The sequence below is a fragment of the Campylobacter sp. RM16189 genome, assembly GCF_012978815.1.
Taxonomy (GTDB): domain Bacteria; phylum Campylobacterota; class Campylobacteria; order Campylobacterales; family Campylobacteraceae; genus Campylobacter_A.
In genome coordinates, this window is sequence record NZ_LIWR01000006.1 from 57,275 (window position 1) to 168,883 (window position 111,609).

The following is a 111,609-nucleotide window of genomic DNA, read 5'->3' on the forward strand; positions in this document are numbered from 1 at the left end:
TGGAACTGCGATAGATGCGGTTAAATTTCTAAAACAAAACGGAGTAAAAAATATCAAATTTATATCTATTATCGCAGCTCCTGAGGGTCTAAAGAGATTTAGCGAAATTTATCCAGAAATAGAGGTTTATACGGCGGCAATAGATGAGAAGCTTAATGAGAAAAACTATATAGTCCCTGGTCTTGGCGATGCGGGCGATAGAGTTTTTAATACACTATAAAGGAAATTATAAAATGAAAAAATATTTTACCTGTTTGCTCTTGGCCTTTTTTATGTTTGGTTGTGCAACAACTTCCGAGCCAAAAATCTCAAAAAATGCGGAAACAAAAGAGTATTCAAGTATGCTCTATGCTATGAAAGTAACTAGCGATGATGGTTGGCAGACCGCCTCTATGATAGATAGTGATGATAGATCATATAGTTTAAAAAGGCAAAAAAGCGCTACAGGGATATTGTTAAAAAATAGTAAAATTAGTGTCCATATAAAGGGGAGCTTCGCTCTTTTCCAAAGCGAAGAAGGAGAGATGATCGTCTTAGAAGAGCCTAAATAATCTATTTGGGACTAAAATAAATTTATAGGAATAGATATGAAAACCGTTGTGATTATGTCGCATCCGTATTATAAAAATTCTAGGATAAATAAGGCTCTTTTTGAAGTAGCCAAAAGCATTAATAATGTAGAAGCAAGGCATCTAGAAGAGCTTTATGGGCATGATGCAAGCAAAATTGATGTGATGGCCGAGCAAAAGATCCTTGAAAGTGCCGATAAAATAGTATTTCAATTTCCGATGTTTTGGTTAAATGTCCCTGCTATGCTAAAAGCATATATGGATGAAGTTTTTACTTATGGCTGGGCTTATGGAAGCACCGGAGACAAGCTTAAAAATAAAGATTTTTACGTAGCTGTTAGTCTTGGAAGTTCCGAGTCTGAATATTCAAAAGAGGGCAAAATAAAGTTTAGTTTGGATGAAATTTTAATTCCTATTAAGATAACTGCAGGCTATTGTGGCATGAATTTTAAGGGCATATTTGTAAGTGGTGGAGTTTATCGTATGAATGACGATGACATTACAAATTGCTCTCAAAGATATATTGAACTACTTAAAGGCAAGTAAATTTGATATGTCAGAGCTTCTTAGCCACTTAAATTTAAGGAAGTCTTTTTGATATTTGGCAAGATAGATTATCTTAACTTACTTCCTTTTCATATATTTTTAAAACGCTACACTTTAACAAGTTACTCTAAAAAAACAATTGAGTTTAAAAAGGGTGTTCCAAGTAAGCTAAATAAAGACTTGCGTGCACGCCGTATAGATGCTGCCGTGGTTTCTAGCGTGGAGAGCTTTAAAAAGCGATATAAAAAGCTAAATTTTGGAATTGTTGCAAAAGACGAGGTAAAAAGCGTATTAGTTCGTAAAAACTCTATTTCAAAGTCTGATCCCGCTTCTGCTTCATCAAATTTGTTGGCTAAAATTTTAGATATAAAAGGCGAAATTATTATAGGAGATAGAGCGTTAAAAGCATATCTTAATGAAGGTAGAGATAAATTTTACGATTTGGCTCAAGAGTGGAAAGAGCGCACAAATTTACCATTTGTTTTTGGTCGATTTTCTTGCACAAAAGATTATCAACTCTATAAAAACTTATCTCGAAATTTTCTAAAACAAAACATCAAAATACCAAACTATATATTAAAGCAGTATGCTGATAGCAGAGGCGTTAAAGGCGAAGATATCAGATGGTATTTGAAATTTATAAGCTACAAGATAGATAAAAAAGAGCAAAAAGCACTTAAAATATTTTCTAAAGAGGCTAGATTACTCAAATTTAAGCGCCAAATCGCTTAAATTTGAGATAAACTGCTTAAGCCTCATCTTGAATAACAGGAGTAAACTCTTCCCATCTAAGCTTTGTTTTTGCTGTCGGCATCTTGCTTTGGAACGGCTCTTTTTTCATAGATGCTACGGCAACACTATCGCCTTCGGGTTTAACAGGCGCTTCAACTGCCAATAAAACTCTATCGATTTGTATTAAAATCTCCACTAGCTTAGCGTAAGAGTTGAAAAAATTTGCACTTTTATGCTTTTGCAAAAGTGAAGCAAACTCATCTGCAAAGTTATTTACAACCTCTTTAAATAGTTTTTCGCTAATGTTGTTTGCGCCGTTAATCTCGTCGTTTAAAAATGTAGCCATAATGAGAAATACAAATCCAATAAAATCTTCACTATCTTTGCAAATCTCACTATTGCGGCGATAAGGACTGAGTTTCAGGCACTCTATAGTTCTAAGCCTGGCCGCTCCATCATCTCTTCCGTCCTCGTAAAATGAGGCGTTAAGAGGTATGTTTGAGTAGGCGAGATCAAATAAAACCTCGTTTTGTTCTTTTAAAAAAGCATCAAAATCAAATGCTTGTAAATTTTTAAACGCCTGATCCATCTCTTGTGTTAATGGATTTTGCGCTAAATACTCAAGTTGACTCTTCCATATTTTAAATTTCTCATCATTTTCATGAAAAAATAAAGGAAACGATAAAAATTCATAAAGGTATGCGCGCGCTTTTGTTATATTTTTATCCATTTAATATATCCTTGTGCATAGCTTCGATTTGTGCTTTTACCATTACTTTTGCCTTGCAATCGGAGCAGCAATATAGAGTTTTTAGCTTAACCGGATCGTTTGCAAATTTAGGCGACATAATCGCAGCGATTTTTTCGACAGCCTTTTTGGTTGCAAATTCTTTGCCACACTCTATACATGCGAACAATTCATCTTTTGCAAGTTCGTTGTATACGAAGTATTCAGGCTTAAGTTCTATTTGACCTCGTTTTAATACTATCGTATCTTCCTCCGCACAACTTAACTCGCAATATCCGCAGTTGGTGCAGATGCTTGGGTTAAACATTATCGAGTTTGTTTTACTATCTGCTACTAAGGCGCTTACGTTACACGCTCCGACACAGCTTAGGCATAGAGTACAGCTGTCGCGGTTTATCTCTACTGTTCCGTAGCTGATATTTTCTCCAGTTTTTACTACTCCTAGGTTTTCGTCTCCGACAAACCACTCTAAGCGTTTTGCGAAAATTTCGCGCTTAGGCATAGCGTATTCACTCATTGAATGCTGCGAGCCATCTATTAAAGAGGCTCTTTGTAAAGCATCTTTTAGTTCGCTTTCATTCATCGCTACCTCAATTGCCTGGCGGTTAAATTTGATGTTATAAATTTGATTGACGATTAAGATTGCATCTTTTGTGCCTTTACTTGCAAAGTCCGTATAAAAGATCACGCTAGAGCCACTCTCTTGCAAAAGAGTCATAAAGTGAGATTCATGAAGCCATTTTTCTCCCTCTATTGCAAATGGAAGCACATTTTGAGGTAGCTTTAGACTTAATTTTTCTAAATTCATTTTCTTTGGAATTATAAGCGGAATTTTACCTTTGTACATCTTTGCGGTATCTACAAACGAATTTCTAGGCATATGCGAATAATCAAGCGCTCCGCTAGGGCATACGCTAATACATCCCCCACAGCCCAAACAGTCTATATGAGAGAATACAAGGTGTTTTGTCTCATCTTCTTTTAGTATCGCTACCGTAGGGCATACTTCTGCACATCTGCCGCAAATTTCTTGTCTGCGCTCATGGTATTGACAGATTGTGGAGTCATAGCTTATATGGGTTTTGTATTTAAAACTTGGACTTTTTTCGTTTAGTAAATTTAAAGCATCCTCATCGCTCATATTAGCTATTTCATAACAGCCACTCTGTTTTAACATATAATCTCTTGCGTTTTCAACGAGTAAAAAGTCGCAATCTATCTCGAATTCATCGTTTGCGCGAAGCACTATGACGCTTAGTTCGCCAGCTGCACCATATAAAAATTTTACTTCAAAGTGAGTAAGCTCAATAACTTTAAATCCGTTTTCTTTAAGTAGATTAGCTAAATTTTCACGTCCTATGTTGCTTACTAATACTACGTTTTTACCGACGGTTTTTTCATGATCCACATCTCTTGCCAGATCAAATGCATTTGCTCTGGCCTCATATAGTAAAAGCGTATTTTTAGCCTTATCAAGCACGCTATCTTCGCTATTTTTTAAGTAAAAATTTATCTCGTTAGCTACTATATTTGCCTTTAGTTTTGGCGAATTTGACACAAGGTATTCGCCCTCTTTTGAGATATCAATCTGCTCATTTAGCATAATGGTATCGTCAAAATCGTTATAAAAGCCAAATTCTTTCATTTTTTGTTCTCCCATTATCAAAAACTACTGCATTTTATTATTTATGCCATTAATAGGTACTGAATTTTTTAATCTATTTTTTATATTAAAGCTAAAGATTGTTTTAGTTTATGATACAATTTGTGCAGTAAAACAAAATTACTTGGAGAGTGCTTTATGAGCAAATTTAAGAAACTTCCGCAGATTGATAAGATATTAAAATGTCCAGAGTTTAAAGATAAAATTTCGTCTTTTGTAACCGAGTTTGCAAGAGATGAGATAGAGTTTCAAAGAGCTCAAATTTCACTTGGCAAACCATGCGCCGAATTTGAAAAAATTATAAAAAATATCCTAAAAAGATATGAAAAATTTCAAAGATCATCACTTCAAAAAGTGATAAATGCAACCGGTGTCATAGTGCATACAAACCTTGGAAGAAGCGTTATAGACCAAGAAATTTTAAATAGAGCCAAAGATATTATCTGCTCATATTCAAATTTAGAATATAGCCTTGATAAAGGTGCTAGATCTAATCGTTATGACTATGTCGGATCACTTTTGGCAAATTTATTTGGTTTTGAAGATGCTATTGTAGTAAATAATAACGCAAGTGCTGTATTTTTGGTGCTAAATACCTTTGCAAAAAACGGCGAAGCCATTATCAGTAGAGGTGAACTGGTCGAAATCGGAGGCAGTTTTAGAGTACCTGAAGTGATGTTAAATTCAGGAGCAATTTTAAAAGAAATAGGCACTACTAACAAAACAAATATAGATGATTATAAGAGTGCTATTAGTGAAAATTCCAAAATGATTTTAAAAGTGCATCGCTCAAATTTTGATATTGTAGGTTTTAGCGAAGAAGTAGATATGAGCGAGCTTTCAAATTTGGCTAAAAAACATGAGATATTGGATTATTACGATCTTGGAAGCGGATATATAGGTAGTTTGCCTTATGGGCTTGAGCATGGAGAGATTAGTTTGGCAAGCCTGGCTAAAAATGGAGTCTCGCTTGTTAGCTTTAGTGGGGATAAGCTATTTGGCTCTGTGCAGTGCGGAATAATTTTAGGCAAAAAAGATCTGATAGAAAAGCTTAAGAAAAACCAACTTTTACGCATGCTTCGCGTAGATAAGGTTATAATTTCGATTTTAAGCGAGAGTGTAAAGGCGTATATAAACCGTGAATTTGAGCTTGTAACCACTTTAAAACATCTTTATAAAAGTATTGACGAGCTTAAAGAGTTGGCAAATAAAATCAACTCAAATTTAAAATCCCAGCTAAAAGTAGTAGACACTAAGACCTTTGTAGGCGGAGGAACTATGCCAAATAAGGCTATTCCTAGCGTGGCTTTAGCTTTAGGTGGTGATGCAAATTTAAATGAATTGAAATTTAGAGAGAAAAATGTGATCGGTCGCATCGAAAATGGAGAATTTTTACTTGATTTAAGAAGTGTTTTGGATAGTGATTTAAAGGAGCTCATAAAAGTAATAAACGAGATAGGAGAAGCGAATGAATAGCTTGATAATAGGAACAGCCGGGCATATAGATCATGGTAAGACAGCCCTTATAAAGGAGCTAAACGGCTTTGAAGGAGATGGACTTGAAGAGGAGAAGAAGCGTGGCATCACGATAGATCTTAGCTTCTCAAATTTAAGCAGAGGCGATTCAAATATCGCTTTTATCGATGTGCCTGGTCATGAAAGCTTGGTTAAAACCATGATAAGTGGCGCATATGGATTTGATGCATGTTTATTTGTTGTAGCGGCGGATGACGGACTTATGCCTCAAAGCTTAGAGCATTTACAAATTTTAAATTTACTTAGCGTAAAGTCTTTGATAGTCGCGATAACAAAGAGTGATTTGGTTTCTAAAGAGCTTTTAGACCAAAGAGAGAATGAGATAAGAGAGGCTATAAAAAGCTATCAAAATCTTGAAATTTTAGAAATTTTTAGAGTCAGTATAAAAGATAAATCCAGTATTGACGAGCTTAGAAACTATCTTTTTACTTTACAAGCCAAAAAACTTAGCGAAGATGGTGTTTTTCGCTACTACATAGATAGGGTATTTAGTGTAAAGGGTATCGGAAATGTCGTAACCGGAACCGTGATAGAAGGAAGTGTTAGGAAAAACGAGAGGTTATTTAACTACGGTGCAAACAAAGAGGTGCAGGTTAGAAGCGTTCAGATCCACGATCGTTTCGTAGATATGGCTCATCAAAGCAACCGTGTGGCATTAAATTTAACCGGAATTGAACTAAGCGAGCTTAAAAAGGGTCAGTTGCTAAGTAAAAAGGGATTTTTTAGAGGCTTTAAAGAAGCTGATTGTATAGTAATTGCAAAAAATTTAATACATAATGAAAGCGTTACTTTTTGCGTGGGAGCTAGATCAATTAGTGCTAAAGTGCTGATTTTAACTCAGAAAAACGATAACTATTTCGTGACATTTAAATTTGATAAGGATATGTTTTTAAAATTTGATGAACCTTTTGTTTTGATAGCCAATTCTCGTGTGATAGGCGGCGGAAGGGTCTTAAATCCGATAAACGAACCGCTTAAAAAACAATTGAAAATCGAGTTTTTAAATTTCTTGCTCAAAAAGGACTTTGTAAACGCATTTAATATACTTAAAAATTCGCATAAAAATGGCTTTGGTATCATATCTTCGTATCAAAGATTCGGTCTTAATCATGAAGAGGCTTTAAAAGTAGCAAGGCAAATTCCAAATTCATACGTAGATGAAAACGCTCTAAACATCTATGATTTAAGTGCCATAGATAGGGTAAAAGCAGTAATAAAATTTATGATAGAAAAAAATCAATATGCGATATTTTCAGCTACATCAGTGGCTTTAAAGCTAAATTGGGCAAGCGAGGAGCTGTGCCAAAGGGCTATAGATGAGCTAAAAAGTGCGAATCTGATAGCTCAAAATGATGGCGTATATACAAAGATAGGCATTGATATAACGGAACTAAAGGTAAAGATAGAGGAGAGAATTTATAAAATTTTAGAGAGTGCAAATTTGGCTCCAGATGCACCTTATAATATCTATGATGAGCTTGAGATAGATAGGATCACAGGAGATAATGCGCTTAAAAAACTAACCGGAATAAGCCGAGTGGTAAGGCTGGCGCACAATCTTTTTGTAACTACAAAAGCTTTAAACGAGGCTTGCAAAAGACTAAGAGAGATCATCAAAAAAGAGGGTTTTGTAAATGTGATAAATGCAAAAGAACATCTAAATTTGAGCAGAAAATATGTAATAGCCTATCTTGAATATTTAGATACTATGCCGGATATTATTAAAAAGGGTAACGATAGAGTTATCAAAAAGTGATTGCATATCCGTTTAAAAAAAATTATTATAATCCTCGAAATTTTAACAAGAAGGTAAAAAATGAAAAAAATTGTTGTAACTTCTTTGGTTGCTGCTAGTGCGGTTTTTGGTGCGAGCGATGATCAGATAAAGGATTTTTATAACGCTATGATAGGCGGAAAACAAGGCGTAAGTATTACAGTAAGCGATCGCCAAAAAGTATCTGATAAATCAGATATAGAGGTAGTTACCGTAACTATAAGTGATGGCAAAAACTCTCAGCATGATGTAGTATTTACAAAAGGTGATTTTTTATTTCCTGAAATTTTCGATCTAAAAGAGCACAAATCATACTCTAGAGATTTCCAACAAAAGATAACTGTTAAAAATTTAGCCGCAGTTTATAATAAAGAGGATAAGAAAAATATCATCTCCTTAGGAAATGACAGCAAAAAGCCTACTATAGTAGTTTTTTCGGATCCAGAGTGTCCATACTGTAGGGCCGAACTTGATAAGATAGAGGGTACTTTAAAAGAGTCTAATGTGCAAATCATACTAACTCCAGTGCATGATACAACAGCTCTTCAAAAGAGTTTCTTGGTATATAAAGATACGGCAGCCGCAAAGAGCGATAGTGAAAAGATAAAGGCTCTAAGAAAATACTTTGCGCCTGATTATACGGTAGATCAAAAAGCTGTAAGCGAGGATGATGTTAAAAAAATGGATGAGCTTCGCACTAAATATCTTGCTGCAGGTGTTAGAAGCGTACCGTTCATAATCAATCTGGAAGATCTTAAAAAATAAAAAACTAAATTTATAAGGCTTTGATTTTTTCAAAGTCTTTGTATCCATTTAATCGTAAATCAATTTCAGCTGCCAATAAATTTAATAAAAACATCCGATAAACTATTTTTAAAATTTATTTCTATTCCTATAATTATTTTTTTATATTTTTAAATATATTTTAAGAATAATACTTAATACAACTTCTTTACTATTTATAATTATAAGATATGCTAAATTTGCATAAAAAGTTTTTTAGGGCTTTTGCTACGAAAAGCTTTTTATTTGGAGATATTTTTATATAGAAATATGCCAAATTTGAATGTTATATTTTGCTTTTAAATTCTTTAATGAAAGGAGAGGGAAATGGAGGGATTAAGACGAGAATTTCTTAAAAAATCCCTAAAGATGGGGGCTGTTGGAGCAGGTGTAGTTGCTACTTCAGTTGCTACCGCTAGTACCGGTGGTAGTCTAAAATCAGACTCCAATGGTGTAGTTGTAGGAAAATCAAATAAAAAAGAGGTGCTCTATAAAACGAGCAAAGAGTGGGAATATTACTATAAGATCGCTTATTAAGGGAGAAAACTATGAATGATGCGCGTATAGGAAGACGTTCGTTTCTAAAGCTTGCAGCCCTTGGAGCGGGTAGCACTGTAGCTTTCGGAAAGAACGAAACAATAAGGGGAGTCACCAATGAGGAGATTAAAAATCCTTTTGAGGGCTCAAAGAGGGTTAGAACAATTTGTTCGATCTGCTCGGCTGGCTGTGGTATAGAAGCAGAGGTTAAAGATGGGGTTTGGATACGCCAAGATATGGCTATGTATCACCCAATATCACAAGGTAGTCACTGCTGCAAAGGAATCGATCAGATCGATCTTACAAAGAGTAAACAACGCATCAAATATCCGATGAAGAAAGTTAACGGCAAATGGGAGCGCATTAGCTGGGAGACAGCTGTTAACGAAATCGGCGATAAGATGCTTGAAATTCGTAAAAAACATGGACCTGACTGTGTTGAGTTTTTAGGTTCGGCAAAATTTAGCAACGAGCAATCTTTCTATTTTAGAAAATTTGCGGCATTTTGGGGCACAAACAATATAGATCACGTTGCACGTATTTGACACAGCGCATCAGTCGCCGGAGCGGCGAATACTTGGGGTTATGGCGCTATGACAAACCACTTTGGAGATATTGCAGCGAATTCTAAGGCTATTATGGTTGTAGGAGCAAATTCTGCCGTTGCAAACCCTGTTGGAGGCATGAAGCACTTCCTTCAAGCTAAAGATAGAAATAATGCAAAATTAATAGTTGTTGATCCGATCTTTACTAAAACAGCTGCTAAAGCTGATCACTATGTGAGAGTAAGACCTGGAACCGATATAGCATTTGCTTACGGTATGCTACATCTTATATTTAAAAACGGATGGGAAGATAAAGAGTATATAGGCGATAGAACTTACGGAATGGATGAAATCCGTAAAGAGGCAGAGCACTGGACACCTGAGGTTGTTGAAGACGTTACGGGAGTGCCGGCTGATCAGCTAATCCAGGTAACTAGAATCTTTGCTACTACAAAGCCTGCCGCTGTTGCTTGGTCTTTGGGACTTACACAACACTCAATAGGTAGCTCTAATACGAGAATTTTCCCTATTCTTCAATTAGTGCTTGGTAACGCAGGAAAATCTGGCGGCGGATGTCAAATCATTCGTGGACATGACAACGTTCAAGGTGCTACAGATATGGGTAATTTGGCGGATTCTCTTCCTACATATTATGGTCTTGGAGATGCGGCTTGGAAGCACTTCTGTAAAGGTTGGGGCGTAGAATTTGATGATTTCGTAAAACGCTTTGCGGTATCTACCAAAGAGCCTAAGCAAGGCGGTGCTCCTGTTAAAGGAACGAAATTTGAGGAGTACTTCTATCACGATCCTAAAAACCCTGAAGATAGAAACTGGAGAAATGAAAAGGGTTGGTCGCTATCTAAATGGTGGCAAGGTGTCTTGAAAGAGGAAGATACCTTTACAAGCGGCGAGCTAAAAGTTCTTTGGGTTCAAGGAACGGGAATTACCTCTATGGCTCACCTATCTAAAATTCAAGAGGCTATCGATAAACTAGATATGCTTGTTATAGCAGAGCCTTTTGTAAACGAAGTTGCTATTCTTAGTGATAGAAAAGATGGAATTTACATCCTTCCTGTTGCGACTCAGTTTGAAAACGAAGGTATAGTTGTTGCGACTAACCGTGCTGCGCAATGGAGAACAAAGGTCGTAGATCCGCTATACGAGAGTAAGCCAGACCAAGAGGTTATGTTTGAATTTGCAAAAAAATGGGGATTTTATGATGAGTATACAAAATCTCTTAGAATGAATGATAATCTTGAGGTGGTAAAAGATAGCTTTATATGGCCTGACGATGCTACAAGAGAGCTTGCTAGAATGGGGCAATCTATCGGCCTTCAAGGATGGCAACCTGAGCGCTTAAGAAAACATCAACAAAACTGGGAAAATTTCGACCCTGATACCTTGATAGGTATAGGCGGAGAAGTTAAGGGCGAGTATTACAGCTTGCCGTGGCCATGTTGGGATAAGCAACATCCTGGAACACCAATACTTTACGACCTAAGTAAGCCTTATGTAGAGGGCGGATGCGGATTTAGAAATCGCTTTGGTTTAGAGCATAATGGGGTTAGTCAAATAGCTTCTGAAGCTGTTCAGTTAAAGGGTTCTAAGGTAAAAGGCGGATATCCTCAAATTACAAAAGAGAATATCGAAACAGTTCTTGGCATCACTCTAACAGAGGAAGAAAAATCTAAGATGGGTGCCAACTGGATGATGGATTATAGCGGTATTATTAATCAAAAATGCCGTGAGGCAGGCGTTGCTCCATTTGGTAATGCAAGAGCGCGTGCATTTGTATGGGAATTTATCGATAAAATTCCAAAACATCGCGAGCCTCTACACTCGCCAAGATGGGATTTGGTTCAAAAATATCCTGCTATTGATGATCAAAAGAAGAATTTCCGTGTTGCGGTTAAATTTAAATCAGAACAACAAGAGCAAGATTGGAGCAAGAACTTCCCAACTATTATCAGCTCAATGCGCCTAGTAAACTTGAGCGGTGCCGGAATGCTAGAGAGAACAAGTAAATATCTAGCGGCTATTACGCCTGAGATGTTTGCCTATGTTAATCCGGAGCTAGCTCTTAAATATGGTATCCAAGATAAGGATATGATGTGGATTCATTCGCCTCAAGGCACAAAGATTAAAGTAAGATGCTATCACAATCATAGCGTTACGCCTGATAGAATTTGTTTGCCTTATAACTTTGCGGGCGTGATGCAAGGTGTTGATCTAAGTCACCGCTATCCTGAGGGAACTAAGCCTTATACGACAGGAGAAAGCTCAAATACCATAACAAACTACGGATTTGATCCGGTAACTCAAATTTCAGAGTATAACGCAGGCTTGTGTAGATTGGAAAAAGCTGATGATATGGGCTTTAAAACCAATTTCTTAGATGAAATAGCGAAGTAAGGAGTAGGTAATGGCAAGAATGAAATTTTTCGTAGATAACGATAGATGTATAAGTTGTTTTGGATGTCAAGTTGCTTGCTCTTCTGCTCATGAAGTTCCTGTAGGTGTATATCGCCGTAAGGTTATCACGCTATACGACGGCGTTGAAGGCAAAGAGGTTTCAACAACTATTGCATGCCAACACTGCACCGACGCTCCTTGCGAGCAGGTTTGTCCTGTGGATTGCTTTTATATCCGTGAGGACGGTATCGTTCTTCACGATAAAAACAAATGTATCGGCTGCGGATACTGCTTGTATGCATGTCCGTTTGGTGCGCCGCAGTTTCCAAGAGACGGAGCGTTTGGTATCAAAGGCGAGATGGATAAATGTACAATGTGTGCAGGCGGTCCTGCTCCTACAAATTCACATGATGAGCGCGAACTATACGGACAAAACCGTATCGCAGAGGGTAAAGTGCCTATGTGTGCGGCTGTTTGTGCGACAAATGCTCTTTTGGTTGGAGATGCAACCGAAGTTGCAAACGTGTATCGCAAACGTGTCACACTTCGCAATACAGGCTTTTCTATCTAAATTTAAGGGGCAAATTCGCCCCTTTTTCTTCTCTTTTTATCCTCTAAAATTTAGCTTTCATTTTATCTTTCATTAATCGCAGCGAGTTATAATTTGTCTAAAATCAGATAAAAAGGATTTGCGATGAGGTATCTTCAAATTTTACTCCTTTTGTTTATGGCTTTTTTCTTTGCGGCTTGCAGCACAAATAGCACTCCAAAGCTATATCTAAACTCAAGTGCGCCTGTGTTTATCACAAATTTAGATGCAAATAGAACAGTTTTTATAAATTTTAAAAACTCATCAGGCCATCAAAACACTCTTGAAGAGACGGTCAAAAAGAAATTTGTAAACAAAGGCTTTGTGCCGGTAGCTGATAAAAAGCGCGCCGATATAGTTATACTTGGGGATTTTATGATGCTTGAGAGAGTGGAGCGAAAAGATCCGAATGTCTTTATAAATTTAGGCTACGGCTTTGGCTCATTTGGACGCAGGAGCTCAGCCGGTGTTGGCATAGTGTTTGGCGATCCTTTTTATGATGATTACTACAACACTCGCCACTACATCTATAAAGCAACCGTTAGCGTCTCAATCACTACAAAAGAGCGCGAACAGCGCACCATACTTGATGTGCAAAGCGATAAAAACGTATATTCTCCAAGCTACATCATGCCTTTTGTAGAAGATAAGATAGCTACTCAGATAATCAACTTCTTTTATTAATTTTGTTTGTAGAGAGGGCGTATAGGCTCTCTTTACAAACCTTTATCTTTTCAAACCATGCTTATAATTTATCGAGCTAAATTTCAAATTTGTTTTTGATATATATTTTAGAGTTGATATATATCAATATCTTTAACTGCTTAATAATGATATACTTAATCAAAATTAAAAGAAATCAAATTTTTTATAAATTTCACACAAAAAGGATATAAGATGAGAGTAGTTTTAAGTTGCGCCGCGTTAGCGGGCTTACTCTTTGCAAACGGCGCAAATCCTGACAATATCGCGCCGCTGAAAGATTTCGCGCCGCCTAAGCCATATATGCCAAACATCGCTCAGGGCGCATTTCCTGCACATCAGTTTGAGCGAACAAATAGAGATGATTATTTTTTCGTGACCGATCTGCTTGATGATTCGATGGATAAATTTCACGTTTCAGGCGGATTTTACGGTAGGGATTTTTATAGCTCGGCTCTTTTTAAATACCGCGCTGCAAATTTCTACACCATCTTAAACGCAAATTTTTCAAAGGGCAACCGTTACAAAGACGGCGGAGGCAAGGAAGTTGATTTTGGCTACTCAAGACAAGGACAAAGCGCTATAGTAGGCTTTGTGCCAAACGATATAAGCGAATTTCGTTTTACTTTTTTGCGTGATAACATAGAAAACGAAAAAGAGCCTCACAACCCGACAGATGCGGTTAAAACCGAGCGCAAGATAGCTAAATTTAACGCGAGATTTGGCGAAGAAAGCCTTGCTAATACGCTAAATTTAGAGCTTATGCTAAGAGATATCAACCGCAACGCAAACAACTACGAGCTAAGAAATTCGGCTCAAAAAGTAAAAGTCGAAGTAGAGAGGAAAATTTTTGATGCTAAGCTTAGCTATGACGCTGATTTTGGCAATTTTCACAACATGATAGGCACTAGCTATCAGCGTGATTTGCATGAGGGCAAAAGATATGGATTTGTGGGTGGCAAATGGGTGTTTAACGGATACCGCTTCGGTGATGTTAAAAACCAAAGCGTGAGAGTGTTTGACGAGATATCTTATAAATTTAACGAAGCAAACAAGCTAAATTTGGCGCTTAACTACGAGTGGATGAGCTCGAATTTGCGTGCGGCGAACAACGCATACTCAGCGCCTATGCCTCAAATTTCAACGATAAAAGGGCTGGTTAAGTCAATTTACGGCGAAAATTTAGACGGCGACATCAAGCATAAGGCTTTAAGCGCGAGCCTGAAATACGAATTTAGCCCGAATGAAAAGGATCTTTACTACGCGGCACTTGAGAGCATTAGCAGGATGCCTTCAAATATGGAGCGCTTTAACACCCTTTACGGACCGCTTGATAACGGCTGGATATCAAATCCTTTTTTAAAACCCGAGCGCCACAACCGCGTGAATTTGGGACTTGAGTATAAAAGCGAGTTTTTCAAAGAGTATCTAAGCTCAAAGCAGGGCGAGGATAGTTTCGCTGTCAAAGCTCATCTTATTACAAGCGACGTAAAAGATCTCATCATCTATGATCGCAGGCACTCAAAAGCAGCTATGCCGATGAACAAAAACGCCGTTATCTCGCGCAATGTGGATGCGCAAATTTACAGCGCAAATTTAAGCGCAAGCTATAACTTCTTACAAAATTTTGGCTTAAAAGCGGCGCTTTTTTACAACTACGGACAAAACAAAACAGACGGCAGAGCCCTTTATCAAATTCGTCCGTTTGAAGCGAATTTAGCAGCTGATTACAAGAGCTACGCAAGCTTTGGAAGCTTTAGTTTAGGCAGTGCGCTTAGATATGTGGCAAAGCAAAACAGAGGCGATTTTGATAAAAGCACAGGACTTGGCATAGACAGCAAAGAAGCAAAAGCGTTTACGCTCATAGACATTTACGGTGCGGTTGAGTTTAGAAATAAATTCGGCTTAAGATTTGGCGTAAATAATATCTTTGATAAAGAGTATGCGGAGTTTATAAGCGGCGATCATGTCGCAGCTCTTGATCCAAGGAGAGTGAATGCTCCAGGCAGAACGGTGTTTGTGAGTTTTCACTCAAGTTTTTGATAAAAGCTAGTCTCGCGATACTTTGCTTTTACGACTTTATTTTAGTTAAAAATTTAGATCAACACAAAGGATAAAAGATGAAAAGACGAAATTTCTTAGGTTTAGGCGCAGCTCTTGGAGTAACTGCATTAGCCCCGGATTTGTTTGCAAAAGAGAGGTTTGATATCTGGGGAATGCCTGCCATCCCAAGCACTATGCTTGCGGTTGCGACTATGCAAGGCGAGCTTAATAAAACTCACGATATGAAATTGAGAATTTGGAGCAACCCTGACCAGCTTCGCGCGGGTGTGGCAAGCGGAGATATGAAGCTAACCGCCGCACCTAGTAACGTGGGCGTAAATTTAGTCAACCAAGGCATAAAATTTGGCATGCTAAACATCATGACAAACGGACTTCAAAACGTCCTTGTTAAAGACGCAAGTATAAAAAGCATAGAGGATTTAGTCGGTAAAAAGCTCATCATGCCTTTTAAAAACGATATGCCCGATCTCGTCTTTCGCGCCATTTGCAAAAAGCGCGGCATAGACATCTCAAAGATCGACATCACTTACGTGCAAACTCCGCCTGAGTCGGTTGGACTGTTTTTACAAAAGGACTATGACGCTGCACTATCCATCGAGCCTATGAGCTCGGCTGCCATACTTAAGGGCAAAAAGATGGGCGTGGATGTAAGCGTGGGCTTTGAACTGCCTGAAATTTGGGGCGAGAGCTTTGGCGTGAAGCCATATATCCCGCAAGCGGGTCTTATAGTGAGTTTGGATTATTATAACGCTAACAGAGAGGTTTTTGAGGTATTTCATAACGACTTACAAAACGCTCTTAAGTGGATCTTGCAAAACAAGCAAAGTGCCGCTAAGATCGGCGCTCAGTATCTGCCTGCACCGGAACCCGCTCTTGCAAACGCATTTGAGCGCTCAAATTTAACCGTAACTAAAGCAAGCGATTTGGCTGATGAGCTGATGAGCTTTTTTGAAGTGTTGTTTGAGCTAAATCCAAAAATTTTAGGCGGAAAAATGCCTGATAAGAGCCTATTTTTATGATTTTAATCGATAACGTTAAAAAGGATCGCGCGGTGATAAACCGCGTGGTTGATTATCTTTGGGGCGGATTTAGCGGATTTGCCACGATATGTCTTTTGATCGCTCTTTGGCAACTTGGTAGCGAGAAATTCGGCGAATTTATGCTGCCTGCTCCAAAGGTCGTCTTTCTTAAGGCTTATTCGCTTCTGCTTGAATACAAGGCAAGTGAGATCAACATAACGCTCTTTAGGTCGCTTGTGGGTGTCGGCACGGCTTGCGTTATCGGCATCACGCTTGGGCTTATTGCCGGCGCTTATAATAGCTTTGCCGCGCTTTTAAAGCCGCTTATAACCGTACTTTTGGCTATGCCGCCTATCATTTGGATAGTGATGGCGATATTTTGGTTCGGATTTGGAAATTTTAGCACTATCTTTACTATCATCATAACTGTTTTGCCGCTAACGTTTGCAAGCTCGGCGGTTGGCATGATGAGCGTTAGCGAAGAGCTAAAGGAGATGTTTGACGCATATCATTTGGGACTTGTTAGGAAAATTCGCCACCTTTACATCCCGCATCTTACGGGATATATCATAAGCTCTTTGAGTGTGGCTGTGGCGATGGGCGTTAAGATAGTCATTATGGCGGAGCTTTTGGGAGCAAATGAAGGAATGGGCGCAAAGATAGCAAGTGCGCGTGTTATGCTTGATACGACCGAGGTGATGGCTTACGTGGTGCTTGTTATCACGCTTATCATGCTTTTTGAATACCTAATCATCGAGCCTTTAAAGATAGCGCTCATGCCTTGGAAGCGCTAAGGAGCGATAATGCTGGAACTTAAAAATGTAGAATATGAAATTTTGCGCGATAAGGTAGTGAGAAATTTTAGCCTAGATGTTAAAAGCGGCGAAGTTATAACTCTTTTTGGCGCAAGCGGGTGCGGTAAGACTACGATACTTAGGCTAATTTCCGGTATCATAGAGCCAAGAAAAGGGCGCATAATCAACAAATTTGCCCGCACGACCTATCTTTTTCAAGAAAACCGCCTCTTAGAGTGGAAAAACGCGCTTGAAAACGTGCTTTTAGTTATGGATAAGCCCGATGAAAGTCTAGTGTTTAGCTACTTTGAAAGGCTTGGTCTTGGCAAAAAGGACGCTAGAAAATATCCCGATGAATTAAGCGGCGGAATGCGCCAAAGAGTCGCCTTTGTGCGCGCTATCGTTACTCAGCCTGATTTACTTTTGATGGATGAGCCATTTTCGGGGCTGGATTATGACATGAAAGAAATTTTGATGGAGATGATCGCAAACCGCGTGAAAAACGGCATGAGCGTAGTGCTTGTGACGCATGACAGGATGGAGGCGGCTAAGATGAGTGATGAAATTTGCTTCCTTGAGAGCAAGGGTGCTGTCATCGAGCGCAAGCTAAAGCTTGAAAAGCGCTTTGAAGATAGGAATTTTGATTACTTAAACACCGTGATAAACGAGAATTTCAAGGGGAAAATTTACTATGATTAATGATTTTTTTACTTATCCTATGCGGATATTTTTCCTTTCAAGCGCGATTTGTGCGGCACTTGGCGGGGCTGTATTTTTTGCGCCGGTTGATTTTATAAGCCTTCATAAATTTATATTTTTACACCTTGTAGGTGCTCTTGCTTATGCGGGATTTTTGCTCACGGGACTTACGGACTGGACGAATTTTACTAAATCGCTTAAAATTCATGCTTATATTTTGTTTGGAATTTTTGCTCTTAGTTTCTTTGCCTCACTCGTAAATTTGTGGTTTGCTCATCTTTTTATGGCGATTTTTTGGGCGTATTTGGTGATGCTTTGCGCTTATATGATCTGGCTTGATAAAAACGACGATCAATTCGGGGTTATGGGCTTTTTGCTTGGAATTTTGCTCTTTGAAATTTGCTATCTTTTAAGCGGTGAAGAGAAGTTTTTAAATTTGCAAATTCATCTGCATATCATCGCGATTTTGCTCATATCATTTCGCGTTAGTATGGTGCTTGGACGCGAGGCGATAAAGCGCGAAAGCGATATGGATGAGGCTGTGTTTGTTCCAAATTTGGTCTATAAAAATATCGCCATTTGTTGCGTTTGTGTGTTTTTGATTTTAAGCGTGTTTTTTGAATCAAGCGGCGCGATAAGTTATGTGGCGTTAGCTTGCGGTGCTGCGGTGTTTGCCAAGCTTAAGGAGTGGCATTATAAAGAGCTTTTAAGGCATAATTTCATCGTTTTTTACTACCTTATGCAGCTTCTTATGGCGGCTGCTTACGCTATCTTTGGCATAAGCGGAATTTTGGGTCTTGGACTTGAGGCAAACATGCTTCACATCCTTGCGCTTAACGGCATGATATTTAGCATTATGCTTATCTTTAATATCGCAGGGCTTCGTCATAGCGGGCAAGAGCTTGAGTTTTTGCTTCTTAGCAAGATAGCTTTTGTTTTGGTCGTGACCGCGGGAATTTTTAGAGGGTTTTTTGCCTATGCTTGGAGTGGATTTTATATACATCTGCCGGCTACTTTGATCGTAATCGCTTTTGTTTTATGGTTTGTTGATTTTTATAAAATTTTTAAAAATAACGAATTTAGCGACGATCCTGAGTAAGAAATTTGAGTTTAAATCGACTAAAAGCGATAAATTTGCCGTTTTTGCAAAGAGTATAGAGATATTGAAAAAAGAGCCGATAATGGCTAAAGTAGTAGATGTGCAAGGCCCTTCACGCAGGTAAAACTTGGAGCGAAACTGAAGTTAGCCTAAAGCTTGCCGTAGAAAAATGATTTAAAGCCCAAATTCGGGCTTTAATCTAATCAAGTGTCCTTTTATATCTAAACAGCGACAGCGTAACGCTAAATGCTAAAAACGCCGTAAGAGCCAGTATATCGTAGCTAAAATCGCTTAAATCAGACCCCTTAAGCCAAATTCCCCTAACCATACGCAAAAAGTGCGTTATAGGGAAAATTTCGCCCACAGCCTGCGCCCAAGCGGGCATCCCGTAAAAAGGAAAGAGATACCCCGATAAAAGTAGCGACGGCAGAAAGAAAAAGTAAGTCATCTGCATGGCTTGAAGCTGATTTTTAGCCAGAGTGCTAAATGTAAATCCTATGCCTAAATTTGCAAGCATTAGCAGCGTGCAAGCGGCAAAAAGCGAAGTAAAGTCGCTAATCTCGGGCAGTGCGAATAAAACTCTAGCTATGAGTAAAAGTATGCAAACTTGCAGATAAGCTATAAAAAGATAGGGCAAAATTTTACCTATCATAACCTCAAGCGGGCGAAGCGGAGTGGCGAGCAGATTTTCCATCGTGCCTCGCTCATGCTCTTTAGTTACCGAGATGCTAGTCATCAGTATCGTAGTAAGCGTTAGCAGCACGCCCATGAGCCCCGGGATAATCTGATAGCGCGTAAGTAGCTCGGGGTTATACCTTGAGTGCGTTCTTAGCTCAAATTCCGCCCTCTTAGCTTCAAATGCGAATTTATCTCTTTTTAAAGCCTCGCTAAAGGCTATTTGCAAAGCATGGGGCGCTACGCTTTGCGCGGCAGGATCGGTCGCATCTACGGAGATGAGAAGCTTTGGGGTATCTTCTCGCACAAGATCTCGCTGCAAATTCGGCGGGAAATGCACGATAAACTGCACCTTGCCGCCTTGCATTAGGCTTTGAGCCTCATCTATGCTTGAAGTTACGATTTTAACGTCAAAATATCGCGTGTTATTCATCGCCGCTATCAAAGAGCGCGTGAGCTCTCCGCCGCTATTTAGCACGACTGCGGTAGGCAGATGTCTTGGGTCCGTGTTTATCGCGTAGCCAAAAAGAAGCATAAGCATAAGCGGCATCATAACTATCATCGCTAGCGTGCCCTTATCTCTTAAGATTTGGCGAAATTCTTTGATGATCATAGCTAAAGTGCGAGAAAGAGAGATAAATTTCATACTAATACCTAGTGTCTTTAAATCGCTCAAGCAGATGTATAAAAACATCTTCCAAAGTCGCTTTGCTAGCGGTTAGCTCTAAATTTAGCCCAAATTTTTCTACGGCTGATTTAAGCGCGCGGGTGTCTTTAGCGACGATATGATAGCTGCTTCCAAACGCAGAAACGCTTTGTAAAAATTCCCTTCCTTCAAGCATGCTAGCAGCCTTTGAAGCGTCCTTGCCGCTTAGCGTCCAAACATTAAGCGCATGAGAGGCGATGATATCATCTTGAGCGCCCCTAGCTAAAATTTTGCCGTAAGCTATGTAGATAAGTTCGTGGCAACGCTCGGCTTCATCCATGTAGTGAGTCGATACTAGCGCGGTAATTCCCTCGCTAGCAAGCTCGTGGATGATATCCCAAAATTCCCGCCTCGCCTTTGGATCAACGCCCGCCGTGGGCTCATCAAGGAGCAAAAGTCTAGGCTCGTGTATAAGGCACATCGCAAGCGCAAGGCGTTGCTTTAAGCCGCCTGAAAGATCGCCCGCGCTTTGGTTTTGCCTAGCGGTTAGTCCGAGGCGATCAAGCGTGGCGTTGATTTTGTGTTTTTGGTTTTTCAGACTAAAAAGCTTTGCTATGAATTCTAAATTTTCCCTAACGCTAAGGTCGCTATACCAGCCGAATTTTTGCGTCATATAGCCCGTATTTCGTCTAATCGCGCTAGAGTCGGTTACGAAGTCATACCCCAGACATCGCCCGCTTCCGCTATCGGCCTTCAAAAGTCCGCAAAGTATCCTCATAGCAGTAGTCTTGCCGCTGCCGTTTGGACCTAAAAATCCGCAAACGCTGCCTTTTTTAACGCTGATATCCACATCTTTTAAGATAACCTTTTTGCCAAAACTCTTGCTAAGACCTTTTACGTCGATGGCTAAATTCGTATCGCTCATCTTATAAGCCTTACGCTGATTGGAAGCGATGGGTGTAAAAATTCGCCCCGATTATCTATCTCGGCTTCGACGCGGTAAGTTAGCGTATCTTGCGTATTTTCGCTGTAGATAATGGGCGGGGCGTATTCAGGAGAGGAGGCGATTTTACTAACCCTTGCGGTTAAATTCCCGCATCCTGCGCAACTAATCGCCACTCTTCGCCCCTCTTTAAACTCGCTAAGTAAGCCAATCGGCACGAAAAATTTCGCCCTCATTTCATTTGCCGGAAGCAGCAAGATAACGGGCTTTGCGTTTAGAGCCCACTCGCTTTCTTTGTAAAATATCTCTTCTATCTTGCCCGCTTTTGGAGCGTAAATTTTGGTTTCATTTAGCTGCCACTCTTTGGCTTTGATATCTTCTTTGAGTGCGTTTATGTCCGCTTTTAGGCTGTTTATTTGATTTGCTCTTGCGGGCAAATTTGCGATCTTTAAAGAGGCTTCAAGCTCGTTTACTACGGCTCTTGCTCTTTCAAATTCGGCTTTTGCGATATCTGCTTCTTTATCAGAAACCGAGTTTTTGGCTATTAGTTTTTTAGTTCGCTGCCAGTTTTTATCAGCAAGCCAACTTGCCGCCTTGGCTTCGTCTAGCTTTGCTTTGATACGCTCGATCTCTTCTTTTCGCATGCCTAAATTTAGATCCTCAAGCTTTGCTTCAAGTGAGGCTAAATTCGCTTTAGCTATGTTTAAATTCGCTTTTTGCAAAGTATCTTCAAGCTCAAATAGCAACTTGCCCGAATCAATAATCTCGCCTTCTTTTACGTGAATTTTTACTATGCGTCCGCTAAAATAAGGTGATATATGGATGTATTCGCCCTCCAAATAACCGCTAAAATAAGTGTCCGCGGCCTTCTTGTCGCAGCCTGAAAGTATCAAAATGAGAGATAAGATGATAAATTTTGCATTCATTTTTACTCCTAAATTTAGAGTGCAAATACCAAAAAGCTTCTTAAACCTATAACCATTATAGCGCAATTTGCCTTAGCGGCTAAATTTTAGTGTCAGTTTGAAAGCTTTAAATTTGGGCTTGTTCTGATATAATCATTTTTAAATTTTAGCTTTTAGGTACGAAATTTGTGAAACAAAAAGGAAAAATATGCAGATAAAAGAGAATAAAAAGGGCGCTATAGGATCGCTTATAATGTCGGTTTTACTGTTTGCGGCGGGTTTTTTAGGATATGTTTATTATGAACTTGCGGCTTCTGCGATTTTTACCATGATAGTAACTTTAGTATGTGCCGTTTTTTGTGTGAAAAAGATAGTTCAAGAGAGTTTTATAGAAATTTTTGATGACGGATTTGGCGTGAAAAAGGGTTCTAAACAGCATAAATTTTATTTTAAAGATATCGATGAGATCAGCACTCGCGTTGTGGATAAAAAGCGAGATATTCAGGTTTTAAACGTGAAATTTAAAAGAGGAAGGCTTGATAGAGAGGCCGCTGACGGGCTTATGCAGCCAATCAGTGAAAACGACGCGATAATCTTAGATAAATACGAAAAATCAAAATATGAAATTTTTAATCTTTTAAGAGAGAAGCTGCAAAATATAAACACCCAAAAACAACTACAAGAAAGTGATAAATCTAAAAATAAGCGATAAATTTAGGCAGTTATATATTGGTTTTAAAAGGACAAATATTTTAGTTAAATTCTAAAAATAAAGTGATATTTGCGACACAACTTGTCGTATGGGTTGTGTATAATATTTTAAAAATTTAAAAAGAGGTTTTGTGGGTATAGGAATTAAAAAAATGGGGGGGGGGTAGCGACAAGTTAGCTTTTAGGCTAGCCTATATAATTTCAGAACTTCTTTGTGGGAAAAAGCTCTATACTCCTAAACTTGCCGATGAATTCGGTGTTTCAAAACGTACTATACAAAGAGATTTAAATAACAGACTTATAAATTTATCTATTGTATTTAAAGACGGATTTTATTATCTTGATGATTGCGATAATAGGTTAAAAAATTATGAACTTCTTAAATTTAGCCAAAAAAGCGGCATAGAGGATCTTTATCCAAGTAAAAATTTTATAAACCATTTATCTGATAGCAATAAAAAAGTTGTCGGATGTTCTTATGAGCATGTTAACCCTAATATATTTAAAATTCTTGAAATTTGTATTTCCTACTCAAATATAGCCCATTTTATATACAAGCAAAAAGAGCGAAACGTAAAACCATATAAGCTTATTAATTTTAACGGAGTTTGGTATCTTATAGCCACTGAAAACAGTAAGATAAAAAATTATGCAATCTCAAAAATAATTAATTTAAGGAGAGGCAATAATTTTAAGAAAAATCAGGATATAGAAAATTTTATAGAGAAAAACAGTGATCAATTTATAAGTGAAAATTTGATTAATATAAAACTAAAAGTAAAAAAGGAGGTTAGTGAATTTATTCTTAGGCGTAAAATTTTTAAAGGGCAGTCGGCAGTAAGACACTTGAAAAATGGGGATCTTGTAGTTGAAGCAAAAGTAGCTTTTTTGAAAGATTTTATGGGAATGGTTCGGTATTGGATTCCTTATATTAGTATATTGGAGCCAATAGAACTAAAGAATAAACTTTTAGCAGAGCTTGAAGATTATATAAAAAAGGAAAAAAATGTTTTTGAAAAATATGAGAGATGACAGTAAGGAAAAATTTTTGGCGTTTGCCATAATTTGCGCTAAATCAAATGGCAAGATAGAAGAAGAGGAGTCGGCTTTATTAAGAGAATACTGCGATGAGATGCAAATAGAGATGCCTCAAAGAACGGCAAAATATGATCATATCGTAGAAGCTTTTGAGGATGATGAGGCAGAGTATAAAAGTAAAATAGACAATATATTTAACAGTAGCAGTACTAACACTGTTGATTACAAAAAGATCTACTTTGAACTCATTTCTCTTGTTTATTCGGATGGGGTCATTACGCCCATAGAACAAGATATCTTAGATAGACTTAAACAAAAGATGTATCAAGGTGATTTTGAAGTGCCTATTATAGAGAGTTGCGCCTTAAGTATTACAAGCGGACTGAAGATAGTTCAAGATATAGAGTTAGTGCATGAAAAAACAAAAGGAGAGTAGATGTTTTTAAGTAAATTTGACGAGTATAAGAAACAAAATTTTTTAAAACTTGTAGCCATTATCGTTCTAGATGATAGTAAAAATATTCTGACTAATAATAAATTATTACAAGATTTAATAGACGAAAGTGGAATTGATACTTTGGTTGATGATTTGGTTGAACAATCTAAAGATATAAATGCCTTTTTTAACGACGATACAGATGAATTTAGAGAGGAAATTTTGGATATTATAGATGATATTGATATCAAATTTTATCTTGAAGCTAACATGTATATTCAAGCCGATTCGTTAAATCCTAAAAATATACTTATAAAAGAGATTATGCAAGAGAAGCTAAAAGCTAGTAATGAGGTGATAGAGCTTTGTGACAATTGGTCTTTAAATATGACTAATTATAGTTTGATTTTAAATAAGATTATAGACAGATAGTTATGTTTAAATGCGATAGCTGCGGTCTTTGTTGTGTGAATATACAAGGAATAAGAGAGCTTGCTAAGTTTTTATGTGAAGACGGCTCTTGCATAAATTTAGATAAAACCAATAATTTATGTAAGATTTACGATGCTAGACCTGCTATTTGTAGAGTGGATGAGATGTATGAAGTTGAGTATTATAAATACTTTAGTAAAGATGAATTTTACGATATAAATGAAACTGCTTGTAAAATTTTAAAAGAGAGATTTAAAGGATAAAAATGCCATTACCGTTAATACCTGTACTTGTTGGTGGAGCTAGTTTAGCAGCCGCAGCCTTTGGGGCAAAAAAGGGCTATGATGCTTATTCGGATACGCAACATGCAAAAAACTATAATGAAAGAGCAAGGAATATTTTTGAAGAGTCTCAAAAAAATCTCAATACATCAAGAGAGGCTACAAATACTTCTATAGTTAAGCTTGGCGAATACAAAAAAGAAGTTTTTGATATGTATATGATAGATTTTATAGAGATATTTTCTAGGATAAAAAATTATGAACCTGAAGGCGGTTTGAAATTTGATAGCGCAATGGATATAAGTAGCAAAGAATTTGAGGAGTTAAAAAGCCAGATACTAGATATCCGGACAGCATTTGGCGGAGCGGCAGCTCTTGGAGCAGGTGCCGCTGCAGGGTTTGGTGCTTTTGGCTTAACCGGAGCTTTGGCTACCGCAAGCACGGGCACTGCTATAAGTTCACTTAGCGGAGTAGCTGCAACGAATGCTACTCTGGCGTGGCTTGGAGGAGGTTCTTTGGCTACAGGAGGGCTTGGCATGGCAGGAGGAACAATGGTTTTAGGAGGTCTTGTTGCGGGTCCTGCTTTGGCTGTTGCAGGCTGGGTTTTATCATCTAAGGCCGAAACTGCTAAAAATAACGCATATTCTAATTTGCAAGAAGCAAAAAGTATAGCAGAGGCAAATCAAACTGCTATACTTGAACTATCTCATGTAAAAGATGTTGCGAATACTGTAAAAATTACTTTAAGCGAGCTTTCCGAGAAGTATTTTAGTAAGTTTTTGAGCGAATTAGAAAATATCGTATCTATAAATAATAACTATGCAAGTTATTCTAAAGAGGACCAGCGCCTAGTTCATAACACAGTGTTACTTGCTCAAAGTATAAAAAATTTAATATCCGTTCCGTTGCTTGAAGAAAACGGTAAGATTTCTGTAGCTATACGCAAAACAAAACGCAAGGCCGAAAAGTTATTAAAACAACTAAAAGATATAAATGAGAAGTATAATTAAAGGGCGTAAAGCCCTTTAAAACTAAAAGGATGTATCATGAGTAAAGCGATATATGAAGAGATAATTGATGAGATAGGAACACAGACTTTAGCTAGATTTGGACTGAATATTTTTGACACTTCAAGTTATGCTCAAAGTGTTGAAGCTACAAGAATGCGTATAGATACAAAAGAAGTGTATGACTCGGAAAGAGTAAAAAACAAAAACCGAGAAAATGATACTACTTCTCACGGATTCTTATTTGAATCATTGGATGTGGGAATGAGAAATATCGATAATGCAAAAAATAAAAATGATTTAAGATATATCAGGCATGATGAAATAACAAAAGCAAATGATCCTTTGGTAGATGTTTCTCTTATTAGAAAAAGCGATATAGTAAAAGCTCTTGATGGGGATGAGGTTGATATTTTTGGAGAGATGCAACATAAGAGTTTTGAGAGTAAAGATAGCCAATTAAAAAGAAAGTCTAGAACAAAAGTAATATCTAAATCAAATGACTTAAAGGGCAAAAATAAAAAGTATATGAATGCCGAAGGTTTAAAGGTTGTTGTAAATTCGGATAGATATCAAGAGGATATAAATCATTACAAAAAAATAATAGAAAAAAGCAAAGATGAGAATGCTATAAAAGAAGCAAGGATGATGCTTGAAAAAATAGAGAAGGGAATGGTTGATTACGAAACTAGCAAAAAAGAAAACGCAAGAAATTTTACTATTAAAACAGATATAAAATATATGGCTAAAAATAGTGCAGGAGTTGCTATAAGCGGAGCTGTTGCACTAGCTTTACAGACTCTCGGAAGTGGCGTTTTATATGAAATAAAAGACTATTACAAGAGTGGAAAAAGTGATTTGTTATCTAGGATTTCTAGACTTTTTCAAAACGTTTTAAAATCATTAAAAGACGGCTTTATTAATGGCGCAGGGTTTGCAGTGATCGATATTCTCGTAAACGTGATTTCTAGTTGTTTTAAAACTTTACATACAAAATTTATGTATTTATGGGAAAATTTAAGAACGGCTGCTAAGTCTGTGTACAATGCTATCCTTTTATATGTGCAAGGTAAAATTAAAAACTTTCAAGATCTTATAGTTAATATAGTTAAATCCATTTTTTCGATACTTATGGTGCTAATGGCTGAAACTATAGATACTATGATAATGCAGTATTTAATAGCATTTATGCCTTCAAATATAGCTAGCGTACTTTCAGGTGTTTTTACTATAGTGATTTCAGCTACTGTTGTTGTTTTGGGATTAAAGACTATAGAAAATTCATTAGGTTATATTTTTGGAGTTTATGCCGAGCTTCAAAAGTCTCGGGCAAAAAAAGCAGAAATTTCGGTTTTGGTTGATGAAGTACTTCCTGAGCTTATAAAAGATAATGAAAGGATAAAAGATCTAATAGATACTTATAAGAATGATATGGTATTAAAGATGGATAGTTCTTTTGCTCAATTAAAATCCGCGGTTGAGCTAAATAATAATGCAGTCTTTATAGAGAGTCTAATTTCCATAAATTCGTTTTATGGTAAGAAGTTAAAATATACTAATTTTAATCAATTTAACGATATTATGCTAAGCGATGAACCTATAAGATTTTAGAAGAAAGGCTACAAAGTGTAGCCTTATTAAATCAAATTTTTCTTACTACCTCATATCTCTCGCCCGGTTTCATCTCGATGATCTCCCACGGCAAGCCTTGCTTCATAAGTTCGTCCATAAACGGTTTAGCGTCAAATTCTTCAATGTTAAAGACACCTTTGCCGTTCCAAATCCCCTTAGCAACCATCATCGAGCCTATCATAGCAGGAACGCCTGTGGTGTAGCTAACCGCTTGCGCACCAGTTTCAGCATAGCATGCCTCGTGATCGCAGACATTGTAGATGTAGACTTGGCGCTCTTTGCCACTTTTGAGACCGCGGATCACGCAGCCGATATTTGTCTTGCCTTTAGTTCTTGGGCCAAGACTCGCAGGGTCTGGAAGCAGGGTTTTTAGAAACTGTATAGGCACTATCTTCATGCCGTTATGCTCAACCTCGTCTATGCGAAGCATGCCGACGTTTTCAAGGCATTTCATGTGAGTTAGGTAGCTTTGTCCAAAGGTCATAAAGAAGCGAATTCTCTTAAGTCCTTTGATATTTTTAACCAAGCTTTCAAGCTCCTCGTGATATAGCAAGTAGCTATCTTTCACGCCGATTTTTGGATAATCCCACTGGAACATGATCTCCATCGGCTGAGTTTCGATCCACTCGCCATTTTCCCAGTAGCGACCCTTTGAGCTAACCTCGCGCAGGTTTATCTCAGGGTTGAAATTTGTGGCAAACGGATATCCGTGATCGCCAGCGTTGCAGTCTAGGATGTCGATCTCGTGAATTTCATCGAACAAATTTTGCTGTGCATAAGCGCAAAATACGTTTGTTACGCCCGGATCAAAGCCGCTTCCAAGCAGAGCCATAGTGCCTGCGTTTTTGAAGTCGGCGTCCTTTGCCCATTGAAGTTTGTATTCAAATTTCGCAGTGTCAGGATGCTCATAGTTTGCAGTGTCTATGTAAGGAATTCCAGCTTTTACGCACGCATCCATCAGCGTTAAATCCTGATAAGGAAGCGCCACGTTTAGCAGTAAATCAGCCCCTGTTTGCTTGATGAGCTCTACGACCGCATTTGTGTCATCAGCGTCGATTTTAGCTGTGTTTATCGTTATTTCGAGGCGCTCTTTTATAAATTTAGCTATCGCATCACACTTGCTTTTTGTACGGCTTGCAAGCGTGATAGTGGTAAATACATCGCTATTCATCGCGCATTTTACCGTAGCTACTTGGCTTACTCCACCCGCTCCGATAATTAAGATATGTTTCATAATTGCTCCTTATATTTTATTAAATAATTCCTGTTCTATTTTTTCTAGCATTTGTTTTGTTGTGTTAAAGTGTTTAATGTAATCTTGCTTTGATATGTTGGTATTATTGCAATGTGCTATATCATTTCTTGCTTTTATTATTGCACCTAGCGCATTTGCATGCTTTTCTTCTATTTGTTGTTTCCATGCACTATCGAACTTTTCTAAAATACTTTTTAGTTTTGTTGGTTTTAAATTTGTAATATCCTGTAAATTGTTATTAATAAAATTTTTAATTTCTTTTGGTATTGACTTGCCATCTAAACAGTCTTTAATGGTTTTTTCAAAAAATTTTTCAATATATCCAGACATCAATATTATTAAGTATTTTGTTAAATGGTCTATTATGTCCATATCTATACTGTCATCTTTTGTCAAACTGTCTATTTTGACGCTTAAATCATTTATTGCTTGATTAAATTTTATAAAATCATTATACATTACTAAGAAATTCTATTGATTTTTCTAATCTATCCTTGACACTATTGGTGTTGTGCGTTGTGCCAGTCTTTATAGCTTCTTTATATTTCTCATTTTGCATTAATTGGTCAATTTTTTCTTTTATCTGTTCAACATGCTTATTTTTCAACAATTCATAATTTTTATAAATTCCTACCCATAGAGAATCCAGTATTGCTATACTAAGTTGATCGTTTTTTCTAAAATGTTCTTTAGCATCAATTCGGTTCATAAATTGTATTATTTCAACAAATAGATTAAGCGCTTGTTGTATTTCTTGACTATCTATGTCTTTGTTGGCAAACATAAAATCATTTAAAAATTGCTTCATATTTCCTGTGTATTCAATGAAAGATAAAGCTAGTAATCTCAATATAATTTCTTCATCTTTTTTTCTTTTTTTGTCAATGGATATAAAATTTTTGACTATATCAAGATTAGATAATTCTGTTATTTTTTGTCTAAATTTTCCATCCGATATACAATTTCTAACCTCTTGCGGACTTAATTTTACGCCACCTGTGTTAAGTCTTTCGAATATTTCATAAATAGCATGGTAGTTTTTTTTCTTGGGATTATCTGCTTTTATAATGGTTGCATGTATAATCGAGGTAGCTATTTTATCTTTTTCGTTTTCATTGAGCCTAGAGTAAATCTTTCCATTAAAATCTTTATTAACACCACTCAGTTTAAAATCGCTATTATCGAATGAATTTTTAAAATATCTTGAAATAGATTCTATTCTTTGATATCCATCAATTATAAGCATCTTTTCATCTATATCTTTATATAAAAATATACCAGGCACAGGAAGACCTAATAATAAAGATTCTATAAATTTAGAAGCTTGTTTTTTATTCCAAACATAATTTCTCTGAAAATTTGGTAAGTATATTTTTTCTTTATCATATCTGCTTACAAGACTATCAACTGGGAAATCTATACCGTAGCTTGTTAGATTATACGTTATGTCATATGAGCCATATTCTGATTCTTGTTCTTCTTTGTATTCTGCTATATCTTGATTTTCTTGATTGTTAGCGCTGCACATGATTTGATCTCTACATTTGAAATTAATTATGGAGTATTATAGTGTTTAATTTATAAAAATAAATAAAATAACAAGTATATTTAAATTTAAACTACTGCCAAAACATAAATCAGCCAGATTGTGACGATAGAAATCAGCGTTTGAAAGGTGATGATAACTGACATTAGGCTCTTATCGCCTCCCATTTGACTTGCTAATATATAGCTTGACGTTGCCGTAGGCATAGAGGCGAAAAATATACAAACCATCGCGGTTTGCGGCGATAAATTTATCATTTTGGAGCCTATAAAAACTATCAGCGGATAAAAAATAAGTTTTAAGAAGCTAGATAGGTAAAATTCCGGCTTTAAATTTTTAATTTGCTCAAATTTTAACCCCGCTCCAACCGACAAAAGACCTGTTGTGATAGCGGCTGTTCCTATGAGTTTTAAGGGCTCTAAAATTTCGCTTCTAATACTTAAAAAGTTTGCAAAAATACCCAAAACGCAGGCTAGGATAAAAGGATTTTTTGCTATGTTTTTAAATGTATTTTGTAGTGAAAATTTGCCCTTTTTGATGTAGATTGCAAAAATGCAAACACAAAATATATTTATAAGCGGTATGATAAAAGCCATTAAAAAAGCGGCGGTTAAAATGCCGATTTCGCCGTACATCGCATTTACTATACCTAAAAAAATATAGGTGTTATATCTGATGGAGCCTTGAAAAAAAGATGTAAATTTGGCAGGTTCAAATTTGGTAAAAAAATTTATAAATATGGCTAAAAATACGACTATAAAAAAGCAAATTAAAACAAGCAAGAGTGCGCCTAATAGGTCACTTGAGCCAGTTATCTTGGCTGTTGCGATTTTATAAAATAGCATGGATGGCATAAAAATATAGTAGGTCATACTATCTAAAATAGCCCAAAATTTAGGCACTTTGTAAAACTTTCTTTTTAAAACGAAGCCAAGCAGGATTATACAAAATATCGACAAAATAGCGCTTACAATAACTTGCATAAAAAGCCTTTGATTTTAACTTTGAGAAATTCGGTTAAAATCGCTAAAGTTTAACCGAATTAAAATTTTAGTTATTTCTAATAAAATTTATTTTTTAGATTTTTTAATATAAATTTGGCTAGTTTAAGCCCTTTTGAACGGTGAGAAATTTCAAGCTTCATTTCATCATCAAGCTCGCCAAGGGTTTTATCAAAGCCTTTTGGGACAAATAGTGCATCATAGCCAAAGCCGTTTTCGCCTCTTTCTTTAGTAAGGGAAGTTCCGTGCATAAAGCCGTGCATGCTAAACTCTCCAAATTTACTTGTAACCGCGATACAGGCTGTATAATACGCTGGCGATGAGCTTAAATTTAGCGCCTTTAGTTCCGATATCAGCTTGGCTCTATTTGCCTCGTCCGTTGCGATCTCGCTAAATCTAGCCGAGTAAATGCCAGGCTTTCCGCCAAGCGCATCAACACTAATGCCGCTATCATCGCTTAGAGCTATAAACTCATCTTGTAAATTTAGCTCGCAAATTTTATTATAAACCGCCCTTGCTTTAATGAGTGCATTTTCTTTAAAGCTATCTCCGTCCTCAATGATCTCAAAAGGCTCACAAATCTCACTTAAGGCATAAATTTCATACTCTTTTAGGAAACTTTTTATCTCTTTAACTTTGCCCTTATTTGATGTGGCTAGTAATATTTTCACGGTTTGCCTTTTTTCAAATTTTAATCGTGATTTTACCTAAAATCTATTTAAAATTTAAAAATATCTTAGCCATTTTAAGCTACAATCTCTCTTTTAAAAGGAAAATTTATATGTTAAAAAGTGTTTTGCCTCTATCTTTTATTATAGGAAGCAGATTTTTTGGTATTTTTATCATCTTGCCGGTTATTAGCGTATATGCCTTGGAGCTTAACTACTCGAACGAATTTTTAGTAGGAGTTTTGATCGGTGTTTATGCACTTACTCAGGTTATATTTCAGATTCCTTTTGGATATATTTCAGATAGATTTGGTCGCAAGATCACTCTACTTTTCGGGCTTTTGATATTTATCGTGGGAGCTTTGATTTGCGCTAATGCTACTGATATTTACACTATGATTTTAGGTCGTTTTATCCAAGGAGCAGGCGCTATCGGAGGTGTTGCTACTGCTATGATAAGCGATAGCACAAAAGAGGAGGTGCGAGGCAAGGCGATGGCTATAATGGGCGCATTTATCGGCATAAGCTTTGCGCTATCTATGCTTGTAGCTCCGGTAATGAGTGCGAAATTCGGGCTTTCTAGCCTATTTTATCTAAGTGCCGCTTTAAGTCTTTTTTGTATCATCCTTTTATACACTGCCGTTCCAAAAGAGAGTAAAACCTGGCATGAAGAGGAGAAGACTCCGTTTTTTAAGCTACTGTCAAACAAAAATTTATTTCTTATGAATACTACAAATTTTATGCAAAAGATGCTGATGTCCGTAGCTTTTTTCATCATTCCTATCGCTTTGGTTCATAATTTTGGGGGAAGCAAAGATGAGCTTTGGAAGATTTATGCCGTCTCAACGGTTTTTGGATTTATTGCAATGGGTTTAGGCGGTGCAATGGGTGAAAAAAGAGGCCTTGGTAAGCATCTTTTGATACTTGGCATAGTATTATTTATAGCCTCTTATCTCTTTTTTGCTCTGGCAAATAGCGAGATAGTGTTTTGTATAGGTGTTGTGCTGTTTTTCGTAGGCTTTAACATGCACGAGCCTATAATGCAGTCAATCGCTTCAAAATTTGCAAAGGCTAACGAAAAAGGTGCCGCTCTTGGAGTCTTTAACTCGTCTGGCTTTATGGGTAGCTTCATAGGCGGAGTCGGGGCTGGAGTATTGCTAAAATATTTTGATTTGGATGTGCTTTGTGCGGTTTTTATAGCACTTTGTATTATTTGGCTTGTTCTTTTAAGATGGCTTGATAATCCTGTGATATTTAAAAATTTGTATTTTGGATTAGATCAAGTACTAGACTTTGAACTGCTAAAAGATGAAAAAGGGTTGATAGAGTATTACAAGACTTCGGCAAATTTTGTCGTTAAATACAATTCAACTCTAATCACTGAAGAGAGAATCAGAGAGATTTTAAAAGCTTAATTTTTTATTTATTCTTTATTAAATTTTGAATATAATTACCAAAATTATTTAAAGGATGAACAATGTGTGATTTAAAACAAAAAATCGACAAGCTTTTTGAAGATAAAAAGATGTCTGTTTATGAGGCTGCAAAGCAGCTTGGAGTTAGTGAGTTTGAAGTTTTAAAGCATAGAAGCAAAGACGAGTTTAAGCTTATTGGTTCTGAGCATCTGGAAAAAATTTTTGAAGAGCTTAGTAGCTGGGGAGAGATGAATTTCATAAAAAATACTCCTGAATTTATAATAGAGATTAAAGTTAAAGTTTCAAGCCCTAAAAAAGCTCAAGGATATTTAAATTTCTGCGGTAAAAGCGGCTTTTTAGGCGGACATTTAAAAGAAGATGCGATAGCCAATATAGGCTTTGTAAGCACTAAATTTATGGGCATGCTTGGACATAGCTTGCATTTTTACGGCAAAGACAATAGTGTAATTTTTAAGCTTTTTGTAAATCGTGACGAGAAGCATAACCTAGATCCAGAGCAAGAGAAGAAATTTTTCGCGCTAAAAGATAGTTTCTAAAAATTTTTTAGTCATCTTGCCATATATTAATTTTTAGAGGTTGGCAAGATGACTGCTGCAAATCAAATTTACGATATCTTAATCATCGGTGCAGGAGCTGCTGGACTCTTTTTGGCAGCAAATTTGCACGGCAAAAGTGTAGCTATCCTTGAAAAAAATCCCTCCGCCGGCAAAAAAATCATCGCAAGCGGTGGCGGCAAGTGCAATGTCACGAACCGCTATATAAGCGCGCAAAACTATCTTGGCGATGAAGAATTTGTCACAAAGACTCTTTTAAATTTAGACTTTAGCGAAGTGCTTGAGTTTTTTAGTGAGCTTAAATTTAAAGAGATAAAACAAAATCAATTTTTTTGTGCTAGCTCGGCCAAAGACGTTCTTGGCGTGCTTTTAAGAGCGTCGCAGCAAAGCGGAGCAAAGATATTTTACAACTGTGATGTAAAAAGCGTGTCTAAAATTTCAAATTCGACTGAAGTTAGCACACAAGATGACTTATCAAATTCACAAAATGAAATCTTTGAAGTCTTAACTCACGGCGGACAAAAATTTAGCTGCAAACATCTTGTGATCGCAAGCGGTGGGCTTAGCTACAAGGCTCTTGGCACAAGCGAGATAGGCTATGAGATAGCTCATAGCTTTGGCATAGAGGTAATTAGAACTGCTCCCGCTTTGGTCGGTTTTACGGTTCAAAAAGATGAGTTTTGGTTTAAAAATTTAAGCGGCGTTAGCCTGAATGCCGAAATTTCTTTAAGCGCAAAAAATCTAGCCGAGCGAAAATTTATCGGAGATGTTTTATTTACGCATAAAGGCATTAGCGGACCAGCGATCTTAAACGCTTCGTTATTTTGGCAAAAGGGCACGATGAGTTTAAATTTTCTGCCAAATTTTAGCTTTAAAAATTTAAACTCAAAAAAGCAGCTTTCTACGATCTTACCGCTTGCTAAGCGATTTACTCTTGAGTTTTTGAAATCAAGAAATTTAGCCGATAAGAGCTTTAATGAATATAGCCAAGCCGAAAAAACCGAAATTTTAAAGCTGCAAGAGTACAAATTCGCACCTGCCGGCACATTTGGTTTCGAGCGAGCGGAAGTTACAAAAGGCGGTGTGCTAACAAGCGAGCTAAATCAAAATTTTGAGAGTAAAAAGCAAAGAAATTTATACTTTATCGGCGAAGTTTTGGACGTTACGGGCATGCTTGGAGGATACAACATACACTTTGCCTTTGCAAGCGCAAAAACTCTAGCGCGCCACTTTGATACTATTTAAATTCGCGCTTTGCTAACCAAATCATCTCTAAAGCGTCGCAACCGTCATCGTAGTATTTGCTAAGCGTTTTAGTTTGCTTAAAGCCAAATTTTTTATACAAATTTATCGCCGCTACGTTATCAACTCTAACTTCAAGACGCAAGCTTTCAAACCAGCTTAAAACCTCGCTTATAAGCGCTTTTGCAACTCCTTTACCTCTAGCTTTTGGACTAACTGCAAGCGAGTAGATGCGAGGAGTTTTAAGATAGGCAAATATCAAAATGTAGCCTAAAATTTCGCCATTTTCTTTTGCTGCGAGCATGAAATTTTTATCTATGTGATACCTAAAAGCTCTTTTTGAAAGAGGGCTGCTAAACCTATCAAAAGAGGCGCTCTCAAGCTCAAAAAGTGCCTTTATATCGGTTAAATTTGGCTTTTGTAAGGTCATTTTTGATAGATCGTGTATTTTACGCAAAGTTGCTCTGGTCGGTAGCTCATCTTTACTTTTTTAAGGTTTTCAAACCCCATGTCATCGCCCACGTTTATGAACTCGCAGCCGTATTTTTCTTTGAGAATTTTGCTAAATTCGCGAAATATAAACTGCGCGCAACCAAGCACTTCAAAATTCGTCTTTTCTATGATGACGCTTGCTACCTTATCGTTGATCCTCTCGCCGACCGTAAAGCCCTGCAATATGTCGTTGATGTATAAAACTATGCCGCTAAGCTCGAGAGCCTCGTAGTTTTGAAGCATTTTTTTAATCGCCGCTTTTTCCTGATACATGCCCTCCATGAACTCATCTGCTTGCTCTTTTGGTATGTATTTTATGCGCTCTTGCGCCCAAATATTAGCTAGAGTTATGATCTCTTTACTGTGCTTTGCGGGCTCTAGCGTCTCGATACGAAAATTTGGATAGGTGTTTTTAAATTTGTTGATCTCTGTGCGTTTTGTATGATAGGAGTTGCCCTTTAGCTCGATCAAACTATCGGTTTTGTATATGTAATCAACCAGCTTTTTTTCAAACAAGTAATCTTCAAAAACATCAAAGATATTTGCGCTCTCATCGATCATCACGGCAAATTTTTCAAGGATATTTTCAGCCACGTAATCAATCCTTGAGTAGTGGCGCGAACTGTTGTTTAAATTCATGATTTCAAAGCATTTTTCCGTAGCGTTTTTCAGATTTTCAAACTTACCGATAGGTGGCAAAAGCATGCTAAGCTCGCTTCCCGTCATCACAAAGAGGCAAAAGCAATCCTCTATGACCGCGTAAAAGCCGCTTGCGTTTGAAAGCCAGATATAATTTGCCGCAAATGTATAATCGCTTATGCTAAGTTCGATTTCATTTTGGAGTTTTTCAAGATATTTTTGCATACAAGGTTTTGTTGTAATGCTGAATTTTTCGAGGTTATAATCACCTATGACAAGCATTTTGAAGTGTTCCTAAAATTTTAAAATTTAGGCGCTATTGTACTGCAAATTTTGAGATTTTAAGCAAAAAATTTTTGAAATTTAATTTCATAAAAAAATCCTTTTAGCATTAAAATAAATCCTTTTGGCGATAAATTTAAATTGATAATATTCATCATAAAGACTATACTAGGTATAAATTTAAAGGAGATGTAATGAAAAATATAAAAATTTTGTTTTTAATTGCAGCGCTAGCAATAAACGCTTTTGCTCATACTTTTTGGATAAATTTAAGCGAGCATACGGTGCATAGACCGGGGCATTTGCTTGTAAATGTCGGCTGGGGGCATCAAATACCAATTGATGATATGGTAAATTCTGAAAACGGAAGCGTAAATTTACAAAAATTTCAAATGATAGACGAGAATGGAGTTTCAAAGCTTTATTTTCCTGAATTTAGTCCGCCAAAGCCGTTTTTGGAGGGTGATAAATTTAGTGTTTTTGAGGCCGATTTTGCCTTTAATAAAATTTCACTCAAAAAAGATATGCCTAAAAATGTAACTTTTGAAGCCGTCACAAAACCAGCTTTTGTCACGCAATACATCGATAAAAACGGCAAATCCAGAATGAAACAAAAGCCTCTTAATGAGATAAATGACGCTTCAAAGGTGCTTTTTGCGCTTAAATATCAAGCCTTTGCGAAGAGATATTTAAATTTCAATAGCGAACTAAAGCCTCTTGGTCACGCTCTTGAAATTATGCCAAGGGGTAATATATCTAATTTAAAAGTTGGCGATGAAGTTGAGTTTGAAGTTCTTTTTAATGGAAAGAAAATAAGCGTAAGCGATAAGATGAACGAATTTATAAGAGCTGATAATGAAAATTTAGGTCAAGTTGGCGGTACTGCTTATTATTCGTTTTTGATGAATGGAGTGGCCAAGATAAGACTTACGCATCCTGGCGAGTGGGTCGTTAGTATCTCTTACAATCAAAGTGTGACAAAGGACGGGGAGTTAAAAGAGCTTTTTGGAAAGACTAAGAATGTATTTCATATGGCTAGTCTCGCTTTTAATGTAAAAGAACGTTGAGGTATAATTTAGGCTCTTTTAAAGAGCCAAAATTTTCATTAAACCATCTTTAGAACCTCGACTACTTCGCCTTTAGCTATGAATTCCGTCTCTTTTGGGATGATTAAAAGAGCTGCGTCGTTTAAGAGGTTGTTTACGATCGCGGAGCTTCCAAGCTTTTTGCCGTCTAAATTTACGTAAATTTTGCCGTCGCGATTTACTAAATTTGCAGCCGTAAATTCCAAAAATGGTGAGCGTTTTTTATAATCTTCATCCATTATCGCAGTTATCTTTGGCTCAGGTAGATCAAACCAAGCGTTTATCAAAACTCGCACGTAAAGCACGCACATCACCATTGCCGAATACGGAAATCCGGGAAGTGCGAAGATGTATTTATCCTCACTTTTTACTACTTTGATGTGTCTGCCGGGTTTTATCGCCGCACCGTCTATGATGATCTTAAAGTTTTGATCAAGCGCGCCCTTTACGAAGTCGTAATCCCCCATGCTGATACCGCCTGTGGTTACTAAGATATCGGCACTCTTTAAAGCACTTATGATAGCCTCTTTTACGGTGTCGGCGTTATCTTTTGCGATCTCACAGATGATCGGCTCGGCTCCCATTTTGCGCACCATTTGGGCGATTGCGATGTGGTTTGAGCTGTGAATTTGAGCAGGGTTTAAAAGCGGCTCGCCAAGATCTCTTATCTCGCTTCCGGTAGCCAGTATAGCAACTCGCGGGCGTACAAATACGCTTATGTGAAACATCCCAAGCTCAGCCATAAGCGCAACCTCTGCGTAGCCTATTTTGGTGCCTTTTTTGATGAGAATTTCGCCTTTTTTGTAGCTCTCGCCGACCTCTCTAACTGCAAAGCCTTTATTTACAGGCTTTTTTATGATGATTTTAGAGCCTGCAACTTCGACGTTTTCAACCGGTACAAGCGTGTCTGTGCCCTCGCTCATAAGCGAGCCCGTAAAAGTCTTAATGCACTTTGAACTCTCTACTACGATGCCTTTATCGGTGCCTGCCGGAAGGTCGGTGATGAGCTCTAGCTCGCTTAAATTTTCACTCCATTTAAAGGCATATCCGTCCATCGCTGAAGTAGGCTTTGGCGGGTAGTTATCGGCCGCAATGACATCGGTAGCGATATGGCGGTCGAGTGCTTCGGTGATGGCAACTTTTTGAACCTTATCCCAAGGCGTGATCGTGGAGCGCAAAATTTTTAAAGTGTCATCATATTTAGCCCATTCTTTCATTATATATCCTTAGTGTAATTAGAGTATTATTTAAAATTTGCATATTCTATCATTTTTGATTTAAACAAAGCAGTAAATTTATCACCTTTTTATTTTCACAATTGTAAAATCTTACACAAGAAATCAGGTTGATTTTACAATTATTCAAGGAACTTCAATGAATTTTTCAAACTATAAGTGGTTTATCGCTGCCGGCGGTGCTTTGGGCCTACTTGGCGCGATTTTAGTATATCTTGGCAACCCTGGAAATATGGGTGTATGCGCCGCTTGCTTTTTGCGTGATACAACTGGTGCGCTCGGATTTCACAGGGCTGCTGTTGTGCAATATGTAAGACCTGAGATTATAGGTCTAATAATAGGTGGATTTATTGCCAGTATGTTTTGGACTAAGGAATTTGTCGCAACTACGGGCTCGTCACCATTTACTCGCTTTTTCTTGGGTGCTTTTGCGATGATAGGATGTCTTGTATTTTTAGGATGTCCTTGGAGAGCTTTTTTGCGTTTAGGTGGCGGTGATATGACTGCAATAGCTGGATTTGTAGGGCTTGCTGCTGGAGTTGGCATAGGAATATTCTTTAAAAAACGCGGATATGCACTTACGGAAGGCGACAGGCTTCCTGCGGCTATGGGATTTTTGCCTACTATTATAGGAGTGATTATGCTTTTGGCTTTAGTTCTTGGGCTAAAGCTAGGTGATAATGCGCCTTTATTTGAGTCGGCTAAAGGTCCTGGATCTCAGCATGCTCCTATAATTGCCTCGCTTGTTTTAAGTATTATAATTGGTGCTTTGATGCATAAGAGTAAATTTTGTAGTGTTGGAGCATTTAGTAGGTTATTTCACAAAGACTTTTCGATGTTTAGCGGAATTATCAGCATAATAGTATTTGCAACTATCGCAAATGTAGCTCTTGGGCAGTATAAATTTGGCTTTGAGGCTCAGCCTATAGCGCATAATAATTATGTATGGAATTTTTTAGGTATGGTTCTTGCCGGGCTTTGCTTTAGTTTAAGCGAAGGATGTCCTGGTAAACACTTAGTTCAAATGGGTGTAGGAAATTTAAGCTCTGTTATTTTTGTTATAGGTATGATGGCTGGTGCGGCGGTGGCACATAACTTTTTATTAGCGAGCTCTCCAAGTGGAATAACTGCGGCAGCACCTTGGGCGGTAGCGATAGGATTTATATTCGCTGTGTATGTTGGATTTTTCCATAAGAAAATTGCCTAATCGGCACTAAATTTATCCAAACTACGCTGTATATGGCATAGTTTGGATAAAATATTAAGTTATGCTAAAAGCCCGGCGCCTTTTATCGCTTGGCTTCGTTCTTTGGCGTAAATTCGTTTGCCGTCTATCACATCGTATTTCCAGATAGGCGCATTTGCTTTAAAGTCCTCGACAAATTCGTTGATTAGCTTTAGTGCAACCTTTCTTTGAGGGCTTACAACTCCTGCGACATATGAGCTTGTATGCACAGCCACATCGCCTTTTGAGTGAGCAAAGAGGACGTGAGCATTTTCTTTTGCCGCTTTTTCTTCCCAGCCTTTTAGCCATTTTGCTAAAATCGGCTCATATATATCAAAGCTAAGCGCACTTATGCCGCCTTCTTCGCGCACGATGCCCACAAATGTGATAAACGCACCGCAATTTTTATCTTTAAACTCGTTATACCAAGCGTTTGTGATCTTTTCGACCTCTAAGTTTCCTTCGTAAATTTCCATCTTAACCTCCACAAACTGGTGGTAAAATAGAAATTCTATCGCCGTCTTTAAGAGGGGTCTCAAGAGAGCTAACTATCTCGTCATTTACAGCTACAGCACAAATTTTAAGCCACTCGTTTAATTCAAAATTTGTATATTTATTTAGCTTTTCTTTAACTTCAGATAAATTTGAGGCTTCAAGCTTTATATTATCAAGCTTTATAGGTCCTAAAAACTCAATTTCTACCATCATACATCCTTTAAAAATTTATCCCATTTTAGCCTAAAATTTTTAAATTTAGATATACTAGTAAACTTATATTTATAACTCAAAGAGAAAAAATGAACGAAATAATAAATAGCATAAAGACACCTGCTTATGTCTGTGAAGAGGCGCTTTTACGTAAAAATTTGACAATTTTAAAAAGAGTAAAAGATGAAAGCGGGGCTAAAATTTTAGTAGCACTTAAAGGATTTGCTTTTAGCGGAGCTATGGATATAGTGAGTGAGTATCTTGACGGAGCGACTTGTAGCGGACTTTGGGAGGCAAAATTTGCAAAAGATTATATAAAAGGTGAAATCCATACATATTCGCCTGCTTTTAAAGATGAGGATATCGATGAAATTTTAGATATTTCAAAACATGTGGTCTTTAATAGCTTTAATCAGTGGCAAAAATTTAAAGATAAAGCTCTATCAAAAGGCATAATTTGTGGACTTCGTGTAAATCCTGAAAGTTCAGCTTCGCCAACTGATATGTATAACCCATGTGCTAAGTTTAGTCGCCTTGGCATTACAAGAGCAAATTTTAAGCCTGAACTTCTTGAAGGTATAACAGGGCTTCATTTTCACGCACTTTGCGAAGAGAGTGCCGAGAGCCTAGAGACCGTACTTATGGCGTTTGAAGAGAAATTTGGCGAGTTTATACCTAAGATGAAGTGGATAAATTTCGGCGGCGGACACCATATCACTAGAAAAGACTATAACGTTGATCTGCTTATAAAGCTGGTTAAAAATTTCCGCCAAAAATACGGCGTAGAAGTATATCTAGAGCCTGGAGAGGCGGTTGGCTGGCAGTGCGGATTTTTGATATCAAGCGTGCTAGATATCGTTGAAAACGAGAAAAATATCGCCATCTTAGACACATCAGCTGAAGCGCATATGCCTGATACCATACTAATGCCTTATCGTCCTGCGGTGCGCGGCGAGAGTAAAAACGGCAAATTTAGCTATCGCTTTGGCGGCAATACCTGTCTTGCAGGCGATATTGTCGGAATTGACGCCGGCAATGCCGAATATAAATTTGATAGCGAGCTAAAGATCGGCGATAGAGTGATATTTGAAGATCAGATCCACTACACTATCGTAAAAAACACGACTTTTAACGGAATCAAGCTGCCTGATCTGCTACTTCTTAAAGAAAACGGCGAAATAAAAACAATTAGAAAATTTGGATACGAGCAATATAAGGATAGGAATTAAAGAGATAAAATGATAGTTAATAAGAGCTATGAAATTGCTTCATGTGATGATGTAGAGCTTAATATCAAGCGAGATTCACTTTTGGAATTTCGTATAAGTTATGATAACGAGTGCGAGATAGAAACTGTGCTATTTGTAGTGTCAGGACTTGGCGGCGATGCAGATTCATCTTACAAACAGCATCTGGCCGAGTTTGCTGTAAAGGAATTTGGTGTGGCTGTTGTAATTGTGAATTATCATTGTATCGGAAATAGACCTCAAGTCGGTTCTGTATTTTGTATGGATAGAATTGATCAGTACTATTTAGCTGCCAAATGCCAAGAGATAGGTATTCCTTTAAGTGGAGATCTAAGCTCTTTAGAGAGTTATCAAATGACACAAAGTATTTTGCTTGGTCTTAATCAAACACTATCTGACAAAAAAGCCAAAGGAGAACTTCCTGATGATTATTTAATGGAACTTTCCGTAACTATTCAGCCAACTAAAAATGAATATCAAAATTTTGGTATTATGCAAGCTCAAGATCTCATAAACACACTGCTTTTTATTAAAAATTCTCCGCCATTTAAAGTTTTTGGAACAAATACGGATAATCTTAATATTATTATGCTGGGTAGCTCACATGGTGGATATTTGGCTCACATGGCTGCAAAAATTGCCCCATGGTTAATTGACGGAGTGATAGATAATAGTTGTTATGCAAACAATCCTTTTTCTTTTATAGGATTTGGCAAAGAGGTTGACTATAAAAAATATTATGGCTTTTCAACTACACTATTTTTTAATAATATTAATATCTTTTGCTCTGATAAGACTTATTGGACATTAAATCAAAATTCGCCAAACTATTTCTCTGAAGCAAGGGAGGAGATACGTTATTTGTTAAATTTGGATCACTTAAAAATACAAAGTGGGTATCCAAAGCCAATTTACGTCAGTTATCACTCCGTAAAAGATACTAGTATTGCTCCAGCAAGCGACAAGGCGGAGCTTTATAAAATACTTCGAGAGTTTGGATTCGATGCTACTTTAAATATGATAAAAGATGAGAGTGAAATAGACGGTAAATTTATTAAAAATTTAGAACATGGCATGAATATGTCTATAAAAAGCCTTATTAAAAAAGAGCTATCAAAAATGATTAAAAAGCTAAAAAAAGTAAAAAAAGAGCCTTGGAACCAAAAAAGCATAAGTTATAAAAGTGTTGATTTGATATATAAATTTTATGAGATGGATGATAAGATAAATTTGGCAATTTCTAAAACAAAACAATAAAATTCATAAAAATATCATACTTAATTCTAGTTTTTTAAAATTTATACTATTTTGATAATAATATAAATTGATTTTGAGATTTGTTTCTAATAAAAAATAGTAAAAATTTGTTTTCAGGAATAGCTCTAAAAGCCCTAAAAATAGGGAGTTTGAATTATGCAATTAAGGCATATTTAAGCTAAAATTAACTTTTTGGGCTTATATTTTTTTAAGTATATTTGCTAAGCTTAGTCGTAGTATAGTTTCATTGTCGAAATTTAGATAAACACTTTCGACATTTGAGATTAAAAGGGAAATAAAGATGGCAAGTATGAGGGAAATAGCAGCTGCTAGAGCGCTTTACTATTCGCTTTTTTCAAGACTTTTTGTCTTTAGTATTAAAGAGGATAGATTTGATGGCGTTTCAAAAATGCTATCTTTAATGACTACTGCTAACTTTGATGAAAATTCTGCCGCTGCCATAATGAGGCTTAGCTCAAATTTTGATGAGAAAAATCCGCAAAATATAATAGATGAATACGATAATATATTTCACGCCCCTCCAAAACCGCTTAGAAACAGCTTGTCCTATTACGATGAGGGTTTTGAGATAGGAAATGTATGCGCAAAGATAAGGAAGATATTGGCACATACTGATATTAGGCGGGATGAGAAAAATTTCAAAGAGAATGAAGATAGTGTCGGATTTGTTTTTACTCTTATGAGCGAATTTGTAAATAGAGCTGCCAGAGGAGAAAGTGAGTATGAAGAGCTTGCCGAGAAGCTATTTAAAGAGATTATAAATCCATACATAGATCAATTTTGTGAAAAATTATTTATGCACGAAGAGGCTAAAATTTATAAAGATGTAGCAACGCTTCTTCAAAGTTTTATAGAGTTTGAAAGAGTGTGCTATGAGTTATCAAAACCTCCGGTTCGTGACGAGTCAAGCAAGAAATCTTATGACAATATATCTCGTTCGGAGATGATTAGAAGAGAGAAAAATAGAGTTAGAAAAATGACAGCTAAAAATTTTGAGGGAGAGGAATAATGGAAAAAACAAGACGTGAATTTCTCAAAAAACTTGGTTTTGCCGGAAGTGCAGCAGCTGTAGCTGCAACTGCTGCATATTCTGCGGGATCAAATTTAAAAAGTGGGAAAAGTAAGAAAAATGAGGTGCTTTATACAAGAAGCAAAACATGGGAATTTTACTATCAACAAGCAAAGTAAATTTAATAAAGTATAGAAAGGGCTAGGATGTCGCAAGCTAATATAGGTATTGCGCCAAGCAAAATCGGTCGTAGATCGTTTTTGAAGATGGCATCGCTTGCTACTGCCATAGGCTCTGTTAGCGGACTTGCCGCAAGCGGAGTTACAAGAGAGGCTAGTAGTGAAGAGAAAAAGAATCCATTTCCAAATTCTCGAATCGTAAAGAGCATCTGTACAGCATGTTCTGTTGGGTGTGGAGTTATTGCAGAGGTTGAAAATGGTGTTTGGGTTCGTCAAGAGGTTGCCCAAGACCACCCTGTAAGTGCAGGTGGTCATTGCTGTAAGGGCAGCGATATGATCGATATGATTCGCTCTCATTGTCGCTTAAAATACCCTATGGTTAAAGAAAATGGCAAGTGGAAACGCATAAGTTATACTGAAGCGTTTGACAGAATAGGCGCTCAGCTTAAAAAATATAGAGAGGAAAATCCAGAACAAGTTATGTTCCTAGGTTCTGCCAAAGTTAGCAACGAACAAAGCTACTATATAAGCAAATTCGCTGCTATGTTTGGAACGAACAACCTAGATCATCAAGCTAGAATTTGACATAGTGCAACAGTCGCCGGTGTGGCGAATACTTGGGGTTACGGCGCTATGACAAACCACCTTGGAGATATCCAAAACGCAAAATCTATATTTATAATAGGCGCAAATCCGGCGGTTAATCACCCTGTTGGATTTAGACACTTCTTAAAAGCTAAGGAAAATAACGGCGCTAAGCTTATCGTGGTTGATCCAAGATATACGAGAACTGCGGCTAAGGCTGATTATTTCGCTCAAATTCGTCCAGGAACGGATATTCCTTTTATGTACGGAATGATGAATTTGATCTTTGAAAACGGCTGGGAAGATAAAAAATTCATAGAAGATAGAACTTACGGTATAGACTTAATCCGCGAAGAGGCTAAAAAATGGACTCCTGAAGTGGTCGAGGATGTAACGGGCGTAAAAGCTAGCATTCTTAAAGAGATAACCGAAGTTTTCGTTAAAAACAAACCGGGCTCGGTTGTATGGGCTATGGGTCTAACTCAGCACACCATAGGAAGCTCAAACACCCGTATAGCTCCTATCCTTCAGCTAATACTAGGCAACATGGGCGTAAGCGGCGGCGGATGTAACATCCTTCGCGGACACGATAACGTTCAAGGCGCAAGCGATATGGCAAACGCTCCTGACAGCTTGCCCGGATACTACTCCAAAAACGAAGGCTCTTGGAAGTATTTTGCTAAGATGTGGAAGGTTGATTACGAGTGGTTACAAGGAAATTTCGTTAAGCCTGAATGGATGTTTAAGCCGGGCTTTACTCTTGCTAGATGGTGGGCGGGACCGCTTGACGGAAAGAACGGAAACGATCCTATAGATAACGCAGGAGCAAGCCTAAAAGCTCTATTTGTCATAGGAAACGGTATAACATCTACCGCTCAACAAGCAAAGGTTCAAGAGGGTCTTGATAATCTTGAGCTTCTTATATTAGCCGATCCTTTCGTAAACGAAGCGGGTATTGTTACAAATAAAAAGGATAATATATTCTTGCTTCCTTCTGCCACTCAGTTTGAGACAAGCGGAACGGTTGTAGCCACAAACCGCTCTGGGCAGTGGAGATCTCAGGCTATCGAGCCAATGTATGAGAGCAAACCTGATCAAGAAATTTTGTTTGAACTTGCTAAACGTATAGGATTTTATGACGAACTAACCAGAACTATTCGTGATGAAAACGGCAAGATCGAGTGGCCGGAAGCCGCTACTAGAGAAATTTCAAGCATAGTAAAGAGTATAGGTCTTACGGGATGGACTCCAGAGAGATTAAAGAGACATCAGGAAAATTGGGATAAATTTGACGAGCAAACTCTTATTGGTAAGCCTGGAACTGCAGTTGAGGGTGAATATTATGGACTACCTTGGCCTTGCTGGACGGCCAAACATCCTGGAAGCCCTAATTTATATGATATAAATAAACCTGTTATGCAAGGTGGTATGGGCTTTAGAAATCGCTTCGGTTTAGAGCATAATGGAGTAAACCAGCTAGCAGGCGAGGGTAGTGCGCCGGTTGATTCTGTGGTTAAGGGCGGATATCCTCAAATCACAAAAGAAAACATCGAAAAAGTTTTAGGCATAACTTTAACAGAAGAAGAGAAAGCCAAAATGGGTGCAAGCTGGGCTACCGATAGTAGCGGTATAATAGCCGAAAAATGTATGGAAAAAGGCATAGCTCCTTACGGAAATGCAAGAGCAAGGGCGATAGTATGGACGTTTGCAGATCAAATTCCTCAACACCGCGAGCCAATACATTCGCCAAGAACAGATCTTGCCAAGAAGTACCCAAGCTTTAAAGATAAACCAAATCACTACCGCGTATTTACAAAATACGAGAGCTTGCAGCAAAGCACAGATTTTGCTAAAGAGTTCCCTGTAAATTTGGTTACTGGACGTTTAGTAAATCTAAATGGAGCTGGCATGGAAAATAGAGCGAGCAAATATCTAGCGCGCTTAACTCCTGAGATGTTTGCCGACGTGCACCCTGATTTGGCGGCTAAATATCAGCTTAAAAACGGCGATATGATATGGATTTACTCTCCTGAGGGAACAAGGATAAAAGTAAAAACAAGGATAGTTCATTCTGTAGCTCCTGATATGGTATTTTTACCGTTTCACTTTGCAGGCGTTATGCAGGGCGTTGATTTGACTGGAAATTTCCCGGACGGAACTAAACCTTTCGCATCCGGAGAAAGTGCAAATACGGTTACTAACTATGGCTATGATATAGTAACTCAAATTCCAGAAACAAAAGGCGGTCTATGCCGCATAGAAAAGGCGTAATATGAGCGATTTAACTAGATTAAAATTTTATTGCGATGATGATAGATGTATTGATTGCAACGGATGCGCAGTGGCTTGTGACGAGGCTCATGAGCTACCTATAGGCGTTAGAAGGCGCAGAGTTATCACATTAAATGAGGGAATTCAGGGCAAAGAAATTTCTACGTCTATTGCTTGTATGCACTGCGAAGATGCTCCATGCTCGCTTGTATGTCCTGTGAACTGTTTTTATATCAGAAATGACGGAATCGTCCTTCACGATAAAGAAATTTGCATAGGTTGCGGATACTGCTTGTATGCTTGTCCTTTCGGTGCTCCACAATTTCCAAAGAGTGGTGTATTTGGAGTTAAAGGTTCTATGGACAAATGCACTATGTGTGCAGGCGGTCCTGAGGCCACAAATAGCGAACATGAATTTGAAGAGTATGGTCAAAACAGAATTTCTGAAGGCAAAGTGCCGGTATGTGCGGCAATGTGTTCAACAAAAGCTTTACTTGTGGGGGAATCTGCTATAATTGCACAAATCTATCAAGACAGGGTAAACGCTAGAGGTTATGGTATAAAAGATATCAAGCAGAGCCCAACTTGGAAGATAGCCTATTACACAAAGGATAGATTATGAGAAAAATATTATCTCTTTTTGCGTTTGTTATAAGCGCTTTTGCTCTAAATTTACCTGACGGCACAAATCAATACGAAAGTAATGTTTGGGCTGCAGGAAGAGTAGAGAACATAAAGCCTTATGAAGATGGCTTTGGGCCACTCTTTACATTTATTCAAGGTAATGACTACTTTGCGTTTGGCGTTGTTGCAATAATTGCTGCCGTTGTATTTGCCTTTGTTTTGCACTTTTTGATCATAGGTCCAAAACACTTTAGTCACGATGGCAAGAAAATTTATGCCTTCGGAGTGATTGAGCGTGTGTCTCATGCTCTTGCAGCGGTATCTTGGGTAATTCTTGTTCCAACCGGTATAATTATGATGTGGGGCGATCTATTTGGTGGCGGAGCTTTTGTTAGAGTCTGTAAAAATTTACACGGCATAGCTACGATCATCTTTGCGGTCTCTGTGCCTCCGATGATGATTTACTGGACAAAGAGAATGCTTCCTGCGATCTATGACATCAAATGGATGATGATAGTGGGCGGCTATCTTTCAAAGGTTAAGCGACCTGTACCTGCGGGCAAATTTAACGCAGGACAAAAGGCGTGGTACTGGATAGCTATTCCTGGCGGTCTTGTCATGATAGCAACGGGAGCTGCGATGTATTTCCTAGACTTCTCAACTCCAAACGTTGCAGGCTGGCTTGGCATGAGCCAGATAGAGGTTCTTAGACTTTCAGCTATCATCCACAACATCCTAGGTATCGTGTGCGCTACTTTCTTCTTTGTGCATATCTACATGGCGGCAATCGCTATTCACGGAGCGATCTGGTCGATGGTTACAGGATATAAAGAGGAAGAAGAGGTGGCTATACTTCATAGCTATTGGTATAAAGAGCTTCAAAGCAAGGGTCAAATTTAAAATTTATAAATAGGGAATTTGGGTTCAAATTCCCTTTAAATTTAAAATTTAAGAAATATGCTAAAAAATCATATCTAAAAAGCTTCAAGATACCCAATACTACGATATAAACTAAGTTTAAGTTTTATGCTTTATTTAAGTGAAAATCTAATACAATTCAAATACAAATTTTAATAAAATAACTCTGTTTTATTAAAATTTAAAGGAAGTCGATGCAGCCGATTTATACTACGCAGATCACCAAATTTAAAGGCGATACGCAATTTTTAAAAGATGATATCTTGGTTCGTGAGATCAAGCTTGAAATTCAGATCAACGACAGGCGATTTGGCGCGATGATGGCAACGCCTGTAGATCAAGAAACACTTGCCGTGGGCTATCTCATAAGCGAAAATATCATAGCTAAAGCAAGCGATATAAGCGATGTGAAGCTTGATGATGACGGACTTAGCGTAAAGATAACCGCAAAGGTAAATGAAGGCAGTATGAAGCGCTTTGACGAAGAGGCTATCATCATAAGCGGATGCGGCAGAGGCCAAACCGCTAACATCGATCCTGAGGCTATGTCTGCTAGGGTTGTAAAGGCTGATATCAAATTTAAAAAAGATGAAATTTTAAAGCAGATGAGGCAGTTTTACACTCAGTGTGAGCTTTACGAGATGACAGGCTGTGTGCATACGGCAAAGCTTTATGTCGATGAAAATACATTTTTTATCGGCGAGGATATCGCTCAGCACAACACTATCGATAAGGCTGTAGGCAAGGCTTGCTTAGCAGGAGTTGATCTAAGTAAGACATTTTTAATGGTTAGCGGAAGACTAAGCTCGGAGATGGTGGCAAAGGCTGTTATGCACGGTGTGCCAGCACTTGTTTCGCGCACGGCTCCCACTAGCCTTGGAGTGCTGATAGCGCGTAAGTTTAACCTTACTCTTTGCGGATTTGCAAGGGGTGAAAATATGAACGTTTATAGCGGACTTGAGAGGATTATAGGATGAGTAAAGAGGTCGAAAATTTGATAAATGATCTGCTTAATTCAAACGGCAGACTTGATTGCGGTTCGGCTTTTAAAATTTCAGCTAAGACAAACACGCCTATTGAAGAGGTTGGCAAGATAGCTTCAGATATCGGTGTTAAGATAGATAACTGCGAGCTTGGGCAGTTTGGAAAGCTTGATTGTGAAAGCGGGAGTGTAGAGGTTTTAGCTAAGCTTGAGCCGTTTTTGGATGAGAAAAGAAGGATATTTTGCGCTGATGGTAGAGACGCGGCTAAAGGAGTTGGATTAAAGAAAATTCGCTCAACTTTAAAAGATTATAAGATCGACGTAAAATACTGCAAACTCGGCTGTTTTAAAGAAAAAAAAGGCAAGACAATGGTAGTAAAAACTAAAACATGGATAGAAAATAATGAAGGCGAGCTAATATTTGGCAAAGGCAAAACCGAAGTGCTTGAGGTGATCGCTCAGGTTGGCTCTATCTCTAAAGCGGCTGAAATTTTAGGAATGAACTATAAAAAGTGCTGGAATCACTTGCAAATTTTACAAAAAAATATGAAAGAAGATCTTGTAAATACAAAGCAAGGCGGAGGAGATAATGCAGGAACCACGCTAAATGAACGCGCTTATGAGCTCATTAACGCATATAAGCAGCTTCAAGCCGATATCGAAGAGTACGCAAACAAGCGCTTTAAAGAGCTGTTTATCAAAAAACAAGAGAAATAACAACCAAATTTATACAAGGGAGAAAAATGTATATCAAACTAAATGACAGAGTCTATCTTAACAAAGATAAGATCACAAGAGTAAAAGTTGATAGCGTGCAAGACGGTATCAGGATCCGCTTCTACGAAGGACAAAATCAAGTTGCAAAGAGCGGAAAATTCGAAAGCGAAGCAAAAGCTATCGAATGGCTTGAGAAAAACTTCATCAACAAATAACAACCACAAAAGGCGCTTAGCAGATTTAGGCGCCGTAATTTTTAAATTTCACTTCTTTTAAAATTCAACTTCGCTTTTAAATCTTTAAAATTTAAAATGATATAATCTCTTCTAAGCTTCAAGGTTTATCGGGCTTAGTCCGTTTGAAGAGACAAGAAAAAGGAAAAACATGCAAATAGATTGTAGAAATTTAGAGTGCCCTCAGCCGGTTATAAACACTAAAAACGCCTTAAATGAGCTAAAAGAGGGCGAAATTTTAGAAATTTTAGTAAATGCCGTAGCTCCAAAAGAAAATATCAGTCGCTTTTTAACTTCTCAAAATATCAAATTTACTATGACCGAAGATAATGATGAAGTGATAATTAGAGCCGTTAAAAGCGGGGCTGAGATAAAGAGTGAAAATTTTGATGAATTTCTTTGTAAAACTCCTAGCAAGGCCAGCAAAGTTATTTATATCAGCGAAGAGCACGCAGGCAGCGGACCTGTAGGCGTTGGGCTCATGTCAAAATTTATAGGCGCGCTTCTTCAGCTTGAAACTAAGCCTTATGCGGTTATTTGCGTAAATAACGCTGTAAAGATGACTACCGATCGCGGACACGTTAGCTTTGCGCCATTAAAAGAGCTTGAAAAAGCAGGTGTGAAAATTTTAAGCTGCGGAAGCTGCTTGGAGGCTTATAAGCTGGTTGATAAATTAAGCGTCGGCGAGATTACAAACGCTTATGAGGTCGTGAATATGCTTGCCAAATATGATGTGATAAAACTATGATGTATAACGATAAAAGACTTACTAAATTTGTAGCTGCTGCGGGTTGAGCTGCCAAACTTGACCCGTTGGGTCTACACAAAAGCATTGGCGATCTTGACTTAGCGCATCCAAATTTGCTAACGCGCGTGGATACAAATGAAGACGCGAGTGTATTTAAGCTAAGCGATGAGATTGCGCTCGTACAAACGCTTGACTTCATCACGCCGGTTGTCGATGATCCATATCTTTACGGTCAAATAGCTGCTGCAAACTCTCTTAGCGATATCTTTGCCATGGGCGCAAAGGTTATAAATGCACTAAATATCGTGGGCTTTGATAGCTGCCACCTTGAGCCTGAAGTTTTAAGCGAAATTTTGCAAGGCGGACTAAGTAAGGTGCGTGAGTGCGGCGGCGCTCTTGTGGGTGGACATAGTATCGCAACTAAAGAGATGTACTACGGACTTAGTGTAACGGGAAGCGTGCATCCAAGCAAATTTTGGGCGAATAATACAGCCCGCGCGGGCGACGTGCTAATCTTAACAAAGCCTCTTGGAATGGGTGCGTTAAGCACTTCGATCAAGGCTGATATGCTGGAGTTAAAGCAGATAAAAGAGGCTGCAAACTATATGGCTCAGCTAAATTTTTACGCTGTTGGCGCCATGAGTGAAATTTGTGTTTCTGCGGCTACCGATGTAACAGGATTTGGTTTTTTGGGGCATTTAAGCGAGATGTTAAGAGATGATATAGGCTTTGAAATTTTTGCCGATAAGGTGCCTATCTTAAAGAGTGCAAAAGAGATGGCGAGTATGGGACTTTTGCCTGCGGGAAGTTATAAAAACCGCGAATTTGCAAGTAAATTTGTAATCGGAAAAGAGGCTGATATACTGCTTTACGATGCTCAAACTTCAGGCGGACTTTTGCTTGCAGTTGATGAAAAGCAGGCAAATTTAACTCTTGAACGACTAAAAGAGGCAGGATATGAGATGAGTTCTATAGTAGGTTGTGTTACTAAAAATAACACAAATAAGATAAATTTAATTTAGGATAAATCTAAAAATTGATAAATATTGAAATATTGATGAGGTTTTGATAATAGTGTATAGTGCTTTATGGATAGAAAATTAATCTTTCTAATCTGACACAGTCATTATTTAGCCATTTGTTTAAATTTCATCTATATTTAATACCTGTTATAAAATATATAGTAAAGTGAATTTTAAGGATTCGTTTTTTATTTTAAAAAGCAAGCCTTAATTTATTTTTACAAGGAGCAGAAATGGCTACAAAAGAGATTAACCTAGAGGATTTAAAAAACGATATCGATGCTCTGAAATCAGATTTGAAAGATATTGTAAAATCAATTAAAGATATCGGAGTTTCCAAAGTTGAGGCAGGCAAGGATAAAATTTTAGACCAGATAGATGTTGAAGAGATCAAAAAATACATCGACGAGCTAAAAGCAAAAGGCAAAGATAGCATCGATAGCGTAAATGACACTATCAAAGAAGATCCTATAAAAAGCGTTGCCATAGCTGCCGGAGTTGGCTTCGTGCTAGCTTGGTTGCTCAAAAAATAATGGCAAATATATCTGAGTTTATAGTCTCTATTGTAGAGCTTGTCGAGGCTCAGGCTGATGATATCAGGCACTCTTTTTTTAAGAGTGCCAGCGGTTTTTTGCTTACCGTTACGGCGACTGTATTAGCCATCATAGGATTTATATTTTTCCTTGTCGGGTTAAATATACTTTTAGTTTCTATGATAGGCGAGGTTGCAGCGTATCTATCGACCTCTTTTGTCGCTTTTATAGCCGCATTTATCATATATAAGGTAGCTTCATGGAAAGCAAGATGACAAGAGAAAAGCTTGGCGTAGTCGTCGCTATGCTTGAGGGAAGGGATAAGAACAAAAAGCACTTAAGACTCGAAGAGGCAAAGCTTAGGATGCTTTTAAACGATCCCGGCTTTGACATCTCTCGTGAGCTTAAATTTATAAATCAAGGCATGATTGCCGATGCTTTAATAAATTTTATAAATAAAAATTTGATTATGCCCGCTTTAATCAAGCTTTTTAAAAGATAGAATAGATAAAATAACTATCATAAAAGGAGATTTTATGGATTATTTGGAAATCATAAATTTTCGCCACGCTTGCAAAATTTTTGATGAAAATAAAAAGATCAAAAAAGCCGATTTTGAGTTTATCCTAGAAGCCGGTAGGCTTAGTCCAAGCTCGCTCGGGCTTGAGCAATGGGATTTTATAGTTGTCCAAAACTCTGTTATGCGCGAGAAGATAAAAGAAAAATCTTGGGGGCAAGCTCAAATCACTACTTGTTCTCATCTTGTAGTTGTCCTTGCAAAGATCTCTGAGCTAAAAAGCGGTAGCGAGTATATAGATAAGATGATAGATAGATTTCCTTTTAAATCGCCTGAAGAGCGCGCAGCTAAAGAGGAGTTTTATAAAACCAAATTAGCGCAAAAGCTTCAAGATAATGATGAGATTATCTTTCAGTGGGCGCACGAACAGTGTCTTTTTGCGGCTTTAAATATGATGAATGCGGCGGCAAGTATTGGGGTAGATAGTTGCCCTATGGAGGGCTTTGAGCGCGAAGAGGTAGGTAAAATTTTAGGCATTGACCCGCTTAAGCACCGCGTAGCTATCATCGTGCCGTTTGGCTATAGACTAAATGAACAACCTCCAAAGTATCGCCGTGATATGAGTGATGTCGTAAAGTGGATAGAGTAGATTCAGGGGCTATTAACCCTGAATCTATTATAAAGTAAACTTTAGTAGTCTGACTATCTCTTTGCCTGTTTCCTTAAGCATTAAATCACTGCTTAGGCCAAATCTGTTGCCAAGAAAATACGTTATTACAACCAAAGTTCCATCTTTGTTTTTAAAGTAGTAAAATTTCTTTCCTCCGGCTTCGCTTTGTTTAATATCTACATTATCATCGCCAAACGCTTTTATAAAGTCATCTTTATAGCTTATTCCTACACATATTATTAATTTTGGTTTGTAAATTTTTACCCTTTTTCTCATCTCTTTAAAGCGGTTTTCTTGTATCCATTGTATATACTCGTTCTTGGTTTTAAAGCCTGTAGCGATGCTAAGTTGCTTATTCCAGAGAGCAAAGTCGGTATTTTTAAAAGCCAAAGGATATAAATTTAGCTTAAAATAACCTTTTGAATTGATAACAAACGGTTTTACTTCCTCATTAAACTTTAAAATGTCGGCATATCCGTTTAAAGACGCTAAAAGTTTGAGAGCTTTTTGATTAAATTGATAGGCTAAATTTTCTTCGTTGTTTTTATAGCCTTTAGGTATGCTTTCGTCATTGTTTTTTAAAATATTTTCTAACTCATCTTCATTAAAGCCCTTCCCCCACTCTATGCCGCATAGCCACGCGCTTGGATTCTCAGGCGACCCTATATCTCCGCCATCACATCCGCTAAAGCCTAAAGCCCACCTTTTAAAATATTCTTCTGTCATATTATCCTCTTTGGCATTTATTTTAAAATCTCAATTATTACGAATTTTGCCGCTTGGATTGAACCATGCATGCTTAAGTGCACACCGTCATCCTCTCTGAGTGCCTTTTTATTATCGTCTGCTTTTATAAATTTCCCGTTTTTGCAAAGCGCATCTGTTAAAGATATGAACTGCACGCCTTTTTCGTCTGCCATGCTTTTAAAAATTTTATTTAAATCTCGCATTTTATCGCTATATTTTTTATTTTCCATACAAGGTAGTCCAATCCAAACCATATCTATATCGTGTTTTTTGGCTACTTGATATATCTCTTCTACTCTATTTTTATATCCGTTTTTCCAATCATCTGTGCCAAATTTTGCTACTTTGCTACCAAAAGTAGAGCTATATGTATCATTTGCGCCAAAAGCCGCCATCAAAATAGCGTTTTTATCGCTATTTTCTTCTAGAATTTTATCTAGCTCACTTTGCCAATCATAAAATTTCTTGTTAAGTAGTCCGGTGCTTGCTTTGCCTAAATTTTTTACTTTGACTTGTCTGTTTTTTAATAGATTTTCAAACCCCCAACCAAATCCTTTCATGATAGAATCTCCGACCAGAATAACCGTTGAGTTTGATTCTAAGCTTACTTTTTTTGACTGAGTTATATTTTTTTGTGGCACTGCCTCAGATTTTTCCGCTATCTTTGTTTGGTTTGCGTCTTTAGATGTTTGAGTTAAATTCTGATCTATTTTTTTAGTTATTATAGGTTTTTGCTGGGTTAAATTTATATCCAAATCAGGTTCTGTTGTTTGGGGTAAAGAAGATGGTTTGTCTTTTAAAAAATTTAGACGCTCAAGTTCTTTGTTTATGAAATTTATAGCAAGGATGCTAAATTCGTCAAGCTTTGTATCACTCAAAATAAAATCTTTTTGATATTTTGCTTCAAAATATATAGAGAAAGGGTTTAGCAGGATTAAAAATACTATAAGAAGCGCTCCAAATATTACCGCAAAAGCTCTCATTAAAATCCTTGATAGATGAAATTTGGCATACCGCTAGGCATTAAAAAATATACAATTAATCCGAATAGAGTTAAAAAAATCATACTAAAAAATAGATTTATTTTGCTAAAAAAATTAAAAATAATAGATCTAAAATTTATGTTTGCGTATATAAAAGTAAATAGAAAAGCCATCGCAAAAACAGCTATAATATTTAAATAATCTCCCTCTAAATTTGCTCTCATAGCCTTTAAAAACCTTAACATTCCTGCAAAATCTGTTACAAAAAATATCCATATAAAACTAACGAAAATAAAAGTAAAAAATCTCTTTAAAAAATCAAATTTCAATAGATCGATTTCTTTTGTGAGGTTTAAAAATATAACTCCAAATCCATGCATTAGTCCCCAGATGATGAAATTTATTCCGGCTCCATGCCAGATACCAGATATAAAAAATACTATTAATACATTTATTTGAGTTGATAAAGCTCCACCCCTACTACCTCCAAGAGGGATGTAAATATAATTTTTGAAAAAATTCATCAAAGTTATATGCCAGTTTTGCCAAAATTCTTTTAAATTTAATGCAGCGAAAGGACGATTGAAATTTGGTGGAAGATTAAATCCGCACATAAGCCCTAGAGCCAAAACAAAGTCCACATATCCACTAAAATCGCAATAAAGCATGATTGAGTAGCCAAATAGAGTGGCTATGAGCTCTGATGTTTCAAGCGAATGAGGTGCTTGAAAGGCCGGATTTATAATATCAAATAGATGGTTTGCGATTAGAAGTTTTTTGATAATTGCCAGTGCGAGAAGGGCAAATATCTTATTCTCTTTGCCAAATTCTTTTTTGGTGTTTAGCCTTTCAAAAAATGGCTTTGGTTTTAAAATCGGACCTGAAATAATAACTGCAAAGAAGCTCAAGAACAAAAGTGTATCGAGCAAATTTGGCTCATCTATCTCTTGATTATAACTATCTACAAGCAAGATTATGCTCATAAAAGAGTAAAACGATACTCCAAGAGGCAGAGCTATGTTTTCAAATTTTATTACTCCAAACTTTAGTTCGAAAAAGCCGTTATATTTAAAAAATGCAAGGGTTAAAACCACAAAAGCAATGCCTAAAAATAGATCAAAAGATGAATTTGTATCGTGGATTTTTTTTGCAAAGAAATATACAATCAGGCTAAAAACTATGTTTATGATTAGAAATTTAAGCCCAAGCAGTCCTAAAAACAGATATGAAAAGCCAAGTATTAGCCATTTTTGAGCTTTTATATTTGAATTAAAAAAATAATAAAGCAGCCAAAAAATAAAAAAAGAGACTGCAAATTCGATAGAAAAAAGATTCATAACCTGCCTAAATTTTATTTGGATTATATAAAAAATTTAGTTTTGAAATCTTTAACATTTAAATTTTGCCTATATTTGACTTTTTATTACTTCTATGACATTTTTTACATCATTTTCTGGTTCACTTATTTTATTAAATCTTTTTAAAATTTTGCCGTCTTTTACGATGAGAGTTTGACGATGATAAAATTTCTTGCCGTCACCCGTGCTAAAGGTTTCTAAATTTAGCGCCTTTTCAAGTTCGAAACCCTGATCACTAAAAAAGCTAAAATTTACTCTTAAGGTCTCTTTAAACTCTTTTGTTTTTTCTATACTTAAAGCCCCAACTGTGATAACCTCAAAGCCGAATTTAGCTACTTCGCTAAGATTTGATTGGTAAGCTTTGCACTGGTTCGTGCAACCAGTTAAGCCCTTGGTTTGTTTTAGCTCTTCAGGCAGGAATTTGCCGCTCTCGCCCATTTTGGGATAGACGATTAAAACGCAGTTTTTATTTTTAATCAGTTCTAAAAAATCAATTTCGTTTCCGTTTATATCTTTTACGCCCATGCTTTATCCTTGTTAAATTTGATTTTATGATAGCATAAATTTGCGCTAAAGCTGCGTGAGTAGAGCTGCAATCAGTAAAATTTGAGCTTAAAATTTAGGCTTTTTTCTGTTTAGCGTTAAAGAAATAGACCAAAAACAGCACGGCAAAGCTGATTATGAGCATGAGTGCGGAGTAAACATGCGCTTTTTGATAATCCATCAGCTCGACCGCTTCGTAAATGGCTATGCTTGCGACCTTTGTCTTATCGCCAACACTTCCTCCTATCATCAGTACCACGCCAAATTCGCCCAAAGTATGGGCAAAGCTAACGATAAGTGCAGTTAAAAGCGAAGGCTTGATGTTTGGCAATGCAACCATAAAAAGCGTAGCCCATTTGCCTTTACCCAGTGAATAACTTGCCTCAAAAAGGCTCTTTGGCAGGCTTGAAAATCCGGCTTGCAAAGGCTGAAACATAAATGGAAGCGAGTAGATACAGCTTGCTATGACAAGTCCTGAGAAGTTAAAAACCAAGCGTATATCGAAATTTTCTTCCATAAATTTACCAAAGAAATTGTATGGCGAAAGAAATACAAGCATATAAAATCCAAGCACCGATGGCGGCAAAACAAGCGGAAGGGCCACTATGGATTCGATTATCGGTTTGGCTTTGAAATTTGATCTACTTAGCCAGTAGGCAAGCGGCAGAGTGGCGAAAAACAATATAATCGTCGTGACAAAAGCAAGTTTTAACGATAGATAAAACGGTGTAAAATCAATACTTGATATATCAAACATCGCTTTTGCTTTTTCTAAGAGTTGCCGCAAATGCTTTTGCGCTAAGCGTGGCTTCATCGCCCGCTTTTAGATTCGCCGCTTCCTGATGGCTTAAGACTACTTCGCAAAGCTGCTGTCCGACAAGAGTGATCGCTACATAGATACAGTCGCGCTTTTGAATTTCTAAAATTTTGGCATGAAAGCTAAGCTTTTGGGAATTTGAGTGCTTTAAAAATATCTCGCCGGCGCTTCCGCAGCGCTCTATCACACCTTCACTTAGAACGAATACCTTTGAAGTAAGTTTATAAATTTCAGCTATGTCGTGGCTTACCAAGATGGTCGTCATATCAAATTCGCGGTGAATTTTAAGGAGATAGTCTTGCAACTTCTCGCGCATAGATATATCAAGCGCAGAAAGCGGTTCGTCAAGCAGCATGATTTCAGGCTTTCGCATAAGTGCCCTTGCAAGCGCCACACGCTGCTTTTGACCGCCTGAGAGCTTTGAAATTTGAGCATTTTTAAGCGATGTTAGCTCAACTAGATCAAGCAAGTGGTTTGCGAGCTTTAAATCATTGTTTGCAAAAAGCAAATTTTTAAGCACGTTCATATTTTCAAAAAGAGCGTAATCTTGAAACAAAAATCCTATATTTCTCTTTTGAGGCGGCAATGATTTACCCGCATTGAAAAAGAATTTGTCCTTAACTTTTATCACTCCGCTATCAGGAGTTTCAAAGCCTGCAAGCAAGCGTAAAAGTGTAGTTTTACCGCTTCCGCTTTTGCCGTAAAGTGCTACGAATTCACCCTTTTTGATATCTAGATCAACGTCAAGGCAAAACTGTCCGCTAGAGCCGTTTAAGGTCTTTTTGCATCTAAATTCAATCACGGTTTTTATCGCTGATATAAAGTGAAGTGGCTTTTACGTAAGCGTAAATTTCGTCATTTTGTTTAAGATTTAATCTCTCGCAAGATTTTGTCGTTATTATGCTTTCAAATTCGAAATTTAAAGCCTGCAAATGCAAAACGCTTGTGATATTGCCTTTGGTTAAATTTGAGATTGTCGCTTTTATCTCGTTTGTAAGCGAGCAGTTTTTCAAAGGAGTCGTTGCGATGATGACGTCTGAGCTTTTAAAGGCGAGTTTTACGCTATCGCCTATTTTAAACTCATCTAAATTTTCAAGCCCAAGCATATAAAATTTCATCTCGCCTGAAGTAAATTCAAAGAGATTTACATCCTCGCTACCGGTTATATTTGAAACTTGGGCCTTTATCATTATATGTTGTATCCGAATTTTCTAAAGATCTCTTTTGCTTTTTCGCTTAGGATAAAATCATAAAACGCCTTGGCTTCAGGGTTGTTTTCGCCGCGTTTTAGAAGGATTACGCCTTGATCGATCGGAGTGTAAAGAGCAGGATTAACTAAGATGAAATTTTTACCCTCTTTATATTTGACCATTTTTGGATCATACATCGCGCTAGCTGCGATAAATCCGGCATCCGCCGCGCTAAGAGCCGAGCTTAGAGCCTCTGAAATCGATTTTGTGTAGATGATGTTTTTTTCAACCTTATCAAAAATTCCATCTTTTTTAAGCGCTTCAATACTTGCCTTGCCGTAAGGAGCTGACTCGGGAAGTGCGATAGCAACGGCTTTTAATCCCTCAACCGCTTTGATGCCTTTTGTAAAATCTATGTCGCGGATACTAAATAGTGCAAGCGCACCCTGAGCATAAACTATCGGACGAGTCGCAGAAAAGCCTGCCTCATCAACGGTTTGAACAAATTTCATATTTGCCGCCATAAACACATCAGCAGGTGCGCCGTTTTTGATCTGAGTTGTCAAAGCGCCGCTTCCGCCAAGCGTTACGGTTACTTTTGTGTCCGGATTTGTCTTGGTAAATTCAGCCTTTAACTCATCAAACGCATAAGTTACGTTTGCTGCGGCAAAGACGTTTATCTCGCCAGCGTTTAGATTAAAAGTCGCGATTGCCGCTAAAACTAACGAAAAGAAAGTTTTTTTCATTTTTATACTCCTATTATGATTTGACTTGATTTAATTAAGGCTGTTAGTTCGTCGCCAACGCCTATTTTCATCTCCATTGCGCTATCTTTTGTTATGATTGCGGTGATGGTTTGATGATCGTTTATCTCAAGGACTATTTCAGCGCTTACCGAGCCGATTTTAGCCTCTATCACCTTGCCTTTTAGCTGATTTGCCGCACTTATGTTTAGGTTTTCGTCCTTAGCAAGCATAACGCTTGGAGCTTTAAATATAAATACTACTTTTTTGCCGACTTTTAAATTTAAATTTTTTTCTGATTCTACGGTAACGGCGGCATGTAAAATTTCGCCATTTGATAGTTTGGCTATTATGTCTGAATTTACGGCTCCTGTTTTAATTTTAATTATCTCGCATGATAGTTGATTTCTAGCACTCAAATTCATGCTCATACGTTGTAAATTTACTATTTCATTAGTTGAAATATCAATATTTGAACATACTTTTTCCAAAAATACTTTTTGAGATGCAAGCATAGCTTCGTACACGCTTATCATCTTTCTTCCATACTCGGTCAACTCACTTCCGCTATTTTTCTTATTGCCCTGCGCTCTTGTTATAAGCGGTTTTTCCGAACGGTTATTTAGCGCGTCAAGACTATCCCAGGCATTTTTATATGAAATTCCTACAAACTCGGCCGCTTTTGTTATGCTTTTTGTTTCGTCTACAGCCTTAAGAAGGCTTATATGTTTTGCTAAAACAGGCACTCCGCTATCTAAAAATAACTCTAAACTTACATCAGCTTTCATTAAAATTTCCTCTATTATTTGCTTTGATATAAAAATATAATTTTTTAAGTATAAAATAGTATATATAAAAATAAACTGAAAATTTTTTCAGCGTTATTTTTGTGTATTTATAATTTTATAAATTTAAAAGCAACAAAATTATAAAATCAAAGCTTTTGTTATAATTTTTTTGATATTATTAATTTTTTTGAAAGGTTTTGATGAAATTTATTTTTTCTTTTTTGCTTGGTTTCATCATTTTATTTGCAAATGATATTAGCGAATTTGATGATGAATTTAAAGACAAAACAGAGGTTTTTGATCCATTGTCCAGATATAATAGGGCCATGACCAATGTCAATGATTTCTTATATGAAAATTTATTAAATCCGACACTCAAAGGATATAATTATATTATTCCGCAACCGGCCAGAGAGGCTGTTGATAACTTTTTTGATAATTTAGTGTTTCCTGTGAGGTTTGTAAATAATGTTTTACAACTAAAATTTAAAGAAGCCGGAGAAGAGACTTTAAGATTTGTAGCCAATACTATAATAGGTTTTGGTGGACTAACGGACGGAGCTAAATATTATAATTTACAGCGGCATGATGAGGATTTTGGTCAAACTTTAGGTTTTTGGGGTGTTGGAAGTGGCTTTCATATAGTATTGCCTTTGGTAGGACCTTATAATTTAAGAGATCTGCTCGGATTTTGGGGGGATTATTTTGTAAATCCTATAACATTTGTGGATCCTCAAGCCTCTTCAAACGGGATCAAGATTTATCAAAAACTAAACAATATCTCTTTAGATGTTGATGCATACGATAGACTTAAAAAAGACGCTATTGATCTATACCCATTTTTACGCGATGCTTACGAACAGCGCCGCAACTATTTGATAAAGGAATAAAATGAAATTTTTAAAAATTATTTGTGCTATGTTTTTGAGTGTTTCACTATTTGCGATAAGCGAGAGTGAGATAAAACCAAGCGTTGAAAGCGCGACTCAAAACGCGATAAAAGTGCTAAAGGACAAAAATTTAAATAAAGATGAAAAAGCGGATAAAATTTTTGCCATCTTTGATCCGTTTTTTGACTACAAACAGATGGCTAAAATCAGCCTATCAAAGCGCTATGACGCACTAAGCGATGTGCAAAAAGAGCAGTTTGATAAAGCCTTTGAAACTCGCCTTAAAAACTCATATGTAGATAAACTTCTAAGCTACAACGATCAACAGATAAATTTAAAAGAGTTCACAAAGCCAAACGAAAAAAGATACTGGCTAAACGGCGAAGTCGTGAGCGAAGGCAAAAGCTATCCTTTTGTCTATAAATTTTATGACGCAAAGGATCGTGGCTGGCTAATTTACGACCTTGATATCTTAGGCGTTAGCATAGTTCAGACTTATAGAAGCCAGTTTGGAAGCCTGCTTGAAAAAGGAAGCTTTGAAGAGCTGCTAAAAAGACTGGAGACAGTAAATTTGCCTGAGGATAGCAAATAAATTTAATGAAATCCATCTTTAAATTTATCGTTTTTTATCCTAAGCGAGTTATAGCTGCGGTACTGCTTTTAACGCTTGTTTTTGGATATTTTTCCACAAAACTTGCCGTTGATGCTTCGACTGAAACGCTTCTGCTTGAAAACGATAAAGATTTAGCCCTTTTTCGCGATGTTGCCAAAAGATATGCAAGCCCTAACTATTTAGTTGTGGCATACACGCCAAAAAACGGGCTTTTGGACGATATTACGCTTGAAAAGATTAGAAATTTATCAAAAGAATTTGAGCAAAACGAGCTTGTTAAAAATGTCGTATCTATACTAAACGTTCCGCTTCTTCAAAGCTCGGGTGGCTCGCTAAGCGATATCATCAAGCGAGTGCTAACTCTTGAAGATAAAGATATCAACAAAACTGCGGTGATGAGCGAGTTTGCAAGCAGTCCGCTATACACAAACGCCCTTGTAAGCAAGGATCTAAAAACCACCGCGATAATCTTAAATTTAAAAGATGATAAAAGATACGCCGAGTTTTTAAACGCTAGAAATTTCCTCTTAAATAAAGAACTAAACGGCACTTTAAGCGGTAGTGATAAAGAAGCTTTAAAAAGCGCAAATTCGGACTTTAAAGCCTATCGAGATAGCCTTCGGGTAAAAGAGCAAGCAAGTATCGATCATATAAGAGCCGTGCTTGATAAATTTAGAGGTGATGAGACGCTGTTTTTAGGCGGAGTAAATATGATCGCAAGCGACATGGTAAGCTTCGTAAAATCGGATCTTTATACTTACGGTATAAGCGTCGCCTTGCTTTTGATATTTAGCCTTTGGCTCTTTTTTAGGCAAATTCGCTGGATCGTGCTACCTATATTTATATGCGCGGTTAGCGTTATATTTGCAACGGGACTTTTTGGTTTTTTAGGCTGGGAGATAACGGTCATATCATCAAATTTCATAGCGCTTCAGTTGATAATCACTATTTCTGTAGTCATTCATCTTATAGTTAGCTACAGAGAATTTTTCATAACAAAACCAAGCCTAAATCAGCACCAGCTCGTTTATCTAACGCTTAGAGATAAATTTAAGCCATCTTTTTTCGCGATATTTACGACGGTTATTGGCTTTTTATCGCTTGCATTTTCAGATATAAAGCCTGTTATCATGCTTGGCGTGATGATGAGTACGAGCATATCCATCTCGCTTGTACTTGCGTTTTTGCTCTTTGGTAGTGTTGTTTCAGAGCTTAGCAAGCTTGGTCCGGTTAGGACGTTTGAAAATAAATTTAGCTTTACTAAAATTTGTGCAAATTTTGCCTTAACTTCCAAATTTGCAGTTTATGCTATAAGCGCTTTTATGCTCGCTTTTGGAATTTACGGCATTTCAAAACTTCGCGTTGAAAACAGCTTTATCGAGTATTTTAAAAGCTCAACCGAGATCAACAAAGGCATGCAGATAATCGATACTAAACTCGGCGGCACGGTGCCTGTGGATGTACTTATAACATTTAAAGACACAAGTAAAGACGAAGACCTAAACGAAGCGAAAGATGAATTTGAAGATGAGTTTAAGGCCAATGAAAACGAGGCTAAGTACTGGTTTAACAGCTATAAGATGAACATCGTAAAAAAGGCGCATACTCATCTTGAAGGCAAGGAATTTGTAGGCAAAGTTTCAAGTCTTGGCACGCTTTTAGAGATCATTGAAATTTTAAATGATGGCGTGATTGATGATTTCTTGCTAAGCGTAATGTATGAGCAGATGCCTGAAAATTACAAAGATATTATTTTAAGCCCTTATGTTAGCATCGGGGATAATCAAGTGAGATTTTCGCTTAGGACGGTTGACTCAGACGAGAGGCTTAGGCGAGATGAGTTTTTAAAGACGCTTAAAGACGAGGTCACAAATTTAACCAAAGATGATAACGTAAAAGTGCAGATAAGCGGCGCGATGGTGCTTTATAACAATATGCTTCAAAGCCTGATTTATTCGCAGATTGACTCTTTTGGCTTTGTTGTTTTGACGCTTTTTGTCATATTTTGCATAATTTTTAAGAGCGTAAAACTTGCGATTATCAGCATTATCACAAACATTATCCCGCTTTGCGTGGTCTTTGGCGTGATGGGAGTGGCAGGAATTCCGCTTGATATCATGAGTATCACGATAGCTTCCATAAGTATCGGTATCGGCGTGGATGACATCATACACTATATCCACAGATACCGCGAAGAGCGCCGAAGTAAAGGTGTGGCGGAGAGTATCAAAGCCTCGCACGCAAGCATAGGTTATGCGATGTATTACACTTCGTTTGCGATATTTTTAGGCTTTAGCGTGATGATTACGAGTAATTTTATCCCGACTATCTACTTTGGACTTCTTACTGATTTGGTTATGGTTATGATGCTACTTGGTGCATTGGTGCTTTTACCTGCGCTCATTCATACATTTTATGTAAAAGGCTCTGCCAAGTAGAAACTTTACTTCATAACTCTTAAAAACGAATAAACGTCATTTACGCCTTCGATATGTTTAGCATACCAGATGGCATGTTTTTCTTGCTCTATATCGGTTATGATGCCTGTAAATACGACGTTGCACTGTACGACGCTAACTCTTACGCTAGTGCCGCTTATCTTACTATCTCTAAAGAGGTTATTTTTAAGCGCAAGCATTATGTTTAGGTTGCTTTCGCATTCTTTTTCGTCGGTTGGAAATCTTATATAAGTGTAAATTTTCTTTACGCCTTCAGTGTTTTTGACTAACTCTATAAGTTTTTCTTTGTGTTTAATATCTGGTACAACGCCTATTAGATAGACATTTCCATAAAAACTCTCTACATCTATACTGATATTACTAAGTCCTGAGCTTAATAGAATTTTGCTCTGAATTTTACTTTTTACAAATTTGTCTCTTGCGATTGAGTAGATTCCTCTTTCATCCTGAGATATGGAGTAGGCGTCATATATATTTACTCCTGTCATAGGAGAAATCGGACGGGTAATCATGTCTAAGCATCCACTTAGTAAAAACATAGGTAATAAAATAATAATTCTTTTAATAGTCAGCCCGATATTCATAGCCAGTCCAAGGGAATTTTGATTAAATACTATAAAAATCAAACTAAAATTTATATAAAATTTGATAAAATACGATCCTTGTGGAGGATAAAGCGATCTGGTGGCGCTCGCGGACTTCAAATCCGATGGCGGGGCGGTTGACCGCTCTGTGGGGAGTTCGATTCTCTCATCCTCTCGCCATATTAAATGTGAATTTTATTCTTAATCAATTTTTTATTATTTCTTATATTAGATAAAAATAAAAAAGATGATACAATAATGCCTATCTAGATAAAATTGGAAGGTTTTTATAGAGTATGATTTTTTCAAGCAATAAAAATAAAAGCTTGTCTTATAATATTTTAAATAGAGTTTATTTCGCAAATTTGGTCACCATTATTGCGATATTTTGCATAATAGCTTTTGCTGTAAATATTAAATTCAATGAAATTCGCGAAAATATGCATTTAAGCAATCAAGAGCTTAGAAATATTATCTTAAATAATGTCAAAACCGTCAACGACGAACTTACACTTATTAGCAGATATATAACATCAGACAATACTAACACAAGGGCTATTTTGGATTATTCAATGAGTAATCACAAGAAATATTACGCTATGCATGTTGCCACAATTGATGGCGATATTGAAATTTCTACCTTTTCTCATAGAGATGTAAATAAAGAGTATCTGCATTTTTTTAAATCAAAACCCTGGAAGGATAAATTTGTAGATGGATTTTATAGATCCAAATTCGACTTTCATCATGGAGATATTCCAACCAGATTTATTGTAAAAGATCTTGGAAATAGCAAAATTTTAATTGCCGAAGTAAAGCTAAATTACATATATAATGAGCTATTGCAGATTCAAAATTCAGAAGGGGCGAACTCTTTTATCATTAATAAAGATGGAAGAATTTTGTTTCACCAAGATATAGAGCTTGTTCTAAAGCAAAAAGCCATATTTGATATTTATAGCGTAGACATGAATTATGCAGACCAAAATAGTATTAGAATTAACTGGGGGGCAGACAACTTTGATCTTTATATGGTTCAATACATCCCTAAAGCCAGAACAGCTGTTGTAACTTATCGCCCTATTAGCAATATATTGTATACAAACTGGCTATTTTTAGGTATATGTCTAGCATTTTTTTTAATAGGGCTATTTTTAGTTTTTGTGGATGTCAAATTTGCCGTAAATGGTATTATAAAGCCTATATTGTTTATAAAAAAGCTTATAAAAAAGCTTGAAAAAGAAGAGAGTATCGGTCAGTATGTAAGCACTGGCTATATAACTGATTTTAACGAAATGGTGGATTCGATTATCCATGTTAATGAAAATTTTCAAAACAAAAAAAATAGCTTTTTAGAATATGAGAAAAAATTTGGATACCTTTTTGAACAGGGTCCTTTGGTTATACTTTTGATCGATGCAAAAACAGGTGATATTGTAGAGGCTAGTTCAAAGGCATTAGAATTTTATGGATTTTCCAGAGATGAATTTTTAAGTAAAAGATTGCAAGACCTTGATGCCGATAGTGCAAAAGGTGCAAATATTATGACTTGTGACTGTAGTGACAATACAGTAGCTTACGAAGCTAGACATATACTCTCAAATGGCGATATAAAAGATGTATTGATAAAAAAGAAAAATATAGAAGCGGATGATAATAAGCTAGGATTTTGTCTAATTGAAGATATTACTTGGGAAAAAATAAATAAGAGAAATTTTAAAAGAGAGAATGAGGCTAATATCTACTCTCCGATATTTAAAATATCTTGGAAAAATGGCTTTATGCAAGATATTTTAAGCGTCTCGATTAATACCGAGATTATATTAGGCTATAGGCTAGAAGAGATGCTGGCTGATGATTTTAGTTTTAAAAATATTATACATCCTGCAGACTTTGATAAAATCTTTAATGAATTTAATATCAAATTTAGATTATTTAGTACTAATGCGGTAAAAAAAGATTATGAATTTTTATCATCTATTAGAATATCAAAGAAAAATTTAGAAGTTGTAACTTGTAATGTTTTTTTAAAATTTATATCTAGTGACGATAAAAATATAGATGAAGTTATAGGATATTTTGTAGACAGTTCTATCATAGATAAAATGGATTTAAACAATAACTCTTTACATAATGGTAGCCATTATGAAATAGACGGTCTAAAGTATAAAAATGATGCTGACAAATATAAACAAATAGTCTCAAATTTATTTTCAAATTCTCAAGAAGCTATAGCTATAGTAGGAACTGATGGCAAATTTATAGATGTAAACGATGCTTTTGTTCAAATAACGGGATACTCTAAAGAAGAAGCTGTAGGAAGCCCTTCGAATTTATTAAATTCTGGTATTCATGATAGCAAATTTTTTTCTAATTTATGGCGTAGTGCTATAAATGAAGGATATTGGAGGGGTCATATCTGGAATAAAAAGAAAGATGGTAAAAAATACCTAGAGCTTTTGACTATAAGCACCGTTTATGACAAAGACGGCAGCATAGAAAACTTTATAGCTATTTTTTCAGATATCTCGCATGCTAAAGAAAAAGAAGAAAATTTAGAGCAAATAGCCTACTATGATGCACTAACAAAACTTCCGAATAGATTTTTATTCTCTAAAAAACTAAATAATGCAATGATAAATACTGTAAGCACAAAGACTTCCATTGCTGTTATATATATAGACATAGATAATTTTAAACCTATAAACGATTTGCATGGACACTCTGTTGGCGATAGGCTATTGATCGCAATTTCAAAAAATATCAGCATTGTTTTAAAAGAAAATGATGTTTTAGCAAGGATTGGCGGGGATGAATTTATAGCTATCGTAAATGATTTAACTTATAAAAATGAAATTAATGATATATTAGAGGACATATTAAGGTCTGCAAGTAGAGATATTGTGATAAACAATAAGCATCTAAGAGTGAGTGCTAGTGTTGGTGCAAGCTTATATCCTCAAAAAATCGATATCGATCAAGATACACTTATAGAGCAGGCTGATTGGGCTATGTATCAGTCAAAATTATCAGGCAAAAATAAATACTATATATTTGATCCTGATGCGGATAAGTATTTTAGAGATCACTATGCATTATCCGATAGAATATCGTCAAGTCTTTTAAATGATGAATTTTCGCTTCTATATCAACCTATATTAAATATAAAAACAAATAAGATTGTCGGTCTTGAAACATTTATAGCGAGAAAGACCGGAAATACGATTTTGTGTGAAGAAATTTTACCTCTTATAGCAAATGGTTATATATATGATGATTTAGTGCTTTGGAATATAGATATGGCACTTAAAGATCAATCTCGTATGCGCACAAAATACGGACTCGATTTAAAAGTTAGCGTAAATGTAACCTTAGAGCTTATTCATAGATCAGACTTTATAAAGAAATTTCATTCTATTGCCGAAAGCAGAGAGCACAATAACTTTCACATGCTTGAGCTTAATATTAAAGATGCCTCTTCATTTAAGCAGCCTATTGATAGTAATGAAATTTTAAATACTTATAAAAGCTATGGTATATCTCTTATACTTGATCAATTCGGTTCAAAATCTACTTCTATTAAAAATTTAAAAAATATTTATGCCGATAAATTAAAAGTCTCAAAATACTTAAGTCTGGGAGTGGTAAAAGAGGCTGATAGCTTGATTATATTAAAATCAATTCTTACTTTATCTAATATATTTTTAAAAGAAGCCATTGCAAAGGGAGTAGAGACATCCGAGAGTATGTATCTGCTTATGAAGGCGGGGTATCACAACTTGCAAGGAGGATATATAGCTCCTCCGATGAGGCTTGAAAGAATTAAACATTGGCTTGAAACATATAAAATTCCAGACAAATTAAAGCATATAGAGGCTCTTAAAGAGAGTGAGCTTGTATTGTGTAATTTAGCCGTTATGCATAAGGGCTGGATAAAGAGTTTGCTTGATATGCTCAGTGCTTCAAATTTTAGTAGATTTGATACCAAAGAATTTGCTAAAGAGTATAGTTTAATGATGGTAGAATCATACAAAAGACATATTTTGGATACCCATAAGATAGCTGTTCATGTTGAAACAACAAGTATTATTATGCAAATTTTAACAAATATAGAGCAAGGTCAAAGCATATCAAAGCTTGTTGTTAAATTAAAAGATAAGCGTGATAAGATTTTGACTTTAGAGTAAGGACTGAAAATTTATGGAATTTAAAAATTTTGACGGCAAAGTATATGAACATGAAATTCCTGTCGGAAGCAGACTATATTTTGGGAAGATAGCGACTTTAAAAAGAGATATTGAGAATCTCGCTAGTAGAATTTTGTTGGAAAACGGATTTCATGAGATTGTAACTCCATATTTTTCATATCATCAGCATCTAAGCGTAGCTCCGACACAGCTACTTAGATTCAGTGATCATGCTAATAATCAGGTAAGCTTAAGAGCCGACAGTACTGTAGATGTCGTTAGAATAGTGCTTAGAAGACTTAAGGATACCGAGCCAAAACGCTGGTTTTACATTCAGCCAGTTTTTAAATATCCTAGTAGTGAATTTCATCAGATAGGAGCAGAGCTAATAGGCGAAACAGATCTTGCCATAAGCGTTAAAATGGCTAAAAATTTGTTTGATAAGCTCGGACTTAAACCACATCTTCAAATAAGTCATATAGAGGTTCCACATATAGTTTGTAGGATTTTAAATTTGCCTATATCTATATTTGAGCATGGAGAGATAGAGAAAATTTTGGATCAAAAAGAGGAGTGGCTCAAAAAACTTGCTTTTGTAAATAGCGTAAGAGAGATAGATGAAATTTATAGTATTGTTCCAGATGAGCTAAAAGAGCCTCTTAACGAGATAAAAAGAGTGGCTGAGCTGTCGCAATGCGAAAATTTAAGAATAGTTCCACTATATTATTCAAAGATGAGATATTACGATAAACTATTTTTTAGGTTTTTAAGTGGTAATGATATATTAAGCGGCGGTGGAAATTACGAAATAGACGGTATTAAAAGTAGCGGTTTTGGCGTCTATGTGGATGCTTTGCTAGAAAATTTAAAAGATAAAAATATATAAAGAATTTATTGAAGGATTTAAGATGAATAGAGCTGATCTGATAGTAGGCGTGCAGTGGGGAGATGAGGGTAAAGGTAAGATAGTAGATATGCTAAGTGCCAACTACGATATGGTTTGCAGATGCCAAGGCGGACATAATGCCGGTCACACAATATGGACCAATGGCGTTAAATATGCTCTTCATTTGGTTCCTTCCGGGGTTTTGCATAAAAATATAATCAATATAATAGGCAACGGAGTTGTCGTATGCCCTGAATTTTTAGTTAAAGAAATTAAGCAGTTTGAAGCTCTTGAAGGAAGATTTTTTATAAGCGATAAGGCGCATCTAAATTTGCGCCATCACGCTTTAATCGATCAGGCAAAAGAGCGTCTTAAAGGTAAAAACGCTATAGGAACGACAGGTAAAGGAATAGGTCCCGCATATGCAGATAAAATAAGCAGAAACGGTCATAGAATGGGAGAGCTTTTGGATCCTGAAAAACTATGCGATGATCTAATGAATGATTTTAGTGAGAACAAGAGCTTTCTTGATACTTTAGGTGTTGTTATTCCTAGTAAAAATGAACTTTTGGACGAGCTAAAACTATATAAAAAAGAGCTTGGAAAATTTATTGCAAACACTACTCAGATGGTTTGGAAAGGGCTTGATAGTAATAAAAAAATAATGCTTGAGGGTGCGCAAGGAACTCTACTTGATATAGATCACGGCACATATCCTTATGTAACTAGCTCAAATACTATAAGCGCAGGAAGCTGTAGCGGAATAGGCATTAGCCCAAAAGAGGTAGGTGAAGTAATAGGCATAATCAAAGCCTATACTACTCGTGTTGGAAACGGGGCTTTTCCTACTGAGGATTTAGGTGGAGATGGCGATATGATGTGCGAGCTTGGCAAGGAGTTTGGCACCACTACAGGCAGAAGAAGACGTTGCGGATGGTTTGATGCAGTAGCTGTAAAATATGCAGCAAGACTTGATGGGGTGGATAAATTTGCGCTTATGAAGTTAGATGTTTTGGATGGCTTTGAAAAAGTAAAAATTTGCAAAGCATACGAATATAAGGGTGAGATTATAGATTATTTTCCTACCGATCTTGAGAATGTCAAACCTATATATGAGGAGCTTGATGGATGGGATAAGGTTGAGGGAATTCGTAAATTTGACGATCTTCCACAAAATGCAAAGACCTATATCAATCGCATAGAAGAGCTAACTGGCACAAGAGTTGGTATAATATCAACTAGCCCTGAAAGAGAAGATACTATTATTAGATGAAGAGTAAATTTACCCAAATCGTAAAGGTAAAAAAACAAAATTTAGACAAAATCGCTCTCAGGCTTGCTAAAAGCAGGTCTGAAGCCAACATGATAGAAAATTTTATTAATGATACAAATTTGAAAATAGCCTCTTTTAAGCTACCTTCAAATGGTGAATTTACTGAGCTTAAAGGCTCTTTAGAGTTTTTAAATTTGATCAGAAAAGAGAAAGACATACTTTCTCAAAGGCTTGAACTTGTTAACAAAAGCATAATCCACTTTGAGCATCAGTATAAAAACGCAAGCTTAGAATATGAGAAGATGAAATATCTTGAGAGCGAAGAGTTTAAAGCGGAGCTTGTTAGAGTTAAAAAGCTTGAGCAAAATTCTATTGATGAGTTTGCTACTATGAGATATACCTATTTAAAAGAGAGTGAGATTTGAGAAAAATTTTATCTTTATCTATATTCGCATTATTTCTTTTTGGAGCTGAAGTTCCCGTTGATTGTGTCTCTATATTTGAGGCTAGAAAGGGTGAGCTTATAAAAGAAATAGAGAGAATAGATGAGGAGAAGCAAGGACTTGAAGCCTTTAGGGCGTCAAGCGAGGCTATTTTTAGAGAGAGAAATGCACAGCTAAGCAAAAAAGAGAGTGATATAAATGCGACTTTGGCTAAAATAGAGGAACAAAAAGCTCATATAGAAAATTTAGTAAAAAGAAATGATGAAATTTTGTCTCAGATTAAAACAATGACAACTGATAAAGTTGGCGAAGCATACGGAAAGATGAAAGATCAGGCCGCGGCAGATGTGTTAAGTGCTATGGATAGGATAAGCGCTGCAAGCATAATGTATGCTTTAGCTCCTAAAAAAATCTCTTCTATAATGGCTAAAATGGAGCCTGCCGTGGCGTCTGAAATAACTCTTCTAATCAAGCAAGGCCCACCTTTTGGAAAAAAAGATAAAGATAATAAAATTGATTCGTCCATTAAGCTTGAAGGACCGGCTGGCAATTTACTAAATTTATAGTTTTATAAATATCTGTGTTTCTTATGAGTTAGAATTTAACCTTTTTTTACCTTTTTTTAGTTAAAATCCAAACTAAAAAAGAGAGGTAAAAATGCGTATTAAACTGCCACACACTCCATATATATCGCAAAAGATTGCAATTGATCTATTAAATTCAGGATTTGTTACTTTAAGTAAAGGCATTGAACCGCTCTGTGCACTTGCAAAAGAGATATTAGATAGTGATTTGCAGCGTGAAAGGGCTCTTGAAGAGCGAGTAAATCAAGTTTTAGAAGAGAATGAAAACGAGATGGAATTTATGCAAGTGGATAGAAAAAATATGTTTTGGCTTGTCAAGAAAAAGCTTGCGAAAGACTATGATGTAATATTGTCTTACGAAGATAGATTCAATAATATCGCTCACTTGATTCTTGAAGCCGCTTGGAAAAAAGGGCTAATGGACTATAGCGTATCTGAAAATAGAGTAAAAAATGTGATTTACGGCTCCATTGAAGACTATATAAAAATCTATGAAAAGCTTGAAGATGTTGTAATCTCTAAAATTGATAGCTACAAAAGAAAGCTTATACCAGGAACCGAAGAATACGATATAGTATTTGAAAGACTTTATGAAGAAGAGTTAAGAAAAAAGGGAATGCTGTAATGAAAGCTTATATATATCTTGAAAACGGCGTATTTTTAGAGGCTAAAGCTTTTGGAAAAGGCGGAAGCGCGGTTGCTAATATGGTTTTTAATACAAGCTTTACAGCATATCAAGAAATTATAACAGATCCTAATTATGATGGAAAATTCATAGTTTTTACATCTCCTGAGATCGGTATAGTTGGCACAAACAATGAAGATTCTAACAGTGATAAAATTCACGCTAGCTCTATTTTGATACGATCTTTTAATAAGATGCCTTCAAATTTTAGAGCTACAAAAGATTTGGATGAGTTTTTCAAAGAGAATGGAAAATTCGGTGTTTATGATATAGATACTAGATTTTTAACTATGCTTATTCGTGAAAAAGGCGAGCTAAGAGCTGCTATATCGACAGAAATTTCAAATCCTAATGATTTAAAACAGATGCTAGATAATAGATCCTAAATTTATATGGATAATGCCACAATAATATCTATTGTAAGCGTTGCCTTTTTTAGCTCCATAGGACACTGTATAGGTATGTGCGGGGGCTTTATGGTGGCTCTTTCGACTCTTGTAAACCGAGAAAATAAAATAAAAAATATATTTGCGATAGTCGGGTATAATGCGGCTAGAGTTAGCGCATATATCTTGCTTGGAGCGCTTTTTGGCGCATTTGGTAGCCTTTTTGCGCTATCTCTTAAGGCAAGGGGTTATTTTCTCTTTATAATTGGTGTTTTTTTAGTTATTTTGGGTATTGCTCTTATAAAACGCGGCAAAATTTTAAATTTTTTAGAGGGAAATTCCGCTATTTATAAATTTATAAATTTAAAAATCAGAATGATAATCTCAAAAGATATGAAATTTGGTTTTTTAGTGCTTGGGTTTTTAAACGGACTTATACCTTGTGGGGTAGTGTATTATTTTTTAGCTATTGCTATCTCGACAGCAAGCGCAATAAATGGTGCTTTGGTAATGGTCATTTTTGGTATGGTTAGTTTGGTTATGATGAGCTCTTACACTTTGATTTTAAAATTTTTAAACGATAAATTTAGAAGTTTTATGCTCTATCTATCCGGATTAGTAGTGATTATTTACGGTATTTATATATCTTTTATAGGATTTATGGCAACAAATGGATGATATAAAGACTAGATTTAGACAGTATCAAGATGCTATTGAGGCCAGTAATATTGTTTCAAAAACCGATATAAACGGTATTATAACCTTTGTAAATGATGAATTTTGCAAAATTTCAGGATTTAGCAGAGAGGAGCTCATAGGAGCAAATCACAATATAGTTCGTCATCCTGATGTGCCTAAAAAGACTTTTAAAATTTTGTGGGATACGATTTTAGCCAAGAAAGTTCATAAAAGTATAGTTAGAAATCTTACTAAAGATGGCAAAGATATATATCTGAATACTACGATTATTCCTATTTTGGATCCAAATGGAGATATTGAAGAATTTGTAGCTATTAGGCATAATGTAACTGATGTTATAAATTTAAATAATGAACTTTTAAAGACAAAAAGAGAGCTTGAGGATTTAAATCAAAACCTTGAAAATAGAGTTAAAGAACAGACTGCCGAGCTATTAAATTTAAATCAAAATTTAAAATGTCTGGTTGAGTCCGAGATAAAAAAGAATGAGGAAAAGACCCAGATGCTGTTTTTTCAATCAAGACTAGCATCAATGGGTGAGATGATAGCTAACATAGCTCATCAATGGAGACAGCCCCTAAACGAGCTTAGTATAATGCTTTTTAGGTTTAAAGAGGCGTTTTTAGCTCAAGACAGTTCAAGATTTCAGACAGATTATGATGATTCAAAGCGAATTATTAAAAATATGTCTCAAACCATAGAGGATTTTAGAAATTTTTTTGCGATAAATAGAGAAAAAGAGCTCTTTTTACCCTCTATTGCCGTAAAAAATGCAATGAAAATGGTTCAAGGCACATATGAAAAAGATAATATTAAGATAGACTTTTCTATAAAAGATGAGAGCGAAGTATTGGGTTTTAATTCTCAACTCTCTCAAGCGCTAATAATCCTTCTTTCTAATGCAAAAGATGCAATGAAAGATGTAAATAATGAAAAAGCTGTTACAATATCTATATATAAACAAAATAAATTTGTAGTTATTACGGTTAGTGATAATGGCGGCGGTATAAAAGATGAGATAATGGATAGGATTTTTGAGCCATATTTCACGACCAAGCATCCAAGTTCCGGTACCGGAATAGGACTTTATATGCTTAAGATGATAATTGAGAATATGAATGGAAAAGTTAGTGTAAAAAATGATAAATTTGGAGCTTGTTTTACAATAAAGATTCCATATATGGATAAAGGATAGATAGTGGTAGGAAATTTAAAAGAGCTTACAATACTTTTAGTAGAGGATGAAGGTGGGGCTAGAGAGTCTATGGGCGAAATTCTTGCAAATGAATTTAGCAAGGTTATTTTAGCCGGCAATGGCGATGAAGGGTTAAAGAAATTTAAGAAATTTAATCCAGACATTGTGGTAACAGATATTGCTATGCCTATAATGGACGGACTTGATATGTCAAAAGAGATTAAAATCATCTCCAGAAACACTCCTATCGTTATTTTAAGCGCATTTAGCGAAAAGGAGAGGCTGCTAAAAGCTATTGATGTCGGTATCGATAAGTATTTAATGAAGCCTATTGATATGGATGAGCTTTTTGCAACTCTTATAAATATAGCTCAATCAAAAATAGAGGGAGCAAATTTAATAAAAATTACTGATAGATACTCATTTAATCAAACAAAAAGAGTCTTAGTAAAAGACGGAATAGAGATAGCTCTGACTAAAAAAGAGCTTTCTTTTGTCTCGCTTCTTGTAAAAAGACTTGGAACTTTGGTTTTGATAGAGGAGATAAAAAGTATCGTATGGGTAGGTGAGAAAGTAAGTGATGCCGCTATAAGAACTTTCGTAAAGAGAGTTAGGGACAAGGTCGGAGCTGAGCTGATAAAGAATATCCCGGGGCTTGGGTACAAGATAGATTTAAAATAAATTTTAAATTTTTAATTAAATATATAAATTTTTCACTCGTTTAAGAATAGATATATATTTTTTAATTTAAAATACCATTTTAGTTACATTTTTATTTACAAATTTGAAAAGGAGGTTTTGATGCGACCATCAAATGCATTAAACTACGATTATACCGTAGCTAAGTACTTTATGTTTGCTACAATACTATTTGGCATCATCGGTATGGCTATCGGCGTAATAATAGCATTTCAGATGGCATATCCCGATCTAAATTATCTTGCCGGAGAGTATGGGACATTCGGTCGTCTTAGACCGCTTCATACATCAGGAGTTATATTTGGATTTATGCTTTCTGGTATATTTGCGACCTGGTATTATATAGGACAAAGGGTGCTAAAGGTCTCTATGAACGAATCGCCGTTTTTAATGTTTATCGGCAAATTTCACTTCTATTTATATATGGTTGTGATGGTTCTTGCGGTGATAAGTTTATTTGCCGGAGTTAGTACTTCAAAGGAGTATGCGGAGCTTGAATGGCCTCTTGATATAGGAGTTGTTCTTGTTTGGGTTCTTTGGGGTGTTAGTATATTCGGACTTATCGGAATTCGCCGCGAAAAGACGCTTTATATCTCGCTTTGGTATTATATAGCGACATTTCTTGGTGTTGCTATGTTATATCTGTTTAATAATATGGCGGTTCCTACGAAATTTGTTTCGGGATACGGCGACTGGTGGCATTCTGTCTCTATGTATGCAGGAACCAATGATGCTTTAGTTCAGTGGTGGTATGGACACAACGCTGTTGCTTTCGTATTTACAGTCGCGATAATTGCTCAAATTTATTATTTCCTTCCAAAAGAGAGTGGACAGCCGGTATTCTCATATAAGTTATCGCTTTTTGCTTTCTGGGGACTTATGTTTGTATATCTTTGGGCTGGTGGACACCACCTTCTTTATTCTACCGTTCCTGACTGGATGCAGACTATGGGATCTGTATTCTCAGTAGTTCTTATACTGCCATCTTGGGGTTCTGCTATAAACATGCTTTTAACAATGAAGGGCGAGTGGGTTCAGATACGTGAAAATCCGTTAATTAAATTTATGATTTTAGCTTCTACGTTTTATATGTTCTCAACTCTTGAGGGACCAATTCTATCCATTAAGTCAGTAAATGCTCTTGCGCACTTTACAGATTGGATTCCTGGACACGTTCATGACGGCACACTTGGTTGGGTTGGATTTATGACTATGGCGGCACTTTATCATATGACTCCTCGCGTAATGAAGCGTGAAATTTACTCAAAATCATTGATGGAAGTTCAATTTTGGATCCAAACAACAGGTATAGTTTTATACTTTGCATCAATGTGGATAGCTGGAATTACTCAGGGTATGATGTGGAGAGCAACTGATCAGTTTGGAAATCTTGCATATTCATTTATAGATACTGTCACGGTACTTATTCCATATTACTGGATCAGAGCTATAGGCGGACTTTTGTATCTGGTAGGATTTTTTATATTTACTTACAATATATATAAGTCAATGTCGGCTAAAGAGCTTACGAAAGAGCCATTTAGTGCAAGTCCTGCAGGTGTAAGGGGGTAGAGATGTTTAGTTGGTTAGAAAAAAATCCATTCTTTTTTGCCGTTGCTGTCTTTATAGTTATCGCGTATGCAGGAGTTATCGAAATTTTACCTGATTTTGCAAATCGCGCAAGACCGCTTGAGGGCATAAAGCCTCCTACGGTTTTAGAACTTGCTGGTAAGCATATATATATGAAAGATAGCTGTAATGCATGTCATACGCAGATGATTCGTCCTTTTAAAAGTGAGACCGATAGATACGGTATGTACTCTTTAAGCGGCGAATACGCTTACGATCGCCCTCATCTTTGGGGTTCTAAAAGAACAGGTCCTGATCTAAAACGTGTAGGCAACTACCGCACAACCGATTGGCACGAAAATCATATGCTAGAGCCTACATCTGTAGTGCCTGGTTCTATTATGCCAGCCTATAAGCATATGTTTAAAAATAATGCCGATATTGAGACGGCTTATGGTGAAGCCTTGACTACTAAAAAAGTATTTAATGTGCCTTACGATACGGAAGGAATGCCTAAGCTTGGCACATGGGAAGAGGCTCAGTCAATAGTAAAAGAGCAGGCTCAAATGATAGTTGATGAGATGAAAAATCAAGAAGTAAAAGATGCGTTTGCAAGAGGCGAGATAAGAGAGATCGTCGCTATAATCGCATACTTAAATAGCTTGAAATAAGGCAAGATCGTGGATGTGCAGGCTTTAAGAGAGATTCAAGGTTACGGATTTTTCTTCTTTACCGTTTTTTTAGTGGTTGTACTATATAGCTATTGCTATCATTTGTATAAATCAGAAAGAACAGGCAGGAGAAACTATGAAAAATACTCAAATTTAGTGTTAAAAGATGATTTGAGCGATGAAATTTTAGAGTCCGTATCTACGAGCAAGAATGTTAAAAAGGAAAGTTGAGTATGAAATGGTTTAATTTAGAAGATAATATTAATTTACTCTCGCTTATCGGCGCATTAGCTATCATATTGCTTACGCTATTTGTTGTCGGAAAATATGTAAAACAGATAAAGCATAGCAAATCCGAAGGCGAGCTTAGCGAGGATAATTGGGATGGAATAGGCGAGTATAAAAATCCTATTCCGGTAGGCTGGGCCTTGATATTTGTACTTACCATAGTATGGGCGATCTGGTATTATTTGGTCGGTTATCCTCTTAACTCATATTCTCAAATTGGCGAATATAACGAAGAGGTAAAGGCTATGAACGCTAAATTTGAGAAAGAGTGGGCGAATCCTGATATAAAAACTCTTCATGCAATGGGTGAGAGTATATTTTTAGTCCAATGCTCGGCATGTCATGGAATCACGGCTGACGGTATAAACGGCAAGGCCGCCGATTTAAACGTTTGGGGAAGTGAGCAGGGTATAGTAGATGCTATTATAAACGGCTCAAAGGGGCTTGATTACCCAATGGGAGAAATGCCTCCAGGAATGGCTGACGAGGAAGGCGCTAAGGCTATTGCAGCCTATATAGCCAAAGAGTTATCCGGTATAAAGTCAACTAAAAACGAAGCCTTGGTAGAGACCGGCAGATCCTTATATCCTGTATGTGCATCTTGCCACGGAGATGACGGCAAAGGAATGGATGGCATGAGTCCTGATCTTACTAAATATGGTACAAGTGATTTTGTAGTAGATGTGCTAAAACGTGGTAAAAAAGGTGCTATAGGCGCTATGCCTAAATTTGACGACGGAAGACTTAACGCATTGCAGCAAAAGGCTGTAGGCGAATATATCTTATCGCTTACGAAGTAAGGAGCTATGATGGAAAATACAAATAGAAACGTTTTTGCACTAAATGGTGCAACGGGAATGCTTATCGCTACCGTGCTTTTGCTAACTATCTTAGCCGTACTTACATATCTTGGCATTAAGGCTCAACAAGATGTGGCGCAAAAGCCATACACTATCGAAAATCCAAGTGCTATCGAGATGAAAAGCGTAGATAACGCTAAGCATATAAAGATAAAGGAGTAGAGATGTCGGCAATTTTAGAGAAGATTATAATCATAGGACTTGTCCTCTCTGCTATAATTTGTGCATGGGCTGTTTTAACTCCTAATCACCTGTTCGTAGGATGAAATTTATAAATTTTAAGGGCGTATTTATCGCCCTTGCTTTGCTTTTAACTTCTGCTTTTTCAAAAGATATTGTCCTAGTAAATCAAAAAATTTTAAGCGATAAAGTTGCTGAAAGAATAGAGCTTATAGGTGACGAGTTGTTTGAAAAATCAAGTATTTATGTGGGTATAGGCGTATTTGATAAATTAAATGGAAAAAATTTAAAAGAGGCTTTTGGCGAGTTAGATTTAAAGCCGCCTTTTGCATTTTTGATGCTGTCTAAATTTGAGCATAAGGTTGAAATTTTTGCCGATAGTGAAACTCTTAAACTCTTTAATAAAGAGGGAATTTTAAGCCCATATCCATCTAGCGGTTCGATTTTACCAATACTTACCTCAAAAAATGGCAAGGATATTTATAATGCTGCTATGCTTAACGGCTATGCTGATTTGGCTGAGCAGATAGCTTCGTCAAAGCGCATTAAACTAGAAAATGCGCTAGGCAGTTCAAATAAAATTTTTCTTGAGATCATCAGATTTTTCGTATATGGTTCAATAATCTTTGTTATAGTCGTGATGTCAGTTAAGAAATTTAGGAATAAAAATGCAAGATAATACAAAGACATTTTGGCCATACGCTATCGTGCTCTCTATCATAGCTATTGTCATAGCCTGCATAGCTACGATTGTAATTGCGCTTAAAAATCCCGTTCAGATGGATACTTTTTATATGGACAGATATCAAAACGTAGATGAGAATATCAATAAAATTCACGAGAGTCAAAAGAAGTTTGATTCTAAATTCAGTGTCGTTTTTAATAGTGTAAATCTAGAAAAACATAACGATTTTCTTAAAGCTATATTTGAATTTACCGTAGCTCCAAAAGATAACAAATCTGCTAATCTTAGCACTCAAATTTTATTAACCAGACCAGAAACTAATGAGCTAAATCAAAATTTAGAGGCGATTTGGCAAAATCAAAAATTAATTACAAATAGTGTAAAATTAACTAAAGAGGGTAGATGGCAGCTGCTTTTAAAGCTAAATGACGGCACAGATACCGGATTTTATAAATTTGAAATTGAAGCGAAGTGATAGATTTAAATAGACTTTTTGTTTTTACAAACTCACGTAAAATTCGTGATTTTAACTCAAAATTTGAAGAGCAGTTAATACCCAAGGCGATTACTATAGCCGAATTTGAAAAAAAGGCGGTTTTGGTAAAAGATCGTTTTGAAGCCGATAGCGTATATTTGCTAGTGCTTATGCAAAGAGCTAGTGCAAGCATCAAAGAGGCTAGAGAGCAGCTTAAAATACCCGATGAATTTTTTGCATTTTTAAAAAATAATGACTATCTTTTTAGCTTTTTTAAAGAGCTTGCAATTCAAAAAAAGAGCATAGAAGATATTAAATTTAGCGATATATACGCCAATTTTGAAGAGCATTTGACCATACTTGAAGCCGTGCTAAATAGATATAAAGAGCTACTTGAAAAAGAGAATTTATACGATGATATAGTTTTGCCTGAAATTTATAATCTAAACGAGGATTATATCAGGGAATTTGATGAAATTATCATAGAGATAGACGGATTTTTAAGTGATTTTGAATGGGAAATTTTAAATAAAGTTTCATCTCTTACCACTCTTAAAATCATATTTCAAACAAGTAAATTTAATAAAAAATTAGTAGATAAAATTTCTCAAGCTTCAGGAATTAAAAATTTTGCCGAGTATTCAAAATTTGAGCTAAATTTGAGTGATAAAACACTTAAAAATATCGGCACTATCAATAAAAAAAGAGAGATTCAGACTAGATCTTTTGCTACGACTAGCCTTGAGTGTGCTTATGTTATGGCTAAAGCAAGCGAGTTTATAAGAGATGGAATTGAGCCTGAAAAAATAGCAGTGATTTTGCCTGATGAGAGCTTTAGCGAGCTTCTTGCAATGTACGATTTTAACCGAATTTTTAACTTCGCTATGGGTGAGAGCTTTAAGAATACGAAATTTTTTCAAATTATAGAATATATTGTAGCTGCAATAAACGATAAAAAAAGAGTAAAATTAGACACTCAAAACAGATTTGAATTCAATGAATTTGAGTTTATTTTAGAATCTTTTGGGCTTAAAAACGAGCTTTTTAATAAATTTAAAGATCACTTTGAAATGAGCTGCGAATTTAGCTTTTTTAAAGTGCTTATAAATGAAATTTTATCTCTGCAAGATGATAAAAATGTCGAAGATTTAGTTTTAGAAGAGCTTTTTTATATAGAAAATTTGGCTAGATATTTTAACTTTACGCTAAGACAAATTTGTGAAATTTTCCTTATAAAGCTAAATACTCTCAAACTTGACGACATAGGCGGTGGCAAGATAAACGTAATAGGTATCTTGGAGAGTCGCGGAATGAAATTTGACGGTGTTATTATCGTTGATTTTAATGACGATTTGATACCAAAACTTAGCGTAAACGAGATGTTTTTAAACTCAAAGGTTAGAGAAAAAGCAGGTCTTATAAGCTATATAGATAGAGAAAATTTACAAAGATTTTATTATGAAAATCTCATAAATGAGTCCAAAAAAACAGCGATTTGTTATCTTGTAAATGAGGAAAAAATCCCTTCAAGATTTCTAAATGAGTTTATAGCTATTAAGGATATGAATTTTAGCGATGACGAGTATGCTAAGGTTTTATCGCGCGTGCAAGATGGAGCTAGGCTAAGGGCGTTTGATGATGAAGTGATTTTAAGGCATGATTTTTTTGCTAAGCCACTTTCATTTTCTAAGCTAAACACATTTTTAACATGTCCTAGGAAATATTATTATTCTAAAATTTTAGGAATTAGGCCAGCTTTGATGCCTCAAGATAGCCAAAATACAGCACTTGGAAATACTGTTCATGCGACGCTTTGCGAGTATTATAATAAATTTGAGAAATTTGATCTGATTGAATTTGAAAAAATTTTAAGTAGTAAGGAAATCTCGCCTCTTGATTTTGAAATTTTGATGATAAATTTTGAAAAATTTGCCAAAAAAGAGCAAGATAGATTTGCTCAGGGCTGGAGGGTTAAAGCCTGTGAAAAAGAGCTTAGTCGCAGCTTTGAAGGAATAATGTTGATAGGCTTTATCGATAGGATAGATAAGAGAGATGGCGAGATAAATTTAATTGATTACAAGAGTGGAAGTTTTGATAAAAAATCATTGCAACTTCCTTTTTATGAGGCTCTTGTGGGAACTAAATGCGAGGCTTTTTACTATGATTTAAAAAGCGAGATGGAGTTAGTTAAATCTGCTTCAAATATAGAAGATTTGCAAATAGAGCTTGAAAATCTTAAAAAAATCAACAAAAGCGAGATAAATTTTAGTCGCAATGTAAGTGCAGCATGCAGATATTGCGAATACAAAATAATTTGTAAGGGCGAACTATGAAGCCATTTTTGGCCCTAGAAGCAAGCGCTGGTAGCGGTAAGACCTTCGCTCTTAGTGTGCGATTTATCGCGCTTATATTAAGCGGTGCAAATATTAATGAAATTGTAGCCTTGACCTTTACCAGAAAGGCTGCAAATGAGATGAAAGAGCGTGTCGTAGAGACATTTTTAAATCTTGAAAAAAAACTAAGTGAGCTAGAAGAGATATCTAAGATTTTAAATAAAAGTAAAGAAGAAATTTTAGGGTTAAGAGATGCAAGGTTGTCTAAATTTTTAGAAGGAAATCTTAAAATTACTACCTTTGATTCGTTTTTTGCGATGATTTTAAGGCAATTTAGTCTAAATATGGGGCTAAGTTCTGATTTTAAAATAGTTTCTGGCTTAGAAAATCTGCAAAGAGCCGAGTTTGCACTTGAAATTTCAAAAGACAAAGCACTTTTAAAAGCGCTTGCTAACCTTATCATATCGGCTCAAAATAGTAAAAATAGCTTTTTTGATGCGCTAGAGATGTTTTATGATAATTTTAGCGAGATAAAGTGTGTGCAAAACTCTAAATTCCCAAGTGAAGTCGCGGTAGTAAACAGCCTTAGAAATTTATATGAATATGCATTAAAAAAAGATGCAAGTGACCAGGCTTTAAAGAGTTTTGAGTCAAAAAAACCAATCAGGCTGCTTGAGAGTGCTTTTGTAGAAAGGGATAGTTTAAACTATCGCACATATTCTAAAATTTATTCGCCTGAGCTTGATGAGCTTTTCTGGGAATTAAAGGCGAATTTAAAGCTATATTTTGATGAGCTTGAAGCTTACAAACTAAGCGAACTTAATAAATTTTTACAGATTTATAAAAGTGTTAAATTAGCGCTTAACAAAAGGTTAAGCAGCTTAACTTTTAGTGATGTTTCAAGATTAACTTATGAACTTCTTTGCAAAAATTTCGATGCACAAGTGCTTTATTTTAGGCTTGATGGACGGATAAATCATCTTTTAATTGATGAATTTCAAGATACTAACGTAACTCAATACGAGATAATGCTTCCTTTGATATCTGAAATTTTATCAGGATACGGACAGAACGGACTTGGAAGTTTTTTTTACGTAGGCGATATCAAGCAAAGTATATATAGATTTAGAGGCGGCAAAAAGGAGCTTTTTGCTAAATTGAAAGATGATTTTAAACAGATAAAAAGCTCAAGCCTTGATACAAATTACAGAAGTTTTGCCGCTTTAGTAAAATTTACAAATGCAATTTTTAAGGACAAAATTTCAGATTTCAAAGAGCAGCTCGCAAGCACTAAAAAAGATGATAGGATTTTAGACTTAAGAGTTGATTCTTGGTGTGAATATTTTGTGCCAGATAGCGATGATTACGGGTTTTTGCGAGTAGTAAGCAATGATGATATAGTTAGTGAAGTGCTAAATCAAGTTAAATTTTTACTTGAAAACGGAGTCAAAGATAATGATATCACTGTGCTTTGCTGGAAAAATGAGGATATAAACTTCATTTCTAGCGCTCTTGAAAGCGCAGGCATAAATTTGGTATCGGAAAGCACGTCTTCTTTGCTTCAAAGTCCTTATGTAAGAGCGATAGTAGAGTATGCTAAATTTTGTCTTTTAAAGGATCCAATTTATAAGCTAAACGTAGAAGCTTTGCTTGACACCAAGATCTATTTACTTGATATTAACCCATCTAAACCGGCTTTTTTAAGCCTAAATTATCTTGCTCAAAAACTAAATATTGATATTTCAAATATCGATATTTTAAGGCTTTTTGAACTTGCAAGAGAATTTAAAAATTTAGCAGATTTTATTTTTAATCTCGATAGCTTTGATGCCGTAATAAGCGCTAAAAATAGTGTAGGCGTAAAGATAATGACTGTGCATAAATCAAAAGGACTTCAGTTTGAAAATGTCATAGTATGCGACAGGATAGGAGGTTCTAAAAGCGATAGTTCCAGTTTTTTAGCCGAATATGACGTGAAAGATGGCTGGAAGATAAAGCAAAATATCAAAAAAGAGAGTTTTGATGAGGATTTTAAGAGACTTAAAAATAGAGCCAAAGAGCTTGAAAAAGAAGAGAATTTAAATAAACTTTACGTAGCTTTTACGAGAGCTATTTGCGGTCTTGTTGTTATTAAAAAAAGTAATCCAGATGGAAGAAATCCTAGTTTTTTTACCGCTTATGAGCTAAAAAGTAGTCAGGAAATTGTAGAGTATCTTGATTTGAAAGAATTTACTTTTGGTCAAATTATACCTAGTAAAAAAGATGAAATTCAACAAGTAAGAAATAGCAAAGATATAGATATTATCAAGGTTGCAAGGCAGGATATTGATAATAAAAAAGATAGTATGGCAAAAAATCAAAATGCCATATATCTAGGTTTAGCATTTCACTATCTCTTTGAGATGACGGCTAAATTTGATGAGAGAGCGTTGTGGGTGGCAAGATCTGCTATGTTTAATAAATTTCATAAATTTCTTTCTAATGATGAGCTTGAAGAGCTATTTTTAAGAGGATTAAATTTAATAAAAGACGAGAAATTTATAGAGTTTACTACCAATAAAAAGATATATAAAGAACAGCCTTTGAAATTTAATGGCTCGTTAAAGCAGATCGATCTTATGTGCATTGATGATAATGAAATTTGTATAATAGATTATAAGACAAGCGATAATAGTATCGATGAAAACATATCTCAAATAACGAACTATAGAGATGCTATAAGTAAATTTTATCCAAATCTTAAGATAAAAGCTGTATTATTTTACGCTCTAAAAAATAAAATTCAATATATTGAAATTTAAAAACTACTTAAATTAAGGTTTGTATAAGCTATTTTTAAATAAAATCACGTTCTAAAATTATTGGCAAAGGTAAAAAAATGACACAAATAACAAAGCCAAACGAGGTTAAACGAGATTGGATTGTCCTTGATGCGGAAGGCAAGCGTTTTGGTAGATTGCTAACCGAAGTTGCGACAATACTTCGTGGCAAAAATAAACCAAATTTTACTCCAAACGTTGATTGTGGAGATTATGTTATCATCATCAACGCTTCAAAAGTAGAATTTACAGGAAATAACAAAGCCGAAGATAAGCTATACTACAGACATTCTGGCTATTTCGGAAGTACAAAAAGTGAGAAATTTGGTGATTTGGTAGCCAATAAACCTGAAAAGCTATTTAAGCTTGCAGTTCGCGGAATGCTTCCAAAGACAAAACTTGGTAGAGAGATGATAAAAAAACTAAAAGTTTATGCGGGTAGCGAACATCCTCATACAGCTCAAATCGCTAAAAAAGAAGGAAAATAATTATGGCAAAAGTTTATGCAACTGGTAAAAGAAAAACTGCTGTCGCTAAAGTTTGGATAAAGTCAGGAAGCGGCAAAATCGTAGTAAATGGAATGGATCTAAATAGCTGGCTTGGCGGACATGAGGCTATCAAGCTAAAGGTTGTTCAACCTCTTCTAGTTACTAAGCAAGAGAGCCTTGTAGATGTGACTGCTACTACTTTGGGTGGTGGATATTCAGCTCAAGCTGAGGCTTTAAGACACGGAATTTCACGTGCTTTAGCTGCAATGGACGGTGATTTTAGAGCAGTTCTTAAACCAAAAGGCTTATTAACTCGTGACTCTCGTGTGGTTGAGCGTAAGAAATTTGGTAAGAGAAAAGCAAGACGTAGTCCGCAATTCTCTAAACGTTAATATATTTTTGTGGATCTTGGTATATCTGAGATTGTATTTAGTTTAATTCTCAAGACATATAAGGCTTTGAGAATTTTCTTTGTATTTGATAAATATTTATAAGTACAAATGAAGTATTTAAATAAAATTTATTAAATATATATAAAATAATATTTATGGTTTTATTAAAAATCATAAGAAAGGATATTCTATGAAAAAGATTGCTATTGCTTTAGTTGCTGCTACAGCTTTGTTTGCTACTGATTCAGCATATAACTACGAGTTAACTCCAACTATAGGAGGAGTTCATCCAGAAGGAAATCTTGGAACAAATGAACACGTTACTATAGGCTTAAGAGTTGGAAGAAATCTTGAAAATTCATTTTTAGATCAAGTTGAGCTTGGTTTTAATTACTCAAACAATATTAAAGAGTTTGGTGTAAAAGGTAACGCTGCAAGATACTTTGTAAACGCTATTAAGGATTTTGGATTAACCAATGATTTGTCACTTTATGGACTAGTTGGCGCTGGTTGGGAAGATGTATCTGCTAAATTTGTAGATAATGAAGATGGCGGATTCGGACAATATGGTTTAGGATTAAAATATAAAGTTACAGATAACTTCGCACTTCGTGTAGAGGCTGTAGACGCTATCAAATTTGAGCACGGAGATCACAATCTATTTTATACACTTGGCTTTGCTGTAGGATTTATCGAGAAAGCTGCTCCAGTAGTTGTTGCCGCCCCTGAGCCAAAACCAGTGATGCCAAAAGCTGTAAATCTTGATGATGATAATGATGGTGTTTTAAATGATGTTGATAAATGCCCTAATACTCCGGTGGGTGTTGTAGTTGACGAGACAGGCTGCGAGAAAGTTATCGTGCTTAGAGATTTAGGTGTAAATTTTGCATTTGATAGCTATAAAATAACACCAAAATATCTTGAGGAGATTAAAAAAGTTGCCGAGTTTATGAGTGAAAATCCAAACTACCGTGTAGTTTTAGAAGGCCATACTGATAGTACTGGTGCTGAGGCTTACAACTTAAAATTATCAGAAAAGAGAGCAAATGCTGTTGCTAAAGCCCTTGAGAATCTTGGTGTAAGCTCAAATAAGATCACAACCGTAGCTTACGGTGAGACTAAACCTGTGGCTGATAATAAAACAAAAGAGGGACGCGCTGAAAATAGACGCGTTGAAGCTAAATTTAATAAATAATTTAGGCTGTAAAAAACTACATTATTTAGGCTTTATCGCTATATAGCGGTAGAGCCTAATTTTTTATCTACTTTTTAATTAAAGAAAACAAATGAAAAAAACGATACTTTTTGATTTGGATGGCACACTTATAGACTCTACTTCCGCTATTTTAACAGGGTTTGATACTGCATTTAAAGTTCATAATAATCAAAAACCAGACCAGGATGCAGTAAAATCTCTTGTTGGACATCCTCTTGATGTTATGTTTGGCGGTCTTGGAGTGGATAAAGATTTGATTCAAAATTATATCGATGCTTATAAGGCTTGCTATAAACAAATTTATCTAGACCAAACAACCCTCTTAGATTTTGCTAAAGAGGCTGTAGAGCTTGCTAGCAAAATTGCTGACGTAGGAGTTGTTACTACAAAAACTTCTAAATTTTCTGTAAATTTACTTGAGTATTTGGGTATTAAAGAGTTTATTAAAACAGTAGTTGGCAGAGATGATGTAGTGCACCCCAAACCAAACCCTGAGCCTATTAATTTAGCTCTTAAAAATCTAGGTAAAGATAATGAGCAAAATAAAAAGTTTGCGTTTATGATAGGCGATACATGTATGGATATGATGGCAGCAAAATCAGCTGGTATAGAGGGTTTGGCTCTTTTGTGCGGTTATCAGGATTTGCAAAATTTGAAAAAATGCTCAAGCCATATCTTTGAAAATCCGCTTCGGGCAGTTGAGTTTATAGCAAAACTATAGAATAAATTTATTGAAGATTTAAGCTGTAAATCTATTTTAGTATTCATTAGTAATAAATTTATACTTTTAATTCATCTTAAAATACTCAATAATTCTTTTGATTAATCATATATTTTGGAATTTCGTTTTATAATAAAAGATTTTATGATAAAGATGAGGCAAATAAATGAGTAAAATTATGAAAACTATGGACGGTAACGAGGCGGCGGCTTACGCTTCTTACGCATTTACGGAAGTTGCGGGAATTTATCCTATTACTCCGAGTTCTCCGATGGCTGATTACACTGACGCTTGGGCTGCGGCAGGAAAGAAAAATTTATTTGGAATGCCCGTCAAAGTTGTTGAAATGCAAAGCGAAGGAGGCGCGGCAGGAACGGTTCACGGCTCACTTCAAGTAGGCGCGCTTACCACTACTTACACGGCTTCTCAAGGTCTGCTTTTAAAAATTCCTAATATGTATAAGATCGCAGGGCAGCTTCTTCCTGGAGTTATTCATGTGAGTGCTCGCTCTATCGCCGCTCAGGCGCTTTCTATATTTGGCGATCATCAAGATATCTATGCCTGTCGCCAAACGGGGTTTGCGATGCTGGCAAGCGGTTCTGTTCAAGAGGTTATGGATATCGCAGGCGTTGCGCATTTGGCGGCTATTAAGGGTCGCGTACCGTTTTTGCACTTCTTTGACGGATTTAGAACAAGTCACGAAATTCAAAAGATTGAAGTTATGGATTATGCTCATTTTGATAGACTTTTGGATAAAGAGGCGGTTCAAAAATTTAGAGACGAGGCGCTAAACCCTGAGAGTCCAAAGACTAGAGGTACGGCTCAAAACGATGATATCTACTTTCAAACCAGAGAGCTAACTAACCGCTTTTATGACGCGGTTCCTGATATAGTTGCTGATTATTTGGCTGAAATTTCAAAGATAACAGGACGCGATTATAAGCCGTTTAACTACTATGGAGATCCGCAGGCGGAGCGAATTATAATAGCTATGGGCTCGGTAACTCAAACCCTTGAAGAGGTTGTTGATCACTTAAGAGAAAAAGGCGAAAAAGTAGGCATTATCAAAGTTCATTTGTATCGTCCGTTTAGCTTAAAATACTTATTTGACGTTATGCCAAAAAGCGTTAAAAAAATCGCCGTTTTAGACCGCACAAAAGAGCCCGGAAGCTTGGGCGAGCCACTATATCTTGACATAAAAGCGGCATTTTATGAAAGCGAATTAAAACCTGTCATAGTCGGCGGTAGATACGGACTTAGCTCAAAGGATGTTGATCCTGCTCAGATGATCGCGGTATTTGAAAATTTAAAACTAAATGAGCCTAAAAACGGCTTTACCGTAGGAATTGTAGATGATGTTACATTTACATCGCTTGAGGTAAAAGAGAAAATTTCATTAAGTGATGATAGTGTAAAAGAGTGTTTGTTTTACGGACTTGGCGCGGACGGAACTGTTGGAGCCAATAAAAACTCCATTAAGATCATCGGCGATAAGACCGACCTTTACGCTCAGGCTTATTTCGCATACGATAGTAAAAAATCAGGCGGATACACACGCTCGCATTTAAGATTTGGCAAAAACCCTATCCGCTCGACATATCTTGTTTCAAACCCGCATTTTGTCGCATGCTCGGTCGCGGCGTATCTTGAACTTTACGAGGTTATAGACGGCATAAGACAAAATGGAACGTTTTTGTTAAACTCAATCTGGGATGCAGAGGAGACTTTGGCTAAAATTCCAAACAGAGTTAAGAGAATTTTGGCTCGCAAAAACGTAAATTTCTACATCATAAATGCTACTAAGCTGGCTCATGATATCGGGCTTAAGAATCGCACAAATACTATTATGCAGTCAGCCTTTTTTAAGCTTGCAGACATCATACCTTTTGAAGATGCGCAAAAATACATGAAAGAATACGCTCACAAAGCATACTCCAAAAAGGGCGAAGCGATAGTTGAGATGAACTATAAGGCTATCGATATGGGTGCCGGTGAGCTTGTAAAAGTACCAGTAGATCCTGCTTGGGCAAATTTAAACGATGAGAGCGATACGAAAGAACAATATATCGGAACCGATTTTGTCGAAAAGGTAGTAAAACCGATAAATGCGGCTAAGGGTGATAGCTTGCCGGTATCTGCGTTTTTGGGCTATGAAGACGGACACTTCGAGTCGGGAACAACGGCTTATGAAAAGCGCGGAGTGGGTGTGATGGTGCCAAAATGGATAGAGGAAAATTGTATCCAGTGTAACCAATGCGCATTCGTATGTCCGCATGCCGTCATAAGACCGTTTTTGATAGATGATAACGAGCTTGAAGCGGCTCCTCAAACCGTAAAAGATCACGTGTTAGACGCAAAAGGCAAGGAACTAAAAGGGCTAAAATATAAAATTCAAGTTAGTATCCTAGACTGCACCGGCTGTGAGCTATGCGCTCAAAACTGCCCTAGCAAAGAAAAATCTCTTGTAATGGTGCCTTTTGAGGAGGAACAAGAGAAAAACGAGCAGGTAAATGCCGATTATCTATTTAAAAATGTAACTTATAAAGATGATCTTATGAGCAAAGAAAGCGTCAAAGGCTCAAGCTTTGCTCAGCCTCTTTTTGAGTTCCACGCAGCTTGCCCGGGATGCGGCGAAACTCCTTATCTGGGACTTATCACAAGGTTGTTTGGCGATCATATGATAGTGGCGAATGCGACAGGTTGTAGTTCGATTTACGGAGGAAGTGCACCTTCTACGCCATACACCACAAATAAAGACGGACACGGCGTGGCTTGGGCGAATTCGCTGTTTGAAGATAATGCCGAATTTGGTATGGGTATGGAAGTAGCCACCCAAACTATTCGCCACCGCATAGAGGATATAATGCTTCGCACAAAAGATATCGTGCCAAACGCACTTAGCGCACTTTATACCGACTGGTGTGAATTTAAAAACGATAGTGCTAAAACCAAAGAGATAGCTAAAATTTTGGTGCCGATTTTAGAGCAAAATTCGCAAGTTGAAGGCGTGAAAGAAATTTTAAGCCTTAAAAAATATCTCATTAGAAAATCTCAATGGATCATCGGAGGCGACGGTTGGGCTTATGATATCGGCTTTGGCGGACTTGACCACGTGCTTGCAAGCGGAGAAAACGTAAATGTGCTTGTGCTTGATACGGAAGTTTATTCAAATACGGGCGGGCAAAGCTCAAAAGCAAGCCGTGCGGGTTCTATCGCGCAATTTACCGCCTCAGGCAAGCCTGCTCAGAAAAAAGACCTTGGCTATATCGCGATGACTTATGGTAATATATTTGTAGCACAGATCAACTCAAACGCAAGCCAAGCAAACACGATAAAAGCGATTTTGGCGGCTGAAGCGTATGACGGACCAAGTCTTGTTATAGCCTACTCGCCTTGTATCGCTCACGGTATCAAAGGCGGACTTAGCTATTCGGGTAATCAGGCCGAACTTGCGACAAAATGCGGCTATTGGCCAACTTATGTCTATGATCCAAGACTAATGAAAGAGGGTAAAAATCCGCTTAAGATGACATCTAAAGAGCCTGACTGGAGCCTTTATGAGGAATTTTTATTAAATGAAGTTAGATATAGCGCTCTTAAAAAGACAAATCCAGAGCATGCAGATGCGCTTTTAAAGAAAAACGAAGATGACGCTAAGCGTCGCTATCGCCAGCTAAAACGCTTATCTGTGGCTGATTTTAGCGATGAGGTTGAAGTTAAAGAAGAAAACCAAGCAGAAAATTAACAATACATAAATTTGACTGTGCTTTTGTGCAGTCAAATTTACTCTTTAAATACCAAAAATAAATGCTTTTGTGATTAAAATTTTAGTATTTTATTCTATAATAAATTTGGACTTTTAATTAACATTACTTGCTAAAATAAACAATAAATTTAAGTATAAATTTTAAGAATAACTACAAAATTTACAAACTAAAATTCATGTTACAAATTTACACTAAACTGATAATAGATATCATAACTAAGAAATAATTTAGCAAAGATAGTTTATAATAATCACTATCAAGATAAACAAAAGCTAGGAGTTCACATGTCAGTTTTAGTAATCGGAGCCGACGAGATAACGCCGATAAAAGCGGTTTTAAGAGATTTGGGCGCGGACAAGATAGAGCACTGGGACGCAAGAAACGAAAACAGAGTAAATCGCAAGCCAATCCCGCAAGATACTAAATGTGTCGTGATGCTAACGAGCTTTTTAAATCACAACACAATGAAGACCATAAAAACTCAAGCCAAAAAGCGAAATATCCCGATAGTATGCGCAAAAAGAAGCGTTAGTTGCGTATTTTGCGAATACTGCAAAGTCTTTGGACTAGACAAGGAATTCAAATGCAAATCCAAAGATTGCTAAATGAAATTCGGCTTTTTATCAGATATTGGAGAAATAACTCCAAGTATTTTTTCAAAGCTTAACAGGGTAAATAAAGCAAAAATTTTCATAAATTTGTATAACTCATGCGTTGAAGATGAGCTAAAAATTCCTCAAATTTATCACAAATTTGGACTTAGCTTGCAAAATATCTTTTTAAAAAGAGTTGATGAGTTATGCAAATTTAAACACCAAAGCTTTAAAAAAGCCGTTAGCTTTTGTGTAACTTCAAGCGTGATAATTCATGCCTTTAAAAATGGAAATTTAGATGAAATTCCCGTTATCGCAGGCACTCCTAAGCACCCTGCTGCAAAGCTTTTGATGCTGCTTAAATCACAAAACGGAATTTGTTTTGACGCAAATATAATGTTTTCTCAGTTTGTTTATGATAAAATCCGCAGAAAACATCTTGATAAAAATGTTTATTTTCAAGACGGCATAATCTTTGCAGAGCATAACGGCAGAAAAATTTTCGGAGTTTTTCCTAGCTTTAAAGAGATTTCAAAAGATAGGTTTCATCTTGCAAATTACGAAATCGCAAGGGCTTTTAAGGCTCTTGAGGAGAACGGATTTGACAGGATGTTTGTTGTTTTTCCGCGCAACACAAACTTCTTAAAACACATAGAGGTCGATACTTGTTGCGGAAGCTATGGCGGTGAGGCTAGGCTCAAGCTCGTTCCTTACACTATCAGCCATAATGTATTTTAATTTAAGGAAAGTTTATGATAGGAATAATTTTTGGAAGCAGTATGGGAAATACTGAAGAGGCGGCAAAATTTTTGTCTGAAAATTTAGGGCTTGAAAACGAGCTTTTAAATGTAAGCGATTGTGACGCAGATAAGATAAATGGCTTTGATAAGCTGATCCTTGGCACCTCTACTTGGGGAAGCGGCGACTTACAAGATGACTGGGATGCGTTTGATTTCGAAGGTCTTGAGCTTAGCGGCAAAACTGTTGCGGTATTTGGAATGGGCGACAGCGAGAGCTATAGCGACGAGTTTTGCAACGCTATGGGCAAGCTTTACGATCATGTTGTCAAACAAGGCGGAAAAGTCGTAGGTAGCGTATCAACAGATGGATATAGCTTTGATAGTTCCGATTCTGTTCGCGACGGCAAATTCGTAGGACTTGCCCTTGATGCGGATAATGAAAGCGATCAAACAGAGCCAAGAATTCTTGCTTGGATTGAGCAGATAAAACCGAATTTCGCATGATTTATTTCCCCTGTCTTTTGGGGAAAACTTTTTAAAATAAATCTTGTATCAATCTACTATAAAAACCACTAAATTTTAAGCCTTTTGTAGTTAAAATATTTTTTAAATTTTTACAGTTGGAGTAATGATGGCATTTCAGAATGTAGAGTGGCAAAAATTTTATGAAAAAGCCTGGAAAGTAAGAGCAGAGTTTATGAGTGAGTGTTTAAGCCGTGGAATGAATGGCTACCAAGCCATTAAAGAGCTTGAAAAGAAAGAACGTAAATATCGTATATCAATAACAGATGGCGAAGTAATATCATGGGAAAAGATTAAAGGAGATCCCACAAATGCGATATCTGAATCGATTAATATTCCCATAATGCGACTAAGCTCCATGAGGGGCAATGAGATTGTAATACCATTTTATGCAAATTTTAATTTTGTTGATATGCTTATAGATATTTTTGACGAGACGGGGCCTTACGATTCCATTATCGAACTTGGATGTGGATATGGAAGAAATTTGTTTGAGATATTTTATAGAGGTGGACCTGTCGATACCCCATATTTTGGCGGAGAATTTACAAAAAGCGGTGTAGATCTTGCTAACAAACTGGCTAAAGCAACTCCAAATATGAATGCTAAATTTTTTCATTTTAACCATCTCGAACCAAGACTAGATATTGATTTTGGAGAGCGAGCATTTATATTTACTTGTCATTCTATTGAGCAGGTGTCACAAATTTCAGATAATTGGTTTGAGGTTGTGGCAAATTCTGCCAAACAAGTTAGATGCGTACATCTTGAACCATTTGGTTTTCAGATGCATCTAACAGGCCCTTTAAGTCAAAAACATATGGAATTCATAGTGCAGCAAGGTTGGAATGTCAATTTTACCGATATGTTAAAACAAGCTTCTAAAAACAAAATAATAGAGGTAGATGGTGCGATATTGGAGATCGGATTTTCGCAAGATCCGTTTAATCCGGGTTCGATTGCTATATGGCATAGTGATAGAAAATAGTTGTTTTTTCTTATGTTACTAAATTTGAAAGAATTTTCAGAGCAAAACCCTATAAGATGGGCCATATTAATGGGATTTTTGTCTTGCTGGGCTATAGTTATAGTCGCTTTTATGGATGCTAAAATAGATTTTAATTCATCAGGTCAAAACAAAGAAACCGAGTCTCTTCAAACTGTTTTTTATCTTTTGGCATCTTATATCTTTATTAAATTTTTTACATTTTTTAAAAAATTTTCATTTTTCTCTCTTGCGTTGTTTTCATTATTTCTCACAGGTATTTATCTAGTAACTAATATATATTTATTAAAATTAGTTCCTGCGCCAAACGAGTTTTACCAAAATATTAGCTATGCATTCTCGGCTGGATTAAGTTTTATATATATTTTTATATTAAATTTAATTCCTTCAAAATTTTTCAAGGTTAAATAATTCTCTGATATCAGCAGTTTTGTCTTTGAGGTTTTATCAAATTTTCGCTACAATCTCACGAAAAAAAGGATAGATATGCCGCTACTTGATAGTTTTTGTGTAGATCACGTAAAGATGAACGCACCCGGAGTTCGCCTGGCTAAAACGATGAAAACACCAAATGGTGATGATATAAGCGTTTTTGATCTTAGATTTTGCAAGCCAAACGAGGAAATTTTGCCTGAAAAGGGCATTCATACGCTTGAGCACCTCTTTGCGGGATTTATGAGAGATCACCTAAATGGCAATGGAGTTGAGATCATCGATATATCGCCGATGGGCTGTAGAACGGGCTTTTACATGAGTCTTATTGGCACTCCTAGTGAATATATGGTAAGACAGGCGTGGCTAGCCTCTATGCAAGACGTTAAAAACGTAAAAAGTCAAAGCGAAATCCCAGAACTAAACGTATATCAATGTGGCACATACAAGATGCACTCGCTTGATGAAGCGCACGCGATAGCCGATAAAATTTTAAAAAGCGGACTTGGCATCATAAATAACGATGAAATCAAACTTGATCTAAAAGCTATGGGTTTGTGAGCGAAATTTGACGCGGATGAGCTGTGCAAAGCCTGAAAATTTAAGCGAAAACAAGGCTTTTCTAACCGAGCAAATTTTAACCTATCTTGGCAATAAGCGCTCCTTACTTGGATTTATAGAGCAGGGCGTATTGCACGCTAAAAGCGAATTAAGGCGAGATAAGTTAAGTTGCGCGGATGTCTTTTCGGGTTCGGGAATTGTGGCTAGATTTTTAAAGCGACATGCAAATTTTATCGTTGCAAACGATCTTGAGCTGTATTCTAAAATCACAAATGAGTGCTACCTTGCAAATTTGACGCCTGAACTTAAAGGTGAACTTAAATCAAATTTGGCAAAGCTCAAAAAAGAGATAAAAAGCGAGCTTAAAAGCGGTTTTATCACTGAGCTTTACTCGCCAAAAGATGAGGCAAATATCACTCCAAACGATAGAGTTTTTTACACTCCTTATAACGCGCGCTATATCGATACGGCAAGGGCTAAGATAGAGCTTTTGGATGAGCGGCTAAAACCATTTTTCCTAGCTCCGCTTTTACACTCTGCGAGCGTGCATGCAAATACGAGCGGAGTTTTTAAGGGGTTTTATAAAAATAAAGATAAAATAGGGCAGTTTGGCGGCGAAGGAAGAAACGCGTTAAAAAGAATTCTAGCTCCTATCGAGCTTAAAATGCCTGTTTTTTCAAATTTTAACGTCGAATTTGAAGTTATGCAAAAGGACGCAAATTTACTAGCAGGCGAGATTGGCAAGATCGATCTAGTCTATCTTGATCCTCCTTATAACCAGCACCCTTACGGCTCAAACTACTTTATGCTGAATTTGATTGCCAAATACGAGCGTCCAAGTGAAATTTCAAAAGTTTCAGGCATAGCTAAAGATTGGAATCGCTCCGTTTATAATCAAAGAGCAAACACTGCCGAAGCGTTTTTTGATCTCATTGGCAAGCTGAAGGCTAAATTTGTGCTAATTTCTTTTAACTCGGAAGGGTTTATCTCTAAAGAGAGTTTTGATAAAAACCTTAAAAAATTTGGAAAAGTAGAGTTGAGAGAACAAAAATACAATACATTTCGTGGAGGTAGAAACTTAAATAGTAGAAATTTACACGTAAACGAACTTCTTTATATATTAAAAAAATAAGTTAATAATTTATCTTTTTAATATATATTTAATCAATTATAAAGCTACTAAATATATCAATGTAATTTTAAGTTCAATTTTAATAAAATTTCATTAACTTTATTTTTTAAGGAAATTTTATGAAAAATAAACTTATATCTTTGATGATTACCGCTACAGCTTTTAGTTCGATGTTTGCGGGAGATTTTATATCTCAAACAACCGCAATTTTTTTAAACGGCAAAGACATAGGAAAAATAGAGGTTTTAACTCCTGTTGAAATTGTAGAAAAAGGACAATCTCTAACTAAGATAAAAATACAAGGAGTAGTTGCGGATAATTATAAAGAGAGAATCCAAAGAAGCATTCCAAATGCTGAAGTTTTTGTTGTTTTTAATGAAGATGTTGACGGTAATTTTGTTTTTAATAAGAAATTAGAAGATGATTATGGTGAAATTTGGCATGAGGTAAGTGGAGTTTATGAGGTTGATTCAAAGCTTATAACAGCCGATGAGGAGGCCTTGTACGACCAAGCAAAAAAAATATACGAAGAGAGCTGTTCTGCCTGTCACAGACTGCATCAGCCTAATGATTTTACAGCTAATCAGTGGCCTGCAAGTTTGCAAGGCATGATTGATGCTGGTTATACTGCAATAGATGAAAATAGTTTAAATTTAATCACAAAATATTTGCAGCATAACGCTAAAGAAAGTTATTAAAATTAAAAAGACCAATATTTAGAAAAGGGGATAATATGAAAAGACGAGATTTTATAAAGACCTCAGCTATTCTTGGAGCTAGCTCTTTGAGCGCTAGTAGGATTGATGGTGTTACAAAAACTATTTTTGACAATAAGAAAGTTTTTGGAGCAAATAGATTTGGAACTTTTTGGGCCAATATAAATTCAGAGCAGATCGTTTCTGTAAGTGATTTTGAAGGTGATAAATTCCCAAATACTATGAATTATTCGCTGCCGGATGTGATTCAAAACGAAAACAGAGTTCTTTATCCGATGGTAAGAAAAAGCTATCTAAAGGCTAAAGGTCCTGCAAAAAGTGAATTAAGAGGTAATGAAGAGTTTGTAAGAGTTAGCTGGGATGTAGCTCTTGATCTTGCCGCTAAGGCTTTAAAAGAAAATTTTGATAAATATGGCCCTGAAAGTATCTACGGCGAGTGCTACTGGTGGGGCGGTAGCGGTAAAGTAGGCTGGGGCAGAACCGTAGCTCACAGAATGTTAAAAATTCTTGGCGGATATGTTGAGGAGACTGATGATTATTCGACGGGAGCAGGTCTTACTATAATGCCTTATGTATTGGGAAGCGGTTCGGTTTATGATACGCCAACCAAATGGAAAGCCGTTGTTAAAAATGCTAAAAACGTAGTATTTTGGGGTACTGATCCGATAGTTACAAATCAAATAGGTTCTATTCCTCCACTTCACTCTAACTATCCTGGCATCATAGATCTTAAAAAATCAGGCATAAAAACTTATAGCGTAAACGTAATGGTTAACGATACTGCTCGCTATTTAGGCTCTGAACCTATAATAGTTGTACCAAATACCGATACCGCAATGGTGCTTGGAATGTGCCACCACTTATATGAAAATCATCTTTATGATGCTGAGTTTATTAAAAAATATACGGTTGGATTTAATAAATTTAAAGACTATTTGCTTGGTGTGGAGGATAAGATTGTTAAAGATGTTAAGTGGGCTAGTAAAATTTGTGGTGTTCAACCTGAATATATCGCTAAATTTGCAGAAAAACTAGCAAAAGAGCCTACTACTATTTTAATAGGTCGTGCACTTCAAAGAGCAGACCACGGAGAGCAAATTTTCTGGGCTTTAGTTACTCTAAGTGCTATGCTAGGGCATATCGGCAAAGAGGGTCTTGGGTTTGAGTTTAGTTTAGGATATAACTCAGGCGGTGCCGGAGATAAGATAGCTCCGGTTTTAAAGGGTCTTAGCACAAGAATAAGTGAAAAATATGAGACGCCAGACTCTCCTTGGAAAAAATTTAAAAACGTAACTATTCCTTCATCACGCTCTATCGAAGCACTTGAAAATCCAGGCAAAGAGATAGATCATAACGGTAAAAAGATAAAACTTCCACATATGAGAGTAGCTTATAATGCATCAGGTTCGATGTTTACACGTCACCAAGATGTAAATAATATCGTTAAACAATGGAAAAAATTTGAAACAGTTATCACTGCAGAGCCTTATTGGACGAGTACAGCAAGGTTATCTGATATAGTATTCCCTGTGGCTATCGAAGTTGAGAGAAACGACATCAACCAAACCGCTCCAAACGGCGAATATATCGTAGCATATAGACCTATCATTAATCCTATGGGAGAGAGCAAGAGCGACTTTTGGATTTGTGAGCAAATTTGTAAAAGATGGGGCGTTGGCGAAGTATTCACAGAAGGAAAATCAGAGCTTGATTGGGTTAAGGAATTCTACAACGATGCGGTAACTCAAGCAAAAAATCTCAATGTACAAATGCCTAAATTTGAAGAGTTCTGGGAGAAAGGTTTTGTAAGATTTGAACAAGATAAAAAAGAGACGGAGCTATACACTAGACTAGCGGCGTTTAGAGAAAATCCTGTAAAAAATCGCCTTGGAACACCATCCGGTAAGATTGAAATTTACTCTCCTGCCGTAGCTAAATATGGCTATGATGACTGCCCTGGACATGCTACTTGGCTAGAGCCATTCGAGTGGCTCGGTAGCGAAAAGACTAAAAAATATCCGATACATATAGTAAGTCCTCACTCAAGATATCGCTTACACTCTCAGCTAAATAACTCTATTATTAGAAATTTTGCCGAGGTTAGCGGCAGAGAGCCTATTTTGATGAATCCAAAAGATGCTAAAGAAAGAGGTCTTGCCAATGGTGACATCGTAAGAGTATTTAATGATCGCGGTGAAATTTTAGCAGGCGTGCTTATAACCGATCTTATTCAAGAAAAGGTTGCTGCAATATGTGAAGGTGCGTGGTATGATCCTGAAAAATGGGGAGAAAAGAGCCTTTGCCAACATGGTTGCGTAAACGTATTAACTCGTGATAAAGGCACAAGTAAGCTAGCTCAAAGCAACACAGCCCACACAACTCTAGCACAGATTGAGAAATTTAAAGGCGAGATTAAGCCTATAAAAGCATTCTCAAAACCTACTATTATTCAATCTCTATAAAATTTAGCCCAAGATTTCTTGGGCTAAACTCTATAAACTGTTTTATGTTATCATAGTGTAAAAATTTAAAAGGAAAAATATGAAAAAAATTCTATTTCTAATGATAACTTCGGTCTTCGCATTTGGCGTTACGACCGTATCGGAGCCTAATGATCCTTGCGAAGAGTATAAGAAAACAGCTTATGAGATGTTTAGAATATTAGACGCCAGAGCTGAAAATAACAAACATGAGCAAGCCGAGGTCAAAAAGATGAAAGATGCTTTTAATAAGGGTCTTGAGAGAATAAATACTTTAAACGATAGAGATAACGTCTGTATAAAGGCCACCCAGTCAATCAAAGAGGCAATAGAGCTTATGCAGCCTGTGCGATCTTATCAATAGGTTAAAATCTTAATTTGTATTCAAATCTTACTTGATAAACATAATTAATTTAAGTTACAATATTAAAATAAAAAATCAAAGGATAAGTATGAATGATTTTGTGAGAGTTTCACAAATTTTAAAGGCTTTTAAGGCTGAATTAAACGCACTTTACACAAATCTTGAAGATAACGAGATATTAAGCGAAGGGCTTAAGATAGCGGGATTTGAGGGTGCAAAGAGCGAAAAAATAGCCGTTTTAAGACGTGTTGTAGATCTTAAAGAAGAGCCGCTTGAAAACGAGTTAAAAAAGCTTAAAAAGAGCGAAGAAGAGATAAAAGCGGTAAAAGATCGGATGTTTATATATGTTAAAAATCTTTATGAAAGTCGCCACGCAAATTTGATAGATCAAATCGCGCAAGAGGGCGTTTTGGACGAATTTTATATAACCCTGCTAAAAGGAGTTCACGACATAGGGCTTGCGATGAACGACTGGCAAATATCTTGGAATAAGCAAATTTTACAGACTACAAATAAAGAATTTGAGGCTAAATTTAAAGATTTTAACGAGGCTTTGAAATTTATTGATGAAAACAAGCTTTTTCAGACCGAGCCAAGCGGAGAGAAGGCCGATAGAAGCTACGGAGCGGTTGTAAAATCAGGCGAAAAATATGAATTTGCGCCTTATGTTTTGGCTTTTAAAGATGAGGTCGGCAAGGTGGCAAATAGGCTTGAAAAGATGATAGAAAGCCTTAAAAAAATAGCTTCGCACGAAGATCACAAATCCTATGTGAACTATTTTATCAAGCTAAAAGACGCTTTTTGCGAGACGGATAACTCTAAAGTGATATCTGCTTGGCAAGAGGCTGAGATAGCTTGGATGGATGTGCGCTCGCAGCTTCAAGTAGGACATCCGCTTGAATACTACGAGGATGCCTACACGCACGCGGTCGCGCTTGAGTGGGACATCAGGCTTGCTGAAGTAAGCGAATTTAACGAGGAGAAATTTAGACGCGAGATCAAAGAGAGCTTTGAAAAAATTTATAAGCAAGTGGTTGCAAATAGCCTTAAAATGCACGAGCTTGTGCTTTCAAACATAAATAAAACTCAGCTTTACATCTCAAATCCTATGATTTATTATGGTGCCGAGCTTAACGGACTATTTTCAGCCCAAGTTGTGCCAAACGATGAGTTTGTAAGCAAAAAATGCGGTAAGAAAATTTTTGCCTTTGTAAATCACGTCTATGAAAGCGCAAAAGCTAGGCCTTTTATGAGGCTTTCGGGCGAAATTTTTGATAAAGAGTTTTTAAATTTCGGAAGAGAAATTTTATTTACCAAGCCTGAAGTGTGGAGAAGAGTTTATGAAATTTCAACGATCGGGCATGAGTTTGGACATGTGCTTTTTGTGAGCGAAGATAGCGAAAAAGAGATGAATACTGGCGGCGTGTTTAAATTTATAGAAGAATATAAGGCCACAACCGGCGGGCTTGTGAATTTCTTTTTGCACGAAGAAGAAATGTATAAGCTGCCCGTATTTCATGAGCTTATAGCGCGCTGCGTGGGACTTATAGCTTGGCGTGAGGTTGATGAGGTTAGAGCGTATTATTGCGAAGGGCTTATCCATCTTAGCTTGCTTTTTAAAGCGGGTGTGCTTGGCTTTAAAGATGAGAAATTAAGCGTGAATTTTAGCTTGCAAAGCTACGAGAAATTCAAAGAAATTTGTATGAAAAATTATGAGGATTTAGCAACTCATTATGTTAAAAAAGCTGAAGCAGGCGAGTTTTTAGCCAAATTTTGTGAGCGTGACGGACAAAGCTATCTGCCAAAAGATGAAACCGTGAAAGAATTTGTGAAATTTTACTACGACAAGTACCAAAAGATCGGCAATGAGGTCGATAATAGCGGCGAATGGCAAAAATGGCAAGAGATAGCCAAAAAACAAAACTAACAAAAAGGAGAGAGTGGATGATAGATTCAATGGGTGAGCCGCGTATCAAGCTGGTTGCGCTTCCGAAGGATACAAACTCTGCAGGCAATATATTTGGCGGTTGGATAATGAGCCAGATCGACCTTGCAGGAGCGACCGCCGCGCGTGAAGTGGCGCCTGAGAGAGTTGTAACGATATCTATGCAAGAGGTTATCTTTAAAGAGCCTGTCTTTATTGGAGATGTGGTTAGCTGCTACGCTAAAATTCTTGCAGTGGGCAAAACATCGATAAAAACGCAGATAGAAGTAACAGCTCAAAGGCTAAATAAAGATGGCTTTCGTGAGTGCATACACGTAACAAGCGCGATCGCAACCTACGTAAGTGTCACAAAAGACGGAGTTAAAAAGCCGATTGATGAAGAGTTAAAGAGGCTGCACGGGTTTTAAATTTACAGCTAATTTTAATATGCATTTTTGTAATATTTCTTTTATATATTAAATTATATAAAGGAGATATTTATGAAAAAGCTAAGCTTAGTTTCTCTACTTATTTTGGGTCTTTTAAGCCTAAATGCAAGCGAATTTAGAAGCGTCAAGGATATGGCCGGAAATGAGGTAAAAATCCCTGCCGTAACTAAAAAAATCGGCGCTCTTTGGCATGCAAATAACCAGATGATCCTAACAGTAGGCGGTGCAGACAAGATCGTAGCAACTACCGATAAGATCAAGCAAAACAAGTGGTTTGCACACATCTATAAGCCTATTGCGCAAATTCCAGCTTCACTAAACGGCAACGATATCCAGATAGAAGAGCTCGTAAAGCTAGCTCCTGATGCTATAATCGTGTCAAACAAAAACTACCGCGAAGAGCTAGTTAAACATGGATTTAACGTATTTTACGCGCTTTTTACAAATTATGACGATATGAAAAAAAGCGTGATGATGACAGCTGAGATAATCGGCAACAATGCAATTAGTAAGGCTAAAGAGTTTAACGACTATTTTGACTCAAATTTTAAGCTAGTAAATGATATCACGAGTAAAATTTCAGCTACCGATCGTCCAAAAGTGCTTCATATACTAAACGGTACAAATTTGTTAAAAGTTGATGGCAAAAAGACTATCATAAACGAGTGGATCGAGCTTGCAGGCGGAGTTAACGCTATCGAAAAAGAGGGCAATATGATAGAGATCACCACTGAAGAGATCATCAAGGCAGATCCTGATGTGATCATCGTTGGAGGCGTTAAAAACGAGCAAGCCGTTGAAAAAATCTATAAAGACATAGTATTTTCGGGACTAAAAGCGGTTAAAGATAAGCGAGTTTACGGCAATCCAAGCGGTGTGTTTAGCTGGGATAGATATGGCTCAGAAGGTGCTCTTCAAATACTTTGGGCGGCTAAAACTCTGCATCCTGAGAAGTTTCAAAACATCGATATGAAGGCTGAAACTAAGAAATTTTATAAGCAATTTATGAACTACGAACTAAGTGACGAGGAGTTTGGTTACATCTTAAAAGGGCTAAGTCCGGAGGGTAAATAGCTCAAATTTCATAAAACTATAAAAGAAAGAAGCTCATGCAAGAATTTTATGAAAAGCCGGCTTTTAACTATTTTGTATTGGGCGGAGCGGTTTTGGCGGTTGTGATAGCTTGCATGGCTTCTTTGTTTTATGATGATGAGAATTTAAAATTTTTAGGCTCTTTTGGTTTGCATGAAATTTTGATTTTATTTCTGCTCTTTTTTCTGCCTTCGGTTGTGTCGTTTTTGTATCTTAAATTTGTAGATTTCCAGGCGGATAAAAAAGTGCTTTATAATCTTTTCATAATGCCATTTCGCGAGATCATGATAGCTATTTTGATCTATTTTTTACTTACCCAAGGCGCTATGATACATGAGTTTGCCTTGCTTTTTGCACTGCTTGCGTTGCCTATGTTTGTAGTTAACGCATTTCAGGTTATCTTTGCGAAATTTACTTTTAAAGGCTAGTTGTGAGTTTAAAACTGATAAAAAGGCAATTCTCGTTTAAATTTATGCTCATCTTGCTTGTCTCGCTTACTTTTATAACGGCAGTTTTGGCTCTTGGCATAGGTAGATTTAGCGTGGGTTTTAGCGATGTGGCGCGCTCTATGCTGGCTTTGATCGGATTTGAGTTTGAGATACCTCAAAATATCTATAACGTCGTTACGCAGATTCGCCTTCCTCGCATTATTGCGGCGATTTTAGTAGGAGCTGCGCTTGGAGTAAGCGGCACCGCGTATCAAGGAGTTTTTAGAAACCAGCTTGTAAGCCCCGATCTACTTGGTGTCTCAGCGGGCGCTTGCGTAGGTGCAGCCAGTGCGATACTGCTTGATTTTTCACTGCTTGGTATTCAGGCTATGGCATTTGTCTGTGGGCTGATCGCCGTTGGCATGACGCTAAGTATACCAAAGCTTATGGGGCGAGCAAGCACTCTTATGCTCGTGCTTTCAGGCGTCATCGTAAGTGGGCTTATGATGTCGATAATCGGCTTTTTAAAATACATCGCAGACCCAGAAACTAAGCTAGCCGACATCGTTTATTGGCAGCTTGGAAGCCTGGCTAAGGTAGATGTGTCAAATTTATACGTGCTTGCTCCTGTCATGGTGGTTTGCGTGATCTTGCTCATACTTATGAGCTGGCGGATAAATTTGCTCTCGCTTGGCGATCTTGGTGCGGCTAGGCTTGGCGTAAACGTTGCACTTGAGCGAGGTGTCATCATAGTTTGCGCGACTTTGCTTACGGCAAGTAGCGTTTGCATAAGCGGTATAGTGGCTTGGATAGGGCTTTTGATGCCTCATCTTGCACGCATGCTAGTAGGTGCCGATAACTCAAGAAGTATACCGGCAAGCATATTTATGAGTGCGATTTTTTTGGTTATCGTTGATACTTTAGCTCGCACGATGAGCGTTAGCGAAGTGCCACTTGGCGTGCTTACGGGCTTTATCGGCACGACCTTTTTCATCTGGGTGCTTTTTAAAAATAAAAGGGTTGTTTGATGCTTGAGATAATCGATCTAAATTTTGCCTATCCAAACGGTGCCGGGCGTCTTAAAAACGTAAATTTAAGCCTTAAAAAGGGTGAAATTTTAACCGTGCTTGGTAAAAACGGCGCGGGCAAATCAACTATGCTTGGTCTCATGAGCGGTGCACTTAAGCCAAATTCCGGCAAAGTTATGCTAAATGGACGAAGCGTGCTTGATATGAGCAATAAAGAGCGAGCCAAGTTCATGGCTTATGTGGCTCAAAGCGAGGTTTGTGAGTATGAATACAGCGCGCTTGAATACATCACAATGGGGCGAGCGGCTCATCTTGGAATTTTTGCTAAGCCTGCCAAAGAGGACTATGAAACAGCTAAAAAATACATCCAAATGCTTGGTATCGGCCATCTTGAGAGCAAATTTATAACTCAAATGAGCGGAGGAGAAAAGCAGATGAGTTCTATCGCCAGAGCCCTTACCGCCGAGCCTGAACTCATAATTTTTGATGAGCCTACGTCAGCGCTTGATTTTGGCAACCAGTATAAGTTTTTAAAGATGGCAAAATGGCTGCTTGAAAAGGGCTACACCATAATCCTAACCACGCATAATCCCGACTTTGCCATCTTGCTTGGCGGAGTTGTGGCACTTGTGAAAAACGGCGGAGAGGTCGAGTGCGGGAGTGTAAGCGAGATAATCAAAAGCGAAAATTTAAGCCAGCTTTACGATACTCCGCTTGATGTGAGCTTCGTTGAGAGTGTAAAGCGAAGTTGTTGTTTAACTTATCCGCTTTAAGCCAAAGAGCCAAACTTTAGCAGTTTAAGGCTCTTTTTAAGTCTGAAATATACAAATTTTGCTGTCTTTTTAGGTAAAGATATAAAATCGGTGCTAGAAAAATATTTTTAGGTTTTATGTTTTCTGTGAAATTTAAGATGGTTTGCGAGTTTTCTTCTTTGAAAATTCCGATCCAAGTTCCCTTTATACTCTCATTTTCTATCTTAAGCTCAAGCCTTTCATGAGGCTTAAAAAGAGTGATTTTAAAATTTGTTTGGCGACCGTTTTTTGAAATTTCTACAAAGTGAGTTTCATCTAAAATTTTAGTCTCTTTTAGATCGCTGCGCCACGCACACTCTTTAAAAGAGGTGACAACCTGCCAAACTCTTTTGATATCGCAGTTTATCTTTGAGGTGGTAGTGCAAGTTGCCATCTTTCATCCTGAGATTAGTCCATATCGTCAAGCAATTCTTCGTTTGATTTTACGACAAGACCTGATCCATGCACTACGCTTGGGATACAGCTGGTGCAAATTTCAACCTCTTGACCGTTTTTGTGAGCGTGGATAAATACGGCGTTTGAGTTTTCTTCGCTGGTTATTCCACAGACGTTGCATGCATAAATTCCGTTTATTTTCATTATAAATCCTTTTTGAAATTTTGCTTATTTTAACTTGAAATTTAAAAAGCCAAGATGATTTAAATCAATTCAAATTGTAGCAAATTTAAAGATGAATTTGCTCTTTTTGAAAGAAAAAGTGCGAAAAGTAAATCACAAAGAAAATTTGCAAAAACAGCCCGACAAGCGGTATCAAACAAAGCAGATAAAATATAAGAGCGGTAAATTTATACTCATATCCACCCATGTCAAGCAGAGCTATCTCAAAGCGGTTTTTGCTAAGCGTATTTGAGCCGATATCGATAAATAAAAGCGAATAGTAAAGATAAAAAAATGGCACGTTTATGATGAATAAATTTAAAACCGGCACAAATAAAAGCGGGAGGCTTATGAGAAAAAGAAGGCTAAATTTGCCTATCACAATTGCCATAAGCTTTAATGATCTAGCTAGCGATATGGTTTCAAATTTGGGCAGTTTGTAGTGTCTTTTGTTTATCTCGTCAGTTACTACCGGAGTTAAAAACCCGGCCACGATAAGCGCTATAAAAACCGAAAGTATAAGCACGAAAAATGTACCCGTCAGATAAAAGAGAGCAGAAACTATCCACTTCGTAAAGCCGTATGATAAAATCGCGGTGATATAAGGATGAGCGCTTTCGTCTAAAAAGCTAAAATCCCCGCTTGCGGCACCCATGCTTAAGGCTGTGTAAATTTCCTTGCCGCCAAATATCATAAGCGCACCTAAAACGATAATGCTAAGCACAAGCGGCAGGGTCGAAAGGATAAGAAATTTAGCCGTTAAAAAGTCCTTAACGGCGAGGTTAAAATTCTTTATCATTTTACTTTTTTATACTCTGTTTCAAGGGCTTCATATACCTCGTCTACGCCGTTTAAATTTAGCTTTAAAATTTCGCTCATAACGACATTATCTTCCTTGCCGTTCCAGACTTTTTTGTAAGTGCCGTCTTTATAGCCGTTGTTTTGGCGGAAGCGATTGAGCACGTTTTTGCCGATGTAGCATTCATATAGCGAGTGTAAATTTACGCCACATTTTAGGCTCATCGCAAAATACACTTTAAGCAGGTCAAACAGCTGAAATTCAAATCCGCTTGATTTGTGTATGAGCATCTCTATGTCGTTCATCACTTCATAAATGCTTTCGTCTTCGATATTGTAAGCGTCTTTGCAAAATTCGTTAAATCCGCTTGAAGCGCAGATATCTTCGCTTAGCTTAGTTATATCTCCTAAATTTTTTATCTTGTATTGTTCAAGCATAAGGCTCATCAAAAAGTGCCAGATATCAACAACTTCAACGCGTAAATTTTCTTTGTTCGTAGGCGCGTTTATGTCTTTCCAGTGCTTCCATGCAAAACTGTCTATGAGTTCGGCGCACTCCATATATATGCAGCGTCTCCAGTTTATAAGCTTGCCGTTTTTATTTATGCCTTCTTCCCAGCCTATGCCGTTGGTTTCGTCGTTTAAAATTTGCTGTAAATTTAGCATTTGAGTTATCATCTCTTGCGCATTCATAAAAATTTCCTTATTTTCAAATTGCGAGATTATAACGAAAATTTAATAACAGCTGCATTGCAAACGCTAAATTTAGACTAAACGTAGAGTTTGAAGCTGTCAAGCTGCTCGATTAAATTATCAAATAGCTTTTTGGAAGTTTCAAGCAGGTTTAAGTCAGCCTTATTTTGTTTTAGCAGTTCGTCAAATAGCCTTAGAGTGCCTTCGCTGACGAAATTTTTGTGATTTATATCTTTGATGGCAGGAAGCTCTTTTTTAAGGCTATTTGCAAGGTTTGTGAGTTTAGTAAATGCAGGAGTTTCGCCCGCTTTTACGTTTTTCATAAACTCGTCTATTTTAGGAGCAATACTTTCAAGCGCTTTAGCTAGCTCTTTTTTATCATTTTCATCAAGTCCGTTTCCGACATAAGAAAAGCTATATCCATACTCGTGCGTTAGCGTTAAAGAGCGACTTTGTGCGTTTGAGGAGCGAGAGCTTGCATACTCAAGGCTTTTATTATCATACATCGAGAACTTAATCTCATCTCCGCTACTGGTTTTAAAGCTAAAGTCGAAATTGTTGAAATTTGCGTAACTTGAATTAATCTGCATAAAAATCCTTTTTGTTTTTTAAATCGTCAAATCTCAACCAAACTTAATAGCGATTTTTGTAAAATTAAACAAAAAAGGCTTAAGATGTGCTGCTTTGGAGCGAGAGTTTTTGCGCTTATTGCGATAACTTGTCTGAGTTTTATCCTGCATAAATTCTATCCGCAAATTCCGGTTATCGCTTATTATCTACTGCTTGCAAATTTGCTTGCGTTTGTTATGTTTGCGCTATTTTTTAAAGATCTTTTGCCTAAATTTGTAAAGCCTTCCGCGATTCATTATTTTTCGTTGATCGGTGGCGTTTTAGGCGGACTGGCTGCAACTTTGGCATTTAAAAAATTTGAGGGAAATTTCTTAAAAATTGAGCTTATTTTGCTTGCTTTTTGGATATTGATCGTATCTTACATAACGCTAAATTTCACTCAAGTTTCGGCATTTTTTGCGGGATTTTTAAGCTGATGGATGAGAGAATTTTAAAATTTATAAGCAAGATGCACCTGCTTAGCCTTGCGGTGATAAGCGATGCTAAACCCTACGCGGCAAGCTGTTTTTATGCTTTTGATAGAGAGAATTTTAGTCTTATCGTAGCCGGAGATGATAAAACGACTCACATTAAAGCGCTTGAAATTTCAAGTGAGGTTGCAGGCACCATTGCACTTGATACGAAGATAGTGGGCAATATAAAAGGCGTGCAGTTTAAGGGAGTGATGAGTAAAGCAAGCGAAGATGAGCGTAAGATTTATTTTAAGCGATTTCCTTATGCGCTTGCTATGAATCCGCGAATTTACGCTATAAATTTAAACTGGATAAAATTTACTAACAACGCACTTGGCTTTGGCAAGAAGATAGAGTGGAGTAGAAATTTTTGATTCAAGTCTATGCTTGAGTAATAATATGATTTGTTGTAAGTATATTTTTAAAAAATTTTAATATATTACATTCATATTGTACCTAAGTACAATATACCAATATTATTTTTATTGATATAATTCATTCAAAATAAATTTTAAAAAGGATAAAC

At 36.7% G+C, this 111,609-nt stretch carries 119 protein-coding genes, 1 tRNA gene and 1 pseudogene (1 of these 121 running past the window's edge); 91 read left to right on the forward strand and 30 right to left on the reverse strand.

The annotated features are described in order from the left end of the window. The 4 genes in view from upp to CDOM16189_RS05595 are tightly spaced (at most 48 nt apart) and all read left to right on the forward strand, a layout consistent with a single transcriptional unit that may run on beyond the window. Positions 1-220: the end of a uracil phosphoribosyltransferase gene (upp, locus tag CDOM16189_RS05580; RefSeq protein WP_170000832.1), read on the forward strand. The gene continues 407 nt to the left of window position 1, outside the view; the window shows 220 of its 627 coding nt (coding positions 408-627); its start codon lies beyond the left edge, outside the window; it ends in the stop codon at positions 218-220. Positions 221-233: 13 nt separating this feature from the next. Beyond that, complete coding sequence (locus CDOM16189_RS05585; RefSeq protein ID WP_169975542.1) at positions 234-551, forward strand: putative periplasmic lipoprotein; 318 nt, start codon at positions 234-236, stop codon at positions 549-551. 36 nt (positions 552-587) lie between these two features. Beyond that, complete coding sequence (locus CDOM16189_RS05590; RefSeq protein ID WP_169975544.1) at positions 588-1,115, forward strand: NAD(P)H-dependent oxidoreductase; 528 nt, start codon at positions 588-590, stop codon at positions 1,113-1,115. A 48-nt stretch (positions 1,116-1,163) separates the two neighbouring features. Continuing rightward, entirely contained in the window at positions 1,164-1,847 is a 684-nt protein-coding gene (locus CDOM16189_RS05595) for an MqnA/MqnD/SBP family protein (RefSeq protein WP_169975546.1), read from the forward strand. 16 nt (positions 1,848-1,863) lie between these two features. Here the strand turns inward: CDOM16189_RS05595 and CDOM16189_RS05600 are convergent, their stop codons facing one another. Together CDOM16189_RS05600 and CDOM16189_RS05605 are read right to left on the reverse strand one after the other, a co-directional pair. Further along, complete coding sequence (locus tag CDOM16189_RS05600) at positions 1,864-2,577, reverse strand: TorD/DmsD family molecular chaperone (protein ID WP_169975548.1); 714 nt, start codon at positions 2,575-2,577, stop codon at positions 1,864-1,866. Further along, positions 2,570-4,240, reverse strand: a complete 1,671-nt coding sequence (locus CDOM16189_RS05605) for a 4Fe-4S dicluster domain-containing protein (protein ID WP_169975677.1) — start codon at positions 4,238-4,240, stop codon at positions 2,570-2,572. Before CDOM16189_RS05605 ends, CDOM16189_RS05600 begins: the two co-directional genes overlap by 8 nt. Positions 4,241-4,396: 156 nt before the next feature. Here CDOM16189_RS05605 and selA point away from each other — a divergent pair, with 156 nt between their 5' ends. The 13 genes and pseudogenes from selA (at position 4,397) to CDOM16189_RS05670 (ending at position 18,811) form a co-directional block, all read left to right on the forward strand. Then, positions 4,397-5,734, forward strand: a complete 1,338-nt coding sequence (selA, locus tag CDOM16189_RS05610) for an L-seryl-tRNA(Sec) selenium transferase (RefSeq protein WP_169975550.1) — start codon at positions 4,397-4,399, stop codon at positions 5,732-5,734. Then, the gene (gene selB, locus CDOM16189_RS05615; protein ID WP_169975552.1) at positions 5,727-7,550 is read left to right on the forward strand and encodes a selenocysteine-specific translation elongation factor; all 1,824 of its coding nucleotides are present in this window, start codon (positions 5,727-5,729) and stop codon (positions 7,548-7,550) included. The genes selA and selB overlap by 8 nt, the downstream gene beginning before the upstream one ends. A gap of 60 nt (positions 7,551-7,610) precedes the next feature. Beyond that, positions 7,611-8,333 (forward strand): thioredoxin domain-containing protein, encoded by a 723-nt coding sequence (locus CDOM16189_RS05620; protein ID WP_169975554.1) that lies wholly within the window; start codon positions 7,611-7,613, stop codon positions 8,331-8,333. Positions 8,334-8,678: 345 nt separating this feature from the next. After that, positions 8,679-8,888, forward strand: a complete 210-nt coding sequence (locus CDOM16189_RS05625) for a Tat pathway signal protein (RefSeq protein WP_169975556.1) — start codon at positions 8,679-8,681, stop codon at positions 8,886-8,888. Positions 8,889-8,899: 11 nt separating this feature from the next. Continuing rightward, positions 8,900-9,112: pseudogene (locus CDOM16189_RS10070) on the forward strand (twin-arginine translocation signal domain-containing protein); the annotation flags it as partial. 108 nt (positions 9,113-9,220) lie between these two features. Continuing rightward, complete coding sequence (locus CDOM16189_RS05635) at positions 9,221-11,845, forward strand: formate dehydrogenase subunit alpha (protein ID WP_502707255.1); 2,625 nt, start codon at positions 9,221-9,223, stop codon at positions 11,843-11,845. A 10-nt stretch (positions 11,846-11,855) separates the two neighbouring features. After that, entirely contained in the window at positions 11,856-12,416 is a 561-nt protein-coding gene (gene fdh3B, locus CDOM16189_RS05640; RefSeq protein ID WP_169975562.1) for a formate dehydrogenase FDH3 subunit beta, read from the forward strand. A gap of 123 nt (positions 12,417-12,539) precedes the next feature. Next, the gene (gene traT, locus CDOM16189_RS05645) at positions 12,540-13,118 is read left to right on the forward strand and encodes a complement resistance protein TraT (RefSeq protein WP_170000833.1); all 579 of its coding nucleotides are present in this window, start codon (positions 12,540-12,542) and stop codon (positions 13,116-13,118) included. A 213-nt stretch (positions 13,119-13,331) separates the two neighbouring features. Further along, positions 13,332-15,179: a TonB-dependent receptor domain-containing protein gene (locus CDOM16189_RS05650; protein WP_170000834.1), complete on the forward strand. Its 1,848-nt coding sequence runs from the start codon at positions 13,332-13,334 to the stop codon at positions 15,177-15,179. A 77-nt stretch (positions 15,180-15,256) separates the two neighbouring features. Further along, positions 15,257-16,219: an ABC transporter substrate-binding protein gene (locus CDOM16189_RS05655; protein WP_170000835.1), complete on the forward strand. Its 963-nt coding sequence runs from the start codon at positions 15,257-15,259 to the stop codon at positions 16,217-16,219. Continuing rightward, positions 16,216-17,013, forward strand: a complete 798-nt coding sequence (locus tag CDOM16189_RS05660) for an ABC transporter permease (RefSeq protein ID WP_170000836.1) — start codon at positions 16,216-16,218, stop codon at positions 17,011-17,013. The genes CDOM16189_RS05655 and CDOM16189_RS05660 overlap by 4 nt, the downstream gene beginning before the upstream one ends. Before the next feature lie 9 nt (positions 17,014-17,022). Next, complete coding sequence (locus CDOM16189_RS05665; protein WP_170000837.1) at positions 17,023-17,712, forward strand: ABC transporter ATP-binding protein; 690 nt, start codon at positions 17,023-17,025, stop codon at positions 17,710-17,712. Then, on the forward strand, positions 17,705-18,811 hold the full coding sequence (locus CDOM16189_RS05670; RefSeq protein WP_170000838.1) for an NnrS family protein: 1,107 nt from the start codon (positions 17,705-17,707) through the stop codon (positions 18,809-18,811). Before CDOM16189_RS05665 ends, CDOM16189_RS05670 begins: the two co-directional genes overlap by 8 nt. Positions 18,812-19,010: 199 nt before the next feature. On the opposite strand, the gene CDOM16189_RS05675 is transcribed toward CDOM16189_RS05670, so the two are convergent. From CDOM16189_RS05675 to CDOM16189_RS05685, 3 genes are read right to left on the reverse strand one after another with little or no spacing between them, the layout of a single operon-like run. Then, positions 19,011-20,132, reverse strand: a complete 1,122-nt coding sequence (locus CDOM16189_RS05675) for an ABC transporter permease (RefSeq protein WP_170000839.1) — start codon at positions 20,130-20,132, stop codon at positions 19,011-19,013. 1 nt (position 20,133) lies between these two features. Next, positions 20,134-21,057: an ABC transporter ATP-binding protein gene (locus CDOM16189_RS05680; RefSeq protein WP_170000840.1), complete on the reverse strand. Its 924-nt coding sequence runs from the start codon at positions 21,055-21,057 to the stop codon at positions 20,134-20,136. Beyond that, positions 21,054-22,001, reverse strand: coding sequence for an HlyD family secretion protein (locus CDOM16189_RS05685; protein ID WP_170000841.1), 948 nt, complete (start codon positions 21,999-22,001; stop codon positions 21,054-21,056). Before CDOM16189_RS05685 ends, CDOM16189_RS05680 begins: the two co-directional genes overlap by 4 nt. Before the next feature lie 187 nt (positions 22,002-22,188). On the opposite strand from CDOM16189_RS05685, the gene CDOM16189_RS05690 reads away from it, so the two are divergent. From CDOM16189_RS05690 to CDOM16189_RS05725, 7 genes are all read left to right on the forward strand, one after another. Beyond that, positions 22,189-22,692 (forward strand): molybdate transport repressor, encoded by a 504-nt coding sequence (locus tag CDOM16189_RS05690; protein WP_170000842.1) that lies wholly within the window; start codon positions 22,189-22,191, stop codon positions 22,690-22,692. A gap of 194 nt (positions 22,693-22,886) precedes the next feature. Further along, positions 22,887-23,723 (forward strand): helix-turn-helix transcriptional regulator, encoded by an 837-nt coding sequence (locus CDOM16189_RS10075; RefSeq protein ID WP_502707256.1) that lies wholly within the window; start codon positions 22,887-22,889, stop codon positions 23,721-23,723. Next, a complete protein-coding gene (locus CDOM16189_RS05705) occupies positions 23,698-24,165 on the forward strand; it encodes a tellurite resistance TerB family protein (protein ID WP_169975585.1) in 468 nt (155 codons plus the stop codon). Before CDOM16189_RS10075 ends, CDOM16189_RS05705 begins: the two co-directional genes overlap by 26 nt. Beyond that, positions 24,166-24,597 (forward strand): hypothetical protein, encoded by a 432-nt coding sequence (locus CDOM16189_RS05710; RefSeq protein WP_169975587.1) that lies wholly within the window; start codon positions 24,166-24,168, stop codon positions 24,595-24,597. It begins immediately after the preceding gene. A gap of 2 nt (positions 24,598-24,599) precedes the next feature. Beyond that, the gene (locus CDOM16189_RS05715) at positions 24,600-24,860 is read left to right on the forward strand and encodes a YkgJ family cysteine cluster protein (protein ID WP_169975589.1); all 261 of its coding nucleotides are present in this window, start codon (positions 24,600-24,602) and stop codon (positions 24,858-24,860) included. A gap of 2 nt (positions 24,861-24,862) precedes the next feature. Continuing rightward, positions 24,863-25,888 carry a hypothetical protein gene (locus tag CDOM16189_RS05720; RefSeq protein ID WP_169975591.1) on the forward strand — a complete coding sequence of 342 codons (1,026 nt, stop codon included), beginning with the start codon at positions 24,863-24,865 and terminating at the stop codon, positions 25,886-25,888. A 36-nt stretch (positions 25,889-25,924) separates the two neighbouring features. After that, entirely contained in the window at positions 25,925-27,496 is a 1,572-nt protein-coding gene (locus CDOM16189_RS05725; protein ID WP_169975593.1) for a hypothetical protein, read from the forward strand. A gap of 31 nt (positions 27,497-27,527) precedes the next feature. Here the strand turns inward: CDOM16189_RS05725 and CDOM16189_RS05730 are convergent, their stop codons facing one another. The 5 genes from CDOM16189_RS05730 to CDOM16189_RS05750 form a co-directional block, all read right to left on the reverse strand. Next, positions 27,528-28,751 (reverse strand): saccharopine dehydrogenase family protein, encoded by a 1,224-nt coding sequence (locus CDOM16189_RS05730; protein WP_169975595.1) that lies wholly within the window; start codon positions 28,749-28,751, stop codon positions 27,528-27,530. A gap of 9 nt (positions 28,752-28,760) precedes the next feature. Next, on the reverse strand, positions 28,761-29,231 hold the full coding sequence (locus CDOM16189_RS05735; RefSeq protein WP_283240837.1) for a HEPN domain-containing protein: 471 nt from the start codon (positions 29,229-29,231) through the stop codon (positions 28,761-28,763). Continuing rightward, a complete protein-coding gene (locus tag CDOM16189_RS05740) occupies positions 29,224-30,300 on the reverse strand; it encodes a DUF262 domain-containing protein (protein WP_169975598.1) in 1,077 nt (358 codons plus the stop codon). The genes CDOM16189_RS05735 and CDOM16189_RS05740 overlap by 8 nt, the downstream gene beginning before the upstream one ends. A gap of 86 nt (positions 30,301-30,386) precedes the next feature. After that, positions 30,387-31,301 carry an AEC family transporter gene (locus tag CDOM16189_RS05745; RefSeq protein WP_169975600.1) on the reverse strand — a complete coding sequence of 305 codons (915 nt, stop codon included), beginning with the start codon at positions 31,299-31,301 and terminating at the stop codon, positions 30,387-30,389. A gap of 77 nt (positions 31,302-31,378) precedes the next feature. Beyond that, entirely contained in the window at positions 31,379-31,990 is a 612-nt protein-coding gene (locus tag CDOM16189_RS05750) for a non-canonical purine NTP pyrophosphatase (protein ID WP_169975602.1), read from the reverse strand. Positions 31,991-32,100: 110 nt separating this feature from the next. Between CDOM16189_RS05750 and CDOM16189_RS05755 the strand changes: the two genes are divergently transcribed. From CDOM16189_RS05755 to CDOM16189_RS05765, 3 genes are all read left to right on the forward strand, one after another. Further along, on the forward strand, positions 32,101-33,402 hold the full coding sequence (locus tag CDOM16189_RS05755) for an MFS transporter (protein WP_169975604.1): 1,302 nt from the start codon (positions 32,101-32,103) through the stop codon (positions 33,400-33,402). Positions 33,403-33,464: 62 nt separating this feature from the next. Next, positions 33,465-33,959 (forward strand): heme utilization cystosolic carrier protein HutX, encoded by a 495-nt coding sequence (gene hutX, locus CDOM16189_RS05760; protein ID WP_169975606.1) that lies wholly within the window; start codon positions 33,465-33,467, stop codon positions 33,957-33,959. Positions 33,960-34,007: 48 nt separating this feature from the next. Then, complete coding sequence (locus CDOM16189_RS05765) at positions 34,008-35,222, forward strand: BaiN/RdsA family NAD(P)/FAD-dependent oxidoreductase (protein WP_169975608.1); 1,215 nt, start codon at positions 34,008-34,010, stop codon at positions 35,220-35,222. Here CDOM16189_RS05765 and CDOM16189_RS05770 read toward each other — a convergent pair. Next, positions 35,215-35,676: a GNAT family N-acetyltransferase gene (locus tag CDOM16189_RS05770; protein ID WP_249321577.1), complete on the reverse strand. Its 462-nt coding sequence runs from the start codon at positions 35,674-35,676 to the stop codon at positions 35,215-35,217. The genes CDOM16189_RS05765 and CDOM16189_RS05770 overlap by 8 nt on opposite strands. Further along, positions 35,646-36,632, reverse strand: coding sequence for a DUF2156 domain-containing protein (locus tag CDOM16189_RS05775; RefSeq protein ID WP_170000843.1), 987 nt, complete (start codon positions 36,630-36,632; stop codon positions 35,646-35,648). Before CDOM16189_RS05775 ends, CDOM16189_RS05770 begins: the two co-directional genes overlap by 31 nt. Positions 36,633-36,826: 194 nt before the next feature. Here CDOM16189_RS05775 and CDOM16189_RS05780 point away from each other — a divergent pair, with 194 nt between their 5' ends. Beyond that, complete coding sequence (locus CDOM16189_RS05780) at positions 36,827-37,699, forward strand: DUF4198 domain-containing protein (RefSeq protein WP_169975610.1); 873 nt, start codon at positions 36,827-36,829, stop codon at positions 37,697-37,699. Positions 37,700-37,737: 38 nt separating this feature from the next. Here the strand turns inward: CDOM16189_RS05780 and CDOM16189_RS05785 are convergent, their stop codons facing one another. Next, positions 37,738-38,934 carry a molybdopterin molybdotransferase MoeA gene (locus tag CDOM16189_RS05785; protein ID WP_169975612.1) on the reverse strand — a complete coding sequence of 399 codons (1,197 nt, stop codon included), beginning with the start codon at positions 38,932-38,934 and terminating at the stop codon, positions 37,738-37,740. 157 nt (positions 38,935-39,091) lie between these two features. Here CDOM16189_RS05785 and yedE point away from each other — a divergent pair, with 157 nt between their 5' ends. Beyond that, positions 39,092-40,159 (forward strand): YedE family putative selenium transporter, encoded by a 1,068-nt coding sequence (gene yedE / locus CDOM16189_RS05790; RefSeq protein ID WP_169975614.1) that lies wholly within the window; start codon positions 39,092-39,094, stop codon positions 40,157-40,159. A gap of 59 nt (positions 40,160-40,218) precedes the next feature. On the opposite strand, the gene CDOM16189_RS05795 is transcribed toward yedE, so the two are convergent. Beyond that, positions 40,219-40,653: a molybdopterin synthase catalytic subunit gene (locus tag CDOM16189_RS05795; RefSeq protein WP_169975616.1), complete on the reverse strand. Its 435-nt coding sequence runs from the start codon at positions 40,651-40,653 to the stop codon at positions 40,219-40,221. 1 nt (position 40,654) lies between these two features. Then, on the reverse strand, positions 40,655-40,882 hold the full coding sequence (locus CDOM16189_RS05800; RefSeq protein WP_169975618.1) for a MoaD/ThiS family protein: 228 nt from the start codon (positions 40,880-40,882) through the stop codon (positions 40,655-40,657). A 92-nt stretch (positions 40,883-40,974) separates the two neighbouring features. Between CDOM16189_RS05800 and nspC the strand changes: the two genes are divergently transcribed. The 16 genes from nspC (at position 40,975) to CDOM16189_RS05885 (ending at position 54,397) form a co-directional block, all read left to right on the forward strand. Further along, positions 40,975-42,114, forward strand: coding sequence for a carboxynorspermidine decarboxylase (gene nspC, locus CDOM16189_RS05805; protein ID WP_169975620.1), 1,140 nt, complete (start codon positions 40,975-40,977; stop codon positions 42,112-42,114). 9 nt (positions 42,115-42,123) lie between these two features. Further along, positions 42,124-43,389 carry a DUF2920 family protein gene (locus CDOM16189_RS05810; RefSeq protein WP_169975622.1) on the forward strand — a complete coding sequence of 422 codons (1,266 nt, stop codon included), beginning with the start codon at positions 42,124-42,126 and terminating at the stop codon, positions 43,387-43,389. A gap of 301 nt (positions 43,390-43,690) precedes the next feature. Beyond that, the gene (locus CDOM16189_RS05815; RefSeq protein ID WP_169975624.1) at positions 43,691-44,419 is read left to right on the forward strand and encodes a TorD/DmsD family molecular chaperone; all 729 of its coding nucleotides are present in this window, start codon (positions 43,691-43,693) and stop codon (positions 44,417-44,419) included. Beyond that, entirely contained in the window at positions 44,419-44,598 is a 180-nt protein-coding gene (locus tag CDOM16189_RS05820; protein ID WP_169975626.1) for a twin-arginine translocation signal domain-containing protein, read from the forward strand. The genes CDOM16189_RS05815 and CDOM16189_RS05820 overlap by 1 nt, the downstream gene beginning before the upstream one ends. A gap of 27 nt (positions 44,599-44,625) precedes the next feature. Continuing rightward, positions 44,626-47,454 carry a formate dehydrogenase subunit alpha gene (locus tag CDOM16189_RS05830; protein WP_249321579.1) on the forward strand — a complete coding sequence of 943 codons (2,829 nt, stop codon included), beginning with the start codon at positions 44,626-44,628 and terminating at the stop codon, positions 47,452-47,454. Between the two features lies 1 nt (position 47,455). Then, positions 47,456-48,076: a formate dehydrogenase FDH3 subunit beta gene (gene fdh3B / locus CDOM16189_RS05835; protein WP_169975630.1), complete on the forward strand. Its 621-nt coding sequence runs from the start codon at positions 47,456-47,458 to the stop codon at positions 48,074-48,076. Further along, a complete protein-coding gene (locus CDOM16189_RS05840) occupies positions 48,073-48,978 on the forward strand; it encodes a formate dehydrogenase subunit gamma (protein ID WP_169975632.1) in 906 nt (301 codons plus the stop codon). Before fdh3B (CDOM16189_RS05835) ends, CDOM16189_RS05840 begins: the two co-directional genes overlap by 4 nt. A 212-nt stretch (positions 48,979-49,190) precedes the next feature. Then, the gene (gene fdhD / locus CDOM16189_RS05845; RefSeq protein WP_170000844.1) at positions 49,191-49,973 is read left to right on the forward strand and encodes a formate dehydrogenase accessory sulfurtransferase FdhD; all 783 of its coding nucleotides are present in this window, start codon (positions 49,191-49,193) and stop codon (positions 49,971-49,973) included. Beyond that, positions 49,970-50,695 carry a winged helix-turn-helix domain-containing protein gene (locus tag CDOM16189_RS05850; protein ID WP_170000845.1) on the forward strand — a complete coding sequence of 242 codons (726 nt, stop codon included), beginning with the start codon at positions 49,970-49,972 and terminating at the stop codon, positions 50,693-50,695. Before fdhD ends, CDOM16189_RS05850 begins: the two co-directional genes overlap by 4 nt. A 26-nt stretch (positions 50,696-50,721) precedes the next feature. Continuing rightward, positions 50,722-50,910 (forward strand): sodium-dependent tyrosine transporter, encoded by a 189-nt coding sequence (locus CDOM16189_RS05855; RefSeq protein WP_169941203.1) that lies wholly within the window; start codon positions 50,722-50,724, stop codon positions 50,908-50,910. A 169-nt stretch (positions 50,911-51,079) separates the two neighbouring features. Beyond that, positions 51,080-51,676, forward strand: coding sequence for a sulfurtransferase-like selenium metabolism protein YedF (yedF, locus tag CDOM16189_RS05860; RefSeq protein WP_169975636.1), 597 nt, complete (start codon positions 51,080-51,082; stop codon positions 51,674-51,676). Beyond that, a complete protein-coding gene (gene selD / locus CDOM16189_RS05865; protein ID WP_169975683.1) occupies positions 51,676-52,698 on the forward strand; it encodes a selenide, water dikinase SelD in 1,023 nt (340 codons plus the stop codon). The genes yedF and selD overlap by 1 nt, the downstream gene beginning before the upstream one ends. A gap of 233 nt (positions 52,699-52,931) precedes the next feature. Further along, complete coding sequence (locus CDOM16189_RS05870) at positions 52,932-53,231, forward strand: ElaB/YgaM/YqjD family protein (RefSeq protein WP_169975638.1); 300 nt, start codon at positions 52,932-52,934, stop codon at positions 53,229-53,231. Then, complete coding sequence (locus CDOM16189_RS05875) at positions 53,231-53,506, forward strand: hypothetical protein (protein WP_169975640.1); 276 nt, start codon at positions 53,231-53,233, stop codon at positions 53,504-53,506. Before CDOM16189_RS05870 ends, CDOM16189_RS05875 begins: the two co-directional genes overlap by 1 nt. Beyond that, the gene (locus tag CDOM16189_RS05880; RefSeq protein ID WP_169975641.1) at positions 53,491-53,733 is read left to right on the forward strand and encodes a hypothetical protein; all 243 of its coding nucleotides are present in this window, start codon (positions 53,491-53,493) and stop codon (positions 53,731-53,733) included. Before CDOM16189_RS05875 ends, CDOM16189_RS05880 begins: the two co-directional genes overlap by 16 nt. 34 nt (positions 53,734-53,767) lie before the next feature. After that, entirely contained in the window at positions 53,768-54,397 is a 630-nt protein-coding gene (locus CDOM16189_RS05885; RefSeq protein ID WP_169975643.1) for an NAD(P)H-dependent oxidoreductase, read from the forward strand. A gap of 27 nt (positions 54,398-54,424) precedes the next feature. Here CDOM16189_RS05885 and CDOM16189_RS05890 read toward each other — a convergent pair whose 3' ends face one another. From CDOM16189_RS05890 to CDOM16189_RS05930, 9 genes are all read right to left on the reverse strand, one after another. Beyond that, positions 54,425-55,144: a hypothetical protein gene (locus CDOM16189_RS05890; protein ID WP_169975644.1), complete on the reverse strand. Its 720-nt coding sequence runs from the start codon at positions 55,142-55,144 to the stop codon at positions 54,425-54,427. A gap of 17 nt (positions 55,145-55,161) precedes the next feature. After that, on the reverse strand, positions 55,162-56,148 hold the full coding sequence (locus CDOM16189_RS05895; RefSeq protein ID WP_169975646.1) for a DUF459 domain-containing protein: 987 nt from the start codon (positions 56,146-56,148) through the stop codon (positions 55,162-55,164). Next, positions 56,148-57,485 carry an MBOAT family O-acyltransferase gene (locus CDOM16189_RS05900; RefSeq protein ID WP_169975647.1) on the reverse strand — a complete coding sequence of 446 codons (1,338 nt, stop codon included), beginning with the start codon at positions 57,483-57,485 and terminating at the stop codon, positions 56,148-56,150. The genes CDOM16189_RS05895 and CDOM16189_RS05900 overlap by 1 nt, the downstream gene beginning before the upstream one ends. A gap of 69 nt (positions 57,486-57,554) precedes the next feature. Further along, positions 57,555-58,031, reverse strand: coding sequence for a redoxin family protein (locus CDOM16189_RS05905; protein ID WP_169975649.1), 477 nt, complete (start codon positions 58,029-58,031; stop codon positions 57,555-57,557). 94 nt (positions 58,032-58,125) lie between these two features. Further along, the gene (gene modB, locus CDOM16189_RS05910; protein ID WP_169975651.1) at positions 58,126-58,806 is read right to left on the reverse strand and encodes a molybdate ABC transporter permease subunit; all 681 of its coding nucleotides are present in this window, start codon (positions 58,804-58,806) and stop codon (positions 58,126-58,128) included. Further along, complete coding sequence (locus tag CDOM16189_RS05915) at positions 58,799-59,668, reverse strand: ABC transporter ATP-binding protein (RefSeq protein WP_169941229.1); 870 nt, start codon at positions 59,666-59,668, stop codon at positions 58,799-58,801. Before CDOM16189_RS05915 ends, modB begins: the two co-directional genes overlap by 8 nt. Beyond that, positions 59,661-60,056 (reverse strand): TOBE domain-containing protein, encoded by a 396-nt coding sequence (locus CDOM16189_RS05920; protein WP_169975653.1) that lies wholly within the window; start codon positions 60,054-60,056, stop codon positions 59,661-59,663. Before CDOM16189_RS05920 ends, CDOM16189_RS05915 begins: the two co-directional genes overlap by 8 nt. After that, a complete protein-coding gene (gene modA, locus CDOM16189_RS05925; RefSeq protein WP_169975655.1) occupies positions 60,056-60,802 on the reverse strand; it encodes a molybdate ABC transporter substrate-binding protein in 747 nt (248 codons plus the stop codon). The genes CDOM16189_RS05920 and modA overlap by 1 nt, the downstream gene beginning before the upstream one ends. Positions 60,803-60,804: 2 nt before the next feature. Next, complete coding sequence (locus CDOM16189_RS05930) at positions 60,805-61,587, reverse strand: TOBE domain-containing protein (protein WP_169975657.1); 783 nt, start codon at positions 61,585-61,587, stop codon at positions 60,805-60,807. Between the two features lie 200 nt (positions 61,588-61,787). On the opposite strand from CDOM16189_RS05930, the gene CDOM16189_RS05935 reads away from it, so the two are divergent. From CDOM16189_RS05935 to CDOM16189_RS05945, 3 genes are read left to right on the forward strand one after another with little or no spacing between them, the layout of a single operon-like run. After that, on the forward strand, positions 61,788-62,477 hold the full coding sequence (locus tag CDOM16189_RS05935) for an MlaA family lipoprotein (RefSeq protein WP_169975659.1): 690 nt from the start codon (positions 61,788-61,790) through the stop codon (positions 62,475-62,477). A gap of 1 nt (position 62,478) precedes the next feature. Next, positions 62,479-63,069, forward strand: a complete 591-nt coding sequence (locus CDOM16189_RS05940; protein ID WP_169975661.1) for an MlaC/ttg2D family ABC transporter substrate-binding protein — start codon at positions 62,479-62,481, stop codon at positions 63,067-63,069. A gap of 5 nt (positions 63,070-63,074) precedes the next feature. Further along, positions 63,075-65,528 carry an efflux RND transporter permease subunit gene (locus tag CDOM16189_RS05945; protein ID WP_169975663.1) on the forward strand — a complete coding sequence of 818 codons (2,454 nt, stop codon included), beginning with the start codon at positions 63,075-63,077 and terminating at the stop codon, positions 65,526-65,528. A 5-nt stretch (positions 65,529-65,533) separates the two neighbouring features. Here the strand turns inward: CDOM16189_RS05945 and CDOM16189_RS05950 are convergent, their stop codons facing one another. Continuing rightward, positions 65,534-66,133, reverse strand: coding sequence for a BON domain-containing protein (locus CDOM16189_RS05950; RefSeq protein ID WP_169975665.1), 600 nt, complete (start codon positions 66,131-66,133; stop codon positions 65,534-65,536). An 82-nt stretch (positions 66,134-66,215) separates the two neighbouring features. On the opposite strand from CDOM16189_RS05950, the gene CDOM16189_RS05955 reads away from it, so the two are divergent. From CDOM16189_RS05955 to CDOM16189_RS06155, 41 genes are all read left to right on the forward strand, one after another. After that, positions 66,216-66,313: transfer RNA gene (locus CDOM16189_RS05955), tRNA-Sec, on the forward strand. A 116-nt stretch (positions 66,314-66,429) separates the two neighbouring features. After that, positions 66,430-70,320, forward strand: a complete 3,891-nt coding sequence (locus tag CDOM16189_RS05960) for a bifunctional diguanylate cyclase/phosphodiesterase (protein WP_170000846.1) — start codon at positions 66,430-66,432, stop codon at positions 70,318-70,320. Positions 70,321-70,333: 13 nt separating this feature from the next. After that, positions 70,334-71,206: an ATP phosphoribosyltransferase regulatory subunit gene (locus CDOM16189_RS05965; RefSeq protein ID WP_169975759.1), complete on the forward strand. Its 873-nt coding sequence runs from the start codon at positions 70,334-70,336 to the stop codon at positions 71,204-71,206. A 22-nt stretch (positions 71,207-71,228) separates the two neighbouring features. Further along, positions 71,229-72,479 (forward strand): adenylosuccinate synthase, encoded by a 1,251-nt coding sequence (locus CDOM16189_RS05970; RefSeq protein WP_169975761.1) that lies wholly within the window; start codon positions 71,229-71,231, stop codon positions 72,477-72,479. Further along, positions 72,476-72,904 (forward strand): flagellar export protein FliJ, encoded by a 429-nt coding sequence (locus tag CDOM16189_RS05975; RefSeq protein ID WP_169975763.1) that lies wholly within the window; start codon positions 72,476-72,478, stop codon positions 72,902-72,904. Before CDOM16189_RS05970 ends, CDOM16189_RS05975 begins: the two co-directional genes overlap by 4 nt. Further along, on the forward strand, positions 72,901-73,488 hold the full coding sequence (locus CDOM16189_RS05980) for a MotE family protein (protein ID WP_169975765.1): 588 nt from the start codon (positions 72,901-72,903) through the stop codon (positions 73,486-73,488). Before CDOM16189_RS05975 ends, CDOM16189_RS05980 begins: the two co-directional genes overlap by 4 nt. 91 nt (positions 73,489-73,579) lie before the next feature. Continuing rightward, positions 73,580-74,131 carry a DUF507 family protein gene (locus tag CDOM16189_RS05985; RefSeq protein ID WP_169975766.1) on the forward strand — a complete coding sequence of 184 codons (552 nt, stop codon included), beginning with the start codon at positions 73,580-73,582 and terminating at the stop codon, positions 74,129-74,131. Next, complete coding sequence (locus CDOM16189_RS05990; protein ID WP_169975768.1) at positions 74,131-74,577, forward strand: carbamoyl-phosphate synthase domain-containing protein; 447 nt, start codon at positions 74,131-74,133, stop codon at positions 74,575-74,577. Before CDOM16189_RS05985 ends, CDOM16189_RS05990 begins: the two co-directional genes overlap by 1 nt. A 6-nt stretch (positions 74,578-74,583) precedes the next feature. Further along, a complete protein-coding gene (locus CDOM16189_RS05995; RefSeq protein ID WP_169975770.1) occupies positions 74,584-75,255 on the forward strand; it encodes a sulfite exporter TauE/SafE family protein in 672 nt (223 codons plus the stop codon). Beyond that, complete coding sequence (locus tag CDOM16189_RS06000) at positions 75,248-76,471, forward strand: PAS domain-containing sensor histidine kinase (RefSeq protein WP_169975772.1); 1,224 nt, start codon at positions 75,248-75,250, stop codon at positions 76,469-76,471. The genes CDOM16189_RS05995 and CDOM16189_RS06000 overlap by 8 nt, the downstream gene beginning before the upstream one ends. A gap of 3 nt (positions 76,472-76,474) precedes the next feature. After that, on the forward strand, positions 76,475-77,152 hold the full coding sequence (locus tag CDOM16189_RS06005) for a response regulator (protein ID WP_169975774.1): 678 nt from the start codon (positions 76,475-76,477) through the stop codon (positions 77,150-77,152). A 120-nt stretch (positions 77,153-77,272) separates the two neighbouring features. After that, complete coding sequence (gene ccoN, locus CDOM16189_RS06010; protein WP_169975776.1) at positions 77,273-78,742, forward strand: cytochrome-c oxidase, cbb3-type subunit I; 1,470 nt, start codon at positions 77,273-77,275, stop codon at positions 78,740-78,742. Positions 78,743-78,744: 2 nt separating this feature from the next. Next, positions 78,745-79,410: a cytochrome-c oxidase, cbb3-type subunit II gene (ccoO, locus tag CDOM16189_RS06015; protein ID WP_169975778.1), complete on the forward strand. Its 666-nt coding sequence runs from the start codon at positions 78,745-78,747 to the stop codon at positions 79,408-79,410. A 9-nt stretch (positions 79,411-79,419) separates the two neighbouring features. Beyond that, the gene (locus tag CDOM16189_RS06020; RefSeq protein ID WP_169975780.1) at positions 79,420-79,641 is read left to right on the forward strand and encodes a cytochrome c oxidase, cbb3-type, CcoQ subunit; all 222 of its coding nucleotides are present in this window, start codon (positions 79,420-79,422) and stop codon (positions 79,639-79,641) included. Between the two features lie 2 nt (positions 79,642-79,643). Then, entirely contained in the window at positions 79,644-80,498 is an 855-nt protein-coding gene (locus CDOM16189_RS06025; RefSeq protein ID WP_169975782.1) for a c-type cytochrome, read from the forward strand. Positions 80,499-80,507: 9 nt separating this feature from the next. Then, on the forward strand, positions 80,508-80,720 hold the full coding sequence (locus tag CDOM16189_RS06030; protein ID WP_169975784.1) for a DUF4006 family protein: 213 nt from the start codon (positions 80,508-80,510) through the stop codon (positions 80,718-80,720). A gap of 100 nt (positions 80,721-80,820) precedes the next feature. Beyond that, positions 80,821-81,417, forward strand: a complete 597-nt coding sequence (locus CDOM16189_RS06035; protein ID WP_169975786.1) for a hypothetical protein — start codon at positions 80,821-80,823, stop codon at positions 81,415-81,417. After that, positions 81,407-81,898 (forward strand): FixH family protein, encoded by a 492-nt coding sequence (locus CDOM16189_RS06040; protein ID WP_169975788.1) that lies wholly within the window; start codon positions 81,407-81,409, stop codon positions 81,896-81,898. Before CDOM16189_RS06035 ends, CDOM16189_RS06040 begins: the two co-directional genes overlap by 11 nt. Then, positions 81,895-84,231, forward strand: coding sequence for a PD-(D/E)XK nuclease family protein (locus CDOM16189_RS10020; RefSeq protein WP_170000847.1), 2,337 nt, complete (start codon positions 81,895-81,897; stop codon positions 84,229-84,231). The genes CDOM16189_RS06040 and CDOM16189_RS10020 overlap by 4 nt, the downstream gene beginning before the upstream one ends. Beyond that, entirely contained in the window at positions 84,228-87,032 is a 2,805-nt protein-coding gene (locus tag CDOM16189_RS06050) for a RecB-like helicase (RefSeq protein ID WP_170000848.1), read from the forward strand. Before CDOM16189_RS10020 ends, CDOM16189_RS06050 begins: the two co-directional genes overlap by 4 nt. Before the next feature lie 77 nt (positions 87,033-87,109). Next, on the forward strand, positions 87,110-87,538 hold the full coding sequence (gene rplM / locus CDOM16189_RS06055; protein WP_169975794.1) for a 50S ribosomal protein L13: 429 nt from the start codon (positions 87,110-87,112) through the stop codon (positions 87,536-87,538). Between the two features lie 2 nt (positions 87,539-87,540). After that, positions 87,541-87,930, forward strand: coding sequence for a 30S ribosomal protein S9 (rpsI, locus tag CDOM16189_RS06060; RefSeq protein ID WP_169975796.1), 390 nt, complete (start codon positions 87,541-87,543; stop codon positions 87,928-87,930). 190 nt (positions 87,931-88,120) lie between these two features. After that, positions 88,121-89,125: an OmpA family protein gene (locus CDOM16189_RS06065; RefSeq protein WP_169975798.1), complete on the forward strand. Its 1,005-nt coding sequence runs from the start codon at positions 88,121-88,123 to the stop codon at positions 89,123-89,125. A 91-nt stretch (positions 89,126-89,216) separates the two neighbouring features. Continuing rightward, positions 89,217-89,867, forward strand: a complete 651-nt coding sequence (locus tag CDOM16189_RS06070) for an HAD family hydrolase (protein ID WP_169975800.1) — start codon at positions 89,217-89,219, stop codon at positions 89,865-89,867. 166 nt (positions 89,868-90,033) lie between these two features. Then, a complete protein-coding gene (nifJ, locus tag CDOM16189_RS06075) occupies positions 90,034-93,612 on the forward strand; it encodes a pyruvate:ferredoxin (flavodoxin) oxidoreductase (RefSeq protein ID WP_169975802.1) in 3,579 nt (1,192 codons plus the stop codon). A gap of 306 nt (positions 93,613-93,918) precedes the next feature. Beyond that, entirely contained in the window at positions 93,919-94,239 is a 321-nt protein-coding gene (locus tag CDOM16189_RS06080; protein WP_169975804.1) for a DUF2325 domain-containing protein, read from the forward strand. Further along, positions 94,240-94,965 carry a hypothetical protein gene (locus CDOM16189_RS06085; RefSeq protein ID WP_169975806.1) on the forward strand — a complete coding sequence of 242 codons (726 nt, stop codon included), beginning with the start codon at positions 94,240-94,242 and terminating at the stop codon, positions 94,963-94,965. Between the two features lie 14 nt (positions 94,966-94,979). Continuing rightward, positions 94,980-95,471: a flavodoxin FldA gene (fldA, locus tag CDOM16189_RS06090; protein ID WP_169975808.1), complete on the forward strand. Its 492-nt coding sequence runs from the start codon at positions 94,980-94,982 to the stop codon at positions 95,469-95,471. Positions 95,472-95,598: 127 nt separating this feature from the next. Next, entirely contained in the window at positions 95,599-96,477 is an 879-nt protein-coding gene (locus CDOM16189_RS06095) for a class I SAM-dependent methyltransferase (protein WP_169975810.1), read from the forward strand. Beyond that, complete coding sequence (locus CDOM16189_RS06100; RefSeq protein WP_169975812.1) at positions 96,478-96,906, forward strand: hypothetical protein; 429 nt, start codon at positions 96,478-96,480, stop codon at positions 96,904-96,906. A 75-nt stretch (positions 96,907-96,981) separates the two neighbouring features. Then, entirely contained in the window at positions 96,982-97,488 is a 507-nt protein-coding gene (luxS, locus tag CDOM16189_RS06105) for an S-ribosylhomocysteine lyase (RefSeq protein WP_169975814.1), read from the forward strand. A gap of 16 nt (positions 97,489-97,504) precedes the next feature. Further along, entirely contained in the window at positions 97,505-98,620 is a 1,116-nt protein-coding gene (locus tag CDOM16189_RS06110) for a DNA adenine methylase (protein WP_169975816.1), read from the forward strand. A 119-nt stretch (positions 98,621-98,739) separates the two neighbouring features. Next, entirely contained in the window at positions 98,740-99,318 is a 579-nt protein-coding gene (locus CDOM16189_RS06115; protein ID WP_169975818.1) for a hypothetical protein, read from the forward strand. A 35-nt stretch (positions 99,319-99,353) separates the two neighbouring features. Next, positions 99,354-101,798, forward strand: coding sequence for a molybdopterin-dependent oxidoreductase (locus tag CDOM16189_RS06120; protein WP_169975820.1), 2,445 nt, complete (start codon positions 99,354-99,356; stop codon positions 101,796-101,798). A gap of 79 nt (positions 101,799-101,877) precedes the next feature. Further along, positions 101,878-102,180 carry a hypothetical protein gene (locus CDOM16189_RS06125; RefSeq protein WP_169975822.1) on the forward strand — a complete coding sequence of 101 codons (303 nt, stop codon included), beginning with the start codon at positions 101,878-101,880 and terminating at the stop codon, positions 102,178-102,180. Between the two features lie 88 nt (positions 102,181-102,268). Continuing rightward, a complete protein-coding gene (gene ciaB / locus CDOM16189_RS06130; protein WP_169975824.1) occupies positions 102,269-104,107 on the forward strand; it encodes an invasion protein CiaB in 1,839 nt (612 codons plus the stop codon). A 20-nt stretch (positions 104,108-104,127) separates the two neighbouring features. Next, positions 104,128-104,532 (forward strand): acyl-CoA thioesterase, encoded by a 405-nt coding sequence (locus CDOM16189_RS06135; protein WP_349304335.1) that lies wholly within the window; start codon positions 104,128-104,130, stop codon positions 104,530-104,532. 72 nt (positions 104,533-104,604) lie between these two features. Next, positions 104,605-105,627, forward strand: a complete 1,023-nt coding sequence (locus CDOM16189_RS06140; protein ID WP_169976197.1) for an ABC transporter substrate-binding protein — start codon at positions 104,605-104,607, stop codon at positions 105,625-105,627. 35 nt (positions 105,628-105,662) lie between these two features. Beyond that, the gene (locus CDOM16189_RS06145; RefSeq protein WP_169976195.1) at positions 105,663-106,073 is read left to right on the forward strand and encodes a hypothetical protein; all 411 of its coding nucleotides are present in this window, start codon (positions 105,663-105,665) and stop codon (positions 106,071-106,073) included. A 44-nt stretch (positions 106,074-106,117) separates the two neighbouring features. Continuing rightward, entirely contained in the window at positions 106,118-107,101 is a 984-nt protein-coding gene (locus CDOM16189_RS06150; RefSeq protein WP_169976199.1) for a FecCD family ABC transporter permease, read from the forward strand. Continuing rightward, positions 107,101-107,874, forward strand: coding sequence for an ABC transporter ATP-binding protein (locus CDOM16189_RS06155; RefSeq protein WP_169976193.1), 774 nt, complete (start codon positions 107,101-107,103; stop codon positions 107,872-107,874). The genes CDOM16189_RS06150 and CDOM16189_RS06155 overlap by 1 nt, the downstream gene beginning before the upstream one ends. Before the next feature lie 16 nt (positions 107,875-107,890). On the opposite strand, the gene CDOM16189_RS06160 is transcribed toward CDOM16189_RS06155, so the two are convergent. The 5 genes from CDOM16189_RS06160 to CDOM16189_RS06180 all read right to left on the reverse strand — a co-directional run bounded on the left by CDOM16189_RS06160 (position 107,891) and on the right by CDOM16189_RS06180 (position 110,591). Continuing rightward, on the reverse strand, positions 107,891-108,286 hold the full coding sequence (locus tag CDOM16189_RS06160) for a polyketide cyclase (protein WP_169976191.1): 396 nt from the start codon (positions 108,284-108,286) through the stop codon (positions 107,891-107,893). A 14-nt stretch (positions 108,287-108,300) separates the two neighbouring features. Continuing rightward, a complete protein-coding gene (locus CDOM16189_RS06165; protein WP_169976189.1) occupies positions 108,301-108,492 on the reverse strand; it encodes a hypothetical protein in 192 nt (63 codons plus the stop codon). Positions 108,493-108,577: 85 nt separating this feature from the next. After that, positions 108,578-109,309 (reverse strand): EI24 domain-containing protein, encoded by a 732-nt coding sequence (locus CDOM16189_RS06170; protein ID WP_169976187.1) that lies wholly within the window; start codon positions 109,307-109,309, stop codon positions 108,578-108,580. Then, entirely contained in the window at positions 109,306-110,001 is a 696-nt protein-coding gene (dut, locus tag CDOM16189_RS06175; protein ID WP_169976185.1) for a dUTPase, read from the reverse strand. Before dut ends, CDOM16189_RS06170 begins: the two co-directional genes overlap by 4 nt. A 77-nt stretch (positions 110,002-110,078) precedes the next feature. Beyond that, positions 110,079-110,591 carry an ATP/GTP-binding protein gene (locus CDOM16189_RS06180; RefSeq protein ID WP_169976183.1) on the reverse strand — a complete coding sequence of 171 codons (513 nt, stop codon included), beginning with the start codon at positions 110,589-110,591 and terminating at the stop codon, positions 110,079-110,081. Between the two features lie 84 nt (positions 110,592-110,675). On the opposite strand from CDOM16189_RS06180, the gene CDOM16189_RS06185 reads away from it, so the two are divergent. Beyond that, positions 110,676-111,047 carry an L-arabinose ABC transporter gene (locus CDOM16189_RS06185; protein ID WP_169976181.1) on the forward strand — a complete coding sequence of 124 codons (372 nt, stop codon included), beginning with the start codon at positions 110,676-110,678 and terminating at the stop codon, positions 111,045-111,047. Then, on the forward strand, positions 111,047-111,457 hold the full coding sequence (locus CDOM16189_RS06190; protein ID WP_169976179.1) for a hypothetical protein: 411 nt from the start codon (positions 111,047-111,049) through the stop codon (positions 111,455-111,457). The genes CDOM16189_RS06185 and CDOM16189_RS06190 overlap by 1 nt, the downstream gene beginning before the upstream one ends. Positions 111,458-111,609 lie beyond the last annotated feature (152 nt).

What these genes read in the sequence shown, in the direction of transcription:
- CDOM16189_RS05585 (WP_169975542.1), top strand. Translation starts at nt 234, where the DNA reads ATGAAAAAATATTTTACCTGTTTGCTCTTGGCCTTTTTTATGTTTGGT.
- CDOM16189_RS05590 (WP_169975544.1), top strand. Translation starts at nt 588, where the DNA reads ATGAAAACCGTTGTGATTATGTCGCATCCGTATTATAAAAATTCTAGG.
- CDOM16189_RS05600 (WP_169975548.1), bottom strand. Translation starts at nt 2,577, where the DNA reads ATGGATAAAAATATAACAAAAGCGCGCGCATACCTTTATGAATTTTTA.
- CDOM16189_RS05605 (WP_169975677.1), bottom strand. Translation starts at nt 4,240, where the DNA reads ATGAAAGAATTTGGCTTTTATAACGATTTTGACGATACCATTATGCTA.
- selA (WP_169975550.1), top strand. Translation starts at nt 4,397, where the DNA reads ATGAGCAAATTTAAGAAACTTCCGCAGATTGATAAGATATTAAAATGT.
- selB (WP_169975552.1), top strand. Translation starts at nt 5,727, where the DNA reads ATGAATAGCTTGATAATAGGAACAGCCGGGCATATAGATCATGGTAAG.
- CDOM16189_RS05620 (WP_169975554.1), top strand. Translation starts at nt 7,611, where the DNA reads ATGAAAAAAATTGTTGTAACTTCTTTGGTTGCTGCTAGTGCGGTTTTT.
- CDOM16189_RS05625 (WP_169975556.1), top strand. Translation starts at nt 8,679, where the DNA reads ATGGAGGGATTAAGACGAGAATTTCTTAAAAAATCCCTAAAGATGGGG.
- fdh3B (WP_169975562.1), top strand. Translation starts at nt 11,856, where the DNA reads ATGGCAAGAATGAAATTTTTCGTAGATAACGATAGATGTATAAGTTGT.
- traT (WP_170000833.1), top strand. Translation starts at nt 12,540, where the DNA reads ATGAGGTATCTTCAAATTTTACTCCTTTTGTTTATGGCTTTTTTCTTT.
- CDOM16189_RS05650 (WP_170000834.1), top strand. Translation starts at nt 13,332, where the DNA reads ATGAGAGTAGTTTTAAGTTGCGCCGCGTTAGCGGGCTTACTCTTTGCA.
- CDOM16189_RS05655 (WP_170000835.1), top strand. Translation starts at nt 15,257, where the DNA reads ATGAAAAGACGAAATTTCTTAGGTTTAGGCGCAGCTCTTGGAGTAACT.
- CDOM16189_RS05660 (WP_170000836.1), top strand. Translation starts at nt 16,216, where the DNA reads ATGATTTTAATCGATAACGTTAAAAAGGATCGCGCGGTGATAAACCGC.
- CDOM16189_RS05665 (WP_170000837.1), top strand. Translation starts at nt 17,023, where the DNA reads ATGCTGGAACTTAAAAATGTAGAATATGAAATTTTGCGCGATAAGGTA.
- CDOM16189_RS05670 (WP_170000838.1), top strand. Translation starts at nt 17,705, where the DNA reads ATGATTAATGATTTTTTTACTTATCCTATGCGGATATTTTTCCTTTCA.
- CDOM16189_RS05675 (WP_170000839.1), bottom strand. Translation starts at nt 20,132, where the DNA reads ATGAAATTTATCTCTCTTTCTCGCACTTTAGCTATGATCATCAAAGAA.
- CDOM16189_RS05680 (WP_170000840.1), bottom strand. Translation starts at nt 21,057, where the DNA reads ATGAGCGATACGAATTTAGCCATCGACGTAAAAGGTCTTAGCAAGAGT.
- CDOM16189_RS05685 (WP_170000841.1), bottom strand. Translation starts at nt 22,001, where the DNA reads ATGAATGCAAAATTTATCATCTTATCTCTCATTTTGATACTTTCAGGC.
- CDOM16189_RS05690 (WP_170000842.1), top strand. Translation starts at nt 22,189, where the DNA reads ATGCAGATAAAAGAGAATAAAAAGGGCGCTATAGGATCGCTTATAATG.
- CDOM16189_RS05705 (WP_169975585.1), top strand. Translation starts at nt 23,698, where the DNA reads ATGTTTTTGAAAAATATGAGAGATGACAGTAAGGAAAAATTTTTGGCG.
- CDOM16189_RS05710 (WP_169975587.1), top strand. Translation starts at nt 24,166, where the DNA reads ATGTTTTTAAGTAAATTTGACGAGTATAAGAAACAAAATTTTTTAAAA.
- CDOM16189_RS05715 (WP_169975589.1), top strand. Translation starts at nt 24,600, where the DNA reads ATGTTTAAATGCGATAGCTGCGGTCTTTGTTGTGTGAATATACAAGGA.
- CDOM16189_RS05720 (WP_169975591.1), top strand. Translation starts at nt 24,863, where the DNA reads ATGCCATTACCGTTAATACCTGTACTTGTTGGTGGAGCTAGTTTAGCA.
- CDOM16189_RS05725 (WP_169975593.1), top strand. Translation starts at nt 25,925, where the DNA reads ATGAGTAAAGCGATATATGAAGAGATAATTGATGAGATAGGAACACAG.
- CDOM16189_RS05730 (WP_169975595.1), bottom strand. Translation starts at nt 28,751, where the DNA reads ATGAAACATATCTTAATTATCGGAGCGGGTGGAGTAAGCCAAGTAGCT.
- CDOM16189_RS05735 (WP_283240837.1), bottom strand. Translation starts at nt 29,231, where the DNA reads ATGTATAATGATTTTATAAAATTTAATCAAGCAATAAATGATTTAAGC.
- CDOM16189_RS05740 (WP_169975598.1), bottom strand. Translation starts at nt 30,300, where the DNA reads ATGTGCAGCGCTAACAATCAAGAAAATCAAGATATAGCAGAATACAAA.
- CDOM16189_RS05745 (WP_169975600.1), bottom strand. Translation starts at nt 31,301, where the DNA reads ATGCAAGTTATTGTAAGCGCTATTTTGTCGATATTTTGTATAATCCTG.
- CDOM16189_RS05755 (WP_169975604.1), top strand. Translation starts at nt 32,101, where the DNA reads ATGTTAAAAAGTGTTTTGCCTCTATCTTTTATTATAGGAAGCAGATTT.
- hutX (WP_169975606.1), top strand. Translation starts at nt 33,465, where the DNA reads ATGTGTGATTTAAAACAAAAAATCGACAAGCTTTTTGAAGATAAAAAG.
- CDOM16189_RS05765 (WP_169975608.1), top strand. Translation starts at nt 34,008, where the DNA reads ATGACTGCTGCAAATCAAATTTACGATATCTTAATCATCGGTGCAGGA.
- CDOM16189_RS05775 (WP_170000843.1), bottom strand. Translation starts at nt 36,632, where the DNA reads ATGCTTGTCATAGGTGATTATAACCTCGAAAAATTCAGCATTACAACA.
- CDOM16189_RS05780 (WP_169975610.1), top strand. Translation starts at nt 36,827, where the DNA reads ATGAAAAATATAAAAATTTTGTTTTTAATTGCAGCGCTAGCAATAAAC.
- CDOM16189_RS05785 (WP_169975612.1), bottom strand. Translation starts at nt 38,934, where the DNA reads ATGAAAGAATGGGCTAAATATGATGACACTTTAAAAATTTTGCGCTCC.
- yedE (WP_169975614.1), top strand. Translation starts at nt 39,092, where the DNA reads ATGAATTTTTCAAACTATAAGTGGTTTATCGCTGCCGGCGGTGCTTTG.
- CDOM16189_RS05795 (WP_169975616.1), bottom strand. Translation starts at nt 40,653, where the DNA reads ATGGAAATTTACGAAGGAAACTTAGAGGTCGAAAAGATCACAAACGCT.
- CDOM16189_RS05800 (WP_169975618.1), bottom strand. Translation starts at nt 40,882, where the DNA reads ATGGTAGAAATTGAGTTTTTAGGACCTATAAAGCTTGATAATATAAAG.
- nspC (WP_169975620.1), top strand. Translation starts at nt 40,975, where the DNA reads ATGAACGAAATAATAAATAGCATAAAGACACCTGCTTATGTCTGTGAA.
- CDOM16189_RS05810 (WP_169975622.1), top strand. Translation starts at nt 42,124, where the DNA reads ATGATAGTTAATAAGAGCTATGAAATTGCTTCATGTGATGATGTAGAG.
- CDOM16189_RS05815 (WP_169975624.1), top strand. Translation starts at nt 43,691, where the DNA reads ATGGCAAGTATGAGGGAAATAGCAGCTGCTAGAGCGCTTTACTATTCG.
- CDOM16189_RS05820 (WP_169975626.1), top strand. Translation starts at nt 44,419, where the DNA reads ATGGAAAAAACAAGACGTGAATTTCTCAAAAAACTTGGTTTTGCCGGA.
- fdh3B (WP_169975630.1), top strand. Translation starts at nt 47,456, where the DNA reads ATGAGCGATTTAACTAGATTAAAATTTTATTGCGATGATGATAGATGT.
- CDOM16189_RS05840 (WP_169975632.1), top strand. Translation starts at nt 48,073, where the DNA reads ATGAGAAAAATATTATCTCTTTTTGCGTTTGTTATAAGCGCTTTTGCT.
- fdhD (WP_170000844.1), top strand. Translation starts at nt 49,191, where the DNA reads ATGCAGCCGATTTATACTACGCAGATCACCAAATTTAAAGGCGATACG.
- CDOM16189_RS05850 (WP_170000845.1), top strand. Translation starts at nt 49,970, where the DNA reads ATGAGTAAAGAGGTCGAAAATTTGATAAATGATCTGCTTAATTCAAAC.
- CDOM16189_RS05855 (WP_169941203.1), top strand. Translation starts at nt 50,722, where the DNA reads ATGTATATCAAACTAAATGACAGAGTCTATCTTAACAAAGATAAGATC.
- yedF (WP_169975636.1), top strand. Translation starts at nt 51,080, where the DNA reads ATGCAAATAGATTGTAGAAATTTAGAGTGCCCTCAGCCGGTTATAAAC.
- CDOM16189_RS05870 (WP_169975638.1), top strand. Translation starts at nt 52,932, where the DNA reads ATGGCTACAAAAGAGATTAACCTAGAGGATTTAAAAAACGATATCGAT.
- CDOM16189_RS05875 (WP_169975640.1), top strand. Translation starts at nt 53,231, where the DNA reads ATGGCAAATATATCTGAGTTTATAGTCTCTATTGTAGAGCTTGTCGAG.
- CDOM16189_RS05880 (WP_169975641.1), top strand. Translation starts at nt 53,491, where the DNA reads ATGGAAAGCAAGATGACAAGAGAAAAGCTTGGCGTAGTCGTCGCTATG.
- CDOM16189_RS05885 (WP_169975643.1), top strand. Translation starts at nt 53,768, where the DNA reads ATGGATTATTTGGAAATCATAAATTTTCGCCACGCTTGCAAAATTTTT.
- CDOM16189_RS05890 (WP_169975644.1), bottom strand. Translation starts at nt 55,144, where the DNA reads ATGACAGAAGAATATTTTAAAAGGTGGGCTTTAGGCTTTAGCGGATGT.
- CDOM16189_RS05895 (WP_169975646.1), bottom strand. Translation starts at nt 56,148, where the DNA reads ATGAGAGCTTTTGCGGTAATATTTGGAGCGCTTCTTATAGTATTTTTA.
- CDOM16189_RS05900 (WP_169975647.1), bottom strand. Translation starts at nt 57,485, where the DNA reads ATGAATCTTTTTTCTATCGAATTTGCAGTCTCTTTTTTTATTTTTTGG.
- CDOM16189_RS05905 (WP_169975649.1), bottom strand. Translation starts at nt 58,031, where the DNA reads ATGGGCGTAAAAGATATAAACGGAAACGAAATTGATTTTTTAGAACTG.
- modB (WP_169975651.1), bottom strand. Translation starts at nt 58,806, where the DNA reads ATGTTTGATATATCAAGTATTGATTTTACACCGTTTTATCTATCGTTA.
- CDOM16189_RS05920 (WP_169975653.1), bottom strand. Translation starts at nt 60,056, where the DNA reads ATGATAAAGGCCCAAGTTTCAAATATAACCGGTAGCGAGGATGTAAAT.
- modA (WP_169975655.1), bottom strand. Translation starts at nt 60,802, where the DNA reads ATGAAAAAAACTTTCTTTTCGTTAGTTTTAGCGGCAATCGCGACTTTT.
- CDOM16189_RS05930 (WP_169975657.1), bottom strand. Translation starts at nt 61,587, where the DNA reads ATGAAAGCTGATGTAAGTTTAGAGTTATTTTTAGATAGCGGAGTGCCT.
- CDOM16189_RS05935 (WP_169975659.1), top strand. Translation starts at nt 61,788, where the DNA reads ATGAAATTTATTTTTTCTTTTTTGCTTGGTTTCATCATTTTATTTGCA.
- CDOM16189_RS05940 (WP_169975661.1), top strand. Translation starts at nt 62,479, where the DNA reads ATGAAATTTTTAAAAATTATTTGTGCTATGTTTTTGAGTGTTTCACTA.
- CDOM16189_RS05945 (WP_169975663.1), top strand. Translation starts at nt 63,075, where the DNA reads ATGAAATCCATCTTTAAATTTATCGTTTTTTATCCTAAGCGAGTTATA.
- CDOM16189_RS05950 (WP_169975665.1), bottom strand. Translation starts at nt 66,133, where the DNA reads ATGAATATCGGGCTGACTATTAAAAGAATTATTATTTTATTACCTATG.
- CDOM16189_RS05960 (WP_170000846.1), top strand. Translation starts at nt 66,430, where the DNA reads ATGATTTTTTCAAGCAATAAAAATAAAAGCTTGTCTTATAATATTTTA.
- CDOM16189_RS05965 (WP_169975759.1), top strand. Translation starts at nt 70,334, where the DNA reads ATGGAATTTAAAAATTTTGACGGCAAAGTATATGAACATGAAATTCCT.
- CDOM16189_RS05970 (WP_169975761.1), top strand. Translation starts at nt 71,229, where the DNA reads ATGAATAGAGCTGATCTGATAGTAGGCGTGCAGTGGGGAGATGAGGGT.
- CDOM16189_RS05975 (WP_169975763.1), top strand. Translation starts at nt 72,476, where the DNA reads ATGAAGAGTAAATTTACCCAAATCGTAAAGGTAAAAAAACAAAATTTA.
- CDOM16189_RS05985 (WP_169975766.1), top strand. Translation starts at nt 73,580, where the DNA reads ATGCGTATTAAACTGCCACACACTCCATATATATCGCAAAAGATTGCA.
- CDOM16189_RS05990 (WP_169975768.1), top strand. Translation starts at nt 74,131, where the DNA reads ATGAAAGCTTATATATATCTTGAAAACGGCGTATTTTTAGAGGCTAAA.
- CDOM16189_RS05995 (WP_169975770.1), top strand. Translation starts at nt 74,584, where the DNA reads ATGGATAATGCCACAATAATATCTATTGTAAGCGTTGCCTTTTTTAGC.
- CDOM16189_RS06000 (WP_169975772.1), top strand. Translation starts at nt 75,248, where the DNA reads ATGGATGATATAAAGACTAGATTTAGACAGTATCAAGATGCTATTGAG.
- ccoN (WP_169975776.1), top strand. Translation starts at nt 77,273, where the DNA reads ATGCGACCATCAAATGCATTAAACTACGATTATACCGTAGCTAAGTAC.
- ccoO (WP_169975778.1), top strand. Translation starts at nt 78,745, where the DNA reads ATGTTTAGTTGGTTAGAAAAAAATCCATTCTTTTTTGCCGTTGCTGTC.
- CDOM16189_RS06025 (WP_169975782.1), top strand. Translation starts at nt 79,644, where the DNA reads ATGAAATGGTTTAATTTAGAAGATAATATTAATTTACTCTCGCTTATC.
- CDOM16189_RS06030 (WP_169975784.1), top strand. Translation starts at nt 80,508, where the DNA reads ATGGAAAATACAAATAGAAACGTTTTTGCACTAAATGGTGCAACGGGA.
- CDOM16189_RS06035 (WP_169975786.1), top strand. Translation starts at nt 80,821, where the DNA reads ATGAAATTTATAAATTTTAAGGGCGTATTTATCGCCCTTGCTTTGCTT.
- CDOM16189_RS06040 (WP_169975788.1), top strand. Translation starts at nt 81,407, where the DNA reads ATGCAAGATAATACAAAGACATTTTGGCCATACGCTATCGTGCTCTCT.
- CDOM16189_RS06050 (WP_170000848.1), top strand. Translation starts at nt 84,228, where the DNA reads ATGAAGCCATTTTTGGCCCTAGAAGCAAGCGCTGGTAGCGGTAAGACC.
- rplM (WP_169975794.1), top strand. Translation starts at nt 87,110, where the DNA reads ATGACACAAATAACAAAGCCAAACGAGGTTAAACGAGATTGGATTGTC.
- rpsI (WP_169975796.1), top strand. Translation starts at nt 87,541, where the DNA reads ATGGCAAAAGTTTATGCAACTGGTAAAAGAAAAACTGCTGTCGCTAAA.
- CDOM16189_RS06065 (WP_169975798.1), top strand. Translation starts at nt 88,121, where the DNA reads ATGAAAAAGATTGCTATTGCTTTAGTTGCTGCTACAGCTTTGTTTGCT.
- CDOM16189_RS06070 (WP_169975800.1), top strand. Translation starts at nt 89,217, where the DNA reads ATGAAAAAAACGATACTTTTTGATTTGGATGGCACACTTATAGACTCT.
- nifJ (WP_169975802.1), top strand. Translation starts at nt 90,034, where the DNA reads ATGAGTAAAATTATGAAAACTATGGACGGTAACGAGGCGGCGGCTTAC.
- CDOM16189_RS06080 (WP_169975804.1), top strand. Translation starts at nt 93,919, where the DNA reads ATGTCAGTTTTAGTAATCGGAGCCGACGAGATAACGCCGATAAAAGCG.
- CDOM16189_RS06085 (WP_169975806.1), top strand. Translation starts at nt 94,240, where the DNA reads ATGAAATTCGGCTTTTTATCAGATATTGGAGAAATAACTCCAAGTATT.
- fldA (WP_169975808.1), top strand. Translation starts at nt 94,980, where the DNA reads ATGATAGGAATAATTTTTGGAAGCAGTATGGGAAATACTGAAGAGGCG.
- CDOM16189_RS06095 (WP_169975810.1), top strand. Translation starts at nt 95,599, where the DNA reads ATGGCATTTCAGAATGTAGAGTGGCAAAAATTTTATGAAAAAGCCTGG.
- luxS (WP_169975814.1), top strand. Translation starts at nt 96,982, where the DNA reads ATGCCGCTACTTGATAGTTTTTGTGTAGATCACGTAAAGATGAACGCA.
- CDOM16189_RS06110 (WP_169975816.1), top strand. Translation starts at nt 97,505, where the DNA reads ATGAGCTGTGCAAAGCCTGAAAATTTAAGCGAAAACAAGGCTTTTCTA.
- CDOM16189_RS06115 (WP_169975818.1), top strand. Translation starts at nt 98,740, where the DNA reads ATGAAAAATAAACTTATATCTTTGATGATTACCGCTACAGCTTTTAGT.
- CDOM16189_RS06120 (WP_169975820.1), top strand. Translation starts at nt 99,354, where the DNA reads ATGAAAAGACGAGATTTTATAAAGACCTCAGCTATTCTTGGAGCTAGC.
- CDOM16189_RS06125 (WP_169975822.1), top strand. Translation starts at nt 101,878, where the DNA reads ATGAAAAAAATTCTATTTCTAATGATAACTTCGGTCTTCGCATTTGGC.
- ciaB (WP_169975824.1), top strand. Translation starts at nt 102,269, where the DNA reads ATGAATGATTTTGTGAGAGTTTCACAAATTTTAAAGGCTTTTAAGGCT.
- CDOM16189_RS06140 (WP_169976197.1), top strand. Translation starts at nt 104,605, where the DNA reads ATGAAAAAGCTAAGCTTAGTTTCTCTACTTATTTTGGGTCTTTTAAGC.
- CDOM16189_RS06145 (WP_169976195.1), top strand. Translation starts at nt 105,663, where the DNA reads ATGCAAGAATTTTATGAAAAGCCGGCTTTTAACTATTTTGTATTGGGC.
- CDOM16189_RS06150 (WP_169976199.1), top strand. Translation starts at nt 106,118, where the DNA reads ATGCTCATCTTGCTTGTCTCGCTTACTTTTATAACGGCAGTTTTGGCT.
- CDOM16189_RS06155 (WP_169976193.1), top strand. Translation starts at nt 107,101, where the DNA reads ATGCTTGAGATAATCGATCTAAATTTTGCCTATCCAAACGGTGCCGGG.
- CDOM16189_RS06160 (WP_169976191.1), bottom strand. Translation starts at nt 108,286, where the DNA reads ATGGCAACTTGCACTACCACCTCAAAGATAAACTGCGATATCAAAAGA.
- CDOM16189_RS06165 (WP_169976189.1), bottom strand. Translation starts at nt 108,492, where the DNA reads ATGAAAATAAACGGAATTTATGCATGCAACGTCTGTGGAATAACCAGC.
- CDOM16189_RS06170 (WP_169976187.1), bottom strand. Translation starts at nt 109,309, where the DNA reads ATGATAAAGAATTTTAACCTCGCCGTTAAGGACTTTTTAACGGCTAAA.
- dut (WP_169976185.1), bottom strand. Translation starts at nt 110,001, where the DNA reads ATGAATGCGCAAGAGATGATAACTCAAATGCTAAATTTACAGCAAATT.
- CDOM16189_RS06180 (WP_169976183.1), bottom strand. Translation starts at nt 110,591, where the DNA reads ATGCAGATTAATTCAAGTTACGCAAATTTCAACAATTTCGACTTTAGC.
- CDOM16189_RS06185 (WP_169976181.1), top strand. Translation starts at nt 110,676, where the DNA reads ATGTGCTGCTTTGGAGCGAGAGTTTTTGCGCTTATTGCGATAACTTGT.
- CDOM16189_RS06190 (WP_169976179.1), top strand. Translation starts at nt 111,047, where the DNA reads ATGGATGAGAGAATTTTAAAATTTATAAGCAAGATGCACCTGCTTAGC.